At 44.6% G+C, this 115,343-nt stretch carries 95 protein-coding genes and 1 tRNA gene (1 of these 96 running past the window's edge); 27 read left to right on the top strand and 69 right to left on the bottom strand.

The features are described from left to right. The 14 genes from D2V93_RS02265 to D2V93_RS02330 form a co-directional block, all read right to left on the bottom strand. A partial coding sequence (locus tag D2V93_RS02265; protein ID WP_220473612.1) for a hypothetical protein occupies positions 1-776 on the bottom strand: 776 nt, incomplete at its 3' end. Positions 777-1,068: 292 nt separating this feature from the next. Continuing rightward, entirely contained in the window at positions 1,069-1,929 is an 861-nt protein-coding gene (gene atpG, locus D2V93_RS02270; RefSeq protein WP_119618227.1) for an ATP synthase F1 subunit gamma, read from the bottom strand. A 109-nt stretch (positions 1,930-2,038) separates the two neighbouring features. Continuing rightward, positions 2,039-3,619 carry a F0F1 ATP synthase subunit alpha gene (atpA, locus tag D2V93_RS02275; RefSeq protein ID WP_072876619.1) on the bottom strand — a complete coding sequence of 527 codons (1,581 nt, stop codon included), beginning with the start codon at positions 3,617-3,619 and terminating at the stop codon, positions 2,039-2,041. Positions 3,620-3,621: 2 nt separating this feature from the next. Beyond that, entirely contained in the window at positions 3,622-4,161 is a 540-nt protein-coding gene (atpH, locus tag D2V93_RS02280) for an ATP synthase F1 subunit delta (RefSeq protein ID WP_119618228.1), read from the bottom strand. Between the two features lie 4 nt (positions 4,162-4,165). Then, positions 4,166-4,666, bottom strand: a complete 501-nt coding sequence (locus tag D2V93_RS02285) for a F0F1 ATP synthase subunit B (protein ID WP_072876615.1) — start codon at positions 4,664-4,666, stop codon at positions 4,166-4,168. Positions 4,667-4,739: 73 nt separating this feature from the next. Then, entirely contained in the window at positions 4,740-4,934 is a 195-nt protein-coding gene (gene atpE, locus D2V93_RS02290; RefSeq protein WP_014032715.1) for an ATP synthase F0 subunit C, read from the bottom strand. 35 nt (positions 4,935-4,969) lie between these two features. Continuing rightward, complete coding sequence (gene atpB / locus D2V93_RS02295; protein ID WP_119618374.1) at positions 4,970-6,151, bottom strand: F0F1 ATP synthase subunit A; 1,182 nt, start codon at positions 6,149-6,151, stop codon at positions 4,970-4,972. Positions 6,152-6,232: 81 nt separating this feature from the next. Continuing rightward, positions 6,233-6,625 (bottom strand): DUF6168 family protein, encoded by a 393-nt coding sequence (locus D2V93_RS02300; protein WP_119618229.1) that lies wholly within the window; start codon positions 6,623-6,625, stop codon positions 6,233-6,235. After that, on the bottom strand, positions 6,622-6,849 hold the full coding sequence (locus D2V93_RS18960) for an AtpZ/AtpI family protein (RefSeq protein ID WP_072876611.1): 228 nt from the start codon (positions 6,847-6,849) through the stop codon (positions 6,622-6,624). Before D2V93_RS18960 ends, D2V93_RS02300 begins: the two co-directional genes overlap by 4 nt. Continuing rightward, positions 6,827-7,255 carry a bactofilin family protein gene (locus D2V93_RS02310; protein ID WP_072876609.1) on the bottom strand — a complete coding sequence of 143 codons (429 nt, stop codon included), beginning with the start codon at positions 7,253-7,255 and terminating at the stop codon, positions 6,827-6,829. Before D2V93_RS02310 ends, D2V93_RS18960 begins: the two co-directional genes overlap by 23 nt. Before the next feature lie 20 nt (positions 7,256-7,275). Next, a complete protein-coding gene (gene porW / locus D2V93_RS02315) occupies positions 7,276-9,813 on the bottom strand; it encodes a type IX secretion system periplasmic lipoprotein PorW/SprE (protein WP_119618230.1) in 2,538 nt (845 codons plus the stop codon). An 83-nt stretch (positions 9,814-9,896) separates the two neighbouring features. After that, a complete protein-coding gene (locus D2V93_RS02320; protein ID WP_119618231.1) occupies positions 9,897-10,589 on the bottom strand; it encodes a hypothetical protein in 693 nt (230 codons plus the stop codon). 46 nt (positions 10,590-10,635) lie between these two features. After that, the gene (locus tag D2V93_RS02325; RefSeq protein ID WP_119618232.1) at positions 10,636-11,349 is read right to left on the bottom strand and encodes an ABC transporter ATP-binding protein; all 714 of its coding nucleotides are present in this window, start codon (positions 11,347-11,349) and stop codon (positions 10,636-10,638) included. Between the two features lie 22 nt (positions 11,350-11,371). Further along, complete coding sequence (locus tag D2V93_RS02330; protein WP_119618233.1) at positions 11,372-12,841, bottom strand: DUF5687 family protein; 1,470 nt, start codon at positions 12,839-12,841, stop codon at positions 11,372-11,374. Between the two features lie 119 nt (positions 12,842-12,960). Here D2V93_RS02330 and D2V93_RS02335 point away from each other — a divergent pair, with 119 nt between their 5' ends. Beyond that, positions 12,961-14,007, top strand: a complete 1,047-nt coding sequence (locus D2V93_RS02335; RefSeq protein WP_119618234.1) for a ferredoxin--NADP reductase — start codon at positions 12,961-12,963, stop codon at positions 14,005-14,007. A 141-nt stretch (positions 14,008-14,148) separates the two neighbouring features. On the opposite strand, the gene D2V93_RS02340 is transcribed toward D2V93_RS02335, so the two are convergent. Further along, positions 14,149-14,925 (bottom strand): patatin-like phospholipase family protein, encoded by a 777-nt coding sequence (locus D2V93_RS02340; RefSeq protein WP_119618235.1) that lies wholly within the window; start codon positions 14,923-14,925, stop codon positions 14,149-14,151. 162 nt (positions 14,926-15,087) lie between these two features. Here D2V93_RS02340 and D2V93_RS02345 point away from each other — a divergent pair, with 162 nt between their 5' ends. From D2V93_RS02345 to arsS, 3 genes are all read left to right on the top strand, one after another. Continuing rightward, entirely contained in the window at positions 15,088-15,648 is a 561-nt protein-coding gene (locus D2V93_RS02345) for a fasciclin domain-containing protein (protein WP_119618236.1), read from the top strand. A 319-nt stretch (positions 15,649-15,967) separates the two neighbouring features. After that, positions 15,968-16,303, top strand: a complete 336-nt coding sequence (locus D2V93_RS02350) for an arsenosugar biosynthesis-associated peroxidase-like protein (RefSeq protein WP_072876596.1) — start codon at positions 15,968-15,970, stop codon at positions 16,301-16,303. A gap of 117 nt (positions 16,304-16,420) precedes the next feature. Continuing rightward, positions 16,421-17,509 carry an arsenosugar biosynthesis radical SAM (seleno)protein ArsS gene (gene arsS, locus D2V93_RS02355; RefSeq protein WP_119618237.1) on the top strand — a complete coding sequence of 363 codons (1,089 nt, stop codon included), beginning with the start codon at positions 16,421-16,423 and terminating at the stop codon, positions 17,507-17,509. Positions 17,510-17,576: 67 nt separating this feature from the next. Here arsS and D2V93_RS02360 read toward each other — a convergent pair whose 3' ends face one another. From D2V93_RS02360 to D2V93_RS02370, 3 genes are all read right to left on the bottom strand, one after another. Beyond that, positions 17,577-18,071 carry an SRPBCC family protein gene (locus tag D2V93_RS02360; RefSeq protein ID WP_119618238.1) on the bottom strand — a complete coding sequence of 165 codons (495 nt, stop codon included), beginning with the start codon at positions 18,069-18,071 and terminating at the stop codon, positions 17,577-17,579. After that, positions 18,061-18,387, bottom strand: coding sequence for an ArsR/SmtB family transcription factor (locus D2V93_RS02365; RefSeq protein ID WP_119618239.1), 327 nt, complete (start codon positions 18,385-18,387; stop codon positions 18,061-18,063). Before D2V93_RS02365 ends, D2V93_RS02360 begins: the two co-directional genes overlap by 11 nt. A gap of 215 nt (positions 18,388-18,602) precedes the next feature. Then, complete coding sequence (locus tag D2V93_RS02370) at positions 18,603-19,541, bottom strand: hypothetical protein (protein ID WP_147377344.1); 939 nt, start codon at positions 19,539-19,541, stop codon at positions 18,603-18,605. A 399-nt stretch (positions 19,542-19,940) separates the two neighbouring features. Here D2V93_RS02370 and D2V93_RS02375 point away from each other — a divergent pair, with 399 nt between their 5' ends. Continuing rightward, positions 19,941-20,558, top strand: a complete 618-nt coding sequence (locus tag D2V93_RS02375) for a TetR/AcrR family transcriptional regulator (protein ID WP_119618241.1) — start codon at positions 19,941-19,943, stop codon at positions 20,556-20,558. Here D2V93_RS02375 and D2V93_RS02380 read toward each other — a convergent pair. The 3 genes from D2V93_RS02380 to D2V93_RS02390 are packed head-to-tail and all read right to left on the bottom strand — an operon-like array spanning position 20,555 to position 23,162. Beyond that, on the bottom strand, positions 20,555-21,604 hold the full coding sequence (locus D2V93_RS02380) for a glycosyltransferase family 9 protein (protein WP_119618242.1): 1,050 nt from the start codon (positions 21,602-21,604) through the stop codon (positions 20,555-20,557). The two genes, D2V93_RS02375 and D2V93_RS02380, sit on opposite strands and share 4 nt — an antisense overlap. Continuing rightward, positions 21,588-22,193 carry a DUF4254 domain-containing protein gene (locus D2V93_RS02385; RefSeq protein WP_119618243.1) on the bottom strand — a complete coding sequence of 202 codons (606 nt, stop codon included), beginning with the start codon at positions 22,191-22,193 and terminating at the stop codon, positions 21,588-21,590. The genes D2V93_RS02380 and D2V93_RS02385 overlap by 17 nt, the downstream gene beginning before the upstream one ends. Before the next feature lie 36 nt (positions 22,194-22,229). After that, the gene (locus D2V93_RS02390) at positions 22,230-23,162 is read right to left on the bottom strand and encodes a DUF6427 family protein (RefSeq protein WP_072876582.1); all 933 of its coding nucleotides are present in this window, start codon (positions 23,160-23,162) and stop codon (positions 22,230-22,232) included. 39 nt (positions 23,163-23,201) lie between these two features. On the opposite strand from D2V93_RS02390, the gene D2V93_RS02395 reads away from it, so the two are divergent. Continuing rightward, entirely contained in the window at positions 23,202-23,423 is a 222-nt protein-coding gene (locus D2V93_RS02395; RefSeq protein WP_072876580.1) for a DUF6341 family protein, read from the top strand. Here D2V93_RS02395 and purD read toward each other — a convergent pair. The 21 genes from purD to D2V93_RS02500 form a co-directional block, all read right to left on the bottom strand. Then, a complete protein-coding gene (gene purD, locus D2V93_RS02400) occupies positions 23,418-24,689 on the bottom strand; it encodes a phosphoribosylamine--glycine ligase (protein ID WP_119618244.1) in 1,272 nt (423 codons plus the stop codon). The two genes, D2V93_RS02395 and purD, sit on opposite strands and share 6 nt — an antisense overlap. 268 nt (positions 24,690-24,957) lie before the next feature. Then, complete coding sequence (locus tag D2V93_RS02405) at positions 24,958-25,929, bottom strand: UDP-glucuronic acid decarboxylase family protein (RefSeq protein ID WP_119618245.1); 972 nt, start codon at positions 25,927-25,929, stop codon at positions 24,958-24,960. A 6-nt stretch (positions 25,930-25,935) separates the two neighbouring features. Beyond that, positions 25,936-27,288: an undecaprenyl-phosphate glucose phosphotransferase gene (locus tag D2V93_RS02410; protein WP_119618246.1), complete on the bottom strand. Its 1,353-nt coding sequence runs from the start codon at positions 27,286-27,288 to the stop codon at positions 25,936-25,938. A gap of 37 nt (positions 27,289-27,325) precedes the next feature. Next, positions 27,326-28,063 (bottom strand): WecB/TagA/CpsF family glycosyltransferase, encoded by a 738-nt coding sequence (locus tag D2V93_RS02415; RefSeq protein WP_119618247.1) that lies wholly within the window; start codon positions 28,061-28,063, stop codon positions 27,326-27,328. After that, a complete protein-coding gene (locus tag D2V93_RS02420; protein WP_119618248.1) occupies positions 28,056-29,225 on the bottom strand; it encodes a prenyltransferase/squalene oxidase repeat-containing protein in 1,170 nt (389 codons plus the stop codon). The genes D2V93_RS02415 and D2V93_RS02420 overlap by 8 nt, the downstream gene beginning before the upstream one ends. A 12-nt stretch (positions 29,226-29,237) precedes the next feature. Further along, complete coding sequence (locus D2V93_RS02425; RefSeq protein WP_119618249.1) at positions 29,238-31,391, bottom strand: bi-domain-containing oxidoreductase; 2,154 nt, start codon at positions 31,389-31,391, stop codon at positions 29,238-29,240. Between the two features lie 4 nt (positions 31,392-31,395). Further along, entirely contained in the window at positions 31,396-32,517 is a 1,122-nt protein-coding gene (locus D2V93_RS02430) for a hypothetical protein (RefSeq protein ID WP_147377345.1), read from the bottom strand. A 19-nt stretch (positions 32,518-32,536) separates the two neighbouring features. After that, a complete protein-coding gene (locus D2V93_RS02435; protein WP_119618251.1) occupies positions 32,537-33,736 on the bottom strand; it encodes an O-antigen ligase family protein in 1,200 nt (399 codons plus the stop codon). Positions 33,737-33,763: 27 nt separating this feature from the next. After that, positions 33,764-34,891 (bottom strand): Gfo/Idh/MocA family oxidoreductase, encoded by a 1,128-nt coding sequence (locus tag D2V93_RS02440; protein ID WP_147377346.1) that lies wholly within the window; start codon positions 34,889-34,891, stop codon positions 33,764-33,766. 262 nt (positions 34,892-35,153) lie between these two features. Further along, positions 35,154-36,125 carry a glycosyltransferase family 4 protein gene (locus D2V93_RS02445; protein ID WP_182849922.1) on the bottom strand — a complete coding sequence of 324 codons (972 nt, stop codon included), beginning with the start codon at positions 36,123-36,125 and terminating at the stop codon, positions 35,154-35,156. Positions 36,126-36,259: 134 nt separating this feature from the next. Then, the gene (locus D2V93_RS02450; RefSeq protein ID WP_119618254.1) at positions 36,260-37,474 is read right to left on the bottom strand and encodes a hypothetical protein; all 1,215 of its coding nucleotides are present in this window, start codon (positions 37,472-37,474) and stop codon (positions 36,260-36,262) included. Positions 37,475-37,494: 20 nt separating this feature from the next. Beyond that, a complete protein-coding gene (locus tag D2V93_RS02455; RefSeq protein WP_119618255.1) occupies positions 37,495-39,774 on the bottom strand; it encodes a polysaccharide pyruvyl transferase family protein in 2,280 nt (759 codons plus the stop codon). A 1-nt stretch (position 39,775) separates the two neighbouring features. Continuing rightward, a complete protein-coding gene (locus D2V93_RS02460) occupies positions 39,776-41,125 on the bottom strand; it encodes an oligosaccharide flippase family protein (RefSeq protein ID WP_119618256.1) in 1,350 nt (449 codons plus the stop codon). Between the two features lie 401 nt (positions 41,126-41,526). Next, positions 41,527-42,075, bottom strand: coding sequence for a dTDP-4-dehydrorhamnose 3,5-epimerase (gene rfbC / locus D2V93_RS02465; RefSeq protein ID WP_119618257.1), 549 nt, complete (start codon positions 42,073-42,075; stop codon positions 41,527-41,529). Beyond that, positions 42,072-42,941, bottom strand: coding sequence for a glucose-1-phosphate thymidylyltransferase RfbA (gene rfbA / locus D2V93_RS02470; protein ID WP_119618258.1), 870 nt, complete (start codon positions 42,939-42,941; stop codon positions 42,072-42,074). Before rfbA ends, rfbC begins: the two co-directional genes overlap by 4 nt. A gap of 6 nt (positions 42,942-42,947) precedes the next feature. Then, positions 42,948-44,009, bottom strand: coding sequence for a dTDP-glucose 4,6-dehydratase (rfbB, locus tag D2V93_RS02475; protein ID WP_119618375.1), 1,062 nt, complete (start codon positions 44,007-44,009; stop codon positions 42,948-42,950). Between the two features lie 48 nt (positions 44,010-44,057). After that, positions 44,058-44,834, bottom strand: coding sequence for a dTDP-4-dehydrorhamnose reductase (gene rfbD, locus D2V93_RS02480; RefSeq protein WP_119618259.1), 777 nt, complete (start codon positions 44,832-44,834; stop codon positions 44,058-44,060). Positions 44,835-44,890: 56 nt separating this feature from the next. Next, on the bottom strand, positions 44,891-45,940 hold the full coding sequence (locus tag D2V93_RS02485; protein ID WP_119618260.1) for a hypothetical protein: 1,050 nt from the start codon (positions 45,938-45,940) through the stop codon (positions 44,891-44,893). A 4-nt stretch (positions 45,941-45,944) separates the two neighbouring features. Beyond that, positions 45,945-47,633 carry a DUF6909 family protein gene (locus D2V93_RS02490; protein ID WP_119618261.1) on the bottom strand — a complete coding sequence of 563 codons (1,689 nt, stop codon included), beginning with the start codon at positions 47,631-47,633 and terminating at the stop codon, positions 45,945-45,947. Between the two features lie 50 nt (positions 47,634-47,683). Continuing rightward, positions 47,684-49,183, bottom strand: coding sequence for a GH3 auxin-responsive promoter family protein (locus D2V93_RS02495; RefSeq protein WP_119618262.1), 1,500 nt, complete (start codon positions 49,181-49,183; stop codon positions 47,684-47,686). Next, positions 49,184-50,053, bottom strand: coding sequence for a M23 family metallopeptidase (locus tag D2V93_RS02500; protein WP_072876513.1), 870 nt, complete (start codon positions 50,051-50,053; stop codon positions 49,184-49,186). It abuts the gene before it with no gap. 161 nt (positions 50,054-50,214) lie between these two features. On the opposite strand from D2V93_RS02500, the gene tatA reads away from it, so the two are divergent. The 3 genes from tatA (at position 50,215) to D2V93_RS18590 (ending at position 53,057) form a co-directional block, all read left to right on the top strand. Continuing rightward, a complete protein-coding gene (gene tatA / locus D2V93_RS02505) occupies positions 50,215-50,412 on the top strand; it encodes a twin-arginine translocase TatA/TatE family subunit (RefSeq protein WP_072876511.1) in 198 nt (65 codons plus the stop codon). A gap of 227 nt (positions 50,413-50,639) precedes the next feature. Next, positions 50,640-52,637 (top strand): OmpA family protein, encoded by a 1,998-nt coding sequence (locus tag D2V93_RS18940; protein WP_182849923.1) that lies wholly within the window; start codon positions 50,640-50,642, stop codon positions 52,635-52,637. 249 nt (positions 52,638-52,886) lie between these two features. After that, entirely contained in the window at positions 52,887-53,057 is a 171-nt protein-coding gene (locus D2V93_RS18590) for a DUF6747 family protein (protein ID WP_177190005.1), read from the top strand. An 80-nt stretch (positions 53,058-53,137) separates the two neighbouring features. Here the strand turns inward: D2V93_RS18590 and D2V93_RS02515 are convergent, their stop codons facing one another. The 3 genes from D2V93_RS02515 to D2V93_RS02525 form a co-directional block, all read right to left on the bottom strand. Next, a complete protein-coding gene (locus D2V93_RS02515) occupies positions 53,138-54,136 on the bottom strand; it encodes a DUF4837 family protein (protein WP_119618263.1) in 999 nt (332 codons plus the stop codon). A gap of 12 nt (positions 54,137-54,148) precedes the next feature. Then, positions 54,149-55,741 (bottom strand): lytic transglycosylase domain-containing protein, encoded by a 1,593-nt coding sequence (locus D2V93_RS02520; RefSeq protein ID WP_119618264.1) that lies wholly within the window; start codon positions 55,739-55,741, stop codon positions 54,149-54,151. Positions 55,742-55,861: 120 nt separating this feature from the next. After that, positions 55,862-57,052: a phosphoglycerate kinase gene (locus tag D2V93_RS02525; RefSeq protein WP_119618265.1), complete on the bottom strand. Its 1,191-nt coding sequence runs from the start codon at positions 57,050-57,052 to the stop codon at positions 55,862-55,864. Between the two features lie 273 nt (positions 57,053-57,325). Between D2V93_RS02525 and D2V93_RS02530 the strand changes: the two genes are divergently transcribed. The 5 genes from D2V93_RS02530 (at position 57,326) to D2V93_RS02550 (ending at position 61,355) form a co-directional block, all read left to right on the top strand. Next, the gene (locus tag D2V93_RS02530; RefSeq protein ID WP_119618377.1) at positions 57,326-58,477 is read left to right on the top strand and encodes a DNA polymerase III subunit; all 1,152 of its coding nucleotides are present in this window, start codon (positions 57,326-57,328) and stop codon (positions 58,475-58,477) included. A gap of 12 nt (positions 58,478-58,489) precedes the next feature. Beyond that, the gene (locus D2V93_RS02535) at positions 58,490-58,888 is read left to right on the top strand and encodes a DoxX family protein (protein WP_182849924.1); all 399 of its coding nucleotides are present in this window, start codon (positions 58,490-58,492) and stop codon (positions 58,886-58,888) included. Positions 58,889-58,931: 43 nt separating this feature from the next. Beyond that, a complete protein-coding gene (locus tag D2V93_RS02540; RefSeq protein ID WP_119618266.1) occupies positions 58,932-59,927 on the top strand; it encodes a bile acid:sodium symporter family protein in 996 nt (331 codons plus the stop codon). Positions 59,928-60,085: 158 nt separating this feature from the next. Continuing rightward, the gene (locus D2V93_RS02545; protein ID WP_182849925.1) at positions 60,086-60,415 is read left to right on the top strand and encodes a hypothetical protein; all 330 of its coding nucleotides are present in this window, start codon (positions 60,086-60,088) and stop codon (positions 60,413-60,415) included. An 82-nt stretch (positions 60,416-60,497) separates the two neighbouring features. After that, positions 60,498-61,355: an HAEPLYID family protein gene (locus D2V93_RS02550; protein ID WP_119618268.1), complete on the top strand. Its 858-nt coding sequence runs from the start codon at positions 60,498-60,500 to the stop codon at positions 61,353-61,355. An 89-nt stretch (positions 61,356-61,444) separates the two neighbouring features. On the opposite strand, the gene D2V93_RS02555 is transcribed toward D2V93_RS02550, so the two are convergent. The 6 genes from D2V93_RS02555 to D2V93_RS02585 form a co-directional block, all read right to left on the bottom strand. After that, positions 61,445-61,951: an OmpH/Skp family outer membrane protein gene (locus D2V93_RS02555; RefSeq protein ID WP_119618269.1), complete on the bottom strand. Its 507-nt coding sequence runs from the start codon at positions 61,949-61,951 to the stop codon at positions 61,445-61,447. Between the two features lie 241 nt (positions 61,952-62,192). Beyond that, on the bottom strand, positions 62,193-63,023 hold the full coding sequence (locus D2V93_RS02565) for a class I SAM-dependent methyltransferase (protein ID WP_119618271.1): 831 nt from the start codon (positions 63,021-63,023) through the stop codon (positions 62,193-62,195). After that, a complete protein-coding gene (locus tag D2V93_RS02570) occupies positions 63,001-63,543 on the bottom strand; it encodes a hypothetical protein (RefSeq protein ID WP_147377347.1) in 543 nt (180 codons plus the stop codon). Before D2V93_RS02570 ends, D2V93_RS02565 begins: the two co-directional genes overlap by 23 nt. Before the next feature lie 97 nt (positions 63,544-63,640). Continuing rightward, positions 63,641-65,509: a tRNA uridine-5-carboxymethylaminomethyl(34) synthesis enzyme MnmG gene (mnmG, locus tag D2V93_RS02575; protein ID WP_119618273.1), complete on the bottom strand. Its 1,869-nt coding sequence runs from the start codon at positions 65,507-65,509 to the stop codon at positions 63,641-63,643. Between the two features lie 2 nt (positions 65,510-65,511). Beyond that, positions 65,512-65,931 carry an rRNA maturation RNase YbeY gene (gene ybeY / locus D2V93_RS02580; protein ID WP_119618274.1) on the bottom strand — a complete coding sequence of 140 codons (420 nt, stop codon included), beginning with the start codon at positions 65,929-65,931 and terminating at the stop codon, positions 65,512-65,514. Further along, positions 65,912-69,325 carry a hypothetical protein gene (locus D2V93_RS02585; RefSeq protein ID WP_119618275.1) on the bottom strand — a complete coding sequence of 1,138 codons (3,414 nt, stop codon included), beginning with the start codon at positions 69,323-69,325 and terminating at the stop codon, positions 65,912-65,914. The genes ybeY and D2V93_RS02585 overlap by 20 nt, the downstream gene beginning before the upstream one ends. Positions 69,326-69,487: 162 nt before the next feature. On the opposite strand from D2V93_RS02585, the gene gltX reads away from it, so the two are divergent. Continuing rightward, complete coding sequence (gene gltX / locus D2V93_RS02590) at positions 69,488-70,996, top strand: glutamate--tRNA ligase (RefSeq protein WP_119618276.1); 1,509 nt, start codon at positions 69,488-69,490, stop codon at positions 70,994-70,996. Between the two features lie 92 nt (positions 70,997-71,088). Then, complete coding sequence (locus D2V93_RS02595) at positions 71,089-72,018, top strand: SPFH domain-containing protein (RefSeq protein ID WP_072876482.1); 930 nt, start codon at positions 71,089-71,091, stop codon at positions 72,016-72,018. 69 nt (positions 72,019-72,087) lie between these two features. Here the strand turns inward: D2V93_RS02595 and D2V93_RS02600 are convergent, their stop codons facing one another. From D2V93_RS02600 to D2V93_RS02615, 4 genes are all read right to left on the bottom strand, one after another. Next, positions 72,088-72,303, bottom strand: a complete 216-nt coding sequence (locus tag D2V93_RS02600) for a DUF6327 family protein (RefSeq protein WP_119618277.1) — start codon at positions 72,301-72,303, stop codon at positions 72,088-72,090. A 1-nt stretch (position 72,304) separates the two neighbouring features. Beyond that, positions 72,305-72,649, bottom strand: a complete 345-nt coding sequence (locus D2V93_RS02605; RefSeq protein ID WP_072876477.1) for a hypothetical protein — start codon at positions 72,647-72,649, stop codon at positions 72,305-72,307. A gap of 3 nt (positions 72,650-72,652) precedes the next feature. Next, positions 72,653-72,982, bottom strand: a complete 330-nt coding sequence (locus D2V93_RS02610; RefSeq protein WP_072876475.1) for a YtxH domain-containing protein — start codon at positions 72,980-72,982, stop codon at positions 72,653-72,655. 297 nt (positions 72,983-73,279) lie between these two features. Further along, positions 73,280-74,965 (bottom strand): glutamine--tRNA ligase/YqeY domain fusion protein, encoded by a 1,686-nt coding sequence (locus tag D2V93_RS02615; protein ID WP_119618379.1) that lies wholly within the window; start codon positions 74,963-74,965, stop codon positions 73,280-73,282. Between the two features lie 262 nt (positions 74,966-75,227). On the opposite strand from D2V93_RS02615, the gene D2V93_RS02620 reads away from it, so the two are divergent. The 6 genes from D2V93_RS02620 to D2V93_RS02645 all read left to right on the top strand — a co-directional run bounded on the left by D2V93_RS02620 (position 75,228) and on the right by D2V93_RS02645 (position 94,772). After that, a complete protein-coding gene (locus tag D2V93_RS02620; RefSeq protein WP_119618278.1) occupies positions 75,228-77,489 on the top strand; it encodes a T9SS type B sorting domain-containing protein in 2,262 nt (753 codons plus the stop codon). A 6-nt stretch (positions 77,490-77,495) separates the two neighbouring features. Then, entirely contained in the window at positions 77,496-79,583 is a 2,088-nt protein-coding gene (locus D2V93_RS02625) for a PorP/SprF family type IX secretion system membrane protein (RefSeq protein WP_119618279.1), read from the top strand. Positions 79,584-79,592: 9 nt separating this feature from the next. Continuing rightward, a complete protein-coding gene (locus tag D2V93_RS02630; RefSeq protein WP_119618280.1) occupies positions 79,593-93,275 on the top strand; it encodes a T9SS type B sorting domain-containing protein in 13,683 nt (4,560 codons plus the stop codon). A 24-nt stretch (positions 93,276-93,299) separates the two neighbouring features. Then, positions 93,300-94,250: a PorP/SprF family type IX secretion system membrane protein gene (locus D2V93_RS02635; protein WP_072876884.1), complete on the top strand. Its 951-nt coding sequence runs from the start codon at positions 93,300-93,302 to the stop codon at positions 94,248-94,250. 44 nt (positions 94,251-94,294) lie between these two features. Further along, positions 94,295-94,654 carry a dihydroneopterin aldolase gene (folB, locus tag D2V93_RS02640; protein WP_119618281.1) on the top strand — a complete coding sequence of 120 codons (360 nt, stop codon included), beginning with the start codon at positions 94,295-94,297 and terminating at the stop codon, positions 94,652-94,654. A gap of 47 nt (positions 94,655-94,701) precedes the next feature. After that, a tRNA-Cys gene (locus D2V93_RS02645) sits at positions 94,702-94,772 on the top strand. A gap of 40 nt (positions 94,773-94,812) precedes the next feature. Here D2V93_RS02645 and D2V93_RS02650 read toward each other — a convergent pair. From D2V93_RS02650 to rnr, 3 genes are read right to left on the bottom strand one after another with little or no spacing between them, the layout of a single operon-like run. Next, on the bottom strand, positions 94,813-95,469 hold the full coding sequence (locus D2V93_RS02650) for a LysE family translocator (protein WP_072876465.1): 657 nt from the start codon (positions 95,467-95,469) through the stop codon (positions 94,813-94,815). A gap of 6 nt (positions 95,470-95,475) precedes the next feature. Next, positions 95,476-96,156: a head GIN domain-containing protein gene (locus tag D2V93_RS02655; RefSeq protein WP_119618282.1), complete on the bottom strand. Its 681-nt coding sequence runs from the start codon at positions 96,154-96,156 to the stop codon at positions 95,476-95,478. Between the two features lie 53 nt (positions 96,157-96,209). Then, complete coding sequence (gene rnr / locus D2V93_RS02660; protein WP_119618283.1) at positions 96,210-98,393, bottom strand: ribonuclease R; 2,184 nt, start codon at positions 98,391-98,393, stop codon at positions 96,210-96,212. Positions 98,394-98,989: 596 nt separating this feature from the next. On the opposite strand from rnr, the gene rpiB reads away from it, so the two are divergent. Genes rpiB through D2V93_RS02675 form a run of 3 tightly spaced genes read left to right on the top strand, consistent with a single transcriptional unit; the run spans position 98,990 to position 100,784 of the window. Continuing rightward, a complete protein-coding gene (gene rpiB / locus D2V93_RS02665; protein ID WP_072876458.1) occupies positions 98,990-99,421 on the top strand; it encodes a ribose 5-phosphate isomerase B in 432 nt (143 codons plus the stop codon). 2 nt (positions 99,422-99,423) lie between these two features. After that, positions 99,424-100,341 carry a cation diffusion facilitator family transporter gene (locus D2V93_RS02670; protein WP_072876456.1) on the top strand — a complete coding sequence of 306 codons (918 nt, stop codon included), beginning with the start codon at positions 99,424-99,426 and terminating at the stop codon, positions 100,339-100,341. After that, entirely contained in the window at positions 100,341-100,784 is a 444-nt protein-coding gene (locus tag D2V93_RS02675) for a GNAT family N-acetyltransferase (RefSeq protein WP_119618380.1), read from the top strand. Before D2V93_RS02670 ends, D2V93_RS02675 begins: the two co-directional genes overlap by 1 nt. Positions 100,785-100,786: 2 nt before the next feature. Here the strand turns inward: D2V93_RS02675 and D2V93_RS02680 are convergent, their stop codons facing one another. From D2V93_RS02680 to D2V93_RS02700, 5 genes are read right to left on the bottom strand one after another with little or no spacing between them, the layout of a single operon-like run. Further along, positions 100,787-101,395 carry a hypothetical protein gene (locus tag D2V93_RS02680; RefSeq protein WP_119618284.1) on the bottom strand — a complete coding sequence of 203 codons (609 nt, stop codon included), beginning with the start codon at positions 101,393-101,395 and terminating at the stop codon, positions 100,787-100,789. Continuing rightward, on the bottom strand, positions 101,385-102,620 hold the full coding sequence (gene dcm / locus D2V93_RS02685; protein WP_119618285.1) for a DNA (cytosine-5-)-methyltransferase: 1,236 nt from the start codon (positions 102,618-102,620) through the stop codon (positions 101,385-101,387). The genes D2V93_RS02680 and dcm overlap by 11 nt, the downstream gene beginning before the upstream one ends. Before the next feature lie 15 nt (positions 102,621-102,635). Beyond that, entirely contained in the window at positions 102,636-103,124 is a 489-nt protein-coding gene (locus D2V93_RS02690; RefSeq protein WP_119618286.1) for a GDYXXLXY domain-containing protein, read from the bottom strand. Continuing rightward, positions 103,111-104,175: a DUF4401 domain-containing protein gene (locus D2V93_RS02695; protein ID WP_245978072.1), complete on the bottom strand. Its 1,065-nt coding sequence runs from the start codon at positions 104,173-104,175 to the stop codon at positions 103,111-103,113. The genes D2V93_RS02690 and D2V93_RS02695 overlap by 14 nt, the downstream gene beginning before the upstream one ends. Beyond that, on the bottom strand, positions 104,172-105,122 hold the full coding sequence (locus D2V93_RS02700; RefSeq protein ID WP_119618288.1) for a DUF2157 domain-containing protein: 951 nt from the start codon (positions 105,120-105,122) through the stop codon (positions 104,172-104,174). Before D2V93_RS02700 ends, D2V93_RS02695 begins: the two co-directional genes overlap by 4 nt. Before the next feature lie 193 nt (positions 105,123-105,315). Here D2V93_RS02700 and D2V93_RS02705 point away from each other — a divergent pair, with 193 nt between their 5' ends. Next, a complete protein-coding gene (locus D2V93_RS02705; protein ID WP_119618289.1) occupies positions 105,316-105,909 on the top strand; it encodes a hypothetical protein in 594 nt (197 codons plus the stop codon). A 28-nt stretch (positions 105,910-105,937) separates the two neighbouring features. Here D2V93_RS02705 and D2V93_RS02710 read toward each other — a convergent pair whose 3' ends face one another. The 6 genes from D2V93_RS02710 to D2V93_RS02735 all read right to left on the bottom strand — a co-directional run bounded on the left by D2V93_RS02710 (position 105,938) and on the right by D2V93_RS02735 (position 113,826). Beyond that, entirely contained in the window at positions 105,938-106,897 is a 960-nt protein-coding gene (locus D2V93_RS02710) for a hypothetical protein (RefSeq protein ID WP_119618290.1), read from the bottom strand. Between the two features lie 138 nt (positions 106,898-107,035). After that, positions 107,036-108,667, bottom strand: coding sequence for a S41 family peptidase (locus D2V93_RS02715; protein WP_119618291.1), 1,632 nt, complete (start codon positions 108,665-108,667; stop codon positions 107,036-107,038). Further along, positions 108,651-109,145, bottom strand: a complete 495-nt coding sequence (rnpA, locus tag D2V93_RS02720; RefSeq protein WP_119618292.1) for a ribonuclease P protein component — start codon at positions 109,143-109,145, stop codon at positions 108,651-108,653. The genes D2V93_RS02715 and rnpA overlap by 17 nt, the downstream gene beginning before the upstream one ends. A gap of 286 nt (positions 109,146-109,431) precedes the next feature. Then, complete coding sequence (locus D2V93_RS02725) at positions 109,432-111,282, bottom strand: M1 family metallopeptidase (RefSeq protein WP_072876436.1); 1,851 nt, start codon at positions 111,280-111,282, stop codon at positions 109,432-109,434. Between the two features lie 2 nt (positions 111,283-111,284). Beyond that, the gene (locus tag D2V93_RS02730) at positions 111,285-112,934 is read right to left on the bottom strand and encodes a S8 family peptidase (protein WP_119618293.1); all 1,650 of its coding nucleotides are present in this window, start codon (positions 112,932-112,934) and stop codon (positions 111,285-111,287) included. Between the two features lie 25 nt (positions 112,935-112,959). Beyond that, positions 112,960-113,826 (bottom strand): MBL fold metallo-hydrolase, encoded by an 867-nt coding sequence (locus D2V93_RS02735; protein WP_072876432.1) that lies wholly within the window; start codon positions 113,824-113,826, stop codon positions 112,960-112,962. Positions 113,827-114,054: 228 nt separating this feature from the next. On the opposite strand from D2V93_RS02735, the gene D2V93_RS02740 reads away from it, so the two are divergent. Continuing rightward, positions 114,055-115,343: the 5' portion of a cation:proton antiporter gene (locus D2V93_RS02740; protein WP_119618294.1), read on the top strand. The gene runs 565 nt beyond the window's last position; the window shows 1,289 of its 1,854 coding nt (coding positions 1-1,289); the start codon lies at positions 114,055-114,057; its stop codon lies beyond the right edge, outside the window.

The raw sequence follows: 115,343 nt of genomic DNA on the forward strand, positions 1-115,343 counted from the left end.
GGGCAGTCCGCACTCTTGCCCGTCAACGCCCTTTTCCATGTGCCGTCCGTCCCAAAGTCGCCGAACCTGCCCTCGCCCACTTCCACGAAGGGCTCTCGCCCTCCCGAACCCCCGCCATTGTCCGGGGCATAGGTGTTCCAATATTGGTAGTCGCTCCCCGGGTCGTGGTCCGTGCCCCCGTTGGAGCTCCCGCCACTGTTGTTTCCCCCGCTGCCACCGTTCCCGTTCCCGTCAGCGATCGCCTCGTAGCAGGGCTCGGGGGTGCCGCCCGTCCTGCCCTCCTGCATGTTCTGCAGGCCAAAGGTCTCCAGATTGTACAGACCAATCTTTCCCCTGAACGGCTTTTCCTGTCTTGGCCCTGCCGCGTACTCGGGCCAGTAGTCCTCGTCCACTTCGTAGCGTAGCACAAAGGGCTCGTTCTGCACCCCATCGTGGGTCTGTTTGCCCACCACGTTGTAGAACACGTTGTGGGGCGTTCCGGGCACGTACATCCTCAGGGAGTAGGTCCTGTTCCCCACGGAGTCCGTCACGGCCAGTACACGGCTGCCGTCCAGCACAATGTCCCCACCTTCGCTTTTGGAGGCCCATCCCATTTTGGAGCCCCGCTTTTCTATGGCCCCAACAAGTTGGGGCAGTTCGTCAATGGTCAGGGATTCTAGCCTGACGTTCCTGTCGTCCGTTTCCTGGTTTGGTTCCGGATAGGTGGCTTCCTGTTTTTCACAGGCCATGAGCAGGGCCAGTAGCATTACCGGTAGTAGGTTTTTCAATTGTTCCATACTTGTCAAGTCTTAAATTAATGATAAGATCTGGGGGAATCTTTAAACATCCACGCAACATGTTGTAAATGAACATGGTGCTCATATACGGTTCTGCTGCACTGGACAAGTATGGGGATTGTGTGTTGGCCCAAGATAACAACTTTGACCTAATCTGCATTGGACAAAAACCTTAAAAAAACTGGGGGTTTTGCGTAATTGCATTTTGGCCTGTGGAAAATGGGCCAAAAAAAGCCCTAAAAACAAAAAGGCCACCGAGGGGTGGCCTTTCATTATCTCTGATATGGGAATCTTAATTGTTCAACGCTTCTGCACCGCCAACAATCTCTAGGATTTCGTTGGTAATGGCAGCCTGCCTTGCCTTGTTGTAGGTCAGTTTCAACTGGTCCCTTAGGTCTTTGGCGTTATCGGTCGCTTTGTGCATGGCTGTCATACGGGCACCGTGCTCACTGGCAAAGGAATCCCTGATGGCCTTGTACAACTGTGTCTTGAGCGATTTGGGAATCAACTCTTTTACGATTTCCACTTTGGATGGCTCAAAAATGTAATCTGCCGCTTTGGATGCATCGCCTTCCATACTTACAATGGGAAGGAACTGTTCGGTCATCACCAGCTGGGTCGCTGCGTTCTTGAACTTGTTATAGACCAACTCGATCTTGTCATAGTTGCCCTTGATGAACTGATCCATCAAGAATTCAGCAATCTCTGCTACATTGTCAAATGTCAAATCATCATAGATGCTGCTGTGGTTGGCCACTATGGTGTTCTTCTTGCGGAGAATATCGTTCCCTTTCTTGCCGATGGCCACAAAATCGACCTGCTTGCCTGTGTATTTGCCGGAAAGCAAGTTGTTGCTCTGCTTGATGATGTTGGAATTGAACGCGCCACAAAGTCCACGGTTGGAGGTAATGGCCACCACCAGGACCTTGTTAACGGGTCTGTTATCTGCAAATTCGCTACCACCATCACCTTCCAAGCTGGCACTCAAGCTTTGCAAAAGCTCGGTAAGCTTGTCCGAATAAGGGCGCATGGCCGTGATGGCATCCTGGGCCTTCTTCAGCTTTGCAGCGGACACCATTTTCATGGCACTGGTAATCTGCATCGTTGAGCCGATGGATGATATCCTGTTCCGTATTTCCTTTAGATTCGCCATATTAACCTCTCCTAAATCCTCTCCTTAGGAGAGGACTTCATGTTTGTTACTATTAATAAGGATTGTCCGTTCTTCCCTTCAACCATGCTCAGGGAAAAGGAATGACAATTTATGATTTGTATTTTTCAGAAAGATCTTTGCAAACAGCCGTCAAAGTATCTGTTACCTCATCGGTCAATTTACCGGCTTTAAGGTCATCCAATACATTTCTGTGTTTGGCGTTCAAGAACTCCAAATATTCCTTTTCAAATTCTTTTACCTTGTCCACAGGCACATTGCGCAACAAGTTCTTGGAACCTGCAAAGATGATGGCCACCTGGTCTTCTACGGTAAATGGATCGTTCTGACCTTGTTTCAAGATTTCCACGTTCCTACGTCCTTTTTCGATCACGTTCAAGGTAGCGGCATCCAAATCGGAACCGAACTTGGCGAAAGCTTCCAATTCGCGGAACTGGGCTTGGTCCAATTTCAAGGTACCTGCTACTTTTTTCATGGACTTGATCTGTGCCGAACCACCTACACGGGATACGGAGATACCCACGTTGATCGCTGGACGGACCCCTTGGTTGAACAAATCCTGCTCCAAGAATATCTGACCATCGGTGATGGAAATCACGTTGGTTGGGATATAGGCAGAAACGTCACCCGCTTGTGTCTCGATGATGGGAAGAGCGGTCAATGAACCTCCACCTTTTACGATGGACTTCAAGGACTCGGGAAGATCGTTCATGTTTTTCGCGATCTCATCATCCGCAATCACTTTTGCAGCACGCTCCAACAATCTGGAGTGCAAGTAGAAAACGTCCCCAGGGTATGCTTCACGTCCTGGTGGCCTTCTCAACAACAAGGATACCTCACGGTAGGCAACCGCTTGCTTTGAAAGGTCATCATAGATGATCAAAGCAGGACGGCCCGTATCCCTAAAATATTCCCCGATAGCTGCACCGGCGAAAGGAGCATATACCTGCATTGGCGCAGGATCCGAAGCGTTGGCGGCAACGATGGTGGTATAGGCCAAGGCTCCTTTATCTTCCAAGGTCTTGGCAATGGCGGCCACTGTAGATGCTTTTTGGCCTACGGCCACATAGATACAGTAAACGGGTTTACCTGCATCGTAAAATTCTTTCTGGTTCAGAATGGTATCGATACAAACCGTGGTCTTTCCGGTCTGTTTGTCACCGATCACCAACTCCCTTTGTCCCCTTCCCACAGGAATCATGGCGTCGATTGCCTTGATACCGGTCTGCAAAGGTTCGTTTACAGGTTGTCTAAAAATAACTCCAGGAGCCTTGCGTTCCAAGGGCATTTCGTAGGTTTCTCCGGAGATAGGTCCTTTACCGTCGATTGGATTGCCCAAGGTGTCTATGACACGACCAACGATACCTTCACCAACATTGATAGATGCGATACGTTCGGTCCTCTTTACAGTGGTTCCCTCCACAATCTCTTTGGTTGGGCCCAACAATACCACACCGACATTGTCCTCTTCCAGGTTCAAAACGATTCCCTGCATGCCCCCATCGAACTCCACCAACTCCCCGTATTGGGCATTGGAAAGTCCATATACACGGGCAATACCGTCACCAACCTGTAGTACGGTACCCACTTCGTTCAAGGAAGCCGTAGCTTCGAAACCTGATAACTGTTTTTTCAAAATTGCTGAAACCTCAGCGGCTTTTACTCCTGCCATTTTTATAGACTATTTGTAAATTCTCTTTTTAAACCGTTCAATTTGTTGGCGATGCTGGCGTCAAATTGGGTATCGCCCACCCGAAGTACGAAACCACCTATGATGCTCTCGTCGATCTTGTTTTCGATGGTGACTTTGTTGCCTGTTGCCTTGGTGACCTCGGCAAGGATCTTTTTCTCCAATTCGGCCGTCAATGGAACAGCCGTCGTTACGTATGCCACTTCCTCACCTTTCCTTTTTTCATTAAGGATGATGTACTTGAACGCCACTTCCTGCAACATCACGATCCTTTTGTTGTCCAGCAACGTTTGAATCAATCCTCTGGTAATCTCATTGGAATCCTTGAAGATTTCAAACAAGGCACTTTTTTTGACCTCCGATTTTACAACGGGGCTTTCCAAAACTTGCTGTAGCTCCTCGCTCTCGGATATCACGGCTGCAATCTCCCGCAAATCTTTTTCCACGTCATCTGCCGCTTTTTTCTCGACTGCAAAATCCAAGGTTGCCTTGGCGTAACGTATGGCTGCCCTGTTCTGGTCCATAGTACTAGTTCAGTTTGATATCGCCCAACATATCTTCAACCAACTTGAGTTGCTTGTCCTTGTTGGATAGTTCTTCTTTGATCACTTTTTCGGCGATTTCCAAGGAAAGATTGGCCACTTGCGCCTTGATTTCGGCAACTGCCGCCTTTTTTTCACTTTCAATGGCTGCCTGTGCCTGCTTGATGATCTTGTCACCTTCGGCATTGGCCTGCTCCTTGGCTTCGGAAATAATGCTTTCCTTGATCTCCCTGGCCTCCTTCAAAAGCGCATCCCTTTCGGCTCTGGCTTCTTTCAAGAGTTTTTCGCTGTCGGCGGTCACGTTCTGCATTTCCTTTTTGGCGGCTTCGGCGGCGTCAAGGGCATCTTGTATGCCTTGTTCTCTTTCGTTGAGGGAATTCAAGATAGGCTTCCATGCAAATTTTACCAAGATGAAAATGAGCACAAGAAGGATAAGGGTCTGCATGAAAAACAGCCCCGGTGAAAAATCATTTAGTAATTGTTCCATAACTATAAATTTTTAAATACCGCCAATATATGACCAACCGTCATATATCGGCGGACAATGTTTTGCAGTTTGATTATTTTCCTAGGAAAAGTGCACCAAACGCCAAACCTTCCAATAGTGCTGCGATAATGATCATCGCGGTCTGGATCTTTCCAGTAGCTTCTGGCTGACGTGCAATACCTTCCATTGCACTACCACCGATCTTACCTAATCCGATACCGGCACCGATCACGATCAATCCTGCACCTACTAAATTTGGAACTGTCATAAAATTAAATTTATATAGTTAAAAATAAACTCAGGTTAAATATAGTTGCCCCTCACATCTTCAGCATCCACCTTGTCATGGCCATGTTCGTCATGTGCATGCTCGTGGTCGTGCTCTGCCACTGCCATGCCTATGAACAAAGCGGAGAGCATAGTGAAAATATATGCCTGAAGGAAGGCAACCAATACTTCTATCAATGTGATGAACAACGAAAGCACAAAGGAAAGAAGGGACGATCCCACAACTCCCATTTCGGCTTTCATGGTTATCAAAATGGCTATCAAGCTCATTACCACAATGTGTCCTGCGGATATGTTCGCGAACAATCGGACCAAAAGGGAAAAAGGTTTGATCAAAAATGCCCCGGCCAATTCAATAACAGCAAGAACGGGACGTATCAAGACCGGAACGCCTGGCATCCACAGCATGTGCTGCCAATAATCCTTGTTTCCTTTTACGGTGTAGATAATCAGTGTAAAAATGGCCAGTGCAGCAGTTACTGCAAGCTGTCCCGTGACGTTGAATCCCAGTGGGGTCAACCCCAAAAGATTGAGTATCCATATAAAAAAGAACACTGTCAACAAGTACCCTGTAAACTGACGGTATTTTTTATCTCCAATATTAGGTCTTGCTATCTCATCGCGGACATATATCACCAAAGGTTCCAGTACACGACCAAAACCGGTCGGCACCTTCTTGCTCTTGTACTGTTTTGCCAACGAGCCGAACAACAAAAGCATCAAAAGCCCTACCAACACGATCCCCAAAACACTTTTGGTGATTGAAAAGTCCAATACTTTGGTGGCATTGGTGGCATGGTGTTCTTCATCAAAGGCTATGCTTTCCGCTCCTGGCTGGAGTTCATATATCTTGCCATGGAGTTTCGCAAACCGTGTTCCGCCAGCTTCTACGATATGGTGTCCAGAATCATCGTGGTGGAATTTGGACGACATGAAAGAAACAAGTCCTTGACTGGACCATACAATCACTGGAAGTGGGAAACCAACGTGCTTTCTTTCGCCTTCTGAGCTTGTATAGGAAAAAAGGTGGAAGTCATGTGAATCCTTAATGTGGTGAAGTATGTACTCCTCCACTTCTTCCTTGGTGTTCACGGCACCTTCTTTTTTGTCTTCTTGGGATTTTGCGTTTATCCCATTGGAAAACAACAAAATAAATAATGTAGTCGCTAAAACAAAAGAGGTTTTAAGTACCCGCATTGCCATCTAGAAATTATCCGTTCGTCAAATTCGGCGCAAAGGTAGTACTAAATTGATAAAAAACGACTTTTTTTCAATTTTTCATTCCATCTTCTTTAAAGTTCGGGCCAAAAAAGTCACCTCACATGCCAAGCCTATAAATACAGGCACCAAAAAATTACCGTGAGGAACTGTGCTTGTGGCACTCTCGCCAAAAAAATAGCTGGAAAACAGGACAATGAACAATCCTAGTTTGGCCGCCATCACTGCCAAATAGATAAAACCCAACTGATCTTTTGCCTTCTGTGCCGTTGACAGCCATTGAAAAACTATGATCACTGCAAGGCTAAACACTAGATGGAATCCATAAACAGAAAACAGAGTGTCCTTTTTTAAATGGAACCCATTTCCTGTGACAGCAGCATGAAGCACGTAGACCAATATAAAGACTGCCACAGTGATCATGGCGGGCCACACTACTACTTTTCCTTTCATTTATTGGATTGAATGGCTTGTCTTATCATTAAGTACATGGCCATTATTATGGCAGCAAAGGTAACAAGTTCCTCCGCTGCGGAAAAGTTATATTTTTTTTCGAGCCATGAACCTAGAAGGTTTCCGAGATAGATGGTAGCGCCCATTTGTATGGCAAGCCCAGACAAACGGGCGGCAGTATGTAAGGTTTCTCTTTTTTTGTTAGGAGGCTTTTGCGGGCTCATTGCTCTTTGCGGTCTCCAGTTTGGGCGATACCGTGGTCGCCGGTACGCCCTTGCCCATTACACAGGATGCATTGAAGGTCGCTCCTGGTTCCACGGACAGTTTGGCCACGCTTACTGTGCCCTCTATAACAGCTGATGCTTTCAGGGAAAGCAGGTCCTTTACCAAAAGTTCGCCATTGAACTTGCCTTCGATATCTGCATTTACACATTCCACTTTTCCATTGATGTAGCCATCTTTGCCGATGACCACTTTTCCCGAGGTCTTTACATTGCCTTCGAGTTTGCCATCGATTCGGAAATCGGCCTCGGAGGTAATATCGCCTTTGATCTTCGTGTTCTTTTCAATTCGGTTGGGCTGTCCGCCAAATTCAGTCATAGGCCTTGGTTTTTTGTTGTCAGAAAACATTGTGTTCTAGGTTTTGGGGTTTAAAATTGTGCTTTGTATGATGCCAGGTTCTTATGGACCTGTATAATTTTATAGTTGTCCGATAAAACTACGAAATTCTCATCTTTAATGCGGTAGTCCTTGTTGTTTTTTATGAGTTCCGCAAAGCCCAGGGCAAAGTCCTTCGACCTGAAACCATGCACCACCACAAATTCGTCCTCCAATGTATAGATGTCCTTGGAAACCACATTTTTGTAGTTGAGTTCCTTTACAGCTTCCTCCAAACGGTTCTTCAGGGCCAGGGCCTTTTCGTTGTCCTTGATTTTGAAGGGGAACACTACTTTCCAGTTTCCCGATCCCGTTGACCCGGTTTCGGGCGAAAACTCCTTGGTCTCCAACTTGGGCAATTGCTCTTCCACCATTTGTTCCGCTTTTTTCCCTTCGGGGTTGTTGGGATAGGTGAGCGCCACATAGTTCAAAGCTTCCTTGAAAGGCTCAAAGCCTTGGAGGCGCCCAATGGCATTGGCCTTCAACATTTCGAACTTGGGCACGATGGGATCTCCTGTAAATTGGCCAATATAGCCCTCAGACTGGGTAATCACTTGAAGAAACTCTTGGTCCTCGTACAGTTTGTACAAAGCGGCATAGCGGGCATCTGGGCTGTCGGTATTACCTTCCAGAACGGCTTGTGGGTTCAATAAAATCTCGGCATATCGGGTGTCGGGATGGTTGATGATGATGTCCTGCTTCATGTTCTGGGCCAACGGACTCCCTGATTCCTCATAGATTTTGTACAGATTGTATTTGGATGGGAGCACCAACCGCTCCTCGGGGTTTGAGGCCAACACACGCTCCAGCTTGGCCGCAGCGAGCAAATTGTCCCTGAACTTTTCTTTATAAATCAGTCCCAATTGGTAATTGGCGAAGTTACGCTCGGTCTTCAAGCTGTCGATGACGGCAATGTCCGTCGGGATTTGGGACAGGTAGTACTCCACAGAGAACTTTTGGTCCTCTGCCAAGTTTTTGGGGTTTGCATTCTCCACGACCTCTTGTCCCGTGGCCTCGGAAACCAAAGTCTTGGACTTGTTGCTCCATCGCCAGTCATCTTCCAAGGTCCGCTCTCCCCACCGGGTCTTGAAGTCGTTTTTTCCATAGCCAAGACTGGTGATGTTGTAAAAATAGAACTTGCCTTGGTTTTGCTTCCCTCCTTTGCTCTTGGCAAAAGTGGCAAAACCGGCCTCTGTGCGTTTCAGTTCTTTCTCGGTAGCCTCTTCCTCTTTCCGTTTCAGTTCGGCAATGTGTTCCTCAAAATAGGTCTTGCGTTTGGCTTCGGGCATTTGGTAAAGGGTTATGACACTATCGGCATGCTGAACGATGTCCTCGTACTTGATGACATCCTCGAGGTTGTCCAGTTTCTTTTTGATGTTACGGTGCTGTCTGGTGTTTTCGGTCAGGTTGGTCAAGGTACTGTCATAATAGGCCCCGGAAACCTTGTACTCATCCTGGTCAAAATAATAGTCCGCCAAACTTTGATAGTTCAGGGCGTTCAGCTTGCGCTCACCCTGTGTGGCCCGCAGCGATTTGTTGTAATAGGCCAAGGCCAAGCTATCGGTGCCGTTCGCCAAATGATATTGGGCCACTTCCCGGTAGATCTTGTCCAAAAATGGGCGGTTTTCCCTGTTTTCTTCCAAATCGGTGAGGTATTCCAACAGCTCTTCCCGGTTGGCATCGGTAAGCTCTGTGTTCTGTATCTTCTTGAGGTGGGCATTGATCATATAGACCCTTGGCGATTTCCTGTTCAGGGCAATGACTTTGTCGTAGGCATAGTTGGCACTGTCCTGGTATCCCAATCGGTCATAAAGTTGCCCAATGATGAAAAGGTATCGCCCCTTTTCCGGGTTCTTTTTGGTATAGGCCTGTGATATTTTCAGTTTTTGGATGGCCGTGTCGGGAGCATTCAGGTTGATGTAGCATTGGGCCAGCACGGCATTGGCATCGGCATATTCCTGGTCTTTTAGTTCCTCAAACTTGAACAGGCGCTTCAAATTCTTGATGGCCACTTCGGGATTGTCCAGGCGCATGTTGGTCTTTTCACGCCAAATGGTGGCCTCGTTGAGCTTGTCGCTCTCCGCGTATTTTCTCAAAATATAGTTGAACGCCTCCAAGGCCGGAATATATCGTTGGTCAAAGTAACGGGATTTGCCCAAAAGAAGGAAAGCTTCGTCCGTTTGAGGGTTGCGCTCCTCATCCTTGATGTCCATGCTGTGCTTTTGGATGGCCTTGGTGGCCTTTTCCTCCGCAATGATGAAGTTGGGGTTGTTGTCCTCGGAGTCCAGCTTGACTTCATCGGTCACTTGTAGACGTTCTACGGGAAGGATCTCCCAATAATCGTCCCGATAACCAGTGTTAAGTTCCTCTCTGCCTTTTTCAAAAGCAATATTGCCATTGTACAGGGTGTTGTACTTGGTGTTCAGCGCATGCCAATTTCGGTTGACAAACTTGTCCTTTTGGGTGGAACAGGCACTAAAAATAAGTCCTCCCGCAACTAAGGCAATGATAAGTGTATGACGAAGATTCAAAATTACCGATGGTCTTGTGTAACCTAAACTCAAAAAAGTTGGGATTATTATAAGGCTCATCGACAAAATGCTGCCATCCGCCCTTAGGGTGTCACTTTTAGGTAGATCGTACCCTTCGTTCGTAAGAATCTCTTGGTACCGACAACTATTCTAGCAATAGTCTCCTTTATGGGAAGTATGTTTTTGTTTGGGACCACATGGAACAAATGGACCAAACTACGGGTTGTGTCATCATAGATCAACCCCAGATTGTTCAAAAGCCCAGATTGTTTCAAATGTCTTGCATCGTTTTCATCCGACACCTTGATACTGAGCATGATTTGATTACTCCCTTTCTTGATAAAATCGATAAGGAAATCCATCTCTACGCCCAAGTAAATTGTGAACCCTTTGATTTTGTCTTCCAGCAGAGAAAATAAGGCTTCATCCACGATTTGTGTTTCTTCGGAAGGGGTTTTCGGTTTCTCTCCCTTTAGTTTTTTCAACTCACTTTTGGCTTTTTCGAGGCTTGGGGCATAAACTTCCGAGAACCCAACATAGGGTTCTTCCTTTTTTGAAAAAAAGGCTATTTCGTTTTCCAGTCTTTTGATTTTGGGATAATTGGAGTCTTTCAATTCCAAAAGACAGTCCAATTCTCTTTGGATGTGGCCCAACTCATTATAATGATGATCTACGGCCAAATAATCCTGGTCCATTTTGTTTTCTTCAATGGAAAGCAACAGACGTTGCTTTTCCCATTGATAAAAATCGATCAGCAAATCCAAATCACTGGGCATCCTACTATAAAATTGTATCGTCCCAATATAGCAAACTAATCTCTTATTATTGTGGTTGGTATGGTGACCCCGCAAAGAAGGCTTCCAGTTCCTTCAAGGTCTCGGCAGAGGTATGGATGTCCTTGACGATCTCGCCCTTGTTGAGTACCACGATGCGCTCGCACACCTCGGTGACATGGATAAGATCATGACTGGACACGAGCACCGTTACCCCTTCTTTGGCCGCAAGGTCCTTGATAATACCTTTTAACCGAATCTGGGTGGTGGGGTCCAGGTTGGCAAAAGGTTCGTCCAAGATCACCACTTCAGGGTTGCCGATAAAACTGGCCACAATGCCCACTTTTTTCTGGTTTCCTTTGGAAAGGTCCCTCAGATATTTCTTTTGGCCCAGGATCTCCCCATGGAAAAAATCCTCAAAATTGGCCAGTAGGGCATCCACATCGGCCTTGTTCCGTCCACGTAGTTCCCCGATGAAGTAAAAATATTCCTCAGGGGTCAGGTAGCCGATCAAGAAGGATTCGTCGATAAAGGCGGAAGTGAACGGTTTCCAGGCCTCGCTTTGGTCCACCTGCACCTCGTTGTTGATGATATGTCCCGAACTGGGCTGGATCAAATCCAGTAACAGACTGAACAGCGTGGTCTTTCCTGCCCCATTGTTCCCTACCAGACCAAAGCTCTGCCCTTTTGGGATTTCCAGGTGGTCAACGTTCAAAACGGTGTTCGAGTTGTATGCCTTTGTCAAATTATGTACTGTGATCATATGATTTCTTTATAGTGATTGGTTATTTCTGTTTGTATGCCAACAATGTCTTGTATTTCTCCTTTTTATAGATGCCCTCTATCATTTTGAACGCCCGCTCCTTGAACACGAAGCCCATCAGTCCGAAGGCGGCCACAAAGAGATAGCCCGCCAAGGGACTGATCAGGAAATGGCCAATGGCATAGATGACCATGGGGAGCAGAAGCTTGGGCAAGGTCAGCAAAAGGGTCTTGGCATTGAAGGCCTGCTTGTCCCCAAACGCCTTTTTGTTGGAGGTGAGCTCAATGGGTGTCTTCACATAGGCCCCGCCCCAAAGCACCAAGTAACTGTTGATGCCGATATTATAAATGGCGCCCACCAGAACCGCCGCATAGGCCTCCCATCCAAAATACACATAAAATGTGGCCAAAATGGTGGAAATGACCGTGGCAATGATGATCAGGTACCATTTGGACGAAAGGTATTCCCTGTACTTGATGTTCTGGCTCATCATCAAAGGGTAATAGCTACTGTCCCAGCTAGGTACATATTGGCCAAAGCTGAACAGAAACCCGCCCGTGACAAAAATCCCGGCAAAGATTTTCCAAAAAGGACCGTCATAAGCCTCAATGGCCCCAGTAAAAAAGAGCAGTCCATAAAAAATAAAGAAGAACCCGGTAAGTACGGCCGTCCTGGACCGTTTGTTCCTTTTGATGAGTTTGATGTCGTTCTTCAAAAAGGTGCCAAGGTTCCCAAACCGGTTCAACCAATCCAGGTTTTCGGTACGGACCTCGGTATGTTTTTTGGCAAGGCCCCCATCCAAATACATGTGTTTTTTGAAATAGCCAAAGGCCGAAAAATAGAGCACCAACAACAAGGCCCAGGGAACGATGGCCGTCCACGGCATATCGTAGAAATAATCAAAAATGGGCTGTGCATACAGCGTAATGTCGAACCATTCGTAATATTGGGAAACCCCTGCCAATATGATCACTCCGGCAAAGATGTAGAATACCGCATCCTTGTTGTTCACCATCACATTGATAAAATTGTTGCAGTAGATGATCGCCATCATTGCCAAATGCCACCCCACGACCTGGGCAAACGGATAGTCCTTGGTGAGCAGCACCACACTGAACGGCACAAAAAAGAACGCATGGGACCAATTAAAGAACGATACCACTGTTTTTCCCAATGAGAAGTTCACCACCTGGCTTTTTTTGAAGGGCAGGTAAAGCAAGGGCTTGATGTTGGTGACCGGCATTTTTTGGAGCATGTATCTAAAGACGAGGTCAAATGTGAGGTAGTACACCATAAAACGGTTCACCACCCGAAGCGGATCGCCCCAACCAGCTTCGTCAATCATAAAATAGGCCCCAAAACCCAATCCCAAAAAAACCGCGATAAAATATAGTGCTCCGAGGGCCATCAATATCTTGAACCAGATCTCGGTCTTAAAACTTGCCGATCGGTAAAAGGATTTCCATTGGAGACCCAAAAAGTGTTTGAACATGGTCAGTCATTTTTTTAGTAAGTATCTAAATTATCAGATTTGTTACAAAACCCATCCTTTTTCTAAAATTTAAGGTCAAAAAGAGGTTGAATGCTTAGTTTTGCACCAAAATTTTGTAGATGAGCGATTTTCATGCTTTAAAATTGGCCTCGGTGGATCGGTTGACCCCAAACGCGGTGGCCCTTACTTTCGAAATTCCAGAACAACTGAAAGATGCCTATACCTTCAAGGCCGGACAATACATCACCATCAAACATACCGTGGACGGACAGGAGTTGCGTAGGGCCTATTCCATTTCATCCCCTCCTTCTTCCCACACATTGACCGTGGGCATCAAAAAAATGCCAGGCGGTACATTCTCTGTGTATGCCAATGAAAAGTTGAAGGCCGGTGATACCTTGGAAGTGATGCTGCCCGAGGGAAGGTTTATTTTTGAACCGAACGGTCCCAAAAACATAGCTGCTTTTGCTGCCGGAAGTGGAATAACCCCCATCATGAGCATCGCCCATACCGTATTGGAGAGCGACCCCGCTAGCATCTTTGTGCTCGTCTTTGGCAACCAGTCACCAGAAGAGACCATGTATTTCAAAGAAATACAGGAACTCAAAAAAAAACATACCAATAGGTTTTTTGTGCACTATGTATACAGTAGGTCCCATGAGGAGGATGCCCTTTTTGGACGCATAGAGAAGTCCACTGTCAATTTTGTACTGAAAAACAAGTTCAAGAAAACCCAATTTGATGGCTTTTACCTCTGCGGACCGGAAGACATGATCCATTTGGTCTCCGACACCTTAAAAGACAATGGCATTGCTAAGGAAAAGATCCATTTTGAACTCTTTACAAGCGATGACAGCGAGGATACCCTTGCAGAAGTGCTGGAGGGCAAGACCAAGGTGGAAGTGGTACTGGATGATGAAACCTTCTCCTTCATCATGGACAGAAAAGAGCGGGTGCTAGATGTAGTGCTCAAGGAAGATATAGATGCCCCCTATTCTTGTCAGGGAGGGGTTTGTAGCAGTTGTATCGCAAGGGTCAAGGAGGGTAAGGCCGAAATGGCCAAAAATCAGATATTGACGGACGGTGAGATTGCCGAAGGGTTGATATTGACCTGCCAGGCGCATCCGTTGACCGCTACATTAAAGGTGGATTATGATGATGTCTGATGTTGAAAGTATCAAGTCCAAACATCAAGCAGAAAAACATACACAATTCTGACACGAATTTCACCAATTGTCGCGATTGCACTTTACTATTGATGAAATCCCGGGATCAAACTTCAATAACTGAATAACAGAGCATGGCGGCTAGCGGGCTTCTGACAAAAGTTTTTCTATGGCCCTGCTACCGTGTTCATACCCGATACGGTAGGCGTTTTCGATTCCCTTTTTGTCCAGTACGCCTATTTTTTCCAATTCCGCTGGTTCAATGAACAGGTCGCACTCGTGCAGTTTTTCCTTGTTCGATGCGTGGATCATCAAACTGGTTACCCTACCCGCCAATTGTAGGGAATTCTTCAGGTCTTTCTTCTGTACGGGCACGGTGATGGAGACGTTGCTCCCGATGATGAACTCCATTCGGTTCTCCAGATATTCCTTTGGAAAATTGTTCATGATGCCTCCATCGGCATAGAGGATACCCCCAATGTCCACCGGACTAAAAACTGGAGGGAGCGCCGCGGATGCCAATAGGGGTCTGATCAGTTCCCCTTCGTGAAAGACCCTCTCATATCCACTCAACAGGTCCGTGGCCACTACGAACAAAGGTTTTTTCAGTTTCACAAAATCATCCTCTGGAAAGAAGACCTTGAAAATATTGATATAACGTTCCGTGTCGATAAAACCCGGTTTATTGATGGCAAAAAAACTGTACTGGAACAGTGGGGTCTCCCTAAAAAAGTTGAGCATGCTCTCCACTGAGTTTCCATTGGCATAAAGTGCCCCTACCAGTGCCCCGATACTGGTCCCAGCAACCATTCCGGCCTCGATACCGTGCTCCCGCATGGCCTTGATGAGCCCAATATGTGCCATGCCACGGACCCCACCTCCGGAGAGGACCAAACCTATGGTTTTCCCTTCAAGCATATTGGTTTATCGAATTTATGACCAACAAAGTTAACCTTTTGCACCTCAGATAGGGTTATCCCAATGATGTATTTGGATTAAAAAACCATCAATCTTTCCAAATTTCCAAACCCGCCTACCCATAACTCCGTAAGTGTAGATATAAACTAAAAATGAAATCATATGAAATCTTTTAAGACATTCACCCTTGTATCCGCGTTCATGGCATTTATGGTCTCCGCAACGGGAGTCTCTCAGACCAAAATGGTCGGGGGAGCCCCTATGTACCCCAATAAGGACATTGTTTCCAATGCCGTGAACTCCAAGGACCACACCACTTTGGTCACAGCGGTAAAAGCTGCGGATTTGGTGGAAACCCTACAGGGCGAAGGGCCCTTTACCGTATTTGCCCCTACCAATGATGCTTTTGGAAAACTCCCTGAAGGTACAGTGGAAATGCTACTGAAGCCAGAGAACAAACCTATGTTGCAAGGTGTGCTCACCTATCACGTGGTGGCAGGGAAGTACGGTTCCAAAGACTTGAAACGTTTGATCAAAAAAGGAAAGGGGATGGCCAAACTTACCACCGTAAACGGGGATAGCCTTACCGCTATGATGGATGGCAACTCCATTAAAATAAAGGACGGTGCCGGAAATATCTCATCGGTGACCATTGCCGATGTAAACCAGTCCAATGGTGTGATCCATGTGATCGATACTGTTGTGCTACCTTCTGCAAAATAGTTTTTTGGGTTTTTGGTTAGGAGGGAAAGGGTGGCAAATGCTGCCCTTTCCTTTTTCTGGGAAAACTTTTTACCGACCCTTCGGTCTGTTTTTGTGCATTATGGTCCTTTTTCGACCCTCTTGTCGAAAATTTCTTCGCCTCATCAGACTTTTTATAACCTCCTCATTTTCAAAACCGACCCGCCGGTCTGAATGTTAAATCTTGGTTTCAGTAATCAAAATTGTAATCTGGGTTGCATCGTTTCGACCAAAATCTATAGTGATAATTGTTGTATGTTTAGGTTCATCAACAATAGTATAACCGCTAAAAAAGGAAAACATGGCCAATTCATATTACGACCCTGCCGATCTTCGAAAATTTGGGAACATTACGGAATGGAGCGAAGAGCTCGGAACAAAATTCTTTGACTACTACGGTAAGGTCTTTGAGGAAGGGGCCTTGAGTGCCCGTGAAAAATCCTTGATCGCCCTAGCCGTGGCCCATGTGGTGAAATGTCCCTATTGCATCGATGCCTATACCAAGGACGGATTGCAAAGGGGTATCACCAAGGAGGAGATGATGGAGGCCGTACACGCCGGGGCAGCCATAGAAAGTGGGGCCACTTTGGTGCATGGGGTGATGATGATGAACAAGTACAACAAACTTTCCATGTGATTTGGATACACTTCGCTTTCAGAAACAAGACCGCTTCGCTATTAGATGTTAGAATTCAGACAAAAGCAAAACATACTCAGTATCAAAAGCTTTTGCTACAATCATAGAATTTGATAAATGGAACAAAGCATATTGACCGACATAAAAAACGCTGCAAAAAAATCCTTGAAGGCACGCCATAATGAGCTCGCCGACACCCACAGGCAGATGGATATCCTGAGCGGGGGGCTCTTTGCCGATGGGGAACTCCCCTATTTCAAGGACCAGATTGCCAAAACGGGCCAATTTCCGCTGAAGCCAAAAAAATTGGAGACTCTGCAGATCAATGTGGGGTATATGTGCAACCAGGTCTGTGAGCACTGCCACGTGGATGCTGGTCCCGACCGGAAGGAGATCATGACCCGGGACACCATGGAACTCTGCTTGGAGGTCATCCGAAATACAGGGGCACACACCTTGGACCTCACCGGCGGCGCGCCCGAAATGAACCCCGAATTTCGGTGGTTCGTGGAAGAGGCCTCCAAGGCGGGCATCCAGGATTTTATTGTCCGCTCCAACCTGACCATCATCTTGGCGAACAAAAAATACCACGACCTGCCCGAGTTCTTCAAAAAGCACAACGTGCATGTGGTTTCCTCCATGCCACACTACACTAAGGGTAAGACCGACAAGCAGCGGGGCGATGGGGTCTTTGACAAGTCCATCCAGGCGTTGCAAAAACTGAACGAGGTGGGTTACGGAATGCCGGACAGCAATCTGCGCTTGGATCTGGTCTACAATCCTTCGGGGGCATTTCTGCCTTCGGACCAGTCGGCCATGGAACGGGATTTCAAAAAGGCACTGAAAGCCGATTTCGGGATTGAGTTCCACAACCTTTTTGCCATCACCAACCTGCCCATTTCCCGTTTTTTGGACTATCTCATCGCATCGGACAATTACGAGGACTATATGTATGCCCTAGTGGAGGCCTATAACCCTGCAGCGGTGGAAAACGTGATGTGCACCAATACCATCTCCGTGAGTTGGGACGGCTGGCTGTACGATTGTGACTTTAACCAGATGCTCGACCTAAAGGTCGCCAGTAAGGTGAAGCACATCAAGGACTATAATGAGGACGTTCTTAAGGACCGAAACATTGTGATTTCCCAACACTGCTATGGCTGCACGGCCGGCGCGGGCAGTAGTTGCCAGGGAACGGTGGCTTAGTTTGTCCCAAGAGGTCTTATTCCAAAAGCCTTCATGTAATTGACACACATGGATTTCACTGTATTCTTTATTTCATCGTAGTCAATAGCTGCTCCAAATTCTTTACGGTCGCCTTATATCCTTCGATGAAGCCCATTTCAATCATTTTCTCCATCCGCTCCAATGATTCATTATATATGGTGATGCTTACCGTGGTGATCCCTTCTTCTTCACTGAAGGTATAATCCCAATCCGAGCCGGTGGGAGCAGGATTTTCATCTTTGTCCGCAAAGACATTGTACAGTTTGAAATTGGTCTTTGGGGTGATGGACCTGTACTCTTGAAGTATCCAACCCTCATGCCCCTCCGGGCTTACCATAGCATAAAACCTTTTTCCTCCTACTTCAAAATCCATGTATTTGGTCCTTGCCTTGAACGGGGCCGGTGCCACCCATTGATCCAACAATTCGGCCTTGGTAAAGGCATCCCAGACCAAATCCAGTCCTGCGTCGAACTCCCTTGTGATGTAAACCGTTTTAGCTGCCTTGTCCACGGTAAAATCAAATTTCAATTTATTGCTCATTTTTATCTTTTTTCATGGTTAACAATACTTGGTCAAGCTGATTGAACTTGGCTTCCCAAATCTTTCTAAACTGCTCCAGCCATAGATCCACCTCCTTCATTTTTTCAATTTCAAGCGAGTAATAAATTTCCCTGCCTTGCTGTTCCTGCTTTACCAGGTCACATTCGGACAAGGTGCGCAAGTGTTTGGAAACCGCTTGTCTGGTGATATTAAAATTTTCCGCAAGGGCATTGGGCGTCATGGCATGTACCGCGATCAACGTAATTATGGAACGTCTTGTGGGGTCTGCAATGGCCTGAAAAATGTCTCTCCTCATCTTGATTATTTAAATACGAAACCAATTGGTTGCTAATTTATGCGCAACCCTTCAGTTTCGCAAATTTAATTTGAAAAAAATCAAAGGAAAATATGTATTTGATTGATTTACAATGAACTAATAGAATAGTTCTTCAACGAACCCTACCCTTCATTTGACCAACCCAGAAATCGATTTGTTTTGGAGTTGGGCAGTAGTTGTCAGGGAACGGTGGCTTAGTCCACCACGGAAGGAAATACCCCCCTTGTGCCCATGTCCACAACGGTTTCTCCCAATAAAGGTTCGAATTTTCCATTGCCGTTGCCGTCCTCCCATTCAAAACTGTTGTTGATGGATATGACCACTTCAATATTGATGTCTTCGGTTGCATTGGCGGGTATCACCAAGGCCGATGGAAATTGTCCAGTGACCACGCATGAACCTTCAGGCACCGGAGAGGTATCGCTGATAGGATTGGGCACTGTGGTTTGAATAGCTTCTCCTTGGGTCAATTGGATAAAGGCAAAGCCTTGGATGTTTCCTTTGGTCTCCAATCCAAAATACCCTTGGGCCTTATTCCCGTTCACCGTAACGGTTTGGTCTTCGAGAACGTAGCTCCCGATATAGGTGTTGTACCCCAAAAAGGAAGCAACGATACCGTCCACATCAATATTATCGTCCACCCCTGCGGGCCAATCGGGAATCTCGGTCTCCGCTCCTTCTAGGTTATATATAATTTCATACTTCTGATACCCAACCGAAGCCCTAAAGTATTCATAGCTGCCTGCTTTGACATAACTCAATGGCACACTTAGGGTATTGATCTCTTCATTAAAAAACACCTCGCTATCAAAATCTATGGCGAGTGCTCCCCCGCTTCCCGTGGTTGCAGTGGAAGTAATGGTCACTCCATCATCATAGGGTGTAAATTGATCAGGGTATAAGCCAATAAAGTGCAATCCCAGGACCTTAAAATCGGGGCTTTGGGCAGCATTTCCTTCGGGAACGGATGCTGGATTGCCCAGATTGTCCAAACGTTCTGCCTCCACATCCATTATAAAAGTGATGTTCAATCGTGGTACTTCTTCCCCTGGGTTTCCAGTTGATGGATCATCGGAACAGGAAAGCAGCGAAATTCCCATCAACACGGAAAATAGCAAGCTTGTTCGTTTCATAGTTTGTTTTTTATGTGACTTGGGTTTTTATCATCCTAAACGGACAGTGTAAGTTAAGATATTTGACGTAACCAACAATATACAAAGCATTTGGAATTTTGCGTATCGGTTAATCTTGTTAGGATGCCCTATTACTTTACAATCGTCAGCTTTGAAAATTTCCCAGCCTTACTTATGACGGATGTTTTCTTCTCGAGTAACGGCAGTTTGTGCTTCCTTTTGTCCTAAAAAACATTCCTTAAACCGACCCACAAGTCGGTTTGATTCTGGAGTTGGGCGGTAGTTGGTCGATCTTCCAACATTTTACCGATTTTTCGTACCGCTACGTCCTTAATTCTTTGGGTTGGTCACTTTCCGTGGAATCTTTGCTACAGACCGAACAGTCCAAACCCAAGTCTTATGGAAATGACCCTCAAACGAAGAGAAACCATGCACCGCCTCTGTGGAAAAGGCCTAGAGATCTTCCATGCAAAAGGCTATTACAATACCAGTCTGGACGATATTTTGAATGAACTCTCCCTCTCCAAGGGTGCTTTTTACCATCACTTCAGATCGAAGGAGGACTATTTCATCAATATTGTACAGAATCTCATTGTGCAAAAGGTGTATGCCCTGCTGATAGAGCCCCTTAATACCAACGAAAACCCCTTGCCGGTCATCATCGAGAGTTTGGAGAACGCCTTGGACCCCGGTAAGAAGAACGAAATGGCCTACGGGTTCATGCTGAACGATTTTTTGACCGAATTCAACAAGCGGAACGAGGAGATCAGCGGACAGCTCAAGGAAATCCTCAATGTCTGGGAGGTTAATTTGGTGTCTTTATTGAAAAAAGGGAAGTTGGACGGCCATATTGCCCGCCATGTGGACTGCGAAGGGGTCGCTACCTATGTAATTGCTTCCTATCTGGGCATGCGCTCCTTATTAATGGACAGTTCCAACAAGCAATTGAGGTACCAGTACATCCAACAGTTAAAGCAATACTTTAAATCCATTGCTTCACACCACGTTGCGGCCTAAGCTTCCAAAATCGTCAACAGCTTGTCCACTATGCGTTGTGGAGGGATAGTTTCCATGGCCGATTCGTAACCTTTGGGCATTTTGTTTCCATAGACCGAAGTGGGAATCAGCGGATAGGTTTCCCTGTCAGCCAACAGTGCATTTTCCATGGGCTGGGCAAAAGGGTAAAATCCTGCAAAAGGATGTGTGACCCCCCAAATCGTGACCACGGGAATGCCATAATTTGCCGCCAAATGGGCATTGCCACTGTCCATGGACAACATGATATCCAAGTTGGAAATCAGCTCCAATTCCTCTGAGAGAGTCAGCTTGCCTGCCATGCAGAGCGCGTTTTCATGGGCGGCCGCCACGTTTTCCAACACAGTGACCTCCTTGGTTCCTCCTCCGAACAACAATATTTTACACTTATTGGTATTGTTTAGTTCCAAGATGACCTTATCCATGAGCTCTAAAGGGTACATTTTGCCCTCATGTGCCGCAAATGGTGCCACGCCGACCCATTTTTTGGTATCCTGTGCCACCAAACGCAATACTTTTTCCGATAATGGTAACCGTGGTAAGGGTTTAGCTTCGGAGATGTCGATGGGGTACCCCAATTGGGCCAAAACATCGGCATAGCGTTCGTGTGTGGTCCTCAACGGTTGGAAAACTTTGTTCCGACTTCGGGTCAGTGCCTTTTTTTCCTTTCTTCCCTTGTCTATCTGCACAAAAGGGATTCTTTCAAAAGCGAAGTATTTTTTGAGTATCCTGCTGCGTAGCACATTGTGAAGGTCGGCCACGGCATCGAACTGCAAGGGTTTCAATTCTTGGTAGAGCCGCCAGAGTCCCATCAAGCCCTTATGGCGTTTTTTTACATCGGCCTCCAGCACGGTGACCCTTTCCAAACCATCAAATATGGGCATGAAGGGTTTTTTGGTGAGCACTGTGATATGAAGGTGTGGGTATTTTTGGGTCAGTCCATTGATGATCGGGACCGTCATGGCCACATCGCCCATGGCCGATAAGCGAATCAACAAAATCCGGGTGATGTTACCCTTTTTGTCCACGGAGCACTGGGTTGAGTTCCTCGTCGTTGTACATTTTCATCTGTTTGTAGACCTTCATGTACTTGTTGCCCATTTCAATATCGTCCAACAATTGGTCAATGGCGGCGGAAAGGTCCTTTTTCTGTTCCAATAGCACGGCCAGTTTGTCCGCACATTTTTGGATGTGTTCCGGTGAGGCATCGCTGCGGTTCACCTCTTCCTGCATGTGATAGATCTTCAGGGCCAAAATGGAAAGCCTATCAATGGCCCAAGCGGGGCTTTCGGTATTGATGGTAGCTGTTTCCAAGGGCTGTACCGATTGGTATTTGCCCAGAAAGTAGCTGTCAATGTATTCCACGAGGTCGGTGCGGTCCTGATTGCTGGCATCTATTTTGCGTTTCAGGTCCAGCGCATCCACAGGGTCGATCTCGGGGTCACGGATGATGTCCTCATAATGCCACTGCACGGTGTCTATCCAGTTTTTTCGATACAAGAGGTGCTCTATCTTATCCTTTGGATAAGGGTTCGTAAATTCTTGGTACACGTCGTCCTTTATGTGGTAGGTGTCTATACTTTTTTGGAAGATCCCAAAGGCAAAATCGCTGAACATGGCGCATCATTTTGCGCAAAGATATTGCTTTATGGATTAATCGTTGATCTGGAGCACAAAAAGCAACAGGGACACTACGGTGAAAAGAATCAGCACGATCTCGCGGCGCTTGGGTTTTTTCATCGCCTCAAAATAATTGGCCATAAAGACGGATGCGGGGAAAAAGGTGATCAGAACGGGTGATTCGTCCGCCGGGGTAAGGAGCGTTATGACCACGCCCAGAACAAAGGCCAAAAAAATGACCCGGAGCTGCAGTAGCTTGCCCCCTCCCACGTTCCGCAACCTCAAGAAAACCACAAAGGCCACCACCAAAACAAAAAGGATATAGACCAGGGCCTTGACATTCAATACCTCAAAAAAGGAATCCGTTCTGAAAATCCCAAGTGAAAATTGATAGTGTTCCTGAAAAAAATCCAAGGAATCGTTCAGCTTCAAAATGGTGAAGGTCAGGATAAAGATGGTGGCCACCCCCACCAAGGGCACCAGCCAATTCTTGAACGTTTTCCGATCATACAAATTGATGACCACAAAGACCAAGAGCAAAAAAACGAGGGCCCAATCGTAGAAAAGGCTCGCCACAGCTATCAAAAGTGATGCATCAAAAATCTTGTGCTTTACGTTCCTTATGGATTTGATGGACAACAGCCGCCAAAGGGCCAAGAGTAAAAAAAAGTTAGTGAAAATGGCATTTTTTAATTGCAGGTTCTCCGAAAAGGCAGTCACCAAGAGTACAAAAAAGAGGATGGTATAGGAGTTGAAGTCCGTGATTTTTTCCGTCCTCACCATCTGGTTGATGATGAAAATGCCCAACAGCAATGTCACAAAGGTCAAGAGTTCGATGGGGACTACATCGTTGATCTTTTGCTCGCCGAGCCCCAGAAAAACATTGGTGAAATAAAAAAGGAACAAAAAGATGGCAAGGACAATGTAGTTTATGGGCTTTGTTTTTCCGAAAAAACTTGAAATCATCCTTTCTTTTGCTACTTTTGTAGCGTAAATATAGCCAAGATGAGCAAGTTTTTTTATGGTATTGAGGACTTATTTGTAAACTACCTTTTTGCCCCTTTGGATTTTTTCCGTTTCATGCACAGCTGGTGGGGTGCCAACACCATCAACTGGATCTTTTCCATCATCGGCTTCATCGCCATGGTCTATTGGATGAAACAGTTGAAGATTTTTAACGACAACAACGAGGAGGATAAGAGCATCAGCTCACACTCTTATCTATAGATCGAATCCTAGGTCTTTTCTGAAGTACATCCCATCAAAATGGATCTTTTCCATGTTTTGATAGGATTTTTGCAACGCATCCTTAAAATCCTTTCCAAAGGAAGTGACCGCGATGACGCGTCCGCCGTTGGTGACCACTTTTCCATCGGACAGCTTGGTGCCTGCATGGAACACGATGGAGCCTTCCACGTTTTCGGTCCCCGTAATCTGTTTTCCCTTTTCGTAGGCTTCGGGATATCCGCCTGAAACGGCCATTACCGTTGTGGCTGCCCTTTCATCGATTTGTAGGTCCACCTGGTCCAATGAGCCGTTGGCCATGGCCAAAAGTATCTCTACCAAGTCGCTCTTCAGCCTTGGGATCACCACTTCGGTCTCGGGATCGCCCATCCGGACGTTGTATTCGATCACTTTAGGCTCTCCCTTGACTTTGATCAAGCCGATGAAGATGAACCCCACATAGGGCAAATTATCCTTTTTAAGGCCCTCTACCGTCGGTTTTACGATTCTGGCCTCCACCATATCCATAAAAGCCGAATCGGCAAATGGAACCGGGGAAATAGCTCCCATGCCGCCCGTGTTGAGTCCGGTGTCACCCTCACCGATACGTTTGTAGTCCTTCGCGGTGGGCAAAATCTTATAGTTAGAACCGTCTGTCAACACAAAACAGCTCAATTCGATGCCGTCCAAGAACTCTTCAATCACCACTGTGGCACTGGCAGAACCGAATTTGGAATCCAACAGCATCGACTTCAATTCAGCCTTCGCTTCGTCCAAATCCTGAAGGATCAACACACCCTTGCCCGCGGCCAATCCATCCGCTTTGAGTACATAGGGTGGCTCCAGTGTTTCCAGAAAGGCATAGCCCGCTTCCACCGAATCCGACGTGAAGCTTTCATAGGCAGCCGTAGGGATTTGGTGCCGCATCATAAACTCCTTTGCAAACTCCTTGCTCCCCTCGAGGGCCGCCGCTGCTTTTTGGGGTCCGATCACGGGAACATCCTTTATTGCTGAGTCGTTCAGGAAAAAATCATGTACTCCATTCACCAAGGGGTCTTCCGGTCCCACTACCACCAAATCGATTTGCTCTTTGAGCACGAGCTCTTTTATGGCGGCAAAATCATTCACCCCCACCTCAACATTGGTGGCGATTTCGGATGTGCCTGCATTACCTGGGGCTACAAAAAGGTTTGCTGTTTTGGGGCTTTGTGAGATTTTAAGGGCCAAGGCGTGTTCTCTTCCGCCAGATCCCAGGACCAGAATGTTCATGAATCGATGTTTTGGCAAAAATAACCCAATTCAATTTGAATTGAGGCCCAAAGTGATTTTTCAGGGAGAATTTCAAAAATATTTGGGAAAGCATTTGACACGAATTGCACGAATCAGCACGAATTTATCCCCTATATAGTTGATGTTTTAAGCGAATGAAAAACTCATGCCTGTTGTGGTTCTAGATTTAATTTTGACAGGTCGAGGATTTTTCGAAAGAAAAATTGTATCGAGAACCCGAACTTCGAATGACCCGATTGACTTGCCTTTAGGGCAAAAAGTCCCTGTGTGCTTCCCATAGTTGGTCGTGTGGAAGGGATTTAAAGTAATCATATACTTTTTTGAGCCCTTCGGAGCGGTGTACCTTGGGTTCCCATCCCAAAATTTCCTTGGCACGTGTGATGTCGGGCTGTCGTTGCAGGGGGTCATCCTGCGGTAAAGGCTTGAAGACAATTTTTTGGTCCGTCCCTGTAAGTTTGATAATCTCCTCAGCAAATTCGAGGATGGTGGTCTCATCCGGGTTGCCTATGTTGATGGGTTCCACATAATCGCTCATCAACAAGCGATAGATTCCTTCAATCTGATCATCGATATAGGTGAAGGATCGGGTCTGGGAGCCGTCGCCAAAAACCGTCAGATCTTCGCCTCGTAAGGCCTGACCCATGAAGGCGGGTACCACACGCCCGTCGTTCAACCGCATGCGGGAACCGTAGGTGTTGAAAATCCGAACAATGCGGGTATCCAGTCCATGGTGCCTGTGGTAGGCCATGGTGATGGACTCCATAAAGCGTTTGGCCTCATCATACACTCCTCTGGGTCCGATCGGACTCACGTTGCCGTAATAGTCCTCGTTCTGTGGATGTACCAAGGGATCACCGTACACCTCGGAGGTGGAAGCCACCAAAATCCTTGCTTTATGGTCCCTTGCCAGCCCCAAAAGGTTCAGCGTGCCCAAAGAACCTACCTTGAGGGTTTCAATGGGAATTTTTAAGTAATCGATGGGGCTTGCGGGTGAGGCAAAGTGGAGGATATAGTCGATTTTACCGGGCACGTGCACAAACTTGGACACGTCGTGGTGGTAAAAATCGAACCGGTCCAAGTGGAACAGGTGCTCTATGTTTCTGAGGTCGCCCGTGATAAGGTTGTCCATCCCGATGACATGGTGGCCTTCGGCAATGAACCGGTCACAAAGGTGCGATCCCAAAAATCCTGCTGCTCCGGTGATGAGTGTTTTTTTCATAATGGCTTAATACGCTTTTGCTTCGCCTTTGATCGCGTTGAGCACGGTTTGTACGATAATCTTTATATCGAGGAACATGGACCAGTTTTCGATGTAAAAGATATCAAACTTGATACGGTTCTGAATGTCATTTTCGGTTTCAATCTCACCTCTGTACCCCCTTACCTGTGCCAATCCCGTGATCCCTGGTTTCACAAAATGCCGGACCATGTATTTGTCCACACTGGTCGCATATTCGTTAGTGTGCTTTACCATATGGGGCCTTGGCCCTACAACCGACATGGTTCCGAACAATACATTGTAAAACTGGGGGAGTTCGTCAATACTGGTTTTTCTGATGAACTTCCCGATTTTCGTGATCCGCATGTCATTCTTTGTGGCCTGTATGTCATCGGCATTGTTGTTAGGGGCCATAGATCGGAACTTGTAACAGTAAAACTCCCTATTGTCTATTCCGTTCCTGGTCTGTCTGAAAAAAACCGGGCCTTTGGATTCCAAAGTAATCAAAAGGGCCAACAAAGGGGTCAACCACGAGAGGATTCCCAATATCACAATCAGGGAAAAGACAATGTCAAAGGTCCTTTTCAAAAAAGCGTTTATGGAATCGTCCAATGGGATATCCCGTAGCGAAAGGACAGGGATGTAATCGTAATATTCAAACTTGAGTTTTTTGGAAAAGATGTTTTTGTTGTCCGGTATAAACTTGAGGGTCTTTAGGTTGTTGTCCGCAAAGTTGATGAATTGTGAGATTTCCTCGTTCTTCAACTCTGAGACCGAGCAGTAGATTTCATCAATGTTGTTTTCAAGAATATAATCGAAGCAGTACTGTATTTGAAACCCCACTGATTTGGGTGAAAACTGTTTTAGAAAATTATAACCATATTCCCTTCTTTCGGTGAAAACCATTCGCAACTGATCGGTCTTCTTGTTTTTGCCAATAATGACGACGTTCCTCAAATTGCCCTTGACCCTTTCCCTGTATTCCATCAACAGGAAATAGCTAAGCAATTTCATTATTGAAATTATGGCAAGGACAAAAATGAAATATTCCCCCAGAGCCAATCTACTTATGACGGGCTGCTTAAAAAAGCCGATAAAGGCATATAGGGTCAAAAAGAAAAAAGCAAACTGAACAAAAATCAACCTCACAATATAGGTCACCTTGGAAAACCTATATATGGTGTAAAATTCATTCTTTATCGAAATTACAATCCATACTATCGTAATATATGCATGAATCAATAAAGGTGTTTGGAAGTTGATAGGCAATAGATATAGGAACACATTTAGAACGGCCAAATCAATTACATATGAAATGGGTGTGATGATGTTTGAATATCTATGTTGTTTGAAAAACATTTGAAAATGGTTGTGCCGTCACGAAGTTTCAAAGGTATCAAAATTTGAATCGCTCTTTTAAGACCAAAAAAATAAACTTGGTGTTTCCAATCAAATATCTTTTCCACATTCTTCCTGGTTCCTGTATGAGTCTGTAAAACCATTCCAATCCTGACCGTTGCATCAATAATGGTGCTCTTTTAACTTTTCCCGCCACAACGTCAAAACTTCCCCCGACACCCATTATGAAGTTCACATTGGATAAAACATGCCTGTTTTCGTATAAAAAAATTTCTTTCATCGGAGAACTAATAGCAACAAAAAGAATGTGTGCACCACTTTTATGAATTTGTGAAGCGATTAACTCTTCCTCACCTTTTTCAAAATAACCGTTCCTATACCCTGCTATAATATCTTTAGAATATTGGTTGGAATATTTTTTCACAACATCCTTGACTATCTCTTCCTTAGCTCCAAAAAAGAAAATTTTATATCCCTTCACATGGGCCAACTCAACAAGTCTCTGCATTAAATCTATCCCTGCAACACGCTCCTTAATTGGTTTCCCCAATATTCTTGATGCCCATACAACTGCCTGACCATCTGCGTTAATCAAATCGGCACTGTTTACACTTGTTCTAAGTTCTTTATCAGATTGCATTGCAACAATCTTACCTGCATTGACCACTACATGGTGAATCTGTTCGTTGTTTGAAATAGTTTTGGAAATTCTGCTTAAAGTTTCAGACATATCCAAATTATCTATGGATGTTTGAAGGATTTTTACTCTAGACATTATTTCCTTGATTTTTGATATAAAAACTCATTGCATAGAGCATCCAAGATTGTGCCCATCTCATATAAGGGATTTTTGAGCTTATATTTTTCTTTTTCTGATAATAAAAAAACCCTTCGCCGTCCTGCATATTGTCAATGGTCCACTTTAGAACCCGGTCAACAAGTTCAATGTTTTCATAGGCAAGGTTCATTTTGCAAAGTGTTACGGTTAGTTGCGCGGGGGAATGAATGTCTATGGGATAAACCTTATTGTTATAATATTTGGCCCTTCCATCTGCCATAAAAAAATTGTCCAAATAGTATTTAAGCCCCTTATCAATGTTCTCCTGAAAAGTATTGTCACCTGATATTTTGGTATATGCATAGAGGCATTCCAGATTGAAACCCGTGTGAAAACTATCTACCCATTGATGGTACGGGAGCGTACTATATGCCCAGGACCCATCATCATTTTGTTTATTACAGACATAAGCGCATATTCTCTTGGCCTCCTTTATATTTTCCTCCTTGCCTCCGTACCTGTAACATAGCGCAAGAAGCTTGGCTCCCAATAAGCCAGCGTTAAAAACTTGAGTGTTGTCCAATGCAGAATAGGAGAGGGTGTAGTTGTTACTTTCGTCATATGTCCTATTTAGGTCTTTAAGAACAAACTTTGCGCTACTTAGTGCAACATCTTTGTATTCCAGTTTTCCAATTAAGTCAAAGGCCATAAATAATGATTCAACCACAAAACTTGTCGCGACTACTGTAGGTGTCCCTTTAGGTTGGTAAAAAGCTCTCGCTTGCCAATCAAAATTATATCCCCAACAAGCTCCTGAATAACCATTTGATCTCAGTTCGACCAATTTGTCAGCTAAAAATTCCACCTTGTCACGGAATTCTTTCTTATCGGGGTATAGTTTGGCCATGTTGCAATATGCAATCACAAATAGGCCGATCCCTTTGGGATTATATCCTTTTTTTACGCCAAAAATTTTCCTGAAATTAAAAGGACTTCGCTTAAAAAGTTGGATCCAGGCAAGTCTGAAATAACTTGATTTCCCCAAAAAGGTCCGTTGGATTACCCAGCTATTCAATCCATCATATGGGTCCCACCCCATGTAATTTTCAGCCTCGCAATACTCTTTTAATCCATTAAACGATTCAGTGACCATATCCATGTAGGAAAAATATCAATTTATGGTTTGGGGCAACCCGGTTACCAAGGAATCGAGGATCTTAAAGGTAACCAGAGTGGTATTATAAATAGACTCAAATGGTATTGGCTCTTTACCATTGTCTTTCAACGAGGCCAAAAAAGCCATGACCTCTTGTCTATGTCCCTTACCTGATTCCTTTAATTTAATTTCTTTGTTGTTCTTGTGAATGGAGCCATTTCTAAAATCAAAAATTCTACCAATCTTTCCACCCGAAAACACTTCGACCAGCTCTTTGGGCATTGATTTATCCCCGTTGCCCAAGTACAGTAAATTTCCTATAGAGCCATCACCAAAAGAAACCACAACAGAAATATTGTCCTCTGGTGTAATCTGTGTATTATTGGTCTTTATGCATTCTGCATAGACCTTAACCGGTTTTGCATCGACAAAAAACTGGAAAAGGTCAATAAAGTGACACATCTCCCCTATGACCCTACCTCCTCCCAGCTCAGGATTCTGAGTCCAGTGTTCCTTTGGTATGAACCCTGCATTGATCCTTATATTGATTACCTTGGGTTCTCCATTGTTCTCAAACTCAGCTTTTATTCTGCTCGCCAAAGGGGAAAACCTTCTATTGAAACCAACCATCAAAAGGCCTTGATTTGTTTCATAGGCGCTTTTTACTTTTATGAGTTCCTCGGTGTTCATTGCCAAAGGTTTTTCGACAAATACATTTTTTCCCGCTTCTAAACATTCAACCACATATTTGGCATGCGAATTATGCGGGGTGGCTATGAAGACCGTATTTATGCCATCATTGTTCAAAACATCTGCAGAAGAGGTAGATGCGTTGTTGAACAAAAACTTTGAGGCAACGTTTTTAGCGGAAATCCCCTTAGTAGTTACTACCGTATCCAAAGATGCTTCTCCCCAGGATTTAACATGTGGTATCAAGTAACTTTGGGCAAAACTTCCCGCTCCAATAAACCCAACATTCAATGCTCCCAACGGTTTGTTTCTTGACAATGGCACACTGGTAGAATCTTTTCCTTCAGAAGAATCCGGATAGGACAATAAAATTCCAATATGTGGTTCTGGGTTGGTTCCCATAACAATTTCGTATGCCTTTTCCGCTTCTGAAATATCAAAAACATGGGTAGTTAAATCATTTAAGCGAATTACTCCTTGGGACACCAAATCCAGAAAGGCCTCCATATTTCTTTGCTCCGTATATCGGACATAAGCAAGGGGATAGTCATTGCCGTTTTCCTCATAGTTCACATCATACCTTCCCGGTCCGTAAGAACACGACATTTTCAGTTCCAATTCCTTTCTGTAAAAATCCGGGTCTCTTGGAATATCCATTTTAACAGCTCCGACCACGATTACCTTTCCTTTTTTTCGACTTATGATTGCGGAAAGTTCTATGGGATCATTTGATGAAGTTGCTGCTGTTATTATTACACTGTCAAATCCGTGTCCATTGGTAAAGTTGTCCGTGGCGGTCAGTAAGTTTTCGTCACCTCTCAAAAGAGCTTCATCAGCACCGCTTCCTTTTGATATTTCAACCAACTTGGGAGATAAATCCACACCAAAGACCCTACAACCATTCGCCTTCAAAAGTTGAACGGTAATCTGGCCTAAAAGTCCTAAACCGATAACACAAACCTTATCCCCCAGTCTTGGTTCCGCTTGTCGAACCCCCTGCAAGGCAATTGCGCCAAGTGTGGTATAACTGGCTTCTTCAAAGCTTACATTGTCTGGGATTTTGGCGACCAAATTCTGTGGCACCCCCACAAATTCTGAATGTGATGCATAATCCTGCCCTGCACAGGCCACCCGATCTCCGGGTTTGAAAATACTATTGCTGTCAAGGGAAGCTTTTATGACGCCGGACGTACTATATCCAAGGGCTTTCAACGAATCCAGCTTTGTTCGAACCTTGTCCAATGTTGCCTTTATTCCTTCCTTCTTCATGTTTTGGAGAACCTGTGCCACCAAATCAGGTCTTTGCTTGGCTTTGCCAATTAGATTGGCTTTCGCCACTTTTACGGTTCCTCTCTCCGTACCAGAACTTATAAGCGAAAACTTGTTCTCAACCAAAACCATTCTATCGGTAATTGCAGGAACTGGAACCTCATCTATATATAAATCTCCGGTTTTAAAGTTTTGTATAACCTGTTTCATTAATCTAAAATTGGAATGTCAAAAATTGGTTTTCATTGGAACTCATGGACGTATTATGAATTCTTTTTTCAAGGAATTCTTTGGAGCTGAATTTTCCATTTAAATCACATAATCTCGCATTTTCTATGATAGAATGCGGATTTCTTTCAGCGACCTGAGCTTTTAAACTAAAATACATATCTATAAAACGATATGTATTTGTATCATATGGATTAAAATATTCTAATAATGTGTGTTTTCTTTTACCGTCTTTATAAAAGTTCACCTCGGTTCCATAAATGTTGAACATTGTTAGGATTTCCTTTAACAACAGTGATGATTTCAAATCGTATACGTCAATGTCCTTAGGTATAACATCAAAGACGCCATAATCATTCAGGTGGTTTTTCTTTAAAATGCTGATTAGATAATTCCTGTTTAAATCATTCTTTCCATGACCCTCCAAAACTGAGCTGTTCACAAATCTGGCCAATTTATAAATTGACCTATCAAACTCAAACAAATTGGAAAAATTCAAGTCCAGTTTTTTTGTTAGTTCATTGGCACTTTGGGAAACAAAGGTACTAGCTATTTTATACTCTTCCAATCTTATCGAACAAACTTTTAGGTTCCCACCATTGCCTTCCTTTATAAATCCAAGCCTTAATTCTATGCTATCCAATCCCTCATTCCAAAACAGCAATTGGATCTTCTTTTTCTTTCTGTTGTACACGGCCTGATACTTTGATATGATTTTTTCATTTGCCGGGTCAGAGACAAATAAACCTCCAGGAACCTTGTCCAAGTCCATTTTTAAATCAGCTGTTATTTTATAGTATTGTTTGCCTTTTACGGGTACCTTTTGTGAAATATACCTTGGTTCCTTTTTATTGTTAAAAATGGCTGCGCAATTTACCCCAACAATTGTGTCATAAGGAACCACATATCGGTCTGTATTGTTTGTGTTCAATACATTCCAGTTCTGAGGTTTCCAATATTCATCCCAATAATTGAATTTTCGATTTTTTACCAATTCGTCCGTACCTATAGCCTTGGGGGATCTCTCACATGAAATCAAAAGGATTGATGCCCAAAACATCTTTCCAATCATTACACTTAAATTCCCAGAAATCCCAAAACTCTTCATAGGTAATAGTATTTCCTTTTCAATTCTTGATTTTTGCGCGATTTGTATTTAAATGGAAGGTGTAAAAAAAGGTCCAGAGAAATATCCCCTGTTCTCGTTCCAATACATCTTCTGAGATAAAAAAAAGTGCGAAAATAGCAGTAAATAACATGAAATCAGTTTCATATTTCCAGTACAAGGGGAAAAAGAGGGCGGCAAAAAAAGGTGTGATTCCCAAAAGCCCAAAGGCAGTTAGCACATAAAGATATTGATTATGGGGCCCAAATTTATTTTCGGCACAGAACAAAAATTTATTATGGATGAATTTATTCATAATATCTTTTCTATTGTCCCCTGGAGAAGTTCCAAAAAATACATTCTCTTTGAACACATCAAGGCATGTTTTCCATTTCGCCAGTCTTAGGTTCAGACTGTTTTTATGATCTCTGTCCGTGACTTGAACCTCCATGCTCAACACTTTGTCCAGCTTTTCCTTACTGTTTTTACTAAACAAAACAATCAATATTGGAATGGTCAAAAAAAGAAGAATTTTATAGTTTCTGTCCAACAAAGAAAAATAAAGAATCAAGGATAAAAAAATAAAAACTCCCATTATCGAGTTCAATAAAACTATATTGATTCCAATGAAAATCAACAAAAAACTTGATAGCATTATTGGGAAAACAAGTTTTTTGCCCAGAATAAAGATTGTTGAGATCACTAACGAGATCACCACATATGTTGGATGCCAATTTTTAAAAGGGCTCGTTAACCCGTAACTGATCATTCTATGGTACGGGCTTTTTTCAAAAAAAACAGTATTGGCATTGTTCAGAACAATATCGTAAAGACCAAGCATATTTGCCAATAGGACAAAGGCAATTGTGGAAAACAAAAAAGTTTTCCGAATCTTGATTGCCATATCCAAAGAAACCCTATGTGTCAACAATACAGGAACCAACAAAAATGTTAAATGTTGCTCGATTTCCTTTAATCCATTTAACCTATCATCAGTATATAAAAGGCTTATGACAAATAAGAGAAAATAAACAAGAATGGGCAATGATAGAAATAATGTTTGTTTGTTAAAATGGAGATAGTACTTGTTCTTAAGCCATAATAGAAAATGGCAGATAAAAAGAAACAATGCAAAATGATAATATGGAGACGGCAACAATGCACTTATCAAAAGAACATTCCATGTACCCAATCTTTCGGCATTTATTCTCCGTAACAACATCTTTTGTCGGTTTAATGGCCTATGAGCCTATTTCTTCAAATAAACATCCATATCCCTTGCTATGTTCAAATTACGAATATTTTCCCTATACATTTTTGACATGAAAAAGGTCGTCAATCCTGTTTTTATCATATCTTCTTTTTCATAAAAGGCCCTTGCTCTATTTTTATACGTGCTCAACAGGTCTATATACATTTTATCATGCCCCTTGTTCCTAATACGCTTTTTGGAAATGCTTTTCTTTCCTGTTTTGTGATATGTTGTTACTGATACAAAATCTTTGATAAAATAGGTCTCATCCTTGGTCCTGATCTCTATAAACTCTTGAACCCCTCTTAAAGAATTTCCTTTGTCCGATACGGTTAAATTGACCAAGGATCCTTCGGAATAAAGAATTGACGCAGATAATGTTTCATCTTCTGAGTTGCTGTCGAGCAAGTTGATCTCGATTGGATGGCCTTTAATCCAATAGTTCGATAAATCTATCCAATGCGTCAAATTACCTGTAATTCTTGTTCCCTGGTTCTCCCAAAAATACCAATGGTTTTTGCTGATAAGTATTTCCTTGACAGAAATGGTTATCACCTTTTGGTGTTGGAATATTCTTTTCCTGATCGTCCTACATATTGGAATATACCTTCTGTTATACCCTATTTCCAGCTTTGCGCCAGAATTATATAGCCCAATCAAATCGTCAATGTCCGTTATGGTAACGCAGGGGGGCTTTTCAATAAATATTATTGTGTCCTCATTTTTTTTGAAAATCTCTTTTGCGATTCTGGTGTGGTCTGAATGGTAGGTCGCAATAATGGCCAAGGGATATACCGTGTTTTCTAAATACGGATAGCTGTCTTTGGGTACAAGCCCAAAATTTTTATAGCCAAACTTTTCAGCATAGTTCTTTGCCAGTTGATAACTATAATCCACACAGAACATCTTTGCTGATTTGGATAGATTTGGTGCTATGTAAACCCTTGAGTAGTCTCCTAGGCCATAGACAAACACTCCTTTGTCCTCCTTTACCGGTGCAGTCGTGCTTTCTTCAACAGCGAGTTCGTAGTATGTCCGCCCTGCAGTTTCTGCCCTACAGTACTGGTTATAATGTAAAGTCTCCCCAAAAATTTCCCCATCATACTTATAAAAACGGTTGTCCACCACAAAATGGTCCTTTTCCCTAGAGGTTTGTGTACTATAATTGACAAGGTTTTCTCCTTGATGGCTGACCACTATTTTTGTCAAATAATTTGAAGTGCTGAATTCCTTGTCCTTTTTTGATCGTATTTTGTCCAAGGTCCTCACAAGCCCTTCCCTAATCAAAAAAAAAAGAGCTTTCCTATATTTATGGGTTACGTCGGGCCTGTTTGTGCTCTCCACTTCGATCTGCTCAATCTCAACAACCTTGTCGTACCTAAGCTGATTAAATCGTACTATTGACATTTTTTTTATTTAAAACTTCATCGAGAATCTTCAAGAAATTATCTATGAATATTTCCTCTGTATACTTGTTTTTATATTCTTGTTTGTTGTTTGATCTCATCTTCTCCAACACCTCTCTGTTATTTATTAAATATAACATTTTGTCTGCCAATTCCTCTGGAGACTCTGTGCTCACCAAAAAACCATTGACCCCGTTTTCGACCATGTCGGGAATTGCCCCATTGTTGGAAGAAATAACGGCCAGCCCCGCTTGGAATGCCTCCAATATGGTGATTGGGAAGCACTCATTCTTATAAAAGGTAGGAAGCACGAACACATCAGATTTAAACAAAAAGTTGTGCTTATCAGGGCCATAAGCGGGCCCAATGACCCGGACATTGTTTATTTCATTTTTTATAAGATGGTCCTTGATATCCTCCAATTTGACATCTGCCGATGGCCCTATGATATAGACCTCAAACTGGTCCGAATACCCTTTAAGCTTTGTTATAGCTTCTACAAACAATAAAATACCCTTGTCCTTCATTAAATTGGAAAGATATACAAACCTCACTTTGTGGCGGCCTTTCCTTTGTGAGTCCATGCTAATTTTTGGAATCCCGTTTGCCAAAATATGGGGTTCTTTGGAATAAACCGGTTTTATGTCCATGGTTAGGGATTTGGCCAAATGAATGATTTCGGCGTTCTTAAAAACATACCGGTACATTTTCCTTTTAAAGGAAGAATTCAATTCATCCCTTATTCCCTTTCCGTGCAAGTGGAAAAGAATTTTTTGGTTAAACAATTTTAATATGGTTATCAGTATAACGTCTTTATAGAATGCGAAACCTAATGGGGATAGAGTTAAATATACCAGATCATACTTATTCAGAATCAATTTTCGAACAAGCTTGAGGACAATCATACCTGCATTGGCAATTTTGCCAAAAGAAAAGCTCCCCATGTCCTGCATGCTTTTGGCAAGCTGGATTTCCAACAGATCCAATTCATATTGGTTGTTGACCTTGGCGTTTTCATAAATCGTTTTGTTTACCATGGAGGCACCATGAATAGGGGGGGGGAGTTGAACGGCAAATAGAATTTTTGTCATTGTGTTCCAGGCTTGTTAAACTTTAGACTAAATGAAAGTGTAAAAAATACCAGCCAAAAATATAGGGAGGAATGGGGCAACTCCAAGATTACATTAAAAGAGGCCCAAACCATTAGTCCGAGAATGGATATCATCAAAAATTTCAGTTCTTTTGTTTTTTCTCTGTCCTGAAAAGACAGGGGCACTATCTTCCGAATAGGGTAGAATAGAAACAAAAAGGGGACCATTCCAATATGGAAGGCCAAGGTTAGAAAGGAATTATGAGGAGCGACCAACCACCTAGAGAGCGGGTTGTAATCATTCACAAGCACATTTGAGCCGTATTCATTATATATTGCCGTGCCAAATTCCAAAGTGGAATAAGGTACCCCAAATCCATTGCCAAATATCCCGTAATTGGAAACGATAACATTGTTAAGTACATGTCCCCAATATTCCAATCGCCATGATACGTTTACATCCCTAAATTGAGGGAAAACAAAAAGTATTATTGAGGACAATGTTATAAGGGCAAGTCCTATTATGCGTTGTTTGGTGCTGATCTTTAGGAACAGAAAATATAGCAATACAACCAACAAAGCCAAAAAGGCGGAGGCATGGCCAAAACTAAAGCTTATTAGGAAGGCAATAAGCATTAAAAATGCACTTTTCAGCTTACTGTCCATATAGACCAATGCATAGGCTCCAAAGGTAATGGTTCCTAAAATAGCTATTGGGGAGACATAATTGTGGCCCAAAATAACTTCATTGTTGGTATAGCCCGTAAAAAAAACAAATAATAAGAATATTACTTGAATAACAATTGATGATTTGGAAAATAGAACTATAAATCTTGTGGCCCTTTCCACGGACCCGCGAGAGCGGAAAAAATAATTTGCCAAAAAATAGGCAATCCATATATAAATAAAAATGGCATATTGCCTTATGGTGAGAGGCAAATATTCGGAGCCATATTGTTTTATAATTGAAATAACCAAGTAGCCCAAAGATAACACCAAGGGAAACAGCATATGCGCCAATTGGTATTTTCTCCTAACTTTCAATAAAGCCAGAGCACATATTGCAACAAGGGCCACATCATACAAATAAATACCTGAAGATACCGGCGTTTTGGTAAACCCTTTGCCAAAAACAAGCAAGCCCAAAAACAACAATGCCAACAATGTGCTTACCGTTATCCTTATTTTGCCATATGAATCAATTTTTCTCAAAGAATAATCTTAATATTTTCCTATTTGTCCAACATCCTATCGATATGGGTTTTGAGGGTACTCTCATACTCCTCAAGGAATTGCTTATTAAGTTGCTTTAGCTGCAGTTTTATTTTCTCTTTATTTTCAATTATATAATTTAATTTCTCTTTTAAAATTCCATAATCCAAATTCTTGATGTTGATTAGGTTTTCACCCAACCCCAACTTATTGTACAAATGGGTCACTTTTCCCTTAGGCAACACGTATTCAACCCCTACGGTGGGGATTGTCAAGGCATTGGCAAAAACACTTGAATGAAACCTCATTCCAATGAAATAGTGGCACGTGGCAAAGTGTTCCAAGGTCTCCTTTGGAGAATAATATCCACTTAACAGGCTTGCCTTTTCTTTATTTTCTATGCCTTGATATATTAAATATAAGGCCTTCCTGTCGTCTCCCCCTACATGATAGGAGTTCATGGGTACAAGAACAACATGCCCGTCATTTTCTTGAATGAACTCATTTGCGATTTTAATGTAGGCCTCAATTCTTCGGTTCAAAGATTCATGGATGGTACAGCCCAAAAAGTTGTCATTCGGAAACACTCTGAAGGAAATTCCCAGCGTGGGCACTTCTGTCTTTGGCCCTGCTGCTTTTTGGTTCATGGCCCATATATATGCGGGATCAATTATGTTGGTCCTTAACGATCTTTCTCCTCCCAATCCTTTATTCACGGTTTCCAGGCTTTCACTGTCCCTTAAAACCACAAGGTCATTTTGCTCTATCATTGACAGGGCAACTTTTTTATATAGGGCTTTTTTGATTGGACTGAAGCCTGCCCCATAGATCATGGTATATTTTCCCAATCGATTGGCTTTATTGACAATCTCATAATGATCGTATAAATCGGAATAACCCATGATTGGTCCGCCACAATAGACAAAAAGGTCATGATTGCCCACTTGTCCTTTTATTTCATCTATTGTCAATATTTTTATATCATTTTTTTCAAGGTTTAATTCTATGAGAGTGCGTTCGGTATATGCCCTCATATTACTTGCAATGGTAAAGTGGACATCTTGATCAAAATATTCCTTAAAATACCTGATAATTTCACCATAAATAGCTTTGTCCCCAATGGTTTCGGTCCCAAACCAACCGTACAATAAAATATTTTTAACCTTAACTTTCTTGTTTTCAAGATTGTTTTTTGAGTTAAATCTTCTGTAAATCTCACCTCGGAGAACTCTTTTGGCCTGGGGAAGGTTATATTGATTTATAAAATACCGATAAATGTCTTTTGAAGTAGGTTTGCTTTGATAGTCATGCATACATGAATTGCAATGCTTATCAATCATTTTCTGGCGAATCCCTATATCATTTCGTTTATCCAAAAATCTTTTTAACAGTGTTGGGTGATCAAACTTTTGGAGTTCTTTGTCATATACTCCACAATAGGAAATTTTTCCGCTATCACTGAGATAGACACCCTTGTTCTTTGCAACACAGCTAGCCTTTCTTTGTAGGCCATACAGCATTTGATAACTGAGCATATCATACCATATGCGTTTGTTTATCCCAAATCTTTTATCCCTGGATAAATTCTGATAGAACTCCCATATGTAATATCTATCCTTTTGGGAAATGGCAAACTGATCGTGTATGTGTTCATTTCCAAGCCTTTCAATAACAGTTGCCACACCAAAGTAGGGTACAATTCCGTTGCTTAGACTATAAGCGTAAACATTAAAAACATCTTGATAGTTCCTTTTATGAATTGTCATCAATATACTTGGGACCATCCCATTGCCCTTTATGTGGCCAAATGATGACTCCAATTGGCCCCATGCATTTGGTCTTCCCCTTACTTCATTGTGTATTTCTCCAACCCCATCCATGCTCAAAACCATATTGAACTGTACTTTGTTTTGCTCACAAAGTTTTTTTATTTCAGGTAACCATTCTTTAATCCGATTTGGAAGCTGGCCATTACTGTTTATCGAAAAATGTTGAAGGCTTTTTAGCTTTGATACCAAAACAGCTATTACCTCCACCAAATCCTTTTTCATGAAAGGCTCCCCACCACTTAGTCCTATGGATTCAATGTTATCAAATAGGGGGTCTGATAATATTTCATCCAAACCCTTAATCGAAACCTCATCCCGTTGTTTAATTTCGTGGATATTGCACATTACACATTTATGGTTGCACAATGTGGCAGTCGGGTAGTTTAGAAAATATGGTTTCCCACTGACAATGTATTTGGCTTCCCTAAGAAGGTATCTTGAAGTTTTTTTTATTAAATCAGTAGTTCTCATTTTAAAAATATTTTTTCATCGATCTCATAAATCTCAACAAAACCCATCCCAATAATACTATGTTCAAAAGTATTAACACGTATGCATTTTCAATGGCATTATGTAGTGCAAGCTCAATCAAAAGCAGCAAAAAGCACGTCAAAAAACTAAATCCTAACCCTTTATAATCTATCCTAACCCTTTGTTTAAGATAAATCAATCCAGTAGTCAAATGAACCAATAAAGCTATTCCCAAGGCGAATATTATCCCTGTTGGGGAGTGGCCTATGATTGGCAAAAGTAGGAATAGTACAACGGCTTCTAAAATTAAAATCCTATTATACGTTTTTTGCTCTGCCAAATTCCTATAGATAACACCCAAATTCGCAGTCACACCCCTAAGTACCCCATACACCAGAATATATTGTAACAGTTCCATTTCCAACAATTCTATGTGGTTTATCTTTTTAAGAAAAACAGGTGCGGTGAAATAAATCAGTAAAGAAAACAGTGTTAGCAAAACCCCTGTTTCCTGTACTATTTTGTTAAAAACCAACGATAGGCTTTCTTTCATTTCCTTTTGGGCCGCATACACGGGATAAATCAATTTATTCAAGGGATAAATCAAAAAATTTGTAGGTGAAATCCCTATTAAAAAAGTGAAGGCATAAACGGCAAAGGATTCTATACCAATCAGTTTTGGAACAACCAAATCCAATCCTTGTCTAATAAAATAAGTTAGCAAAATAAATCCTAGTATTTGCTTTGAGAAATGAATAAGATTCTTGGCGTATTTCTTGTCAAATCCCTTTAAATTATGAACAGGTATAAAAAAATAGCTGACAACGGTCTGAATCACAAAATATAAGATATAAGCAAAAACCAATGCCCAAATACTCTTAAAGTGAATCATTAATCCAATACCCGCCATCAGACCCAACAAATAACTGCCTTTCTCTATAAGAACGATTCTGGCCATCTGTCTTTTCTTGTACAATTCATAAACCATAGGGTTTTTTAATGGTTCAAGCACAAAAATTATGGAAGAAATTGCTATCGGACCAAACAAATCAGAGGTTCCATAGAATGGATCAAAAAAAAAGCTTGACAATAAAAGTCCTATTGATATTATGAGTCCTTTTATCAGATTGACCTTAAAGATTGTATTCAAAATCCGTACCTCTCCTTCAATAACATAATAGTCTCCTATTCCGACTTCCATAAATCTCATTCCAAACATTATAACAGCCAAAATGATATTATATAATCCATATTGAGCGATTTCCAATTCTTGCGATGAAATAAAATTCAATGCAAAAAAAGCCATTTGGCCAAGCCAAAAAAAGATAAAAGTTACTATTTGGTTTTTCAAAAAAAAATTGAAAAGAAGGGTTTTTAACTAATTTTTTTCCTTGTTGAATTCGAATTTCTAAATAAATGTCTATTCTTTTTTCCTTAGGATTTTATGTGACATCCATTTTGTTTTTCATATTACATGTATGTTTAACATTGTATTTTCAAATACAAAAACAAATCTAGAACAAATATCCTCCTTTGGGATAAAAATCAATGCTTATAATTAATTTTTGAACTCTTCTGTTTTTATCCTGACATAATATCCTTCATGTGGTGTCAATAAAATTTTCTCCTTATGACATTTTGACCATAGCTTATGAAAGCTGTTCCTTTTTCAAGAAAACTTTAAGTCTTTTTAAATATGCCACCATATAAAATCAAAAACAATCTCCACTCTTAAATAATTGTCGGGCAAACTCAAACCGCATAGTTTTTAAAACCCACTAATCCTTTGTCCTTTTCCGAAAGCATCAAACCATTAGGGCCTATTTCCCAATCAATTCCCAAGGAAACATCATCATATCGAATCCCACTCTCTGCCTCGGGATTATAGCAATTGTCACACTTATAAAACACTTGGGCAGATTCACTCAGCGTTAAAAAACCGTGGGCAAACCCCTTTGGAACAAAAAGCTGTTTTTTGTTTGTATCGCTTAATTCAATCGATATGTGCTGGCCAAAAGTGGGGGAATCTTTACGCATATCAACCGCCACATCTTGAATCTTTCCTTGAAACACTGAAACCAATTTTGCCTGTGCATGTTCTCCTTTTTGAAAATGGAGGCCGCGAAGCACTCCTTTCTTTGAAAAAGATTGATTGTCCTGTACAAAATTCACCTCTCTTCCAATGGCTTCGCAGAAATTCTTGTGGTTATAACTTTCAAAGAAATAACCCCTTTCGTCCTCGAATATGGTGGGCTCCAAAATAAAACAACCTTTAAGCTTAGTCTCCGTTGCCTTGATCATACCTCTTTGTTCAAAATGCCCAAAAGGCGGTTGCCATATCCACTTTTTAGCAGTGGTTGGGCCAATTCCTTAAATTGTTCTTTGCTGATGTAGCCCATCTCATAGGCTGCCACTTCTATTGCTCCTATGACCACGCCTTGGCGTTCCTCGATTACCTCAACAAATTGTGAGGCCTGCATCAGGGCCTGGAACGTGCCGGTATCCAACCAAGCCGTTCCTTGATCGAGAATACTCACATTAAGCTTGCCTCTTTTCAAGTATTCCTTGTTGACATCCGTTATTTCCAACTCTCCTCTTGCACTTGGTTGTATGCTTTTGGCTATGGAAACCACCTCGTTGTCATAAAAATAGATGCCTGGCACCACGTAATTGCTCTTAGGGCTTTCGGGTTTTTCCTCTATGCTGATGGCCTTTCCTTCGACATCAAACTCCACCACACCATATCGCTTGGGATCATTCACCCTATAGGCATAGATAATTCCTCCATCCGGATCATTGTTGGATTGTAACAGCTTGGACAGTCCGGTTCCATAAAAGATATTGTCACCAAGTACCAACGCCACTTTGTCGTGCCCGATAAACTTCTCACCAATGATAAAGGCCTCTGCCAATCCGTTTGGGTCTTCTTGGACAGCATAGGAAAACGAACAGCCATACTTTTGGCCATCGCCCAACAATTCTTGGAACAGTGGGAGGTCCTTTGGGGTGGAAATGATAAGTATTTCTTGGATTCCCGCATACATAAGGGTAGACAGCGGGTAATAAATCATAGGCTTGTCATAGATGGGCATCAATTGTTTGCTCACCGAAAGGGTCAATGGGTGCAGTCTGCTGCCGGTTCCCCCTGCCAAAATGATTCCTTTCATACTGCTCTACGGTTGATATTGTTTCTGATAGTACAATGTATAATCCCCAGAAGTGACATGGTCCAGCCATTCTTGGTTGTCCAAATACCAATCAATGGTGCGTTCCAAGCCTTCCTCGAAGGTCACGGACGGTTTCCAGCCCAATTCCCTATTGATCTTGGAAGCATCTATGGCATATCGCAAATCGTGTCCGGGACGATCTTTTACAAAAGTGATCAGTTTTTCCGATGTTCCCTTCATTCTATTGAGCTTTTTGTCCATCAAACGGCACAATAGTTTTGTCAGATCGATGTTCTTCCACTCGTTAAAACCTCCAATGTTGTAGGTTTCCCCATTTTTCCCTTTGTGGAATATCAAATCAATGGCCTCGGCGTGGTCTTTCACATACAACCAATCACGGGTATAGTTTCCATCGCCATATACGGGCAAAGGTCTATTATTGATGATGTTATTGATGAAAAGAGGAATCAGCTTCTCGGGAAAATGGTTGGGGCCATAATTGTTGGAGCAATTGGAAATCACAAAGGGCAAATCATAGGTTTCCCCATAGGCCCTCACAAAATGGTCCGAGCTTGCCTTGGAGGCAGAGTATGGGGAATTCGGACTATAAGGAGTCATTTCCGTAAAAAGACCTGTATCGCCCAAAGTGCCATACACTTCATCTGTGCTAATATGATAGAACTTGAAACTTGGGTTGTCCTTTGCGGCACTCAATGAAGCATTCAGCAAGTTTACGGTGCCAAGCACATTCGCCCTTACAAAGGACAATGGATTGGAAATGGAACGATCCACATGGGATTCTGCGGCCAAATGGATCACGCCATCAAACTTGGTTTGGGAAAAAAGGTGGTTGATGAAGTCGGTATCCACAATATCCCCTTTGACAAAGGAATAGTTTCGGGCCTCCTGCACGTCTTTTAAGTTTTCCAGATTGCCCGCATAGGTCAGGGCATCAAGGTTATAGGTATGGTAGTACGGATAGCTGTTTACAAAGCGCCTTACTACATGGGAGCCTATAAAGCCTGCTCCTCCTGTGATTAAAATGCTTTTGGGGGTGCTTTTTTTCATTTTCACCTCTTGTAAAATGGCCAAAAACATTCCGTAACTTTTGTGTGTTCAAGAAAGAACGCTGTTCCTTGGCCTTTTTGCGAAAGTACGATAATTCCTATCCAAAACAATGTTCACCTTGTCTGACAGGCCGTTTTCTTTCAGAATTAGCTCGGCGAAATCATACCAGGTCATGGGCTTGCCATCGGTGACATGATAGGTACCGAAAGACTTTTCGCCAGATAAGAGGTTTTTGATGATATAGCTAGCTAAGGATTCCGTATTTGTAGGGCACCCTATTTGTTCATCCGTGATATGAAGATCTTGCCCTTCCGATGCTTTTTTTACAATGGTCCTATAAAAATTATGACCGTACTTTTTACTATACAGCCAAGATGTCCGGATAATATAGTGGTTGGGCCATATCTGTCGGATATACTGTTCTCCTTTGAGTTTGGACTTTCCATATTCGTTGATTGGGTTGGTTTCATCTTCAACGGTATATGGGCCTTCTTTTGTGCCATCAAACACATAATCGCTTGAGACGTGGATTAAAACAACCCCATGCTCCTTACAAGCGCTCACCAAATTTTTGATCCCTTCAGCATTTACTGCAAAAGCGGGTTCTGGAGTCTTCTCCGCCTGTTCCACATTGGTGTAAGCGGCACAATTGATGCAATAGTCATAGTTCCCCGTTTGAAAAATGCTATTGATCACTTCTTGGTCGGTAATGTCCAACTCGGATGAATCCCTAAAATCAAAAAACGTATCCTTTACAAAAGGAGCAAGCTCCCTGAGGGTCTGGCCCATTTGGCCCGCCGATCCAGTTACAAGAATCCTTTTCATGAAGTGGCGCTTTCAAAATTCGGACCAAGGCTTTTTTGGTTCAAACAAATTATGGGCTATTCTTTGTTGTACGTTTTCAAAAATCGGTTCAGCTCAAGTATGCCAAGTATTCCCAAGGCCAAGGCCAATAACAAAATAGGCATTTTAAACTTGTAACTTTTCCAGATTCCCTTCTGTTGCACTCCTCTTGTGGGAAAATCACTGATCACATTAATGATTGTTGATTTATTGGCACGTTCTTCGTTCAACTCTACCAATTTTTCCTTCAAGATGTCCTTTTCTTGTACCAAGGCGAGCTCCCTATTGTTGCTTTTTCCACCCTCTCCCATATTGATGCTGGTCCCTTGCATGGGCTTGTCCGCCTCTTTGACAAGTACCGTTCGATATAAGCTTTGAAGTGAGTCTATTTCTGCCAATTGATTTCTATAGATGGTATCCTGAAGGGCAAGGTTTTCATCGTTGATTTTTTTCTGCAACTTAAAGTAGTCGTTTACCGAAATGGAGCCTATAACGGCGGGTTGCAATTTTTTGGCCACCCTATTATCTATACTGATGACCGATATTTGGTGAAACCTCGCGTCCAACGAATTGAAGTTTTTCAAATAGTTTTCAAGGTCTATGGTTTTTTGGGTGGTGGTGTCCAGTTCCCGGATAAATTCATCGAACAGTCTTATCTTTTGGTTTTCGTCCGAATAAGAATCAACAAAAATTTCTTTTATGCTGGCCGCTTCATGCTCTGTAATATTCAATGCCGTGGCCAATGCCACAGAATCCTTGGCATCTGCTAAATCATTGTAAAATGAAATATTGTTGTACAACTGTTGTACACTGTTGAAGTTTGGCTCGACCACCATTTTGGAAACATACCTGTCAGGAGTGATCATGTCCAGTAAATATCCTCCAATCCCTCCTACTATGATAGCGATGCCTAGTACTATGATGTTTTTTTGGATAAATAAGAGAAAGAGCAGCACCGCATGGAAAATACCCTTGAAAATACTCCCTATAAAATTGAAGAACTTCTGAAAGCCCCTACCGATCACCTGAAACAGTTGTCCCAAATCTATTTCGTCCGATGTGCTCTGTTTTGTGGGTTGGTCTGCCATATAGCTATGAATTGAATATTTGTTTTAAAATCCTGTCCGTGATCAAATATGTGGGTTTTACCCCTGTTGTTCCCAAACCTCCCGAGGCCAGGGTGCTACCTGTTTCCAAAGGGTTGTCCGAAGCATAGTACGCATACCTTACCTTCACTCCTTCTTTGATGCTCTTGCGTATCTGAGATGCAGATTGCACTGCCTTTTGGTAGTGCACCCCTTCCATTTCCAACCCTATCACATTCCATGTGGATTCGTAAAAGAACCGGAGGATGTCCTTGTTCTGCAAGGAGGTCCCTAAAACGGTCACCATGGTCCCCTCCATCACCTTAAGGCCTTGCCCTTGAAAATCAGCGGCACTTAGCTCATTGTTGAACGGATAGTTGTCCGCCGTACCCTCAAAAATATGGGCCGAAGGTATCATCAAATCCCCCTTGCCTCCTTCCAGAATACCTGCCTTGCCCATGATGGAGACCGAGTCCACGTTCAAGAAATACTTTTCCGCACCTTCCTCGAGTGGCTTCAACAGCTCATCTATGGTTTCATAGGCCTGTTCCCCAAAGGCATAGTCCATCACAAATATAACGGGTTTTTCTTCCTCTGGCATTCCTTTGGGCAGTTCATAACAGCAACTTCCATTTCCAAATTTGGCCGTGTCGAATATCTGTACGTCGATATTGGTCCCAGATTGGTCGTCCAAAAAAACCATTCCGTTTTTCTCGGCCAGATCCTTTACTTTTTTGTTGAGGTTTTTGTTCTTTTCCGAACTCAGGGCCTCATAGATCTTTAATGAATCGGCTTCGGGGAACTCCTTGGCCAATGCCTTTTTTGCGAACAGGGAGTTCATCACGCTGTGCATATTCGCACTTATGATATGCAATGGTCTTTGCAACAGATTGTTGTCCTTAAGGGTCTGCTTTATCTTATCGGCCCAGCGCTCCCCATGGATGTGGTGCCCCAATCGTTCACGCAATAATGGACTGAATGTAATGGTCCTTTTGTTTCCTGTAGTCTCTTCTTCTATGGCCAGTTTGCCCAACCAATAGATCACGTTCAAAAAACGGTCGGGATCTTCGGGGGTCTTGAGCTTTTCTTGGATGTCGCCTACCTCATCAAAGGTCCTTCCCAAAATGTTCGCCACATGAATCATGGCGACCTCTCGTTGGTCGTCCCCTTTTTCTTCCTTCAGCACAAACTCGGTCAACTTGTCCCAATCCCGTATCGTGGCATTGCCGTCTTCCACCAATACCCTTCGGCATATTTTTCCAGATTCGATGAACAAAAAGGTAAGGTGGGTAAGGATGTCGTAAATGTCGCTCCTGCCACGGGTTATCTCAATGTTCATCTGCTCATTGTCGATACGGTAGCAGTTTCTTCTCCGCTTGGGCGGTACAATGGGCTTTAAATGTGATTTGGAAAAACCTTCATCCGAAGTCAGATTGATGAAACGGCATTCTTCTATGCCTTCGGGCAATCGTTCCAACACATAGACCAAGCCGTTCAACTCGGCCTTGTCCTCGGCAACGGTGCCATAAATTTCTGGCCGTAAAAGGAGCAGAGCAGTCCTCAGCGCATTTCCGGAAACTCCCGAAGGTTTGTAGAACCCACGGTTGAGCAAATGGCGCATGGTGATGTACAGGCGCTCTATGGCGTTGGTGGACTCTTGTGCCCTTGTGGTCTGTTTTACTTGTGTAGCCATCATTCGTTCTGGCAAAAATACACGAATTCCCCTAATAGCAAGTCAATTCCTAACTATCTCATTTTAAACGGCTGTAATCCATCAGCAACCTTACGGTCGTTGGAGAGGCGCTGCACCTTGTTCTGGCCTCCCAATTTGCCCACTGTTTTCATGTATTCCTGAAAACCACCAGGCTGGATGGAAGTGATTACCAAGGGCTGGAGAATATTTCCTATAATCAAGTCGTAATAGTAGCTGTTCTGTTTTTTCATGCTTTCCTCCATGATGCTGGAAAACTTGGAAATGTCCGAAGGTGTCCTTTCAAATTCAATAAACCATTCATGATAGGGCAATTCACCATTTTCCGGATTGGTCTGGGGGGCAACAGTGAACTCGTTGACCAAAGCATCGGTCTGGTCCACGGCCAATTTCAGGGCTTCTTCCACTTCTTTGGCAATGACATGCTCGCCAAAGGCTGAAATAAAATGCTTGATCCTTCCCGAAACAATGATCCGATAAGGGTCTTTGGAAACAAACCGAACGGTATCCCCGATGTCATAGGCCCAAAGTCCCGCATTGGTGGAAATGACCATGGCGTAGTCCACATCGAGCTCCACTTCAGCGATGGTGAGTCTTTTTGGATTTTCGGTGAAAAATTCATCTGCTTTGACGAACTCATAGAAGATGCCCGAGTCCAAAAGCAAGAGCATGCCTTTTTCCTTTTGTGAATCCTGATAGGCAAAAAACCCTTCACTTGCCGGGAACAGCTCTATACTGTCCACTTTTCTGCCGATCAAGTTTTCAAATTTGGCACGGTAGGGTTCATAGTTGACCCCTCCGTAGATGAACAACTGGAACTCTTTGAACAGTTCGCCCACTTTTTGTCCGGTCTTGGCGTGGAGTTTTTCAAAATACATCTGTACCCAAGAGGGGATTCCTGCGATGACCGTCATGTTTTGTTGTTCGGTCTCTTCCACAATCTTGTCCACCTTCGTTTCCCAATCCTCTATGCAATTGGTCTCCCAACTGGGCAATCGGTTCTTTTGCAGATAATTGGGAACGTAATGGGCCGATATTCCCGAAAGTCGCCCCAGTTTGATGCCCCCTTTTTCTTCCAATACCGGACTGCCTTGCAAAAAAATCATCTTACCGTCCACAAAGTCGGCGTTGCCCGTCTCGTGGATATAGCTTAAAATGGCATTTCTAGAGGCCTGCACTTGGTATTTTATGGATTCCTTGGTAATGGGTATGTACTTGGCCCCGGAAGTGGTGCCCGAGGTCTTGCCAAAATAGATGGGCTTGCCGGGCCATAGCACATCGTTTTCACCGTCAATGATTTTCTGTACATATGTTTTCAGCGCCTCATAGTCCCTGATAGGTGCTTTTTTCACAAAGTCACTATGGGATTGTATGTGGTCAAAACCATGGTCCTTTCCAAATTGGGTCTGCTTGGCCGTGGCGATCAAGTCGAAGAATACTTTCTGTTGGGCCTGAATAGGTTTTTTGGTCCATTTTGCGGTCCTTCGGGCCACCCTTCTGGCAAAAATCTTTGCGGCTTGTGCTTTTAATGACATCTAATCAAAGTCGATATAGTTCTGGGGGTCTACTGGTTTTCCCTTTCTCCAAAGTTCAAAATGCAGGTGGGGACCCGTGGTGAGCTCTCCCGTGTTCCCGATGGATGCAATGACCTCCCCCGCTTTGACCAGGTCTCCCTGTGATTTGGTCAAGGAACCGTTGTGCTTGTACACCGAGGTAAAACCATCCTGATGTTCAATGATGATGACATATCCTGTTTCCGAGGTCCATTCGGCAAAGAGCACCGTGCCATCAGCAATGGATTTTACCGGAGTATCTTTTGGTGCCACCAGGTCAACTGCAAAGTGTTTCGTTTTTATGTCAAAGCCCTGTGACATGGTCCCTGTGATAGGCGAGAACATCAACGTACCCAAGTTTTCGATGTTCCGTTCAAACAGGTTGTACTTATCCTCCAACTCCACTTCTTCGCGCAGGAGCAGGTCTTCTCGAATAGGGGTGAGGTCTACTGTAGACGGATCCAGTTTATACTGCTCAAAAAGGGAGTCACGGTTCACTTGGTTGTTCTCGATGTCCCCTCTTAAAACCATCCGGACATTATCCAAATACCGATTGGTATAGTTTAGGACCGTGACCAAGGAATCGGTTTTGTAGGTGAGCTCGGTGGCCTGGCGTTTCAATTTGGTGGAAGAGTATCCAGGAATGTATTCCCTGAGCGGGGTAAAGGCAATGATCAGGGTGGTGAGCCCTATCAGTACAATAATGAACAAGGTTCCCGTGACAAAAACGTTGAGCCTGCTCAGCTTGAACGAAATCTTTTCCTCAAAGGTGCTCTCGTTGAGGATGACCAAGCGGTACTTGTGCAGTAGCTTGCGCCTTATTTCCTTTCTTTTCTTTTTGTCCTTTGCCATAAGAACAAAGATAATCTTAGATTTTAATATTGGTGTTAAGCTTTTTAAAAAGCCTTGTATCAATTTCCTACAGGCCTTCTTAATTGCTAATTTTCGTTAATCCGGTGCGCTCTTCCACTTCTTTTTAGTAATTTTACTTTTCATTTAAAGGTTTTGAAGTTATGATTGCTCAAACTATTTTGCTAGGTATGCTCGGCCCATGGCAGATCGTACTCATTGTCGTTGTGGTTCTTTTGCTCTTCGGGGGCAAAAAAATCCCTGAACTTATGAGAGGTCTAGGAAGTGGCATAAAGGAATTCAAGGATGCTTCCAAGGAAGAGGAAAAATTGGAAGGCGGAAGCAAAGAATCAAACTCCTAATTTTATTCTTGACTTATCGGGTTTTACATCAATAAAGCCCTCATATTTTGGGGGCTTGTCGATGAAGAACCACATTATATTGGATTACACGCCAAAAAACCATCCTTTCACAACAAAAAGTTATTCTCCCCCTTTTCTTGCTCTACTTTAGTGGTCAGAAACAAACGTTAAGCCCACTTGCTTAACCTCCAAATGGCGCCAATGCCATTTGTGCAGCTGGAGCGGTAATGAAAAGACATATCTTGCTTTTTCTTTTATTGATTTCCTTTGGGGCCATGTCCCAAGAGGCTACCCTCATGGACTATGCCAACGAAGGCCCATCCACTGTGGCCAGTTCCCACGCTCCATATAAGAGCAATGTTGACTCATCGGAAAGTAAACCCTTCCGTGATGTTGCTCCCAATGTCATCGAAAAGGGGATTACGGAAAAGTTGATCGCTCAGGGCAATGCCTACTATTCAAAAATGTGGTATGCGGAAGCGGCCAGGATATTTGACCTTGTCCTAGCGCAGCACGGTGCGGAACACAGTATGGAACTGCTTTCCAAGGCCGGGGATTCCCATTACTTCAGTGGAAATCTGGAAAAAGCCAATAAATGGTACAAGCAACTGTACAGCCGGTATGCCGAAAAGGTGCCTGACGACGTTCAGTTCCGATATAACGAGACCCTAAAAGGAACCGGAAGGCAACAAGTTACTAAAGCTGCCAACCCTACAACTTGGAAAGGTGCTTCTTTGACCAAGATCAAAAACCTGTCCATAAATTCCCCCTATTCCGATTTCTCCCCCATGTTCCACAAAACCTCAGAGCTTGTTTTTGCCTCGGCAAGGGACACCTCTTTTCTGACCACTAGAAGGTATCGTTGGAACAATCAACCCTTTCTGGACCTCTATGTGGCCCAAAAGAAAAATGATGAAGGGGAGCTCTTTGGCCCCAAAAAGTTTTCGCGAAAAATAAACACCAAGTACCATGAAGCCTCAGTGGCCTTCACTCCGGACCAGAAAACCATTTATTTCACCCGAAACAACTATGGTAAAAAACTGAAACGTGGAAAAGAGGGGGTGAACCATCTCAAAATCTATCGCTCCAAATGGGTGGATAATGAATGGACAGAGGCCGAGGAACTTCCGCTCAACAGTGAAAATTATTCCACAGGCCACCCGGCCATCAGCCCCGATGGCAAAAAAATGTATTTCGTTTCCGATAGACCGGGCGGTTATGGAGAAACGGACATCTATGTGGTCGACATCCTTGAAAACGGCGAGCTCTCCGAGCCCGAAAACTTGGGAAGGACCGTCAACACGGATGCCAAGGAGATGTTCCCTTATGTTACGGAGGATGCCCTTTATTTTTCATCGAACAGGCCCATGGGCCTTGGCGGACTGGACGTGTACCGTTCGGATGTTTCCAACAGCATTTTTAGTGTTGCCGTCAATTTGGGAGAACCTATCAATAGTATTCGGGACGATTTTTCCTATATCATCGACGCCTCTGGCCGGCAAGGCTATTTTGCTTCCAATCGAAAAGGGGGCAAGGGGGACGATGACATTTATTCCTTTGTCCAAACGGAGAACCTCAACGCCATTTCCGGTGAGGTAAAAGATGTACAGACCGGGGAGCTCCTTGAAAATGCGACCGTGCAGTTATTGGACAGTGAAGGAACATTGCTTGCAGAATATAGCAGCAATGCCGTTGGAGGTTATATATTCCCAAATCTGTCACCCAACACCAAGTACACCATAAAAACGGCTAAGCAGGGCTATTTTGACGATAGTAGGACCACCAGTACCAAGACCAATGAGGGCATTGTGGTCAATCCATCCCTCAAAGTACTGAACGATATCATTGATACGGAAAAAAATATGGTGTCCCTGGACCCCGAAGCCATTCATTTTGATTTTGACAGCTTTGGCATTAGGTACAGGGCCGCGCAAGAACTGGATAAATTGGTGGCCGTATTGAAGCAACATAAAAACCTAGTGATCAAAATTGAATCCCACACCGATGCCATAGGCAATGCGGCTTACAATAAATACCTTTCGGACAAACGGGCGAATTCCACAAAGGATTACCTTATTTCACAGGGCGTTGATTCTTCCCAGATTGAAAGTGCCATTGGTTATGGGGAAGAGCGTTTGTTGAACAACTGTTCGGATGGTCACCGGTGTGCACCTGAAAAACATCGCCTCAATCGTCGATCCGAGTTCATCATCGTGTCCCAATAATCGCTTTTCTAAATCGGGTTTCGTCATTTTTCAGACCTCTTTTTATCCTTTGTGCAATTTATCGGATGCTTCTCTCGCTAAACGGTACGTGGCGGTTCTGCATTATATCGATCATTATGTGTGCTTTACGGTGTTCTGACCTGTACCTATAACTTTGGTCTTTCTTTTTGGACATTTCATCCCTTAGTTTTTCATCCGAGTCGCTGAATTTGAAACTTTGCCTTGTCTTTAAATCTTAAAATCTGACTTATGAAAAAACTATTACTCGTTAAAGAAATTTATTTGGAAGGGTTCCGCAACTTGGGGCACATCGTTATAGAAAAATACTTTAAGGTATTTGCTTGGTTTAGCTTTGTCATGTTCTTCATCGTGCTTTATGCCTTTGTTTACAGGATGGCTACTGGCTTTGCCTTTGATTAACCAACCTTAAGCATTTAAAGAACAAAAAAGCCCGACACATAGCGTACGGGCTTTTTTGCTTTTGTATCTTGATGGTTATCTTACTTGGAAACAGGTTTGGGGTCAAAGTCAACCGTCCTTAGGATGGCCTCCAGTTCAAACATATAGTCCCTCTTTTCGGTGGATGGGGCAAAGGTGAAACCTTCCAAGACCATTTTCCGTTGGTTTTCCTCATCATTGATGATATAGGTAAGGAATGGGCCCGCCATCGGGTATCCGTGGATTTCCCACATCCCCTTGACCTCTACGGCTTTCTTCCCTCCTATTTCTGCGGGGAAAACATAGGGTGCAAAGGCCTTTTCCGTGATCATATAGGTGTTCTCGTAGGGGCCGGGAACATATTTCTGGCCAATGGAATCGCGCATCCTTACAATATCTTCTACAAAAGTGGAATCGTTCCTGAAACTGTCCCATGGCATTTCATAGGCAATGATGTTCATGGTCCCTTTGGGGATCTGTATGTCCATCCAAACGAAATTCTTTTCCCGCTTACCAACCTTATAGAGCGATGGAACCTTCAAGCGAATACCAAACTCTTCTTCCAATGCCTTGTCCTCGCTCAGGGAACGACCAAATCGTTTTTGTGCCTCGGCGATCTCCACTTGTTTGAAGGCCTTTATGGCCCTAGGTGCCAACGAATCCAGGTTTTGGATCAGTATCTCTTCCGTTGGTCCGGTGACCACGGCCACTTTTTGGGGTTTTGAATAGGCATCGTCCTTAATATGTGCCAAAGAGGTGGAGTCTTGTTCCACGAAGAGCACCGATCTGGAGTAGGTAGTAGTTCCCTTAAATACCTGTGGGGGCAATTGGGTGATGGTGAATATGGGCTCCCTTTGTGGAAGTCCCATGACTTGGGCGGCAAATTCGTCCCTGATCTTATCGCCGACGGGGCCCTTCCATAGTTCGGTGTCCATCACCACCATCAAACTGTTTACGCCTCCCGTGGATGGGGGAAGAAATCTTTCCTTGGGGCCTGTATCCTTACAGGCTCCCAATGCCAATAAAGCCATGGCGAAGCATAGTGTCCCTAATTTTCTCATCTTGTGTTAAATTTACGAAGAACAATCGCACAATTTAAGTTTTGTGCCTGGTTTTAGGTTATTGCCACTAATACCGTTCCATTCTCGTAAATTTTCAACAGAAACCCCAGGATATTTTTTTGAAATGGTCCAAAGAGAGTCCCCGGACTGTACCGTATGCACTTTTGACCCACTGGCCGCAGCACTTGTGGAAGAGGGTTTGGGAGTGCTACTGGCCACATAGGGCTTTCTGGGGAAGATGGTCAATCGTTGGCCTATCCTGAGATTGTTGCTGCGAAGTCCGTTCCAGCTTTTGATCTGACTGACCCCAACACCGTAGCGTTCGGCAATTTTGCCCAGATAATCCCCGCTTTTTACTTTGTAACGGATCTGATCCTGTGCTGTGACCATTTCGGGCATGGTTTCCTTTTGGGATTCCAATTCCTTTTTCACAAAGGCATAGATTTGTTCCTCATTGCTCACAAACTTGCCTATTTTTGAGGTTGGCAATCGCAACGTATAATTTTTCCCCTCTACCTTTGGGATGACATTGAGCTTATAGGCCGGATTCAGCATTTCGAGTTCCTCGGTGCTGATGTCCACCAATTTGGAGATTTGGTCAAAGGTGATCATGCTCTTGACATGCACCGTGTCCGTTTCAAAATAAGGTCTATCGGCTTTCTTATATTGAAGGCCGTGGTCTTCGGCATATTCAAAAATGTACATGGTGGCCAAGAACGCTGGAAGATAGCCCGCCGTTTCACGTGGAAGGAACGGGCGAATGTTCCAATAGTTCTCATACCCGCCAGACCTTCGAATGGCTTTGTTCACATTGCCGGGCCCGGAATTGTATGCGGCAAGTGCCAAGTCCCAGTCGTTGAAAATATCATAGAGCTTGGAAAGGTATTTACTGGCCGCCTTGGTCGCCATAATGGGATCATGACGTTCATCCACATAACTGCTCACGTCGAGGCCGTACATTTTTCCTGTGCCGTACATAAACTGCCAAAGTCCTTTGGCCCCCACTCGGGACTGCGCCCTAGGATTAAGGGCAGATTCTATAATGGCGAGGTATTTGATCTCCAATGGAATGTTCTGGTTGTCCAGTTCCTGCTCAAACAATGGGAAGTAGAACTGACTTGCCGTCATCATGCGCTGCATCAGGTCCCTTTTGCGGGTCAAAAAGGATTTGATGACACTCTCCAAAGAAGGATGGTAAACGATGTTGAACGGAGTCTTCTCGTTCATTCGTGCCAAGCGGGCCTTTAGTGTATCCGTAGGAAGGTCCACTACAAAAATGGAATCCTGTCCGGGGCCATTCTGTATTTCCAAGAGCATGTCGCTGAACAGGTCCGCACTATTGCGCAGTTCTTTCAGCCAAAGACTATCATACCTTCTGGCCTCTTTGAGATCCTGCAGTTGGAATTTTTCCTCACCATTCTGCTCAAGGGCAACAAACTCACCGTCAATCTTAATGTTGGACATCTTGATCGCTGGTGCCTCCTCATCAGGAAAGACAATGGAGTCCTGCTCTACCGATGGTATGGAATCCGACTCTTGGGCAAACAGAAATGGGGTCGCGGAAAGCAACGCTGCGCAGACAGCAATTTTCAATTTTTGGCTCATTTGGACAGGGTTTGATTTTCTTGGGACAAACGAAAATGGGCTTTTTTTCCGAAAAAATGAAATTCCAGACCAAAAAACCGATTTTGCTTGGGTTCTTCCCAATAATCCCTAACGAAAAATTTAGTCCAATATTGCAGCAATCCCTGGCAATGTTCTGCCCTCAAGGCTTTCCAACATCGCACCTCCGCCTGTGGACACATAACTGACCTTGTCCTCGAAACCGAATTGTTTCACAGCAGCAACGGAGTCACCACCGCCTACGAGGGAGAATGCCCCATTTTTGGTGGCCTCGTCTATGAAATTTCCAATGGCTATAGTCCCCTTGGCAAAGCTTTCCATTTCAAAAACGCCTACGGGACCGTTCCATAGAATGGTCTTGGAGTTTAGGATTACCTGCTTGAAAATATCCAAGGTTTTGGTTCCTGCATCCAGCCCTTGCCATCCATCAGGGATTTTGTCCACATCCACAAACTGGGTTTTGGCATTGTTGTCAAAGGCATCTGCTGCCAAAACATCAACGGGCAGGTACACTTTTACATTCTTGGCCTCGGCCTTTTTCAAGATGTCGAGGGCCAAGTCCATTTTGTCATCCTCACAAATGGAGTCTCCCACCTTTCCGCCGTTTGCCTTGACGAAGGTATAGGTCATTCCCCCACCAATGATGAGGTTGTCCACCTTGTCCAAAATATTTTCGATGATGGTGATTTTGGAAGATACCTTAGATCCTCCCAAAATGGCGGTTACCGGCTTTTCCCCAGTTGCCATCACCTTATCGATTGCCTTTATCTCTTTGGCCAACAGGTATCCGAAGCATTTGTGGTCCGGGAAAAATTTAGCCACAATAGTCGTGGATGCATGGGCGCGGTGTGCTGTTCCAAAGGCGTCGTTCACATAAATATCCCCCAATTGGGACAGTGCTTTGGAAAAGGCCTCGTCGCCAGCTTCTTCCTCATCGTGGAAACGAAGGTTTTCCAGCAGAAGCACCTCTCCATCTTGAAGATTTGCCACTGCTTCCTCGGCAACTTGGCCCACACAGTCCTTCGCGAACTTCACTTGGACACCGATGATTTCGGAAACCGTATCAGCAATATGGGAAAGGGACATGTCGGGGTTCACCTTGCCATTGGGTCGCCCCAAGTGGCTCATGAGCACTGCGGAACCACCATCTTCCAAAATCTTAACTATGGTTGGCTTTGCGGACTCTATCCTACTAGTGTCCGTGACATTGAAACTTCCGTCCAGCGGCACGTTGAAATCAACGCGGATCAATGCTTTTTTTCCTTCAAAATTAAAATCATCAATAGTCTTCATGTAGTGTGTCTTTATGAGAGTCCCAAAAGTAAAGATTTCCTGCTTTTTGATCGGGAAGCTTTTGTTATATTTTTCAGGATTTGATGCTTTGTTATTGGGTTAATGGGTTATTTGGTGATTGGAGTTTCCTGCCCCAACTCCATCAAAAGAATCAAGTATAGGTCCATTTGTGGCAATTCGTGGAATTTGTGTCAAACCATTATCATTGAGGTTTGGAGCTTCTTGCTTCTCACAGCATCTTTTTCGCCCTTCTAAAAAATGTATCTTTGGGACATGCTTTTCAAAAACGTTTTAGGACTGGAGCATATCAAGAACCACTTGGTCACCACGGCCGAGATGGGCCGTGTGGCCCACGCCCAACTTTTTGTGGGGCCTGAGGGTTCCGGTGTCCTGCCCATGGCCCTTGCCTATTCCCAGTATCTGCTCTGTGGCAATACCGGAGGCGAAAACGAGGGTGGGAATATGGCCTGCAACACCAAGTGCCATTCGCTGACGCATCCCGACCTGCATTTTACATTCCCCGTTTCCAATTCGGACAAGGTGAAGTCCCACGCAGTGAGCGACCATTTTTTGGACGAATGGCGGCAGTTTGTAAAGGAGCAGCCTTATGGCAATCTGTTCGATTGGTACCGATTGATCGGTATCGAAAAAAAACAGGGACAGATCGGCGTGGACGAGGCCCAGGACATGGTGAAAAAACTCTCGTTGAAATCGTACGAGGGCGGTTATAAGATCCTCATCGTCTGGATGGCCGAAAAAATGAACGTTTCCGCGGCCAACAAACTATTGAAACTTATTGAGGAGCCTCCACAAAAAACGGTCCTGCTCTTGTTGGCGGAAGAAGAGGAACAGATCATCAACACCATTCGGTCGCGCTGCCAAATACTGCACTTCCCCCCACTGGCCGAACAGGTAATCACCGATGAACTTATCCGACAAGGGGTGAACCAGACCGAGGCATTTGCCATTGCCCAAGAGGCCAACGGTAATTTCAACAAGGCAATGGACCTGATGAACAAGGATTCCGAAGACTTGGTCTTTGAACGATGGTTTGTTCAGTGGGTCCGTAGCGCATTCAAGGCCAAGGGCAACAAAGGGGCCATCCAGGAACTCATTTTGTGGAGCGATGAGGTGTCCAAAATGGGACGGGAGGTCCAAAAACAGTTCCTGAACTATTGCCTGAGTTTGATGCGACAGGCCCTATTGCTGAACTATGGCGCCAAGGAACTGGTGCACACCAAGATCCATGTGGAGGGTTTTGACCTGAACAAATTTGCCCCGTTTGTACACGAGAACAATATTTTGGATATTGTAAAAGAGTTGGAAACAGCTATTTTTCACGTGGAACGTAACGGAAACCCAAAGCTCATCTTTACGGACCTGTCCATAAAACTTACGCGTCTCTTGCATGCCAAGGCCGCATAAATATACTGACCCATGGATAATTTGATTTCAAATGCGACACAGGTTTTGTTGTTGCTTTTTTTGACCATTACTTTTTTGCAGAGCGGTATTGACAAAATGCTGGATTGGAAGGGAAATCTGGGCTGGCTCATCGACCATTTTTCCAAGTCTATTTTTAAAGGGTTTGTGCCTTTGCTCTTGGGGAGCCTATTGGTGTTGGAAATGCTTTCTGGCATCCTTTGCGGGGTGGGTGCCTTCCAGTTTGTGATAGACGGCGACAGCTCCATCGGATTTTTGGGTGCCGTGCTCTCTGCCATTACTCTTTTGATGTTGCTCTTGGGGCAGCGTGTGGCCAAGGATTATGCCGGGGCCCAGACCATTGTGGTCTACTTCATCCCCACCGTATTTTTGGTGTATTTGATGCAGGGATAGCATTTTCTGTTGATCTTTGCCGCTTTACCTTGAGTATTGCGTTATGCTTATAAAAAAGATCAGCAAGATTAAATTAGATCGTTTTGTGCTGGCCATCATCTTGGTAGTGGTGTTGGCCTATTTTTTTCCCGGATTGGGAAGTAGGGGCAGCCAAGTTCCTTTGGATAGCATTGTCAGTGTGGGCATATCCTTCATTTTCTTTTTCTATGGACTCAAGCTCAGTCCGGAGAAAATCAGGACCGGATTAAAAAATTGGCGATTGCACGTACTGGTACAGTTATCTGTCTTTTTGCTTTTCCCTTTGATCGTTTTGGCCTTTCATCCCCTCTTGGGTTCTGGAGAAAGCGGCGACATCTGGTTGGCCTTTTTGTTCATGGCGGCATTGCCCTCCACAGTTTCCTCGTCGGTGGTGATGGTCTCTTTGGCCAAGGGGAATGTTCCAGCGGCCATTTTCAATGCAAGTATCTCGGGGCTTATCGGTATTGTGGTCACACCTCTTTGGATGGGTGTTTTTTTGGAACAACAGGCGGGCGACTTTGACCTGCTGGATGTTTATACAAAACTCTTGACTGAAATCTTGCTCCCCTTGGTATTGGGCTTGTTGTTGAACAGATATCTGGGCAAATATGCAGCCCGTTATGGCTCTTATTTGACCCTGTTCGACAAATCGGTCATTTTGCTGATCATCTACAAGAGTTTCGTGCATTCCTTTGAAGACAAGGTCTTCAGCTCTGTAGATCTTAAGGATTTCGCACTGGTTTATATCGGGGTACTGGGACTGTTTTTTCTGGTCTATTTTATGATCGGATTTGTGGCGAACAAACTTCAGTTCAGTACCGAGGATAAAATAACTGCCCAATTTTGTGGCACTAAAAAATCCCTTGTACATGGAACAGTTTTTTCCAAAATTTTATTCCCAGCCTCTATACCCATGGGAATCATCTTGCTCCCCCTCATGCTGTTCCATGCTTCACAGATCCTTATCATTGGTGTTGTTGCTGGACGTTCTGCTTCAAGGGTTTCCACGGACAAGATTTGAGTCTGGGCCGATTGAATTCTTGATCTGTTTTGATTCAAGGATGAACCTTTTGTTAATGCTTTGTTGCCTTTGATGGTCCTATACACAAAACGATTTACATTTGCGCTGTGTTTATTCGCATCAGAAATAGCGTGTTCAGTAGGTTCTTTTGGGGGTTCATGTCCTTATACTTCTTGAATATTAGCGTGGATGCTCCCGATCAACTGCCCAGTCATTTTCCTGAAGACCTTTCTTTCAACGATCAGGAAAGCATTATTGAGCTCGTGGTAGAAAAGCTTCTCGGCTTTGATAACGCTATTGCCGAATGTGATGACAACGATGCTGAGGAACACAACAATCAAGGAGGTGAAAAAATCACCCTATATTTTACTTTTGACAAAAGTGGTTCCCAACCCATCTTCGGGGCCAAAAAAAAGCGACATCCGGACTTTGAACGCTTTTTGACCAACGGATTCCATCAACTCGATATTCCTCCACCCAAAACCTGATTTGTTTTTCCAAAGACCGGCTCCCAATGGTTCAAACTACCACTGGGCCATCATTTCATTATTAAAAAACAAATCAAATACAATGAAGTTCAAAAAAATATTGCTGCCAATCCTATTTTTGGCAGCACCATCCTGTTTGATTGCACAAATCAGCAACATAGAAAAAGACAGTTTATACCTTGTTGAGGTTGAAGACCAGAAAGAGCCTGACAAAGTTTTGCATGCAGAGCCCCTATACATTGACCTGATACGGGATCTTGGTGCAAGAAAAGGGGAAAAAGAATGGAACATAGGCCTTGGCCTGACCGATAATCTAAGTTTTGACTCCTATGAGGCCCTCATCGAGTACGAATGGGCCCCAATGGACAGGCTTGGCCTTGAAGTGGAATTGCCATTTACCTTTTATTCCTCTGTCAACGGTACCCCTAGGGAGGCCATACCTTCCAATAAATTGAACAGTATCAAAGTTGCCTTTCAATGGTCTTTTTTTGTCAACGAGCCCATGGCCACGTCAATGGCATTTGGATATATCAATGAATTTGAGTTGTCAGACTTTAAGGATTTTGGAAGGCCCCTCATCACGGGAAATGTATATAATCCCTTTTTTGTTGTTGCGAAACGATGGGGCAGCAATTTCCACTCCCTGATCTATACAGGGCCCATGTTCGAGCAGGTATTCGAAAACAATACGTTCCATACGTCCTATGACATCAACACCAGTTTCCACTACATGATTCCTGGAACCAGGAACTTTATCGGTGCTGAATTCAACAAGACCCTCGAAAAAGATGATTTTGACATGACGCTTCGGCCACAGATGCGAGTCGGGATTGCAGACAATCTGATCATCGGAATCATTGCGGGAATACCCATTGACAGGGAAAATGAGCGCATCAGTTCTTTCTTAAGATTGATTTGGGAACCCAAACACCATAATTAAACAGCAAAAAGCCCATCAGAAGATGGGCTTTTTGTTTTTGGATTCTAGAGAAAAGTTTTAATGTAAAGTATAACCTCCTCGTAAAAATTTTACTCTCCGTACTTATCGTTCAAGATTTTAAGGATAGCAGCGGTAAGGTCTTGGGTATCCTCCCCATAAAGTACGGCACCACCATCGCCACCTCCCAAGATATAAGTGTAGCCATTTTCCTTTCCATATTTTTGGATCTCCTTTTTCACTTTTTTCACCAAGGAATCCATTTGGGTCTGGCTGGTCTGTTGCAGCTGTTGTTCTTCTTGCTGCAATTGTTGTCCCACAAACTGTCCGCGTTGTTGTAGCTGGGCATATTCTTCCTGGGCATTCTTTTGCGACATTTTTTCCGCCCTGGCCTGAAAACCCTGAAGCTCCATCTGGAAGGCTTGGGAAATACTGTCCCTTTTCTTGCCCATGGCATCGGCCTTGGTCTTGAACCTTGCCTCAAGATCGATTCTCTCTTGGTAGTCATCCATCAGTTTCACGCTGTTCACGAAGCCGATCTTGTTCTGTTGGCACGCCATAGCGATCAAGGCAATGGCAAGTACTCCTAATTTTTTCATCTTTCACGTTTTATATGATGCGCAAAAATAGAAAAGCTTTTGGAATGCTTTCATCATCTTTACAAGAACTGAAAAATTTGTTCTTTTCCAGTCATAAGGAAAATTTATGGGACATTCACTTGAAAATCATTAATGATTATTGTTTTCGGGGCGTACAGCGGGGCTCTACGACTGTTTCTTTTGGAGGCAATGGTGTTGTGGGTGTTGGGGCCAAATCATGGAACAGCGGCCGCGACAACACTTATTTCTTGCGTTTGAGGATATAGATCAGGGAAGAATGTTCTTTACTGGAGACGGCTTTGATGTTGGACCACAATCCCACAAAAAATGCGTTGGGCAAATACCATTTGTTGCCTTTGTATTTTTCCGACAGCATGGATACATAAAATGCATCGAACCACATAGGCCGGATGGATGCCACTTCCATTCCGTGCCGATCAAAAAGTTTGGAGACGGAAGTTTTTGAAAAATGCCAAAGGTGTCGTGGTACATCATAACCCGCCCAATAAGATCCGTAATGTTTTGCATCGAAAGATTTGAAATTGGGCACGGCGATGATCAATGTTCCGTCTTCTTCCAAAAGCGAAGTGATGTCGCTTATCTGATCTTGGAGGTTGGGAAGGTGCTCCAACACATGCCAAAGGGTAATGGTTTGAAATTTTGTTCCAGAAAAGCCATCCAGTTTCGGTTCCAAAGCCACCCCTTTTTGAAGGGCAAGCTGCCTTGCTCCATCATTGGGTTCCACTCCGGCAACATCATATCCCTTGGATTGGGCCATGACCAGAAAATCCCCTGTTCCGGCACCGATATCCAATAAAGTCTTTGGATTATCATGCTGATTTTCAATGAGTTGAATCTTATTTCGGAGGTTTTTTTGTTTTACAGCCTGATAAAGTTTGTCTGTAAAGGATTTTTTGGAATCCGTATGGGAAATATAGTCCTCACTTTCATAATATGCGGCTATATCTTCGGGTTGGGGGTTTGTGACCAACATGTCCAGATCTTCATCCAGATGCAGTTCAAAGTCTTCTTTGGAAACAGAAAAGTCTTTAGTTTTTAAAAACAACTTCATTGTAATTGTCTGTGGCCAGATATTCGTTTTTCAGGTTTCGAAGATACGGTAAAACCAATTCCCTTGAAACTGATCCCTCCCGTAAGGCATCATCTTCCAAATCGTTAAAAACCTCCATGGCAATATACCAATTTCCTTTCCGGGACATGTGGATTTCTTCAAACACAGGTTCCATATCTGATGTTTGTGATAAAGCCCCATCAATCATCAATGGGATTAAATTGATGGTTTTGGTTGGGATTTCAACTTCATAAAATGAAAAGAAAAAAGAGCTGCCTTCAACTTCAAAAGGCACCTCCACATCTACATAGTGATTGTTGAGTTGAAATTTTGTATTGATGTAATGGTAAAATTCGTCGGCGTCCTTTGGGTCTTCAAAAACAAAAATGGTTTTCTTGGGCAATCCCCTTTTGAATTTTTTCCCATGTGTGATCTTATAATCTTTTATGTTTGGAGCTATTCGCAACGGAATGCAAGAACTTGTACAGAGGACGGATAAAATAATCAGAAATCTTTTCATGATGGTTTGGCTTGAACCAAATTTCATCAAAAATTAAGCCATACCGTAAAGGGAGGTAAAATCTTAAAACAGTGTTCCACGTGGAACAAACCTATTCTTATCTCCCTAAAAAGACCAAAAGCACACTAATATCCGCCGGAGAAACACCGCTGATTCGAGAGGCTTGCGAAATGGTCACAGGACGAATGGACTCCAACTTTTCCCTTGCCTCGTAGGAAAGCGATTTTAATTTGGAGTAATCAAAATCGTCGGGAATGCGGACATTCTCCAAACGATGCAATTTGTCGGCATTGCTCTTTTCTTTTTCGATATATCCCGAATATTTCACTTCAATTTCTGCCTGTTCCATCACCTCGGTATCCAAATCATGCTCTTTCACAAAACCGGAAACTGATTCCAATTGAAGCATGTGGTCCATGGTGACTTTAGGCCTTGAAAAAACCTTGAAAAGTTTGTCGGACTGTCGCACAGAAGCAGAATCAACGGACTCCAAAATAGGATTCATTTCTTCTGGATCGAAGCTGGTCTTCTTGAAAAAATCAACAAAATGTCTGGACTTTTCTTGCTTCTCTTCCATCCTTATCAACCGTTCCTCTTTGGCCAATCCAATTTCGTATCCTTTGGGTGTGAGCCTCAAATCTGCATTGTCCTGTCTTAATAAGGTCCTGTATTCTGCTCTTGAAGTAAACATTCGGTATGGCTCTTCGGTCCCTTTGGTGATCAAATCATCCACCAAAACACCTATGTAAGCTTCGTCCCTTTTGAGCACGAAGGGTTCTTTTTCGTTGATTTTAAGATGGGCATTGATGCCCGCCATAAGTCCTTGGGAAGCCGCCTCTTCATAGCCTGTTGTACCATTGATCTGTCCTGCAAAATACAGATTGTTTACCAACTTCGTCTCAAGCGTATGCTTCAATTGTGTGGGCGGAAAATAATCGTATTCAATGGCGTATCCAGGTCGAAAAAACTTAACGTGCTCAAATCCCTTTACAGATTTGAGGGCCTTATATTGAACATCTTCCGGCAAGGAAGTCGAAAAACCGTTCACATAAACCTCTACCGTATTCCACCCTTCGGGCTCTACAAAAATCTGGTGCGCATCCTTATCGGCAAAGCGGTTGATCTTATCCTCAATCGAGGGACAATATCGGGGTCCTATACTCTGTATCCGTCCATTGAACATGGGAGACCTATCAAACCCTTCTCGCAAAAGATCGTGCACCAAGGCACTGGTATGGGTCATGTGACAGTCTCTCTGGACTTTTAAAAACGGAGTGTTCAAATAAGAGAATTTCTCAGGTCTGTCATCTCCAGGCTGTGGTATCATTTTTTCATAATCCAGGGAACGTCCATCGACTCTTGGTGGAGTACCTGTTTTCATCCGACCACTATCAAAACCTAGTTCAACCAGCTGTTCCGTAATTCCCGTTGCTGCCTTTTCTCCTGCTCTACCTCCGCCAAATTGTTTCTCTCCAATGTGAATAAGGCCATTCAAAAATGTACCGTTGGTAAGGACAACCGCCTTACATCTGATCTCTATTCCCAAGGATGTCCTAACACCAACAACCTTGTCCTTTTCGACCAATAGCCCAGTGACCATCTCTTGATAGAAGTCGGCATTGGGTGTATTCTCCAAGGCCATTCGCCACTCTTCCGCAAAACGCATACGGTCGTTCTGTGCCCTAGGGCTCCACATGGCAGGGCCTTTGGATTTGTTGAGCATCTTAAACTGAATGGCGGATTTATCCGTAATGATTCCGCTATAGCCGCCAAGTGCATCAATCTCACGAACAATTTGACCCTTGGCAATTCCGCCCATAGCCGGATTACAGGACATCTGCCCTATGGTCTGCAGGTTCATGGTGACCAAAAGTGTACTAGAACCCATGTTGGCAGCCGCGGCCGTAGCCTCAGCTCCTGCATGTCCCCCCCCAACAACTATGACGTCATATTCCTTTTCAAACATACCTATTGTTCCACGTGGAACATTTTGATTTTCTCTTCTTCCTTTTGTCTCATTACCGCTTTGTGTTCGGCCACCTTATCCCCATATCCCATCAAATGTAGCAATCCGTGTGCCATCACCCTAAGCAGTTCGTTCTCGAAGGTTACACCAAAAGAGTTGGCGTTTTCTTCGACCCTCTCGGTTGAGATAAATACGTCGCCAGAAATGGTCTTTCCTTTCGTGTAGTCGAAAGTAATGATATCTGTGAGCGTATCGTGGTTTAAATATTGCATATTGAGATCCAACAAATAATCGTCTGTACAAAAAATGTAGTCAATCTGACCAGCAACAAAAGATTCGGATTCCAAAATTCTAGTTATCCAATCGGAATAATCGGTCTTTCCTTGCAGGACAAGATCAGATTTAAAGTGGAACTCGATCATTATTGAAATATACTTTTACCTTCTTCTCAAAATTTTGGCGCAAAGGTAGTGCTTGTCTATTTAATATTTCAATGTCGTTCTGGTAATCTTTAAGCAGTTCTGGCTTTGTGGTAATAGGATTAGTGTAGTCAATTTTATTGCCGGTGCTCTCCCTCTGTTCCTTCATCCCCTGCTCCATAGATGCATTCTCTAATTTCATCAACTGATGCTGAATGTTGTTGGCCTTGGTCCGATTTCGATCAGTAATCCCGTTTTCCAACAGGTCATTCTCAAAATCCTCCATCTGTAACAGCAGTTTTTTGGCCAAGTCCTGGTCTTCTTTTCGGATCATATCCTGCAATTGCTCTTCCAACTTTTCCCTGATATACTGTTGCTCTTTATAGATTTCATAAACTTCACTCATGCCCATTTCATCAGTTCCATTGCCTCGGCTACCTTCAGCACTTCCATTCTCATTGCCCTCGCCATTTTGTCCTTCTTGCCCATTTTGGTTTGCTTTACCGTCTTCGCCTTGCTCTTTGCCTTCTCCTTGCGATCCTTGCTGCTTACCTCCTTCTTCAGGATTGCTGCCCTGCTGCCCTTCTCCATTCATTTTTTCTTGTATGCTTTGTTGACCTTTGATGATATCCGGCAATTGAAAATCTTGGCCGTCACTGCCTCCTTGCCCAGAGCCCATGTTCTGTTGCATATTATCCAGGATGTTCGCCAAAAAATCGGCCAACGCATTAGTTGCATTGACCACGTATTGTTGGTAAGATGCCCCTTGATAGATTTGGTTCTCTGCAATACTTTCCAATGACTTGTCTATATTATAATATACTTCGGCAATCTGCTCGTTGACGAATTCCGAGAGTTCTACCCTTCGAAGCGACAGTGCAAACAAACTATCATCCACATGCTCAAAAAGTCGCCTAAGGTTTTGCTGGTCTTTGACCGTTTTCGAAAACTGGGAAATATCCACATCTGCACTTTGAAGATTATCAAAAAGGTTTTCCTGCTTGAACGAGAACGTGACCAAATTGTCCAAAATCTGTCGCAACATTTCTGCATCCTCAGAGTCACTTGAGCCACCCCCTCCACCAGCACTTTGCTGTAAGGCCTGGCTCATTTCTTTCATTTTCTGAGCAGCAGACTTTTGTTTTTTTGAGGCATTGTTTTGAGATTGCTGTTGCTGGTTGTTTTGGGAAGATTGCTCGTTTCCTTGCTGCTTGTTGATTTCGTCCAACGCATCCTTTTGATCTTGTTTGATGACATCCGTCTCTTTTTTGCTCGTGTTGATATCAACGGGCTTTTTGAGTTCTTCGTTGTCCTTCTCTACTTCCCTGATCTCTTTTTCTAGCTGATCGAAATCCTCGTTCAACTTTTGTTGCTCTTTGTCTGAAAAGTCTTGTCCAAGTTTTAGCTCGGAAAGCGTGTTTTGCTTTTCAGAAAGCTTATCGAGTTCCTTGGCAATCTGGGCTACTTTTTCGGTGACGTAATACAGTTTGGTAAGTTCCAAAATCTGTTCCAAGTTGCGGGTATTCTTCCCTTGGTTCTTGCCCAATTCCTCCAAGCGTTGTTGCAGTTCTTCTTTGTTGATCTTATCAGCCAACTTGTTGAGTTCATCCAGCAGTGCGGCATTTTTCTTGGCCTCCATCTCTTGGCGTTCCAAACGTTCTTGGAGCAATTTCTTCATCTCACTATTCTCGTTCTTGCCAATGCTCTCCTTGAGTTCATTGCTGAACTTCTTCATCAACTCCTCTTGTTGCTGCTGCTTTTGCAGAAAATCTTTGATCTGGTTCTTGTCCTCAAAACGCAATGCCTTTTCCTCTTTCTGGGTTTGGTTCAGTTTGGACAATGCCTGTTCCTGTTCCTTGAACTTTTCCAAAGAATTTCCCATTTTGGACAAAGTAGAATTTTGAAACTCCAATTCCTTGTTTTTCAATTGGTTATCATCATAAAAGGTGGTTGAAAATGTTTGGCTTTTAGTAATCTTTCCACCTCTAATTCCATCATTATCAACCACTTCAAAGTAAATCTTATAATTTCTTCCAGGCTCTAACTGTAATCCCGAGGGAAACGTGTAGTAAAACTGATGGACATTGCTACTTGGTCGTTCCAAAGTAATACGTTGTACATCCTCAGAATCATCACTTGGAAAGCAAACCAACCTAATGGATTGGATACCGTAATCGTCAGCAGCCTGTCCGGTATAGAATGACTGGTTGGGGTTCAAGGAGTCCAAAATCTGTTCCACGCGTACTGTGGCACTGGCATCTTTGACAATGTCCAACGAATAGGCCAAGCGCTCAAAGTTGGAAACATGCTCATTGGCAGTGCTCAGTTCATAATCAAAATCGCTGAACAATCTGTTCGTGAAGGAAAAGGTATCACCGTCCTTGCTGAATGCTTGGATGGTGTCGGTAGTGGTCAAATCGATTCTCCCTATATGTTGCCCCTCAATTTTCCAACTTACTTTAGTGCCTTCTGGAATGGTGGCATTACCGGTCCCAGTAACGGTTTCTGAAATCCTGTTGAGATACTTTGGAAAATCCAATTGCATTTCAAAATCCAACAGTGCAGGAGTTGCATAACTTTTGATGGTATAGCTTTGGGAATCCCACCCGTTTGCAGTGAGATAAAAATTGGTTTCGGCAACGGGTGCTTCAAACGTGTACGAATACACATCTCCCTCCTGCTTCAACAACAATTCCTTTCCATCAACGACCATATAAACGCTCTCAGGCCTGACATTTCCCTCAATTGCGACCTTGACCGTGAGAGGCTCGCTATCCAAAACTTCCAGGCGTTCATTCAAAATCTTGAAAGCGAATGGAGCTGGACGTTCATAGGCCAAATCATAATTGACCACCCTGTTGTATGAATTAAAGAAGGAAACAATATTGCCCGTCACCCAAATAAACCCGAGCAACACCAATGGGATGATGATGTATTTGGCATAACGGTAGCTCTCCTTAAAATTGATGGCCTCAGAAAAAGGAATGGTACCAAGGCTCATGGATCGTTGTTCGATGCCAGCCAGCAAAAGATCTGATCTATTGGGATTCTCCGAAAGCTCAAGCAGATTATACAACTTGTCATCCACTTCGGAAAAATGCTTCCCGATCAATTGGGACGCTTCCTTGTTTCCGATACCTTTACGGATCTTGAACAAATACATCAAGGGAACCACAATGAACCTATAGAGTAGGAACAATTCCGCCAATACAAATAGCCAAAACAGCGCCAATCGCCACCCCTGATTCAACCACAAGAGGAATTCCAAAGACATGACGGCAATCCAAAAAAGAAGTCCCAAACTCAAAAAAAGGAGTGTTCCTTTGATCAATTGCTTGGTATAAAACCTTTTTGTAAAGCTTTCCAGCTTGGCCAATATGTCCTGATAGGTATTCAAATTCTTTGTTATTTGCCACCAAATTACCTGATCCTGAATTAATCAGAAGAAATTTTTTGTTAAACATTGGAAGGATTGCCTCCAGAACAAGAGCAAAGGGTTCGTTCTATCGCTTCCCAAATCAGCTCCCACAATGTATCTTTGCAGCACAACTAATGTACCATGAGTGAGAAAGTAAGGGTTCGTTTTGCCCCTAGCCCCACAGGGCCATTGCATATTGGCGGCCTCCGCACCGCTTTGTTCAACTATCTGTTTGCCAAAAAGAACGGTGGTGATTTTCTGCTTCGCATCGAGGACACGGACCAGAACCGTTATGTAGAAGGTGCTGAGGAATACATTGTTCAGGCACTGAACTGGTGCGATATCCTTTTTGATGAAGGACCGGGCAAAGAAGGAACCTATGGTCCCTACCGCCAGAGTGAGCGCAAAAACCTGTATGAAGCCTATGCTTTGGAGCTCATCGAAAAAGGGAAGGCCTATTATGCCTTTGACTCTTCAGAAAGTCTGGACAACCACCGAAAGGACCATGAGGCCAAGGGCAAGACCTTCATCTATAATTGGCACAACAGATTAAAACTCGCCAATTCCCTTTCACTGTCCAAGGAAGAAGTACAAAAAAAACTGGATGCTGGACATGAGTATGTCATCCGTTTCAAATCTCCCGAAAATGAACAATTGTTGTTGAACGACATCATCCGCGGGGAAATCAAAATAGACACCAACATTTTGGACGACAAGGTCCTTTTCAAAAGTGATGGCATGCCAACCTACCACTTGGCCAATATTGTGGACGACCATTTGATGAAGATCACCCACGTGATCCGCGGGGAAGAATGGCTACCCTCTTTGGCGCTCCACCAACTGCTTTATGATGCCTTTGGATGGAAAGCTCCTCAGTTCGCCCACTTGCCCCTCATCATGAAGCCCGTTGGAAAGGGCAAGTTGAGCAAACGTGATGGGGAAAAGGGTGGATTTCCCGTTTTTCCATTGTCTTGGAATGAATCACAAGGGTATAAGGAGGCCGGTTTCTTTCCAGAGGCGGTGGTCAACTTTTTGGCCCTATTGGGTTGGAACCCAGGGACGGAGCAAGAAATCTTCACTTTGGAAGAACTGGTACAGAGCTTCAGTTTGGAGCGCGTGAACAAGTCCGGTGCCCGTTTTGACCCAGAAAAGAACAAATGGTATAATCAGCAGTGGATGCAACTGAAAAGCGATGCTGAACTGGCAGAAATGTTCTCAAAAGAGCTTACCAAACAATTGGGCGAAAAGGCAGAAAGCTTTAATACCGATTATGTGACCAAAGTAGTTTCGCTCATCAAAGAGCGGGCAAGTTTTGTGGCGGAGCTTTGGGCATTGGGGAATTACTTTTTTGAATCCCCATCCACTTATGATGAAAAAGCAGTGAGCAAGCAGTGGAAAGAGGACACCCCAGAAATCATGGAAGCAGTTGTGGGTATTTTGGAAGGCATTGACAACTTTGATTCTGCGACTGTAGAAGCCCAAGTGAAGGAATGGATCTCCGAAAAAGAACTTTCCTTTGGAAAAGTGATGCCTCCCTTACGATTGGTCATTGTCGGGGAAATGAAAGGGCCACACCTTTTCGACATTATGGAGCTCATTGGCAAGGAAGAAAGCATCCATCGAATAAAAAAAGCCGTTTCTAATTTGTAGAATTGATGGATGTGTAACAAAACTTGATGGATGGCTACTTATGATGTACCAGAGTTTTGTAATTTCCATTTCTAACATAAAATCCAAATACTATGGGCAACTATTTTTTGATTCCGATTATATTTTTTGCGCTTGTCATCCTGTTCAAGTTCTTTTTTATCGTAAAGCAACAGACCGCTGTGACCATAGAGCGCTTTGGTAGGTTCCACAGTATACGTAACTCTGGCCTACAGATGAAAATTCCACTTGTTGACCGTATCGCAGGCCGTTTGAGCTTAAAGATCCAACAGCTCGATGTCATTGTTGAGACCAAGACCCGTGACGATGTTTTCGTAAAACTGAAAATATCCGTTCAATATGTAGTCATCAAGGACAAGGTGTATGAAGCCTTCTATAAATTGGAATATCCACACGATCAGATCACTTCCTACGTATTTGACGTGGTACGTGCCGAAGTACCCAAAATGAAGCTGGATGATGTGTTCGTAAAAAAAGATGACATTGCTATCGCCGTGAAAGCCGAACTACAAGATGCCATGCTGGATTATGGATACGACATCATCAAAACCCTTGTGACCGATATCGACCCGGATGCACAAGTCAAAGCTGCCATGAACCGTATCAATGCTTCGGAGCGTGAAAAGATTGCTGCCCAATTTGAAGGGGATGCCGCAAGGATCCTCATCGTGGAAAAAGCAAAGGCCGAAGCAGAAAGCAAAAGACTGCAGGGACAAGGTATCGCCGATCAGCGCCGTGAAATTGCACGTGGCCTGGAAGAATCTGTAGAGGTGCTGAACAAGGTGGGCATCAATTCACAAGAGGCCTCAGCACTGATCGTGGTGACCCAACACTACGACACACTACAGGCCATTGGCGAAGAGACCAATACCAATCTCATCCTGCTGCCCAACTCTCCACAAGCGGGCAGTGATATGCTCAACAACATGGTGGCCTCGTTCACGGCGAGCAACCAAATCGGGGAAGCCATGAAAAAGCAACAAAATAAAAAGAAAGAGGAATAATATCCATTTGAATAAGAATAAAAAAGGCACCAAAATTGGTGCCTTTTCCATTTAAAGTATTAGGGTGGACTATTTAAAACTCTTAAGGATCTTGCTCGTCACAAACGATAGGGCCAGTTTTTTGGCTATTCCACTGAATCCCCCAAAAAGATTGGTAGGATTGAGTTCCTCCTTGGTACTCTGAAAGGCATACTTCAGTTTCTCCTCATCAATCTCTCGCTGTAGCTGCAGGATTTTCATGTCCTGCTCTATTTCCTCAAATGAACTGTACTTTCTTGCTTTCATATCAATCAAAATAAAATTCAGAAAATTTTCGCAACAACGGGGTTTCCAAGCGTTTCCTAAACATATAGATGAAAAGACCAATCAGTATATAGAAGCCGCCCACCACAAGGAAGCCTTTGGCATTGCTCTCCAATACATCCCCGATCCAAAAGGAAGCGGCTATGGAGAGTAACAACAAGGCCATGGCCGCCATGGCCCCGATCAACAGTACCTTTGCGGTTACCGTAATGCCTTGCATCATCGACTTAAAGCTCTTCAACCTATAGTATTGGATACTGCTATCCACATAGGATCGAGCACTGTCCTCCGCTTCGGTGATATGTTCCTTGATATCGAAGATTGACATGGATTACTTTTGAAGTTGTGCGTTCTTCTTCCTTAAATCTTCCAATTTCTTTTCAAGTGCGACAATGATATCATCAGCCTTGTAGCTCATATTGGACAGCGTGTCCTCCAATTTTTCTTCGAACTCCATTTTCTTGGCCTCTGCAGATTTGGTAAACTCGTCCTTGGCATTGGATATACTGGCCGAAATGTCCTCTTTGGCCTTAAGGGCGCTGTTCTTTATTTTTTTTCTGGTCTTCTTTCCCTTGTCGGGTGCATATAGGATTCCAACTCCGGCTCCAACCACGGCACCTGTCAACAAGGCCACCAATACATTTCCACTATTATTTGACATGATATAAATTTTTAGGGTTAATAAATCAGATTTCCATTCTGCAGCATGATGTGCAAAATGCTTGTTCCCCTAAATTAAGCCAACATGGAAACCCGGCTTGATGCTATCCATGCAAAGATTGACGCTGAAGCTAAAAATGTGCAAAAAAATGAAAATAACGCCCAATAATCCGTGATTCCATCTTTATTTAAGGAAATGGGTTGCCCGAAAACAAAAGCGCATGAAAAAGGCCCTGAACGGGCCATTTATGATAGTTAAATATTATTGTAGCGGCCGCTACAATAGTTAATTGTAATGCTAGTCCTGTTGGTCCAATTTGGCCCAAGTGTCACGCAACGGCACCGTTCTGTTGAATACCAAATGCTCTTTTGTAGAATCTTTGTCCACATTGAAATAACCCATCCGCTGAAATTGGAATTGGTCCCCAACCTGCGCGTCTTTTATACTGGGCTCCAAATATCCGGTGACCTTCTCCAAGGAATCCGGATTGATGAATTCCATAAAATCTTTGTCCTTGTGCGTCCCTGGTGTCGGGTCCGTGAAAAGCCGATCGTACAATCTCACTTCTGCCGTAATCGCATGTGGAATGGAAACCCAGTGTAGGGTGCCCTTCACTTTTTTCAAGCTTTCCTCTGTGCCGGAACCACTTCTACTTTTTGGATCGTAGGTGCATTGTACTTCTATCACTTTTCCGTCTGCATCTTTAGTGCAGCTTTCGGCCTTGATGATATAGCCATTCTTCAACCTGACCTCCCCGTCCAACTTCAACCTGAAGAATTTACGATTGCCCTCTTCCCTAAAGTCATCTTGTTCGATATACAATTCCCTAGAAAAAGGTACTTGTCGGTATCCAGCGGAATCATCTTCCGGATTGTTCTCTGCTTCCAACCACTCCTCCTTGCCCTCTTCATAATTGGTAATGACCAATTTCAAGGGATTGAGCACGGCCATAACTCGGGGAGCAATCTTGTTCAAATGCTCTCGCACATGGAACTCGAGAAGGGATACATCCACTACATTGTCTCGCTTGGCAATTCCAATGGTTTCCGCAAAATTCCGAATGGACTCAGGGGTATATCCCCTTCTCCGGAGGCCTGAAATCGTGGGCATCCTTGGGTCATCCCACCCTGCAACTACCCCGCTTTCCACCAACTGGAGCAATTTACGCTTGCTCACGATGGTGTGGCTTAGGTTCCTACGGGCAAATTCACGCTGTTTGGGACGTAGTCTATTCTTAGATACCAATTGGTCCAAAAACCAATCGTATAGTTCCCTATGAGGCAAAAACTCCAGTGTACACAAGGAATGTGAGACTTGCTCTATGTAATCGCTCTCTCCGTGAGTCCAATCGTACATCGGATAAATACACCAATCGGTATTCGTTCTGTGGTGGGGTTTGTGAAGAATTCTGTACATCACCGGATCCCGCATCAACATATTGGAAGAAGCCATATCTATCTTCGCTCTGAGCACATGTTCGCCTTCCTTGAAATCACCGTTCTTCATGCCCTCAAAAAGCTTGAGGTTCTCCTCAACCGATCGGCTCCTGAAAGGGCTGTTCTTGCCGGGCTCTGTGGGTGTTCCCTTTTGGGACGCCATTTCTTCGGAAGATTGGCTGTCCACATAGGCTTTTCCCTGTTTAATGAGCTCAACGGCCCAATCGTACAATTGCTGGAAATAATCCGAGGCATAGCATTCCGTGTCCCATTTATACCCCAACCAAGCAACGTCTTCCTTGATGGCCTCCACATACTCCTTTTCTTCCTTTGCCGGATTGGTGTCGTCGAACCGAAGGTTTACGGGTGCATTGTACCGTAGACCCAGACCAAAGTTCAGGCAAATGGAACTTGCGTGACCTACATGCAAATACCCGTTCGGCTCAGGAGGGAAGCGGAATCTAAGGCTTGTCGGAGCATACCCGTTTCTTAGGTCTTCTTCTATGATGTGTTCGATAAAATTCAGCGATCTAACTTCTTCCGCCATATCAAAAATTTGAAGCGCAAATGTAGCAAATCCACTCTTCATAGCTATGATTCACGCTGTAGAGTATACAAAGAAAGCCATTTCACAACACTTTTGGAGCCGCCTACAACAATATCTTTCCTTTCGATGAAAATAAAAACATCTTTGTTAATGGAATACTATACGATTAAGGCGGTCAAAAGCGGCCTTATGGACTAATTACATTAAGGGGCACAAACTAACTAGGGCATTATTGCCCATAACCTCTTAAAATCTAACGGAGATGAAAACAAATGGTTCAACGTATAGCATACTGGTTCTGGCCATGGCTTTTATGCTATTTGGTACCAGTACTCTACAGGCCCAGGTGCTGAACAAGCCCACACCTGCCCCCAACCCAAACATTGGAAGTTCTAGGCCTTGGGATGCTGCATGTGCATCAAGTGGGTTCAATGAATACTTCGTAAACTTTACATGGATGCCTCCAATGGTAAATTCCAACAACGTGTTCATCTTGGAGCTTTCAGATTCGGACGGTTATTTCGGTTCACCCACTGAGTTGGCCAGGGCGAGCGATAAAAACGCCGTTTTGGATTTTGAGTTCAAGTTCTCATTACCAGCAGATACCCGTGGTGAAAATTTCAAATTCAGGGTGCGAAGCACGAGTCCGGCTAAGACCAGTCCGGCTTCAGATGCCTATTCCATGTATTTCATTGATTATAATTCTCCGTTGTTGATCAGTGAAAACGGAAGCGGGTCTATCCCATCCGGAGGCGAGATCCAAATCTGTGGGGGAGGCTCTGTGACCTTAAAACCACACAATATCCCCAATGCCAGTACCTACCGCTACAATTGGTATAGAAGTGGGACATTATTGTCCGAAAAATCAGAAAGCATTACCGTTTCAGATCCTGGAATGTACTATGTGGAACTGGATTATGGTTCTGTTTGTTCAGGTGCGGCCAATACGCTATCCAATTACGTAACGGTAAATACAGGTAACAGCACTGGAATTGCAATTAATGGCGCAACTAATATTGAAGTCTGTCCAGGTGACCCCTACATGCTTGAGGCCAACATTTCAGGACAAGGATATTCCTATACTTGGTACAAGAACGGAAACGTGATAAGCGGCCCTACGGTCAATGGCAGCACCTACACCATAAACACAAGCACCTCAGGTTTTGAAGGTACTTATGCAGTTGAAATAGGCGGCTCGGGAATATGTAAAGAAAAATCAGCGGCCGTAACGGTCTCGGCCACAGGCTCCTTTGATGTGACCTTGGCGAACCAGGAAAACATTGTGCTATTGCCTTCACAGACCAAAACCCTATCTGTGAACACAACAGCGACATCTCCCACCTATCAATGGTATAAAAATGGCTCAGCCATTTCTGGAGCCACAAACAGTTCGTTGAATATCAATTCGATAGGCGAGTATTATGTAGAGGTTACCCAAAATGGTGGCCCTTGCTCCGCAGCACCCATTGCCTCGACGAAGACCACCGTAGTTTCTCCAGATTCGTTTGAAATTGAAATCGATTTTGTGGGAACTTATACCGCTTGCGAAAATACAGATGCAACCTTGAGCCTGACAGCCATCCATGCGGTCAGTGATAGTGGAGCGAAAACGGATGTCACTGCTGACCTGCAATCCTCCTTCTCCTACCAATGGAAATGGAACGGGAATTTGGTCAACGGGGAGACCTCAAAGACCATTACCCTTTCCAGCCATGAGAAAAACGGATCGTACGTACTGACCGGTACCATAGATGACTTCAACGCCACATCCAACACGAAAGAGGTGAAGTTGATGGTCAATCAGTCCCTACAAATAAGTGCCAATGGAACAGTGCTCTGCGAAGGTGGCGAGGCCATTGTCCTTACGAGCTCCATGGACCTTTCGGGCTTATCATTTGAATGGAAAAAAGACGGGGCGGTCATTGATACTTCCTCTGAAAGCTTGACCGCAAGTGAAACAGGTGCCTATGAATTGATCTTAAAAGAATACGATTGTCCACTGACTTCCAACAAAGTCAACGTCAGTGCCTTTGATGAGTCGCTATTGGTGCTGGACAAGCCCAAAGACCTCATCATCATAGAAGGGGAGACCAAAACGATTACCGCAAGCGGTGCCGACTCCTACGAATGGTATGATGCGGGCAACAACTTGATATCATCACAAGACTCATATAGCTTCCAAGAGGAAGGGGAATACCTTTTGGTCGCCAGCTTCGGAACTTGCACCGTAAGCAGGGTCATCACGGTCACCTATAGGGACATGTTTGCCATACCCAATGTCATCACTGCCAACGGGGACGGTATCAACGATCTCTGGGTACTGCCCAACACCTATTCCCGGGACCCCAATGTTCTCGTTACCATTTTCAATGAAAGGGGAGAACAAGTTTTCAGCCAAGCTGGCTATGAAAACAACTGGCCACAATCCACCACATCTTTCAACAAACAGAGCATGATTTTTTATTACAAGATCACAAGGGGTGGAAAAAGCCTGAAACAAGGAACCATAACTGTTATTAAATAAGCAGAAATGCACACCAAAAAACCTCTACTACTACTTACGTCAATCTTGCTACTTGTCTTTTCCGGAATGCGCGGACAGGAAGAGGACCCTTTTGTACCCTACAACGTCCCTTCCCAGAACCTGTTGAAATTCAATAGGTTCTTGATAAACCCAACGTTCTCGACAGTTCGCGAAGATAAGTCCTATATCAATTTGTTTCACAGAAACCAATCGGTATCTTTTGATGACAACAATCAGGTCTATTTCTTGAGCTATAGTGGTAGGGTGAGTGATAGAAGTGGTGTGGGTCTGAGCTTGTTCACCAATCGTGAAGGGCTTTTCAACAACTTTGGTGTACATGCCAACTACGCTTATGGAGTGCGTTTGGGACTTAAGAGCTCCTTTACTTTTGGGGCGAATGTAAGCTACTATCAAAGTGCTTTCAACCAGGATAGGGCCAACTCTATAGAGGACGACCCCTTCTTGAACACCTTGGAAAGTAGCTCTTTGGTAAGTTTTCAGCCTGGTTTCAACTTTTCTGTTGGTCGGTTCGATATTGGAGGATTTGCAGAAAACCTGTTCGATTATAATCTGAAAACCAGCGAATCTGTTACTGAATTCAACGAAAAAACATACTCTGGACACCTACAATACACCCATCCGTTTGAAAACGGTAGAGGTATCATGGAAAGCGCTCGTTTAATGCCATTGGCCAGAGTGCGAAAAGTGGGGGAAGAAAACATTACGCTAGGGGGTAACCTGATTCTCGATTTGCCGAAATTGGGTTGGTTGCAAGCGGGTTATGACGATTTCTACGGAGCATCTGCAGGACTTGGTTTCAACCTGACCAAAAACATTTCTCTGGGATATACCGTTGAAAAGGGGCTTTCCAACGAGTTTGAAAATTTTGGGGTCACCCACGAGATTTCTTTGGCCTATTCGTTCACTCCCAACCTGACCGAAGACCGTGTGATGTTGGAAAAAGAGAACGAATCCCTTGTGGAAAACGAGAATGTGCCACAGGACAGCCTGAACCTTACCGAAAAGGATTTTGAAATTGCCCAGCTCAAGGAAAAATTGGCAGAAAACGATGCCATCCTGGACGAGCTGTTGATGCGCCAAGACTCCATCGAGACCAATAGAAGACAAGACTTGGAAAGAAGGTTCGAGACCGTGATGAAAATGGTGAAACGGGAGACCAACGGCCAAAACCCCGCTTTGGAGGAAAAGGCCAAGCAACTGTACTTTAACAACATGGACACTGCGGATATTGTGGCCAGAAAGACGCAGCCCCTTTCCAACCATGGTCTGACCAATACCACGGCAGCCAAAAAGGTCATCCGTTTGAATGACAAGAAATCCGACCCACAATCAGATTCTGATGTGGCGGCAAATTCACCTGTAAAAAGGGATAATATCAATCAAACTTTGGCCGGCGCCAGCAACAAATCGCGTTTCAAATCACACAGTGTTCCCAATGTGCAAAGTGGCCACTACCTGATTGCCAATGTATTCCGGGATTCCGACAATGTCAGTGCGTTCATTGAAGAACTGCGCGCACAGGGCATAGAGGCCGACTATTTTGAAAATCCAAAGAACGGGCTCAACTACGTTTACATTGGCGATTTTGAGAACAAATCCGAAGCACTGACCGCCTATCGCACCAAAATGAACGGTGCATATAGCGGCGATGCTTGGATAATGAAGGTCAATGGGGGAGACTCAACCATAGGTGGCTATACCGCCATAGATAACAATGGTCCAAAATCCAAATATGGAAACAGTGTACTGCATAAAAATGTAGCCAACAAAGGAGTCAAAGGAGCTTCTGGGGTTTCATATAGTTCGGATTCCATTGATGGGCTTCCTTCAGGTTTTTACATTATTGCGAATGTCTTTGAAAGTTCATCGAGTGCAAAGCAATTTGTAAAAGAACTGAATTCCAAAGGACTGAATGCCAGTTATTTCATCAACCCAAAAGACAAGTTGAGATACGTGTACCTTAAAAAGCACGAGACCTGGGGCAATGCGCTTACCTCATATTATACTAGGCTGAACGCCTCGTATGATGATGAGATGTGGATCTTGAGAATTAAACCTAACCGAACCGTATAGACCAAACATATGGTAAAACTTCTACTTAGATGGTGTTCTGTCACCTGTCTTTTGCTATGCTCATTTTCTGGTTTCTCACAGGTAAAAAATGACTTTGATGTCCGTTATGAAAACAGAATAAAGGGAGACCTTACCTTTATTGCAAACAACATCGTCAACCGCGACACCAACGATACAGAGCCCGAAGACCCCTATAACTTAACAGGCTCTAGTTCCTCGTACAACGATGACCTCAACATGCAATATATTGATATTGATGGGGATGCATCCACATTTAGTTCAAGTAGTGCCACCTTGTCCATTCCTGACCCCAACTGTTCTAAAATCCGATATGCAGGTCTGTATTGGTCGGCAGTATATACTAGCAGTACAAGGAGTGATTTGAACCAAGTAAAATTTAGGGTTCCAGGTGGATCTTATGTGGATCTCACCGCTGATGAAGTTCTTTTTGATGGATACAATGATTCCGATTTTGGCTATTACGCCCCCTATGCCTGTTATAAAGATGTCACCTCCATTGTTTCAGGGCTTGCCAATCCCGACGGGGATTATGTTGTGGCCAATGTAAGGGCCAGTTCCGGCAGCTCTATCCAAGGTGGGGTTTCCGGAGGATGGTCGTTGGTCGTGGTCTATGAAAACCCCACGCTTCCAGGTAAATTCATCACGACTTTCGACGGGTATGCCGGTATCAAATCCGGGCAGACCGTTGATATTCCTGTCAGCGGCTTTACCACCTTGCCTGCACCTTTTCCAGTAAGGGCCAAACTGGGTGTGGCCACATTGGAAGGGGACAACAGAATTACTGGAGACCAATTGGCCATAAGGGCAGATAGTAACGCTTCATTCACCACGTTGTCCAACACGGCCAATCCTGCCACCAATTTCTTTAACAGTAACATTACCATTGAGGGCAGTATCATAAGCACACGCAACCCTAACAGTATCAATACTTTAGGTTGGGATGTGGATCTATTTACTATACCCAATCCCAACCAAACCGTGATTCCCAATGGGGAGACTGGGGCCACTCTGAGGGCCTCTTCTACCCAAGATAAATACGACATTTTCTTCACCTCTATGGATGTGGAGATCATTGAACCCAAGATCAACCTCGCTAAAACGGTGGAGGACATCGCTGGAAATGACATTACAGGACAGGGTGTCCACCTTGGACAATACCTGGATTACGTCCTTTCCTTTGAGAACGTGGGTAATGATGATGCCATAAACTATACCATTCGTGACGTTCTCCCCATCAACGTTACCTTGGATGAAAGCAGTATTGTGATGCCTCCTGGTGCCACCTATACTTTCGATCCCGCCACAAGGACGGTAGTTTTTAGCATCCCGGACGGTCTTGTGGAGGAAGGGGACCCCCTTGCCGTTATCCGTATGCGGGTACAGGTGGCCGAAAACTGTTTTGACTTTATTGATGCCTGTACGGACATCATCCAAAACTTGGCCTATTCCACTTATCGGGGAGAGATCAATACGGCAGAAATTACGGACGACCCCAGTGTATATGACTTTGATGGTTGTGGTTTTGGTTCCCCAGGTGCCACCAACTTTCTTCTGGACGACCTCAGCGCTTGTAACTTTAGCCGAACCGTTCAACTCTGCGGTGAGAACGTACTTTTGGATGCCGGGGACAATTTTGACAATTATATCTGGTATCGTGATGTGAACGGAAATGGCCAAATAGATGTGGGTGTTGATACAGTCATCACCGATGCCGATTCGGACAATGACCCCAGCACCATGTTGGTGACCGAAGTGGGTACTTATATCGTTGACAAACAGGTGGCCGACCCCTGCAAGGATTTCGAGGAAACCATTGTCGTGGAACTGTTCGGGACCACCCAGAGCAACCCCATTACGGCACTCATCAACGACACGTCGAATTCGATAGACGGGGACATCCTCATCTGCCCTAATGACGGTAGTGAACTGCCTGAAATCTTCCTTTGTGGACTTAATGACACCGAACTTATACAGGTAAACATTCCCGATGCACAAAGCATCGTCTGGGAACAACTGGACGAAGCCAGCTGCACCGCCGCAACAGATGGATGTGCCAATACAAATGGTTCTTGTACATGGAACACCGTGGATACTGGAAACGACTTTCTTGCCTCCGATGCCGGTCAGTACCGATTGGTGATCAATTACCAAAACGGTTGTTTCAGCAGGTTCTATTTCAATATCTATAAAAACCCGCTCAACCCACAATACACCTCCAGGGACATTATTTGCGACACCGAAGGAAACATTACGGTGACCAATATGCCCTTGAACTATGAGTACCAATTGGTGGATCAGACTACAGGTACCGTATTGGTGCCCTATGGCCCAAGCCCAAGTTTTGATATTGCCAACAACGGTGCCTATATGGTGGAAATGAGACAGCAAGGCGTGACCGATGGTTGTGTCTTTGTGCTGGACAATATCGGGATCTTGGATAGGGATTTTCAAGTGGATATCACAACAAAGGATCTAGACTGTAATGGATTGGGCGAAATTGCCATCTCCATTCTCAATGTAGAGCCCCAATATTATTATAGCATCTCTCGAGGAGGTGTCGAGGTGGACGATTTTGGTCCATCCACGGACAACAACTATACCTTTGAAAACCTAGCCGCCGGAGTGTACGACGTTTCCGTTTCAACGGATGATGGTTGTGTTTATACAGAACAGATTACCATTCTTGACCAACCAGACCTGGATTTGGAAGCAAGGGTTTCCCAGCACATTACCTGTAAAGAGGGGAACATACTCATGTCCTCCACAGGGGGCAAAACACCCCATTTGTATGCCATCTGGTCCTATGTGGATGAAGATGGAAACACCGTGATATCCTATCCAGACGTAACCGACATCCCTCCATCCGAATTCCAGACCAGTCAAATCTTTGACATCTACGATCCTGGAGATTACACCTTTGTGGTGGTGGACAGGAACAACTGTTATGACATATCCAACACGGTCAGCATTGAATTCAGGCCAGCGGCCGATTTTGATCCTACCACAGTGATCGACGTGCTTTGTAATGGGGAGTCTTCCGGTTCCATTGTCTTCAACCTTGTAAACAGCAATGGATATCAATTGACTTTTTACCTGTTCGATGCCACTGGTTTTGATGAAGAGGATTACAATCTTGCCGATGCTTTGGCCACCAATGCATCTGGAAACTTTCCTGGATTATCGAATGGTGATTATGTTATCGTTATCAACCAAAGAAAAGGAAGTGCCTCCTGCGACTATTTTGAATACCAGACCATTTCGGCTCCGGCCAATGCCCTTTCCGCGGAAGTTGAGCTGTACCAACCCTACACCTGTTTACAACTTGGTGCCGTTAGAGCGTTCAATGTTCAGGGAGGGACCGCCCCCTATCAATACAGTATTGATGGCGTGACCTTTGTTCCGGACAGTGCAACCTTGGGCGAGGAAATCTTTTCCAGCCTTACCGACGGAACCTACACGGTGACCATAAGGGATGACAACGGATGTACCTTTGTTACAGATCCTGTGACCATAGCGCCGCTAGATCCCCCAACGGATATTGACTTTACGGCCACTGATCCCAATTGTCCATCCTTTACTTCGGATGTCACGTTGAGCGTTACGGGCGGAACGCCAAATTATGTGTATGAGATCATTGCCCCCGCAGGAAGCGTGGTAAACAATGGAAACAATGCCACCTTTACCGGTTTGACCCCAGACACCTATTTGTTCCGCGTAACGGACAGTACGGGGTGCGTATATGAGGAAACCTATACCATTGCCCCTGTTTCTGAAATTTCAGTGAGCGGACAACTCATCCAAAACATTACCTGTATTGGTGAAGAAGATGGTGAGATCAGATACACGGTAAGCAATTTCAACACCGATTACAACTATACCGTAACGGGTCCTGCCACATTCTCCGGAACGGCTGAGACCAATGGTACCCTTTCATTCACTGGTTTGGCCGAGGGAACATATACCATTACGGTGACGGACAACCTTACCAATTGTACCGACACCGCCTCTGTTACCATTGCGGCACCTCCGTCCGCCATTACAGCTCCCGCTGTAGTGACCCAACCAACCTGCCTCGCCGATGGTTCAGTGAGCATTACGGCATCCGGCGGATGGGGAAGTTATACCTATGAAATTACTGCTGGGCCAGTGGGATATGTTCTTCCTGCGGCACAGAACAACGGCCTGTTCCCCAACTTGGATATTGCGGGAGATTATGACTATACCGTGACCGATGCCAATGGATGTGAATTCACGGGTAGCTTCACGTTGATCGAGGCCATTGCCCCAGAATTGCAAATCGTTCCCAACGATAGCTGTTATGACGATGCCATAGGTTTGACCCTGACCGCCAATGTAATTGCTGGCGGTGATGGAAATTACGAATACAGCCTGAACGGTGGTCCCTTTGTGTCAAGCAATGTGTTCACTGGTCTAGGACCTGGTTCCTATACCATCAATGTAAGGGATGGCAACGACTGTACGGATTCGGCCTCCATCACCATTGACCCAGAACTCAGTGTGGTCGCTTCTGCGCCTAACATTACCGCTTGTGCCACCGATACCGACATTACCATCTCTGCCGCTGGTGGGGATGGCAACTATGTCTATGCTGTTGTTGCCGATGGAGTGACTCCCGGTGCGGGTGATTTCTCCACCACCAACCCTGTTACCGTTACCGGTGCGGGCAATTATGATGTCTATGTAAGGGACAATGGAGGCGCTTCCGGATTTTGTGAGGCCGTTTACGATATCACCATTGTACAAGATCCCGCATTGACCATTACACCCAATGTCACTGACGTAACGTGTTTTGGCGGTTCTGATGGAAGCATCACTTTGACGGCTATGGGAGGCGAGGCACCTTATGTCTACAGCATCGACAATGGGGCAACCTATCAGCCTTTGAACACTTTTGTGAACCTACCAGCCGGCACTTATGACATCAGCATAAGGGACGCCAACAACTGTGTCGTGTCATCACAAGTTACCATTGCCCAACCCGACGAAATTATTGCAGAGGCAACTATTACACAAGATTATACCTGTAACCAACTGGGAGAAATCACGGTGGGAAGCATTACCCCCACTTCCGGTGGTTCAGGAAATTACCAATACAGCATCAATGGTGGGGCTTGGACCCCATCAACAACGGGAGGAGCTGTTTTCACCGACCTGATGGATGGTACCTATAGCATTCGTGTCCGTGATGCCAATCAAATCGATTGTTTCATCACCTTGTCGGATGTCATCATTCCGCCGCTGCCCGTAGAGCCCACATTGACAACTTCTTTCGTTTACAATTGTGATGGAACAGCTGATCTTACCGTACTTCCCAACGATCCGGGATACACCTATTCATTGGATGGGTCAACCCCGCAGTCCGGCAACCTATTTACGGACGTTGCTCCTGGGCTTCATACCATTGAGGTCAACTATGGAAGCGATTGTACCGTTCAAACCACAGTGAACATTGAGGCTGGACATGTCTTCGATGCTGCCATCACCGCACATACGGATATCAGTTGTTTTGGTGCCGCAGATGGTTCCATCACTTTTGAGGTTGAAAACTTTGATTCGGGAACTGGATTTACCTATCAGGTGAATGGCGGAACCGTTTCTGGACCCCAAACCACCAGTCCAATTACCATTTCAGGACTTACAGCGGGTGATTACGAAATTGTCCTAGTTGATCTACGAGATCCTGCTTGTTCCGTTACATTGAACCAAACATTGACACAACCCGATGCCGTAGATGTTACAGCGTCGGTGACCACAGAACTGACCTGTACCAATGGTGGCGGGGTTATAACCGCAGCTGCAACCGGTGGAACCCCTGCATACCAATACCAATTGGAGGACACTGTTGGTGGCGTAATCGTTGCCTATCAATCTTCCGGTGTGTTCTCTGGACTTCCTGCTGACGATTATGTCGTAAGGGCGAGGGACATCAATCTTTGTGAGGATGTTACAACGACCTTGACCATAGTACCTCCGGCCGATATCGACTTTGAAACAATTCCAACGGCTTGCTATAGTGGCAACAACGACGGAAGTATTTCGGTGAACGTGACCGATGGCAATGGCAACTATCAATTCAGCCTGAACGGTGGCGCATGGATGACCCCAACACCAACAAACGGTACAACATATACTTTTGGCAACCTGGCCGCAGGAAGCTATACCATCAATGTTAGGGACGGATATGGTTGTACAGGTGTTGTGGAAACCGTTACCATAAACCCCGCCTTGACCGCATCTGCTTTCCTTGTCAGTGATTTGACCTGTCCGGATGATGCTGAAATTACCATAAATGCCTCTGGAGGTTCCGGAACCTATACCTATGAATGGTCCAATGATGGCGGAGCTACTTATAACTCCACTGGATTTACTGGAAACGTGTTCAACACCGATACCGATGGAACTTATGTGTTCCGTGTGACGGATACCACAGCCCCAACAGCGTGTACCGCTACTACAAACGCTATTATAGTGACCCCCGCCACACCTCCGGTCATCACCAGTGTTACACCGACAGATATTCTTTGTTATGGAGAAATTACCGGAGCTTTGGATGTCGTGATCGACACCTCTGTGGGCGTTCCTCCCTATACCATCAATGTTTTTGAAACCATTACCGCTACCGATTATGGCACACAGACCACAGGACTTCCTGCCGGTTCGTATGAGGTGACCGTTACCGACAGCAAGGGGTGTGAGTCCGCTCCATTCCCTGCTGTTATCGCTCAACCTGATGCCATTACTTATACCACTACGGATGTTCCGATTACTTGTGATTCCAGTTCTATGGTCACTAACCCCGGTTCCATCACAGTTTCGGGAGTTTCGGGAGGTACCGCAGAGTATACATTCATACTAACGGCCAATAATGGTATTGCGCCACAAACCTATACCACCACTTCAGGTGCCAGAGACCATACCTTTACCGTATTGGAATTTGGTGTCTATCAAATTGATGTAGTGGACGCCAACGGATGTTCGTCCTATACTACAGAGATCATTGCATCTCCCCCAGACAACCTGGACATTGACGTGAGTACTACTACAGTTGACTGTGCTTCTGGAGGTACAGCCCTTGTTTCGGTAAGTACTATTGTGGGCAGTGGTGATTATGAGTTTGCCATTTTAGAGACCTATTCCGCCCCCTATTCCAGTAGTTATATACCCCCTACTACCCCAGGCGGAAACTCGGCTATTTTTAACAATCTAACCCCAGGTATTACCTATACTTTCGTGGTGTTTGACAATGTGACCAATTGCTATTACTTTGAAGAGGCAGAGGCACCCATCAATACACCTTCTTTGATGACAGCAACCTTGGATGCCGTGAACAATGTAAGCTGTACAGGTATGGACGATGGGAGCATCTCATTCACCTTCACAGGCTTTGATGCCTTGGCAACTGGTGTCACCTATCAAATTTTCAATAGACAATCCAATGTGCCAGCAGGAGCTGCGGTAACAGAACCTGTAAATCCCCCCACTTCTGTATCTGTGACCAATGTAGGTGTACTTCCTCCTGGTGAGTATTATGTGTTGCTTACCGAGGTAGGTGGTCCCAACAACGGTTGTTCCGTAAACGGCGGAGAATTTACCATTCGCCAATCTGCCAATCCATTGGATTTGGATGTGGCCAGCCCTCAGAACGATAATTGTAACCCCAATGCGGGTATCATCACCGCGGCGGGAAGATATGGTACCGCTCCTTACGAGTACCAATACCTGCCAAGTACCGATCCAGCTCCTACGGCTGCCAGCGCAGGTTGGACCAGCAGTACTTCTGCCAATGTGGAAGGAGGCGATTACATCGTCTATGTAATGGATGCTTATGGTTGTATCACCCAAAAACCCATTACGGTCGCGGAAGATCCAAGTCCGGATATTTCAGCAATCATAATTGATGAATGTGTGGAAGAAGGTCAGTTCCAGGTCTTGGTTACATTGGAGAACCCTTTAGCGGCCATGTCCCCATTCCAAATAAGTTTGAATGGTTCTGCATATCAGAACTTTACGTTCAATGGAAGTAATCAATACACCATTTCCGGTCTTAGTTCCGGAACAGGTCAAACTGTATCTGTCAGGGATTTGAATGGCTGTATCGATACTGAAACCTTTGATATTTATCCTCCGCTCGAATTCAATGTGATCCAAACCGTTGCCTTGGATTGTGAGCCTGGCACCGCTGCTTATGGAGAATTTGAAATTGAAGTGCTTTCTGGCTCTGGAAACTACGAATTCGAAATAGACGGTCCAGATCCATACGATGAACTAAGAACTGCTTTGGTACTCGATGCATCCAATAAATTCACATGGGCCGGAGCCGGGGCCGCTGGCAGCTATGTAGTGATGGTTTATGATATTGGCACTACTACGCCAAATTGCTTCAAAACAATTACGGTGGATGTTCCTGATGCACCACAGCCTTCATTTACATCAACGTTTACGGATGTTACCTGTAACGGTGCCGATGATGGAACCATTTCCGTGAGTGCGGTGGACAATGGTATAGGCCCTTATTCCTTTGAGATAATTGCCGCTTCCGGTGGTTCTGCGAGTTTCCCCATTTTGCCCACATCAAGTACGAACACCACGGCGAACTTTACAGGTCTTGAAGGTTCTGCCGCTGGAATTACCTACACCATAGAGGTCACTGCAGCCAACGGTTGTACCCACATCGAAACACAAACAATCACCGAGCCAGACGCTATCGTGGTTCCTGTTGTTGATGTCGTGGATTTTGCCTGTGTGTCCGGAAACAATATGAACAATGCCACCGTTACCGTGGATACAGGTTCCATTACCGGAGGTAGTGGAAACTATGTACGCTATGAGTTCCGTGACAATACAGGCGGCACTGTCCTACAAAATGGTCCCAATAATATCTATATAGAAACCGATACGAACGGTAGGGACATACGGGTGTATGTCTATGACGAAAATGGTTGTTCTGGATTTATGGATATCATAGTCGCCCCATTTGATGAAATCACCGATGCTGTGGCTGCGATTACCAACCCATTGAGCTGTACTCCAGGAATGGATGGTGAAATCACCATTACCGTTACCTCAACGGCCGGGGATCCGTCCCGTTTTGAATACAGTATCGACAATGGTACCTCATGGCAATCCTCCAATGTGTTTGGAGGTCTGGATGCGGGTACCCACAATTTCTTGGTGCGCCATATCGATACGGGTTGTACGGTATCAACGTCCGAAACCATCACCGACCCCAACACCTTCACTATTGATGTGGATGTGGTGAGCAATGTGGTCTGCTATGGAACCGCAAGCGGAGAAGTCACCTTTGAACTCTTGGATGCTACCTACGCTGGAGGGTTCAACTGGACCATTTACAATACAAACGGAACGCCGGTGAACACGGCAGATGATATCTTCGTGACCAGTGGTACCTCAGCAACTACCGGACCTACAGCTCCTATCGCTCTGCCAGCCGGAAGCTACTTGGTGGAAATTTCCCAAGATGCCTTCCCTGGATGTACCAATGTGGAGACCTTCACCATTGCAGAGCCCTCTGCGGCCATTTCTGCCGATGTTTTGGTGACCGATATTACCTGTGATCCCGGAAACGATGGCATCATTGAAATCTTTAATGTACAAGGTGGATGGGGCGGATATGCTTACTATGTGAGCACTACACCAAACCCAGCACCCAACAGTATAGCCAGTTATGTGTCCACCAGAAAGTTTGAAAACTTGGTGGCAGGCACCTATGAAGTCTGGGTCATTGACCAATACGGTTGTGCTTTGCAATTACCCGATGTAACCTTGGCCGACCCGCTGCCCATTCAGGCTGCTTTACAGGTCAACAATGAGAACTGTACCGATCTTCAAGGCGAAATTGAAGTGGTCGGCATTCCTGCGAGCGATCCTGTAACAGGTGGTCAAGGAAGCAATTACATGTATCAATTGGTCAGAAACGGAGTCGATGTAGGTTCGCCACAAACGAGCACTATTTTCTCCAATCTGGGTGCAGGTTCTTACGAGGTGAAAATCCTAGATCAGTGGGGGTGTGATGCCACTGTCGGGCCTGTGGTGTTGAATGCTGCCATGAGTGCCACTGCGGCCGTAGTGAAACCCATCGATTGTTCCCCTGACCCAGGAGGACATATCACCGTAACCGTTATGGGGGGTTCCACCAATTTGGAATACAGTGTTACCTTCCCTATTTCGGGAACTGTGGTGACCAATAACGATGGTATTTTCACCAACCTGACCGAGGCCGGGGAATATGTGTTCGTGATCACCGATTTGGCGACTACCACTCCATGTACCTATACGGTTACCCAAGCGTTGGATACACCCGTGGATCCCATCTTGTTGGATGCGACCATTCAAAATGTGAGCTGTTTTGGAGGAAGTGATGGAAGTATTTCGGCTGTCCTTGATCCCGCAACTGACGTGAATCCAATCTATCGATATGAATTGATCGGTTTGTTCGGTGCTCCAAGCAGACCGCTTCAGGACCATCCGCTTTTCGAAAACCTGCCTGCAGGTCAATATGAAGTACGGGTAGTTTCTGATAGGGGTTGTGAGGTCACCAAACCAGAAACCGTTACAGAACCAGCCGTATTGACGGCTTCTGCATCAGCTCCTGATTTTGTCTGTAGCGCCAACAATGTGGACGAAACCACCATAACAGTCACGGCTACCGGTGGTACTGCACCTTATTTCTATAGTTTTGATGGTAACGGTTTCTCCTCGATCGCTACGTATGATGTGGAGGACAACGGTAGCGTTCAGACCATCAACTATATGGTAAGGGATGCCAATGGTTGTGAATATGCTGACAGCATTGTGATACAGCCCATCAACACCTTTACGGCCAGTGTTTCCCTAATCACGCCCATCAGTTGTGTCACTGAAGAAGAAGTGCGGTTGACCGTTGCCGATAATGGTGATCCAACCAATACCTATACGTTTACATTGCTGCCCGTAGGAAATCCTTATGGATCGGCTCCGACCATCTTGAGCAGTACCTCTGCAAGCTTCCAATTGACCAACCCTGGGACCTATACCTTCAGGGTCACGGACGATGCGACAGGTTGTTATGTGGATACCGCTCCTTATGTCATCGCACCGTATGACACTATTGATGTAGTGGCCGTGGCCACATCACCTGCCGTCTGTTTTGATGATGCAGGCGAATTAACTATCGAAGTTACAGGATATACAGTGCCAGGAGCCTACACTTATGAAGTGTTCAGGACCGATGGTACTTCGATTACAACAGGAAGTGGCAACACTGCTGGTGGACCATTGTCCATAACACATGCAGATCTCATTGGAGGTAACTACTTTGTGCGTGTCACCGAAACGGATTACCCAAGGTGTGTTGAAGACTCCAACACCATCACCATCATGTCGCCGAGCGCGGAGCTGGAGGTTGTTCCCCAACAAGTGGCCAGCGTTACCTGTACCAATGATCAAGGAGAAATCCTCGTTGCTCCAACAGGAGGCTATGCCCCTTATGACATTATATTGACAAACAATACCACTACCCAAACCTACACCATGAACGATGTGCAGAGCTATCTGTTCACTGGCCTGTCTGCAGGTTCATATGAAGTAAGGGTAATCGACAGCCAAGGTTGTGAGATTGTGGACAATTCATTGACATTGGTAGAACCAGACCCAATAACAGCTACCATCGATGTCGCTCCGATAGACCTAATGTGCTACGGGGACAACAGCGGTTCTGTTTGGGTATCCTCTGTTTCCGGTGGTGAAGGTGTGTACCAATACCAATTGAACATCTACGAAGATGACTCTCCTGGTGCCAGTATTGTGTTCACTTCTGGTGAACAGGGAAGCAATACGTTCAACGGATTGGGTGCTGGCACCTACAGCATCACCGTTACCGATGGATGGAACTGTGGTGTGGAAACCCCAAGAGTGACCATCAACGAACCGACAGAGGTAATGGCCTCCTTGGTGCAAGTAAGTGGAATGACCTGTACCGATGATGCAGAGATTCTATTGACCGCTTTTGGAGGCACTGCGCCTTACCAATACAGTGTCGATGGTATTTCCTTTACCGATATGGATGGAGGAGATACCCATACCTTCGATGTTGGGGTTGGCGTATATCAGTACTACGTGCGTGATGCCAACGGTTGTGAGGCTCAGATATCCAACCAAGTGAGCATAGACCCAGTTCCTGAGCTTACATTGACCATTGACGATTCTGCGGCCATGATCAACTGTATGGGCGAAGCTTCGGCAACCATCATAGCGCAAGCAATAGGCGGTCTGGGCAATTATAGTTACGAACTGTTCAGCGATGCCGCATTGTCCAATTTGGTCAGTGGACCACAACCAAACGGTACCTTTAGTGGACTTCCTGCAGGAAATTACTATGTAAGGGTCACCAGTGAGGATTGTGTTGAGGTGTCACCTGTAATCACCATTATTGATCCCGCTCCGTTGCAGGTAGATCGTGCAGAATCTACCGATGTGACCTGTTCGGACATGAAAGATGGTAGCATCACCGTGGAGGTTTCTGGAGGTACTGGCGAGATCCAGTATGCGATTTCCCCCAACTTGGATCAGTTTGATACTGAAAATACCTTTACCGATCTGGCTCCTGGCATTTACGATGTCATTGCCCAAGATGTAAATGGATGTTTCATCACCTTCCAATTTGAAATAGAGCAGCCAGAACCTATCCAGGCAGAAGCCATCAACATCATGCATGAAGTATGCTACAACAGTGCTGATGGTTCCTTCGAAATTCAGGTTTCTGGAGGTATGGCACCCTATGAAACGGCCCTGAACTCCAATGCTGATGCAGATTTTGTACAAAATCGATTCTTGTTCCAAAACCTAGCTGCCGGTACCCATGCGGTATTCGTCAGGGATGCGCAAGGTTGTGATACCTATGTGATCGTGGAGATAGAGCCCGGTGTGAACTTAGCGGCCACAGTGACCCCAATGTATGAGTGTGTGGGCAATATCCCCAATAATTTCTTGGACATCGTATTTGAGGATCCTTCCGTTTCGGCAGACGTATTGTTTGCTTTGGATTCCACAGACCCCGCAGATATGCAACTGTCCGCAGACTTTACCAACATGACTCCTGGCGACCATTACGTAACCATTGCCCATGCCAACGGGTGTATGACCACTTATGACTTCACCATTGAAGGCTATGAACCGCTCACCCTAGTTTTGGAAAACAATACCATCAACCTGATCACGGCCATCGCTGAAGGGGGTGTTGAGGATTACACCTTCTACTTCAACGATATCAACAATGGAACCGACAATACCTTCTATATCAATAGAACAGGGACCTATACGGTAACCGTTATCGATCAGAACGGTTGTGAGGCCATCGCCGAAATCTACATGGAGTTTATGGAAATTGAGTTCCCTAACTTCTTTACCCCAGATGGCGACGGTATGAATGATAAGTGGATCCCGGACAATATTGAAGGGTTCCCCGACGTACTAATTAAAATTTATGATCGTTATGGTAGGGTAGTGGAAGAGATGACCCGAAATACCCAAGGTTGGGATGGAGACTATGATGGTAAGCCATTACCAACGGGTGATTACTGGTATGTTGTTCGTCTGAAAGGGGAACAGGATAATCGGGAGTTTGTGGGCCACTTTACATTATATCGACAATAACAACCTATGACCCAAACAGACCTCATGTTCAAAAAAGTATATTCAACTGCATTTCTGTTCCTATTGGTACTTTGTGCCAAAGGGCAGGAGTTGACCATACCACAACTTTCACAATATATCGCTGATAATCCCTTTATTATGTCCCCTACCTATGCCGGGATAGGGGACCATATAAAAGTGCGGTTGAACGGACTTACCCAATGGGTGGGCATCAAAGATGCTCCCGATACGCAGACCTTGGCGGCCGATGCCCGAATTGGCAACCGATCTGGGTTGGGGATGCTCCTTTATAATGACAGTAACGGTGAGACCAAACAAAGGGGGGCCAGGGTATCCTTTGCACACCACCTTACCTTGGACCGCTATGACGATATTTTCCTCTCCTTTGGAATCTCCTACAACTTTAACCAGTTTAGGATAGATGTGGAAAATTTTAGGGAAAACAACGGTCAGCTTCCCACAGACGACAAGGCAACCACCAACCACAACTTTGATCTGGGCGTGCTGTACCGGTACAACAAGTTCTTTTTCAGCTTGAACGCTTCCAATATCCTCAATAAAAACCTCGAAAGTTTCAACCCTGTTTTTGAACCAAACACCCTTAGGAATTATTATGCCTATACCGGATATAGTATTTCAAAGAACAAAAACAGCAAAATGGAGATAGAGCCCTCCATTTTCTTTCAATGGTTTGAAAGTGATGGTAGATCGGTAACGGACCTCAATGCCAAGTTTCGTTTTCACGATTTTGAGGATTACTATTATGTGGGCCTAACCTATCGTTTCCTGAACGATCAATTGGGTGAACCCCTGTACATAGCCCCTATTGCCGGGTTTAAAAAGAATAATTTCTATTTTGGGTATTCCTACCAGATCATCACCAACGAAATTCTGGGATATAGTACCGGTACCCACGTGTTGACTGTGGGGATGGATCTCTTCCAAGGGATAAGCAACTGTAGATGTATGTATTGATTTAGTCGATTTTGCCCTATTTTTGCCCTTCTTAATATAATATTTTGGGAAAAATCAAACTAAAGAACATCAGGATACATTCCAACCACGGGTGTCTAAAGGAAGAAATGCTCATTGGCAGCGATTATAGGGTAGACCTTGAAATAACCGCTGATCTATCCCAACCTTCCCTATCTGACAAGCTGCTCGAAACTGTGGACTATGTGCACCTCAATAATATTGTGAAAGAAGAAATGGCCATCCGTTCCAATCTTTTGGAGCATGTGGCAAAACGTATCATTGATCGTATTTTTTTAGAAATAGACGAAGTGACACAAGTGACGGTCGAGGTTTCAAAAATAAATCCGCCTATTGGTGGAGATGTGGAGAGTGTGTCCGTTATCCTAGAGATGGAAAGATCTTGACAATAATTTGAAAAAGCCAAAAAAATAGTACATTTGCACACCTAAATGGCATCGTGGCCGAGTGGCTAGGCACAGCTCTGCAAAAGCTTGTACAGCGGTTCGAATCCGCTCGATGCCTCTGAAAACCCAACACTTTGTGTTGGGTTTTTCATTTTAGGCTAACTTATCCTTTCTATTTCCTGTTTGATATCGAACTTTTCTTTGGGAAGGAATCCCTTGGTGATGAGTACGATGCCGCAAATGATAAGGACAATGCCAAGTCCTTTGGTGATGAGTACGATGCGTTCTATAGTCAAATATCGCTTCAACTGCTTGGCCAATAAAATCTTCATCAAATCTGTACCAAAATAGACCAAGATGACCGTGCTGAAGAATACCAACATCCTTTCCGGGTCGTTTTCCAAGCTTGGACCCACCACTATGATCAGGCCCAACCAAAATGCCAAAACACCAATGTTGATGAAGTTCAACAAAAAGCCTTTTATAAAAAGGGCTACATAACCACCTTTGGATGGCCTTGCAGCGGTTTTCTTCTTGGCCTTTTTGGCAAACAGATAAATGCCATAGACCAAAAGTATCATTCCACCAAAAACGAAGAGTCCAGGTTCGTTGCTCAGGTTTTCAAGCAATTGGTAACTACTAAAATAAGCAATCACCAAAAAAACAATATCAGCTATGATAACTCCGATATCAAAACACACACCTGCCCTGAACCCCTTGGTGGCACCGGTTTCCAAAAGCACAAAAAAGACAGGCCCAATCATGAAGCTCAATAATAGTCCCAAGGGGATTGCCGCCTGTATATCTTCAATCATAAAATGCTATTCCACTCTTTTTATTTTGCCACCGAACACGGTGTTCTCATCCATTTTCTTGGGGTCGCCATAGACCAATATCTCCCCTCCGGCCTTTACATTCGCCTTTACATAATCCGTTGCATAGATTTCCGCATTTCCCCCAGCGTTCACTGAAATTGTGGTAAACTTGGTCTTAAAGGTCTTGCCCGTATAGGATCCCCCGGTATTGATGATAATGTCTTGAGTATTGGAAAATCCTCCTGCAAATATTTCTCCTCCTGATACTGCTTTGATCAACAATTGGTCCACCTGGCAGTTGATTTCCAGTTTGCCACCTTCCTGTGCCTTGAGTTCCAATATGTCCTGTACGTAGGTTTCATCGGATGATATGCGGGCATCCTCGTTCACATCGATCACCTTCAGGTCCTCTGTGTGATAAACATCCACATAGGTCCTATAGCCGCTGAAAATCTTGTCTATTTCCATCCGTATCTTCAAGACCCCGTCGTTATTCACAATGGCCACCTTATCCGTATTGGCACCAGTAATCACGGCTTTGTTTTCCTTTCCTTTGATCAAACTTATGGAAAGGCCATCAAAAGCCTTGATCTCGGTAAACTTTTGAAGATTTTTGGTAATGTCCCCCTTTTGTGCGCTCAGTACTTGGAGCGAAAGGGACAGTAATAAAATCAATATAGGTTTCATGTTATAAAAATTTGGTTCCCAAAAGAATAACAAATTTTATTCCAAAAAAAACATCACTCCTTTTTTCCGATCAATGAAAAGTCAAGGTGCCTTTTTACCAGATCGGTGTCCTTTACCATCACATAGACCTCATCCCCCAACTGGTACACTCGTTTTCGTCTTTCCCCAATAATGGCATATTGTCGTTCATCGAATACATAATAATCGTCCTTGATGTCTCGTATCCTAACCATTCCCTCACATTTGTTTTCGATGATCTCCACATAGATGCCCCACTCGGTCACCCCTGAAATGACCCCAAGGAACTCTTGGTCCTTGTGGTCTTCCATGAACTTTATCTGCATGTATTTCACGGAATCCCTTTCGGCATTGGCGGCCAATACCTCCATATCGGAGGAATGCTTGCATTTTTCTTCGTACAAGACCGCACTTGGTTGTTTTTCCCCATCGAGATAATGCTGCAGCAAACGGTGCACCATCACATCGGGATATCTTCGGATGGGAGAGGTGAAATGGGTGTAATAATCAAATCCCAGACCATAGTGGCCAATATTTTCTGTGGTATAAATGGCCTTGCTCATACTGCGAATGGCCAAGGTATCCACCAAGTTCTGTTCTTTTTTCCCCTTCACATCCTCCAGAAGCTGGTTTAGGGACTTGTTGATGCTCTTTCTATCCTTAAGGTCTATACTATGTCCAAATCTGGAAATAACGCCGTTCAGGGCCATTAATTTCTCTTCATCGGGCTTGTCATGTATGCGGTATACAAAGGTCTTTTTCTGCTTGCCTATATATTCGGCCACTTTGCGGTTGGCCAGCAGCATAAATTCCTCTATAAGTTTGTTCGCATCCTTCGCTTCCTTGAAGTAAACCCCCAAGGGCACATTGTCCTCGGACAGGTTGAACTTCACCTCTATCTTGTCAAAAGATATGGCGCCGGCATTCATACGGGCCTGACGCATGATCTTTGCCAATCGGTCAAAAGTAAGAATGGCCTCCACAATGTCGCCGGAAACGGAATAGGCCGCATCCCTTATCGAAATGTCTTCCGGTATACTATCCTTCCCGGTCTCGATGATGTGCTGTGCTTCCTCATAGGCAAAACGCTCATTGGAATTGATAACTGTCCTGCCAAACCATTGGTTTACCAAGCGGGTCTTATCGTCCATTTCAAAAACAGCGGAAAAGGTATATTTTTCCTCGTTGGGTCTGAGCGAACAGGCCATATTGGAAAGTACTTCCGGTAACATGGGAACCACTCTGTCCACCAAATAAACAGAAGTGGCCCTGTCATAGGCTTCTTCTTCCAAAATGGTACCAGGTTCCACATAATGGGACACGTCGGCTATATGGATCCCTATCTCATAATTTCCGTTTTCCAACTTCCGGAAGGAAAGTGCATCATCAAAATCCTTGGCATCCTTTGGATCTATGGTAAAGGTGAGCACATCCCGCATATCCCTCCTTTTTGCAATTTCGGATGCTTTGATGGAGGTATCCAACGTTTTGGCGTACTGTTCCACTTCGTAAGGAAACTCATAGGGCAGCCCATATTCGGCCAAAATGGAATGTATTTCTGTGTTGTGCTCTCCCGGTTTTCCCAAAACCTCAACCACTTCTCCGTAGGGTGAATCTGCATCGGAAGGCCAATCGCCCAAGTTCACCAATACCTTGTCCCCATCGTTCGCTTTTTTGAGTTTGTCCAAGGGAATAAAGATGTCCGTGTACATCCTGGAATCGGAAGGCCTTACAAAGGCAAAGGTCTTCTGCTTGTCCACAATGCCCACATAGGAAGTCTTTTTGCGTTCCAAAACCTTAGAAATCTCCCCTTCCTGCTTTTTTCCTTTTCGCCTGGGCTTTAGGAAAACTTCAACGGTATCGCCGTGGAGGGCCCTGTTCAAACTGTTATAGGGTACAAAAATGTCATCCTCCAGTTCGTCCACCACAATATAGGCGTTGCCACTTGAGGTGAGATCCACCTTTCCTGTAAAGTAAGTGTACAATGATGGTTTCTTTTTGTACTTGCCCTTTTCTTCCTCCACAATCCGGTCACTGGCCTTTAATTGGCCCAAACGCTTGATGAGTTCGTTCCGGTCCTGTGTGTCGGTGACACCTAATTTTGCGGCTATCTGCTTGTAATTAAAGCTTTTTGATGGTTCTTTTTCAAGTACGGTAAAAATGCCCTTGGTCAACTCATTCTTCCTCTGACTCGTGGATCTCTTCTTCTTCTTCGACATTAAATGGACTTATTTTTTTGAAAAATACAAATTATAATCCTTGGACAGCAAGGAATGGTTGAAGTAATCGTAAAGACACTTGTTTTATCAACAATAACCATTATTCCTCTTTTCTTATTTTTTTTGAAATTTTAAAAAATGGTGATGATGATGGATTGTTGAAATGTGTAATAATTTGTTGGTCCAAATTTTGGTTTGAACAGTAAAATGATTTTATCCACAATTTGTAAGAAGAAAACAATTTTAAAAATCAAAGGATTAGATTTTTTATCCACGGTTTTTGATAACCGTTTTCAACATCAATTTATTGAAAAGTAAATGTAATTTTAATGTTAATTACAGGCAATTATTGTTTCATAGCGGTTGATTAATTTTTAATGGAATTTGGATCTTTCAATAAAAAAATAGTGTAATTGATCTATTTTCTGGAAAATCAAAATTTACTTACCGTTAGTTTTCTCAAAAAGATCAACAAAAAGGGGTAAACGATAAACAGCTGTTTTATAGGAAGATGTAAATATTCCGTAATTTTTGTGAACACCTTCGAACAAAAAGATATTGTACCTTTGTACAGTAGCCTCAAATAAACAAAAATCATGAAAATAGCCATTGGAAACGATCACGCGGGAACCGATTATAAACTGGCCATTGTGGGCCTTCTCAAATCAAAGGGAATAGAGGTGATCAACTATGGAACGGATGGTACCGACAGTGTGGACTATCCTGATTTTACGCACCCTGTGGCATCGGATGTGGAAGAAGGAAAAGTGGACATGGGCATCGTAATCTGCGGGAGCGGCAACGGGGCCACGATGACCATCAACAAACACCAGAACATCAGGGGCGCCCTCTGCTGGAACAAAGAGATAGTACAGCTGGCCAGGGAGCACAACGATGCCAATATTTTGAGTTTGCCCGCCAGGTTCATTGCCCTTCCACAGGCCTTGGATATGGTAGAGACCTTTTTGAACACAAAATTTGAAGGAGGAAGGCACGAAAGGAGAATAGAAAAAATACCCTGTAGATAAAAATGGGGCATCATCATCATCATGACCACTCACATTCACATGGGGATCTAAAAGGGAGGAATCTATTCATTTCCATCCTTTTGAACATTCTGATCACCTTGGCCCAAGTTGTTGGTGGACTCATTTCAGGAAGTTTGGCCCTGCTGTCGGACGCCCTGCACAACTTCAGCGATGTACTTTCCCTGATCATCAGTTATGTGGCCCAAAAATTGGGAAAAAAGCAGGCCAACAAGCACAAAACCTTTGGTTATAAACGTGCCGAAATTATGGCGGCCTTTGTCAATGCCGCTACCTTGGTGGTCGTGGCCATTTTTTTGATGAAAGAAGCTGTGGAACGGCTCTTTGATCCCCAGGAAATAGCATCCGATTTGGTCATCTGGCTTTCCATATTGGGCATACTGGCCAATGGGTTCAGTGTACTTCTGCTCAAAAAGGACTCCAAGGATAACATGAACATGAGATCTGCCTACCTTCACCTGTTGACGGACATGATGGCCTCTGTGGCCGTTTTGATAGGAGGGATATTGATGAGTTTGTTCCAGCTCTATTGGGTAGATGCTGTTTTGACCATGATCATTGGCATTTATCTCATCTATATGGGGTACGACCTTTTGAAGGAATCCACAAAAGTATTGATGCTCTTTACCCCAAAATCCATTGTCATTCAGGATATTGTGGAATCCATCTGCACCATAGAACCCGTGAAGAACGTACACCATGTCCACATTTGGCAGCTCAATGAAGATGAAGTGCACATGGAGGCCCATATCGATTTTAAAGAGGACATCAAACTATCCGAGTTCGATGCCATTTTGGGAGAAATCGAAGAACATGTCTATCACAAGCACGGCATCAACCATGTGAACATCCAACCCGAGTTTGACAAGTGCGATTCCAAGAGCATAATAGTGCAGGATTGATGGAAATAAAGGTCAAAAGTTTTGATGGGCTTACCAACACAGAGTTATACCAGGTTCTGCGCCTCCGCAGCGAGGTTTTTGTGGTGGAACAGGACTGTGCGTACCAGGATATGGACAACAAGGACCAAAAAGCACTCCATGTTTTGGGACTCAAAGAAGGCCAAATTGTGGCCTATACCCGGATGTTCAAGCCTGGGGACTATTTTGGGAATGCCAGTATAGGAAGGGTAGTGGTGGCGAAAGATCAGCGGCAATATGGATATGGAAAAATGATTATGGAAGCCTCTTTATCCACAATAGAAGAACGCTTTCCAGACACCGCCATTGAGATTTCGGCACAATCCTACCTTATCAAGTTTTACACGGAGCTCGGTTTTGAACGCTTTGGCGATGAATATTTGGAGGATGGGATTCCGCATGTGCGAATGTTGAAAAAGGGTTGAAATCAGACCAACCGTTTTGCCACCCCTATTTGTTCCAAATACGCCAATCTTAAGATCAGGTTTATCGGTTTTTCTGCTTTGTTTTGGGTCGAAAAATAAAGAAGCCCTTCCTTTTTTGGACATAACTTTTCCAGGATGAACTTTCCGTGGAGATTCGAGTTGTTCTGCACCAATTGTTCAAAGAATTCCCTCGACAAGCCCAGCGTGGACAAGTGCAGGATGAGTTTTTCTCGGTTCACAAAAGTGATGTTGCATGAAGTGTACACCTTGTCCACATCAGAAAAAATGCTGGTCACCAAGGCATAAAAATGGGTCTTTTTGGATACATCGAACAGCCAACCCTGCTTCTTCGTGCCCTCTTTTTCATAGAAAAGCTCAAAGGCAAATGTGGGCAAGCTCTCGTTCACATAATCCAATTGGGCCTTTTCATCCACATAATAGGGGACATTTGCAAGCTTGTCCTTTAGGACGAGGTCTATGCCCTGCAATTGCTGTCTTCTATCGGAAATCCGCTCAAAAGCATACTTTTTCAAGTGTTTTTGATAGTAGGAATCCAATAAGAAGGCGAGTTGTTTTTCTTTGGAAAGATCGGTTTTGAAATTACTCTTCAATTTGGGATATGTTCCGGAACAGGGCAGAACCTATCTGCTCCACAATGCCCACCACCAAGGCATTTCCCATAAAAAATGCTCGTTTGGCATCTGGGATTCCATCCAAGAGGGTGTGATTGTCCGGAAACATGTTCAACCGTTCCAATTCTACTGGGGAAAGTCTTCGCAGTCCCTTGGAGGTCTGGACCACGTGCTTGAACCGGGACGGGGACTTGCCGCCCTCTCCGGTTATGATAGTTCTGGAAGGTTGATCGAGTGCATCGGGAAACACCATGCTTCCCTCACTATAATGGTATTCAAAACCGGCCTTGGTTTGGCGGGTTTCTTTTTTGGAGCCTTTTAGATACTCCCATTTGTGTAATTCTTCCTGCTCAATGAACAAATCAGGACTGGCAGAACCATTTTCCAGAATATCCGAGAGCAATGTCCGTCTTCCATCATAGGAAGGAGCCGTTTTTAATGTGGAAACCTTTCCGTTGACACAAATTCCGGTATTCAGGAAAGGGGAAAGCCCTTTTTTGGCATTGAATTGTTCGGAAAGTTTTACCAAATCCGCATCCAAACTAAAGGATACGACTTTTTGCGAAGTTTTTTCCACGGGAAAAGCGGAAGCAATGGTCCCTTTTTTCAAGATCCAATCTTTGGGCCTTGTTTTTTTTAGTGATTTGAAAATAGGGGTCGATTTGTGGTATGCCAGAAAAAAAACGCGCCTTCGGCGCTGAGGCATCCCATACTCGGCCGCATTGATCACGCGCCATTCCACGGCATACCCCAATTGGGAAAGGCTGCTCAACATCACGGCAAAGTCACGGCCCCGTTGGGTGGACGGCGATTTCAACAATCGGTCCACATTTTCAAGAAAAAGGTATTTGGGCTTGTTCTTTTTTTCGGAAAGAATGCGGTGAATGGACCACCAAAGCACTCCTTTTTTACCGATAAGCCCTTTGGAATTTTTTAGGGAGGTGGCCACGGAATAGTCTTGGCACGGAAAACCGCCCACCAAAATATCATGGTCGGGAATCAAGGACGAAGGAATCGTCTCAATATTGGCATTGGAATGGTTGGAAGCCCCAAAACGGGCCTCATAGACCAAGGAGGCATGCTGCATTTTAGTGGAGGGTTCCCATTGGTTGCTCCACACTACTTTGTAGTGCCCTGTTTTTTCCAATCCCAGACGAAAACCGCCTACCCCGGCAAAAAGTTCACAGACCTTGAGTTCTTGCATGCCCAAAAATAGGATTTATTCCAACTTTTTTAAATTATCATCATACAAACCGACGAGGAGACTGTTTCCCTCATCATCCACCCGGATCCCCCCATACTTGGCATTCTCATATTTTTCTGCATCCCCTTCCTGAAAGAAATAGGATTCCGCCCCAATGTTTATGTCCCACCAATTCCCTTTGGTGTATCTGATGGGAAGCTCGTTCGGTTTCGCCTTTTCCCCCTCGGCCAAGAATCGGATATGCTGCACAACGCCCGAAGCATCGGGTTCAAGGGCACAATAGCCACGTTTGGGAATATTGTCAAGGGCCATTTCGCTGGGCAGTTTGTAGCGCAGGTCCATATAGTCGCCCTGCATCAGCGAACGAGGGTCCGCAGGGGCCAGCTCCATAAAGACGAGGGTTCCCTGCTCCAACAGCTTTTCCTTTTGCACTACGGAATAGTTGAAATATCCCAAAAATAGCAGTAGGTTGACCAGTATAATGATCCAGCTATACTTCTTCATCGGTCTTGGTCATTTGGGTGAAAAAAAAGTAAAAAACCAGGAACACTAGGCCGGACGAAAACAGGATGATGGATTTGGTGAGCAAGGTCATGGACAGGTCATAATAATATTGGATCACAAAGTAGATCAAGGCAATGATCCCGATGACGAAGCCCGTTTTGTAATTGACCCAAAAACTGAGCAGAACAATCAGCAAAGCTCCAGAAATGGCCGGTGCAAATAATGTGGGCAACAGGGTAAAAAAGCATAACGTCAGCGTCAAAACCTTCTTTTTGCCTACAACGCCAAACCTTTTCAACACCTTTGATGCCAAATACAGTATAAGGCCAATGGACACCACGGAGGATATCCAGAGAGAGCGACCAGAAATCGGGGCAAGCCCATTTTTTCCAACCGCCACAAGTCCAAAAAGCAGGCAAAAAACCAACCCGATGCGCAAAGGACCGCTCAGTTGGGCCAGTTTTCGAGAGTTTGTCAACAGTTTGGCTTCATTCAAAAAGCAAAAGGTAAGGAGGACCGTATAAAATAGCAGATAGCCATGGATGGCATCGGGAATGTTGTAGGACATGATCAAAAAGAGCATGGCCGCACCTATGGTGATGATGGAAATAAAGGAAATGACATAGTTTTGGGTGATGGCCAAACTGCCCAATGCCATTAGGATGACCAATAGGGCAACATGATTCTCATCCACCTCCAAAGAAGCCAATCCCAAAGCAAAGAGAATGACCCCGAGCACATAAAAACACACGCTGAACGTATCCAGGATGAAGCTGTTGTATGTCCTATCAATGACAATGGCCACGGCAGCAAGGACAATTCCCAAAAGCAGCATTCCCCATACAGAATCATAAATACCGAGTATAAAAAGGAACACCACAAAGGCCAAAGTGGCAAGTAGGCCTCCAAAAATGGAAAGAATTTTAATGATTACGTTCGAGTTTTTGCCCTCCTTTTCCCCATATTCGGAAAGGATGGCAGCTTCATCGTACTGGAACCGGTTCCCTTCAGTGATCCGAATGGCGTCCATTATTTTTTCGAGGTGCTTCATGTGTTCCATTTCTTTTGAAGGCCCAACAAAGTCTTGATCAACAGCGTGATGCTTGCAATTATGAACACCCCGATGGCAAAGAGCATGCCCGCGTCTTCAGAAATGTTAAGCAGGAAGGCACAGCAGATGATGATCAGGCCAAAGGGAATGATGGATAGGTAAAAGAGGCTTTTTATTTTCAGGCCATACCTTATCCCCACTCCGAACAATGCAATCGTGGAAATCAACAGGAGCACAAACGACGGGTTGGCCTTATCGAAGATTCCTCCGGAAACGCCCACCGTGCCAATGGTCACCACTGTCATTGCCAACAAGGAAGTGAACCAAGCGGGATAGTCCTTCTTTTGGGTGAATCTGGGAAGGATGAGAAAGACCAAAAGGAACAAACTATTGATGGCAAAAAGCAACAAAGAGAGCAACGCCCCGTCCCAGTCGTGGGCCACTTGTTCCGCATAAAGAATCAGGGTAATGTTGATAAGCACAATAAAAACCACCCATTGCGGGGAAAAATTGGAAATAAGGGTCCAAACAGCAATGGAAAGGGTCCACACCAGAAAAAAATCATAGGCATTGGCCCCAGTTTGGTACACTTGTCCAAAAACGGCCCAAAGAACGCCCACCAAAACCGATGCCCCAACAAGCATTGTTTTTTTGAACAAAGGGCTGGTCTTTATCAGAAAAAGGCACAAAAAGACGAGGACAACAAGCCCCTCGATAAGTCCAAGCTTTGCAAAACGGTGCAGTTGGGCCCAATTGTAGGCAAAAAAGAAAACAATGCCTGCGGTACTAAAAGAAATCCCGAGCCCCAAAAGCAGCAACGATAGAAACTTGCGCCATGAAGGTTTGTTGGAATAGACATGCTCCTCCAGGAACTTGGCGACCCCACCTTCGGACCAATTGCTGTTTTGAGCAATTACCTGTATGTCGTCCCGATTGATTTTTGGCATTAAGAATCAAATATGTAGTGGAAATGTATGAAAACCGAATGAAATAAAAATGTAAAATTGATGGATGCAGGTTTTCGGTTGATCAAAACTGCCATTCCATAAACCCAAACAGGGGCTCTGTCAATTGGCGGCCTCTCGATAGGACATTTTGAGCTACTTTTCGCGGAAACGATCCCCTAAAAAATAGTCGACCATGAAAACCACCGTTCTTATCATCATTTTACTTTTGGCCTTCCCATCGTGCCATAGCCCCAAAAAGGGTTCAAATACCCAGACAGAAGACAAAAAGGCTACCACGGCACAGTTGTCCCAAACCACCGCTCCTGAGAACTCAGGGCAAGACACTGTATCAAGCCAAGAAGAAGAGTACACGGAAACGGATGATGAGGGACGCATTTATAACCCCTATGACTTTCCTTTGGAAGTGGAGTCGATCAAAGCCCTTTTGGGCCACGATATTGTAATTGACACCAAATATTTTGAAGATGAGTACTATCCTGAAGGTTATACTTTTACAAAAATCACCCATAAGGATACACAAATAGCCTTTTACGATGTCTTGCAGGGAAAGCACCGGGCGCACATCACCACTCCAAAACTATCCGTTCTGGGAGGCATAAAAATTGGGACCCCGAAGCAGGAATTCCTCAAGGCCATGCATTTTCGTGATGCGAACGCCGAAAAGTTCAACATTTTCAATCTGATGGATGAATATGGTGCGATGACCTTTTCCTTTAGGAAAGACACCTTGTTCCTGATAGATGGATATTACGAAGAAGGCGATTAAAAAACCACAAAACCAACCCCAATCAGATTTATCCAAACAGAGGTTGGATAAAATTGGCAACCACGATTACAGAAAAAACAAATAGCGTAAAATAGAACAGGAGGTTGATGAATTTGGTCATGCCCTCGTTTTCCAAGTTTTCCGCAAGACGGGAGATGTTCGGGTTGGCCGGTAGGTACATGATCTCTAGTTTTTCCAGATCGGATAGTGCAGCTGTTTCCAGTTTCCCTACAATTTTTTTATCACTTCCCTCAAACAACTGTTTTGTGCTGTCCCTAAAAGTATATTCGAAGCCGACGACGGGATTGTCATTCACAAGGGTGCCGGTGTCCCAGTATCTTTTGATGGTTGCCGTTGCACCGAGACCTTGGTAGAGCAGGTCCCAGTTTTGGGCTTGGTTTCTTCCGCTCACCACCAATCCGATCCGTTTGAAGAGGAAATGAAGAAAGATGGCCGCTCCAAAAAAGATGGCCCACATTTGCCACAATTCAGATGCCCTAAAAAGGGACTCATACTTTTCCGGATCGACATTGATCCTGGAAATGGCTTCCCCGATCAAAAAGTAGCACCCAACGACATAAAGAACGGTCATTGAACAGCAAATGACCATATACGCAAAGGAAATGCGGCATGCTCCGGTAAAAAGGAGCACTGGCCCTTTGGGTCTTTTGGCCAAGTTCAACCCAATGGGAATCTTGCCATCGGGCTGAAACCGGTTCAAATGGGGCATACTGTCCCATATCCTGATTTTTCGATGTATGGGGTGGCCCGACAAATTTTCAAAGAGGACCAATAGCTCCAAAAGCGGTTTTTTTCCAGCCTTCAGAGTGGTCACCGATAGTATGGTCGCTTCTTTTTGGGTTATGGAACCGCTTTTTTGATTGTTCCAAATGCAAAACGATCTCACAAAGCATCTGGAAAGTAGTTTGTAAAACCAGAACAAGAGGACAAGGCCGACCAAGGACAAGGTGATCACGGTATGGGACATAGGCAAGTTTTCGGTTAAAATAGCAAACAAAGACTATGTGCAAACCGATAAATTGACGGTTACGGCTTATGAGTTGACGGAAGTGCCGTTTGGGTTATCCTGTGACGTTCAGGCTTTCAAAACAGATGTCCAGCTAACCTAGTTCAACAGGCTCTTATATTTCATGGCGTCGGCAAGAAGCCCTTGGGCGGTCAGTATGGCATCATCCTTCTGCAGATAATGCTTGTAGAGGCCTTCCCTGTAGAAATATCGGGTAATGATTTCGTCTTCCAGGCTTTTTTGGATTTCGGTCCTGTACGAATCCAGTGCAGAAATTTTCCCTCTGTTTACCGCCAAGAGGAGGTCTTTGTATTTTTCCTGCACATCTGGACCCAAAAGGGAATCGTCCGCATTGATGGACTGTTCCAAAAGTTCTTCGGTCTTGGTCTGGAAGGTGAAGTTCTGTTCCGCCACATATTTTTTGAACGCAGCATAGTCCGCATCGGAAAAGGTAAAGCCATCAACCTCATCAAAAGAATGGTCGTAGTAGTAATTGGTGGCAAAATCAAAGATGATGTTGTTGGCATGAAGCGCATCGATGAGGGAGTTGGTCCTCAACGAATTGATGCCCACATCGGGCATAACGCCGCCACCATCCCATACCTTTCGTCCATTTCGGGTGGTAAATTCCTTAAAATTGGTGTTGCGGACTGCATTTCCCCCCTCGTCCCTGTTCCAATAGTCCAGTGATTGGATGCAACGCCCCGATGGGGTATAGTATCTGGAAATGGTCACCTTCAGCTGTGTGCCATAAGTGAGCTTGAGCGGACGCTGCACGAGCCCCTTTCCAAAACTGCGGGCCCCCATGACCACGGCCCTATCGAGGTCCTGTAGGCTTCCCGAAACGATTTCACTTGCCGAGGCACTTTTGCCGTCAACCAGGACCACCAAGGGAATTTCCAGGTCTTCAGGCTGGTTTCTGGTCCGGTACTCTTGGTTGAATTTTTTGACCTTGGATTTTGTGGTCACGATCAATTCCCCTTTTGCCACAAACAGATTGGTCACGTTGATGGCCTCAGAAAGCAAGCCACCGGGATTTCCCCGAAGGTCCAGCACCAACCTTTCAGCCCCTCGTCCCTTCAGATCCTGCATTGCTGATTTGGTTTGGCTAGAAGCCTTTGCATTGAAACGTGAAAGGACGATGTAACCTGTTTTGTCATCGATCATATCGTAAAAAGGGACGGCATCCACTTCCACGCCCTCTCGGGTTATGGTAGCGGTCCTGGTTTCCCCTTGCCGCAGAAAGGTGACTTCGACCGCTGTGTTATTAGCTCCTTTCAGCAGTTCTCCAGCATCGTCGTCAAAGTCAGAGACCTTGGTCTCCCCGATCTTAACAATCTCATCTCCGGCCTTTAGGCCGGCCTTGTCCGCGGCATAGCCTTTATAAGGCTCCACGATGAGCAGTTTGCTTTCATAGGAACGGATAAGCGCGCCGATGCCCGAATATTCCCCGGAGTTGTTGATCTTGAAGGCCTCTACGTCCTGTTCGTTCAGAAAACGGGTATAGGGGTCCAGTTCGTCCAACATATTCTTGATGGCCGAATCCATGAGTTCCGCTGGATTGGTCTCGTCCACATAGTTCATGTTGAGTTCCTTGAAGAGCGTGGTGAAGATTTCTATCTGTTTGGCAATCTCGAAAAAATCGCTCTTGAAACTGAAACTGCTTGCCCCGACCAGGATCGCTGCCGCCAAAAAGGGAACAACAAGCTTTTTTTTAAGGATTCTTCTCATGGGATTCTTTTTTTAGAAAGGCCAGCAACAGCTGTTTCATGGCCTTTTCCACATCATTATAATCAGGCATCTTATGGCCAAGGTATAAAAATATGAACGCAAAATTTCCTTCAATGTTGTTAAAAATAAGGGGTTTGTTCAACCTATAGGCCTCCCGTAACAACCGTTTGATGCGGTTACGGTCAACGGCACGCTTGAACTTTTTTTTGGGGGCCACAACGGCAACTTTGACCGGGACATCCTGCTCGGTAGAGGTTTTGGCATAGATGAGCTTCAAAGGCGGTTCGCGCAGGCTCTTTCCTTCTGTAAAAAGGGTCTCGAAGAGCTTTTTGCTCTTTAAACGCTCTTTTTTTGCAAAGGTCAGTCTTTGGGTGTCCCCTTGAGGGGACCTTAGGGGTGTTTTCCCATTACTACTATCAGGGTTTTCATTTTGCATTTCAGAAACAATTTGCTGTAAGGTCAACAAAACACTGAACATATTGTTTTTTTACCTCACTATCCTGTAACCGAATCAAATGTACACTTACTTTTTCTAGATGGCGTTCCCTTTGTGCATCCTTTATCGTATTTAAATTCATGGGATGCCCCATCAATTTCAATAGCGAGTTGCAGTTCATGACAAAAAAATAATCAATTCAAACAAAAAAATAATGTGGTAAAGTACACCCCTAAGATCCCCTCAAGGGGACAATATCTGGGGTTGACCAACAAAAAAGGCGGCACAAATGGCCGCCCTTATTATGTTTTTATTGGGAAGAGAGGTTTTATTCCTCCGCTTGATATACATTGTTCTCACCATCCACGTCGGCCATAAGCTGCGAAGGATCTATAACGATGGCCTTTACATTCTCCAATGGCATGTCGAGTGTGAACTCATAAGAAGGGTATGCCCAGGGCCAATCATCTAATACGGTCCTTTTTAAATCGGGATAAGGATTGTCCTTTTCCCCGAACATCATCCGCAAGGGGATGTAAAAGGTTTCTTGGGAACCGTCTTCCCCGACCACCAAAATATCCAAGGGCATGGGCATTTCCCCGATACGCTCCAAAGAGACCTTGGTCTTTTCGCCATCGGCCTCAACGCTTTTTATGCCGTAATCGATGGTGTTGGTCGTTTGGGTCCAATCGGTGAGGTACCAGTTCAGCTCCATACCGGAGACCTTTTCCGCAGTCCTTTTGATGTCGTTGGGCACAGGGTGCTTGAACTTGAAATCATCATAATATTTTTTGATGGTCTCCATGAGCTTGTCCTGCCCAATGATGTAGCCCAGTTGGGAAAGGAAAATAGATCCCTTGCTATAGGCCGATATGCCATAGGCAAAATTGGTAGTATAGCGATCGGCATGGGTGCTCTGTGGCTTTTCCAGACCTGAGTTTACCAAGGCGTAGTAACCCCTGTACGAGCCTTCGAAGGGATTTTGCTTTTCCTGCTGCATGATCTCGTTCATGCAAAGGCTACTGATGAAGGTGGTAAAGCCCTCGTCCATCCACTCGTGCTCGGATTCGTTGGTGGCCAATACGTGCTGGAACCATGAATGCGCCATTTCGTGTACCATCACCCCAACCAGGCTTCCTAGTTCCCGTCCGCCGGTGACCAGTGTACTCATGGCATACTCCATTCCACCATCACCGCCCTGCACCACGGAATATTGCTCATAGGGATATTTTCCGATGTTCTTGCTGAAAAAGGCCATAGCCTCTGCGGTTTTGGGCTGGAGTTTTTTCCAGTTTTCTATGATCTCGGGGTTGTTCTTGTAGTAAAAATGAAGTGTAGGTCCGTCTTCCATTTCAAGGATGTCATGGATGTATTCCGGGTCGGCCGCCCACATGAAATCGTGCACGTTTGGGGCCTTAAAGTGCCATGTCAGGGTCTTGCCCTTGGTCTTCACCTTGGAGCCGGGGGTTTCATAACCATGCCCAATTTCTTGGGGGTTTTGTAAGTACCCCGTTCCACCCACGGTATATTCCTTGTCCAAAGTGATCTTTACGTCAAAATCACCCCACACTCCGTGGAACTCCCGGGCAATGTATGGGTTGGGATGCCACCCCTCAAAATCGTATTCCGAAAGTTTGGGGTACCACTGGCTCATAGAAAGCGCCACACCCTCACTGCTGTTCCTTCCGGCACGCCTTATCTGAAGGGGAACCTGCCCTTTGAAGGTCATTTCCAAGGTGGTCTTTCCTCCAGAGGGAATGGGTTTGGCGAGGTCTACAACAAGAATGGTCCCTTCTTCCTTGAAAGAAACAGGTTGCCCGTCCTGGGTAAGGGTCTCTGCATGCAGATAGCCCATTTCGCTTTCAGAAAGGGTAGAAATCCTGCTCTTGCCACCCTCCATCATCCGATTATCAGGGTCCTTTATGTTCTGTAGCCTGATGTCCATCTCGCTTCCGGGTTGGAAGGCATTGTAATACAGATGGTAGAATACACGGCCCAGCTCGTCAGGGGAATTGTTGGTATAGACCAATTTTTGTGTTCCTGTATATTGATAGGTTTTTACATCCATGTCCACATCCATGGTGTAATCCACATGCTGTTGCCATTGGCCACTTTCCTGTGCGGTCATTAAAGAGGCACTGGCCAGTACTGAAAAGAAGAAAAAGCGTAAACGTTTCATAGTTATTTGGTGTTACTGTCGAGGGTCATTTTGCCTTTAGAGATGTTATCCGCCAAAATTAGGGCATTGTAGGCATTGACCATTTTTCCTGATTTGGAGATTTTGTCAAAAGTAGTCGCTTTGGTTTCGTCTCCGGCCACGATGACAGAAGCCTTTGAGCGAAGTCCCGATTGCATGATGATGTTTTTGATCTGTGGCGCCGAAAGGTCAGGGTAGTGTGACCGTATGAGCGCTGCTACACCGGACACGGCTGGAGCTGCCATGGAAGTTCCGCCTTGGAACTCATATTCGTTGTTCGGCATAGTGGAGTAAATTTTATCACCAGGGGCAAAAACATCCACATTTTGCTTTCCATAATTGGAAAAAGTCGCTACCATTTCGGAACCATAGCTGCTGGTGAGCGCACCCACGGTAATCACATTGTCCACAAACTCGGTGCTACCGAACCTATGGTCGTTGGGATAGTTCGGGTTTTCGGGATCGTCAAGGTCCTCACCGTCGTTTCCAGCGGCATGTACAATCAATACATCCCTTGAGGACGCATATTTGATGGCGTCATAAACCCATTCCGATTCAGGCGAAAAGGACTTGCCAAAACTACAATTGATGATGGACGCCCCATTGTCCACAGCATATCGGATGCCCAAGGCAATGTCCTTGTCATATTCATCCCCATTGGGAACGGCCCTTATGCTCATGATCTCCACATTGTTGGCTACCCCATTGGCCCCTTTGCCATTGTTTCTCGATGCGGCGATGATTCCGGCCACATGGGTTCCATGGCTTTCGGTCTTGACCAGGTTTTTGGGGTTTCCGTTACCATATGGAATATCCGTGATGTCGTACGGGTCATCACCGACAGGGGTCCTTCCGTTAAAATCCTTATTGAGGTTATAATTTACCTGATCGGTGAAATAATTTATGCCTTCTGTAAGCTCATCGATTACTTTTGGGATGCTTTCACCATAGGTGAACATTTGTGTGAGCACGGCAACGCTTTGCTCCATTTGTGCGGTTTTTGGCTGAATGGCAACTAGATCCTCCTTCGTGTAGGAGTCCTTGCCCAATTCTTCCTTGACCGCAGCGTCCGCATTTTTCACCACTTGGAAAATCTGCTCGTACTGTTGCTTGTTCTGAAGGGCCTGTGGATATTCCTCATCCAGCAATAGCCTTGCCTTGGCCCTATCCGATGCATCGCCGATGTTCAAGCGCAGCATGCGGACGTATTCCAACTGCTCATTGTAGGCATCGCCCAAAAAGTTATATCCGTGGATGTCGTCCACATATCCGTTGCCATCATCGTCCTTGCCGTTATTGGGAATCTCGTCCCTGTTGGTCCAGAGCACGTCCTTCAGGTCCTCATGTTCAAGGTCCATACCGGAGTCCAGAACGGCCACCACTATGGTCTTGCCCTTTTTGTTCTTGATGATCTCGTTGTAGGCCTTGTCCACGCTCATCCCAGGAATAGTGTCCAAGATGAGATCTGCATGGCCCCAATTTTTTTCCTCAGCCTCGGTAAGCTCAGAAATCTTTAAGGGTACGGTGTCAATGTTTTCAATAGGGGTAGATACCAATGAAGTGGCCCCACAGCCCATCAAAAAGACAGAAGCCGAGGCAGATATGAATGATAATTTGCGATATGTGCGGTTCATAAAATATGTTTGTAAAAGTAAATCTCTATTGTGTTTTAAACAGTTCATCAAATGAAAACGACTCGTTCAGCCTTGCCCCTTTTTCGGTTTGTTGAAGGGTACAGAGCTGGTTGTGGGCATCATGTTCAAAGAACAAAATCCAATCGTTTTCCACGGCATTTTCCAAAAATTTGAGCTTTTCCTGCAGCGTAAGCAAGGGCCGGGTGTCGTATCCCATTACATAGGGAAGGGGAATATGGCCAACAGTGGGTATCAGGTCCGCAACGAAGACCACGGTCTTTCCTTTATAGGAGATATGTGGAAGCATTTGCTTATCGGTATGGCCATCCACAAAGTGGATACCGAAGCCGAGTTCGGAGTTTTTCAAAAAAAAGGCTTCGCCCCGATCTATAAAATGGAGCTGGCCACTTTCCTCCATGGGCAGCAGGTTTTCTTTTAAAAAGGAGGCCTTTTCACGGGCGTTGGGCTTGGTGGCCCATTCCCAGTGGGCTTTGTTGGTCCAGAATCGGGCATTCCTGAATGCCGGTTCGTATCCCGTCCTGTCCTTGTTCCACTGGATGCTCCCCCCACAATGGTCAAAATGGAGGTGGGTCAGGAAAACATCGGTAATATCATCCCTGTGGAACCCTGCTTTTTCCAAAGAACGGTCCAAGGAATGGTCTCCCCAGAGGTAATAGTAACTGAAAAATTTTTCCGATTGCTTGTTCCCGAGACCATTGTCTATCAATATGAGTTTGTCCCCATCTTCGACCAAAAGACATCTGGCCGCCAGGTCTATCATGTTGTTGTCATCAGCGGGGTTGGTCTTGTTCCAAATGGATTTGGGCACCACGCCGAACATGGCCCCACCATCCAACTTGAAATTACCGGTCTCTATGGGATAAATCGTCATTTAGAAAACAAATGGCATGCAAAATAAGAAAAGCGCCATCCAAAAGAACCATAAAAACAATTTTATTGGCCGTATTTTAACAAAATAGCAGTTGAGGGCTTTCTTGGGACGGCACTAAGAAGTGCAGTTCGGACCATAATGGCCCGACAGTCAATAAAAATCCAGAGGTTCTGCGGGGCCGGGTGGCTATGTAAAAGAAAAGCAGTAAATTTCAAGAAAACTTAAACAATGCTGGAACTTGCGGGAATCATTATTCTTGGCATTATTGCACAATGGGTGGCCTGGCGATTCAAATTGCCGGCCATTTTGCCTTTGATATTGATTGGGTTGTTGGTGGGGCCAATCGCCACTTTGTACACGGACGACGGGTCAAAACTCATAGAGCCGATATGGAACGGGAAAAAAGGGCTTTTTCCCGGAGAGGGGCTGTATTATTTTGTTTCCCTCGCCATCAGTGTCATTCTTTTTGAAGGAGGCCTGACCCTAAAACGTGCGGAGATTTCAAATGTGGGCCCCGTGATCACCAAATTGATCACCATTGGCTCTGTGGTCACCTTTTTTGGTGCTGGAGTGGCCGCACACTATATTTTTGGGCTTTCATGGCAGATTTCCTTCTTGTTTTCCGCATTGATCATCGTTACGGGGCCAACGGTCATTACACCGATATTAAGGAACATTCCCTTGAAAAAGGACGTGTCGGCCATCTTGAAATGGGAAGGGATCCTCATAGACCCCATTGGGGCCCTTGTGGCCGTATTGGTGTTTGAGTTCATCAGTGTGGGAGGGGGGCAGGCCTTTACCATCACAGCGTTGGTGGAATTTGGAAAAATCATTCTTTTTGGGACCACTTTTGGGTTCACTTTTGCACATGCCCTTGGCTTTGCCATAAAAAAGAACTTTATCCCCCACTATCTTTTGAATGTGGTATCACTATCCACGGTGCTGCTTGTTTTTGTGGAATCGGACATTTTTGCGCATGAATCGGGACTGTTGGCCGTTGTGGTCATGGGGATGGTGCTGGGCAACATGAACCTGCCCAACCTAAAGGAACTGCTCTATTTCAAGGAATCGTTGAGCGTGTTGTTGATATCCATCCTTTTTATTTTATTGGCCGCGAACATCGACATTGCAGACCTGGAACTGATCTACAACTGGAACACCGTGGCATTGTTTGCAGTGGTCGTTTTTCTGATCAGGCCGCTGGGCGTTTTTTTGAGCGCACAGGGATCCAACCTTAAACTCAACGAGAAACTTTTTATCGGGTGGGTAGGCCCACGAGGTATCGTTGCTGCCGGTATCGCTTCCCTTTTTGGATCTAAACTGTTGGCCAATGGAGAGCCGGGTGCGGAGTATATTACCCCGCTGGTGTTCATGATCGTGTTGGGAACGGTACTCTTGAACGCCACCACGGCAAGATTGTTCGCCAAGGTCATCGGGGTCTTTTTGAAAAAATCGGAAGGCATCATCATTATTGGGGCATCGCTTCCCTCCAGATTGATCGGAGGCTATCTACAAAA

It is taken from the genome of Flagellimonas taeanensis, assembly GCF_003584105.1.
Classification (GTDB): domain Bacteria; phylum Bacteroidota; class Bacteroidia; order Flavobacteriales; family Flavobacteriaceae; genus Flagellimonas; species Flagellimonas taeanensis.

What these genes read in the sequence shown, in the direction of transcription:
- D2V93_RS02515 (WP_119618263.1), bottom strand. Translation starts at nt 54,136, where the DNA reads ATGAGAAAATTAGGGACACTATGCTTCGCCATGGCTTTATTGGCATTG.
- D2V93_RS02705 (WP_119618289.1), top strand. Translation starts at nt 105,316, where the DNA reads ATGAAAACCACCGTTCTTATCATCATTTTACTTTTGGCCTTCCCATCG.
- D2V93_RS02595 (WP_072876482.1), top strand. Translation starts at nt 71,089, where the DNA reads ATGGGCAACTATTTTTTGATTCCGATTATATTTTTTGCGCTTGTCATC.
- D2V93_RS02325 (WP_119618232.1), bottom strand. Translation starts at nt 11,349, where the DNA reads ATGATCACAGTACATAATTTGACAAAGGCATACAACTCGAACACCGTT.
- D2V93_RS02710 (WP_119618290.1), bottom strand. Translation starts at nt 106,897, where the DNA reads ATGTCCCATACCGTGATCACCTTGTCCTTGGTCGGCCTTGTCCTCTTG.
- D2V93_RS02485 (WP_119618260.1), bottom strand. Translation starts at nt 45,940, where the DNA reads ATGGCAGACCAACCCACAAAACAGAGCACATCGGACGAAATAGATTTG.
- D2V93_RS02535 (WP_182849924.1), top strand. Translation starts at nt 58,490, where the DNA reads ATGGATAATTTGATTTCAAATGCGACACAGGTTTTGTTGTTGCTTTTT.
- D2V93_RS02455 (WP_119618255.1), bottom strand. Translation starts at nt 39,774, where the DNA reads ATGAGAACTACTGATTTAATAAAAAAAACTTCAAGATACCTTCTTAGG.
- D2V93_RS02615 (WP_119618379.1), bottom strand. Translation starts at nt 74,965, where the DNA reads ATGGCGGAAGAAGTTAGATCGCTGAATTTTATCGAACACATCATAGAA.
- D2V93_RS02700 (WP_119618288.1), bottom strand. Translation starts at nt 105,122, where the DNA reads ATGCCAAAAATCAATCGGGACGACATACAGGTAATTGCTCAAAACAGC.
- D2V93_RS02385 (WP_119618243.1), bottom strand. Translation starts at nt 22,193, where the DNA reads ATGTTCAGCGATTTTGCCTTTGGGATCTTCCAAAAAAGTATAGACACC.
- D2V93_RS02730 (WP_119618293.1), bottom strand. Translation starts at nt 112,934, where the DNA reads ATGAACCGCACATATCGCAAATTATCATTCATATCTGCCTCGGCTTCT.
- D2V93_RS02370 (WP_147377344.1), bottom strand. Translation starts at nt 19,541, where the DNA reads ATGAAACGAACAAGCTTGCTATTTTCCGTGTTGATGGGAATTTCGCTG.
- rnpA (WP_119618292.1), bottom strand. Translation starts at nt 109,145, where the DNA reads ATGTTCAGTGTTTTGTTGACCTTACAGCAAATTGTTTCTGAAATGCAA.
- D2V93_RS02530 (WP_119618377.1), top strand. Translation starts at nt 57,326, where the DNA reads ATGCTTTTCAAAAACGTTTTAGGACTGGAGCATATCAAGAACCACTTG.
- atpH (WP_119618228.1), bottom strand. Translation starts at nt 4,161, where the DNA reads ATGGACCAGAACAGGGCAGCCATACGTTACGCCAAGGCAACCTTGGAT.
- tatA (WP_072876511.1), top strand. Translation starts at nt 50,215, where the DNA reads ATGATTGCTCAAACTATTTTGCTAGGTATGCTCGGCCCATGGCAGATC.
- mnmG (WP_119618273.1), bottom strand. Translation starts at nt 65,509, where the DNA reads ATGTTTGAAAAGGAATATGACGTCATAGTTGTTGGGGGGGGACATGCA.
- D2V93_RS02405 (WP_119618245.1), bottom strand. Translation starts at nt 25,929, where the DNA reads ATGAAAAAAACACTCATCACCGGAGCAGCAGGATTTTTGGGATCGCAC.
- atpG (WP_119618227.1), bottom strand. Translation starts at nt 1,929, where the DNA reads ATGGCGAATCTAAAGGAAATACGGAACAGGATATCATCCATCGGCTCA.
- D2V93_RS02335 (WP_119618234.1), top strand. Translation starts at nt 12,961, where the DNA reads ATGAGCGATTTTCATGCTTTAAAATTGGCCTCGGTGGATCGGTTGACC.
- D2V93_RS02550 (WP_119618268.1), top strand. Translation starts at nt 60,498, where the DNA reads ATGAAGTTCAAAAAAATATTGCTGCCAATCCTATTTTTGGCAGCACCA.
- D2V93_RS02635 (WP_072876884.1), top strand. Translation starts at nt 93,300, where the DNA reads ATGTTCAAAAAAGTATATTCAACTGCATTTCTGTTCCTATTGGTACTT.
- D2V93_RS02490 (WP_119618261.1), bottom strand. Translation starts at nt 47,633, where the DNA reads ATGATGGCTACACAAGTAAAACAGACCACAAGGGCACAAGAGTCCACC.
- D2V93_RS02445 (WP_182849922.1), bottom strand. Translation starts at nt 36,125, where the DNA reads ATGCAGGACATGGGGAGCTTTTCTTTTGGCAAAATTGCCAATGCAGGT.
- rfbA (WP_119618258.1), bottom strand. Translation starts at nt 42,941, where the DNA reads ATGAAAGGAATCATTTTGGCAGGGGGAACCGGCAGCAGACTGCACCCA.
- D2V93_RS02725 (WP_072876436.1), bottom strand. Translation starts at nt 111,282, where the DNA reads ATGAAACGTTTACGCTTTTTCTTCTTTTCAGTACTGGCCAGTGCCTCT.
- D2V93_RS18940 (WP_182849923.1), top strand. Translation starts at nt 50,640, where the DNA reads ATGAAAAGACATATCTTGCTTTTTCTTTTATTGATTTCCTTTGGGGCC.
- D2V93_RS02545 (WP_182849925.1), top strand. Translation starts at nt 60,086, where the DNA reads ATGTCCTTATACTTCTTGAATATTAGCGTGGATGCTCCCGATCAACTG.
- D2V93_RS02435 (WP_119618251.1), bottom strand. Translation starts at nt 33,736, where the DNA reads ATGTTGTTACGGAGAATAAATGCCGAAAGATTGGGTACATGGAATGTT.
- D2V93_RS02630 (WP_119618280.1), top strand. Translation starts at nt 79,593, where the DNA reads ATGGTAAAACTTCTACTTAGATGGTGTTCTGTCACCTGTCTTTTGCTA.
- D2V93_RS02525 (WP_119618265.1), bottom strand. Translation starts at nt 57,052, where the DNA reads ATGAAGACTATTGATGATTTTAATTTTGAAGGAAAAAAAGCATTGATC.
- D2V93_RS02390 (WP_072876582.1), bottom strand. Translation starts at nt 23,162, where the DNA reads ATGATTTCAAGTTTTTTCGGAAAAACAAAGCCCATAAACTACATTGTC.
- D2V93_RS02375 (WP_119618241.1), top strand. Translation starts at nt 19,941, where the DNA reads ATGGAAATGACCCTCAAACGAAGAGAAACCATGCACCGCCTCTGTGGA.
- D2V93_RS02425 (WP_119618249.1), bottom strand. Translation starts at nt 31,391, where the DNA reads ATGAAACAGGTTATACAAAACTTTAAAACCGGAGATTTATATATAGAT.
- D2V93_RS02650 (WP_072876465.1), bottom strand. Translation starts at nt 95,469, where the DNA reads ATGATTGAAGATATACAGGCGGCAATCCCCTTGGGACTATTATTGAGC.
- D2V93_RS02570 (WP_147377347.1), bottom strand. Translation starts at nt 63,543, where the DNA reads ATGAAAAGATTTCTGATTATTTTATCCGTCCTCTGTACAAGTTCTTGC.
- D2V93_RS02360 (WP_119618238.1), bottom strand. Translation starts at nt 18,071, where the DNA reads ATGAGCAATAAATTGAAATTTGATTTTACCGTGGACAAGGCAGCTAAA.
- arsS (WP_119618237.1), top strand. Translation starts at nt 16,421, where the DNA reads ATGGAACAAAGCATATTGACCGACATAAAAAACGCTGCAAAAAAATCC.
- D2V93_RS02495 (WP_119618262.1), bottom strand. Translation starts at nt 49,183, where the DNA reads ATGTCATTAAAAGCACAAGCCGCAAAGATTTTTGCCAGAAGGGTGGCC.
- D2V93_RS02320 (WP_119618231.1), bottom strand. Translation starts at nt 10,589, where the DNA reads ATGCCCAGTGATTTGGATTTGCTGATCGATTTTTATCAATGGGAAAAG.
- D2V93_RS02565 (WP_119618271.1), bottom strand. Translation starts at nt 63,023, where the DNA reads ATGAAGTTGTTTTTAAAAACTAAAGACTTTTCTGTTTCCAAAGAAGAC.
- D2V93_RS02350 (WP_072876596.1), top strand. Translation starts at nt 15,968, where the DNA reads ATGGCCAATTCATATTACGACCCTGCCGATCTTCGAAAATTTGGGAAC.
- D2V93_RS02655 (WP_119618282.1), bottom strand. Translation starts at nt 96,156, where the DNA reads ATGAAACCTATATTGATTTTATTACTGTCCCTTTCGCTCCAAGTACTG.
- D2V93_RS02415 (WP_119618247.1), bottom strand. Translation starts at nt 28,063, where the DNA reads ATGTCTAGAGTAAAAATCCTTCAAACATCCATAGATAATTTGGATATG.
- atpE (WP_014032715.1), bottom strand. Translation starts at nt 4,934, where the DNA reads ATGACAGTTCCAAATTTAGTAGGTGCAGGATTGATCGTGATCGGTGCC.
- D2V93_RS02600 (WP_119618277.1), bottom strand. Translation starts at nt 72,303, where the DNA reads ATGAAAGCAAGAAAGTACAGTTCATTTGAGGAAATAGAGCAGGACATG.
- D2V93_RS02410 (WP_119618246.1), bottom strand. Translation starts at nt 27,288, where the DNA reads ATGTTTTTCAAACAACATAGATATTCAAACATCATCACACCCATTTCA.
- D2V93_RS02500 (WP_072876513.1), bottom strand. Translation starts at nt 50,053, where the DNA reads ATGGCAAAGGACAAAAAGAAAAGAAAGGAAATAAGGCGCAAGCTACTG.
- rnr (WP_119618283.1), bottom strand. Translation starts at nt 98,393, where the DNA reads ATGTCGAAGAAGAAGAAGAGATCCACGAGTCAGAGGAAGAATGAGTTG.
- D2V93_RS02395 (WP_072876580.1), top strand. Translation starts at nt 23,202, where the DNA reads ATGAGCAAGTTTTTTTATGGTATTGAGGACTTATTTGTAAACTACCTT.
- D2V93_RS02340 (WP_119618235.1), bottom strand. Translation starts at nt 14,925, where the DNA reads ATGCTTGAAGGGAAAACCATAGGTTTGGTCCTCTCCGGAGGTGGGGTC.
- D2V93_RS02285 (WP_072876615.1), bottom strand. Translation starts at nt 4,666, where the DNA reads ATGGAACAATTACTAAATGATTTTTCACCGGGGCTGTTTTTCATGCAG.
- D2V93_RS02695 (WP_245978072.1), bottom strand. Translation starts at nt 104,175, where the DNA reads ATGAAGCACCTCGAAAAAATAATGGACGCCATTCGGATCACTGAAGGG.
- D2V93_RS02310 (WP_072876609.1), bottom strand. Translation starts at nt 7,255, where the DNA reads ATGTTTTCTGACAACAAAAAACCAAGGCCTATGACTGAATTTGGCGGA.
- D2V93_RS02605 (WP_072876477.1), bottom strand. Translation starts at nt 72,649, where the DNA reads ATGTCAATCTTCGATATCAAGGAACATATCACCGAAGCGGAGGACAGT.
- D2V93_RS02365 (WP_119618239.1), bottom strand. Translation starts at nt 18,387, where the DNA reads ATGAGGAGAGACATTTTTCAGGCCATTGCAGACCCCACAAGACGTTCC.
- ybeY (WP_119618274.1), bottom strand. Translation starts at nt 65,931, where the DNA reads ATGATCGAGTTCCACTTTAAATCTGATCTTGTCCTGCAAGGAAAGACC.
- dcm (WP_119618285.1), bottom strand. Translation starts at nt 102,620, where the DNA reads ATGCAAGAACTCAAGGTCTGTGAACTTTTTGCCGGGGTAGGCGGTTTT.
- D2V93_RS02330 (WP_119618233.1), bottom strand. Translation starts at nt 12,841, where the DNA reads ATGTTCAAACACTTTTTGGGTCTCCAATGGAAATCCTTTTACCGATCG.
- D2V93_RS02735 (WP_072876432.1), bottom strand. Translation starts at nt 113,826, where the DNA reads ATGACGATTTATCCCATAGAGACCGGTAATTTCAAGTTGGATGGTGGG.
- D2V93_RS02520 (WP_119618264.1), bottom strand. Translation starts at nt 55,741, where the DNA reads ATGAGCCAAAAATTGAAAATTGCTGTCTGCGCAGCGTTGCTTTCCGCG.
- D2V93_RS18590 (WP_177190005.1), top strand. Translation starts at nt 52,887, where the DNA reads ATGAAAAAACTATTACTCGTTAAAGAAATTTATTTGGAAGGGTTCCGC.
- gltX (WP_119618276.1), top strand. Translation starts at nt 69,488, where the DNA reads ATGAGTGAGAAAGTAAGGGTTCGTTTTGCCCCTAGCCCCACAGGGCCA.
- D2V93_RS02675 (WP_119618380.1), top strand. Translation starts at nt 100,341, where the DNA reads ATGGAAATAAAGGTCAAAAGTTTTGATGGGCTTACCAACACAGAGTTA.
- atpB (WP_119618374.1), bottom strand. Translation starts at nt 6,151, where the DNA reads ATGCGGGTACTTAAAACCTCTTTTGTTTTAGCGACTACATTATTTATT.
- D2V93_RS02540 (WP_119618266.1), top strand. Translation starts at nt 58,932, where the DNA reads ATGCTTATAAAAAAGATCAGCAAGATTAAATTAGATCGTTTTGTGCTG.
- rpiB (WP_072876458.1), top strand. Translation starts at nt 98,990, where the DNA reads ATGAAAATAGCCATTGGAAACGATCACGCGGGAACCGATTATAAACTG.
- D2V93_RS02345 (WP_119618236.1), top strand. Translation starts at nt 15,088, where the DNA reads ATGAAATCTTTTAAGACATTCACCCTTGTATCCGCGTTCATGGCATTT.
- D2V93_RS02300 (WP_119618229.1), bottom strand. Translation starts at nt 6,625, where the DNA reads ATGAAAGGAAAAGTAGTAGTGTGGCCCGCCATGATCACTGTGGCAGTC.
- rfbD (WP_119618259.1), bottom strand. Translation starts at nt 44,834, where the DNA reads ATGAAAAGGATTCTTGTAACTGGATCGGCGGGCCAAATGGGCCAGACC.
- D2V93_RS02620 (WP_119618278.1), top strand. Translation starts at nt 75,228, where the DNA reads ATGAAAACAAATGGTTCAACGTATAGCATACTGGTTCTGGCCATGGCT.
- rfbC (WP_119618257.1), bottom strand. Translation starts at nt 42,075, where the DNA reads ATGATCAAGGCAACGGAGACTAAGCTTAAAGGTTGTTTTATTTTGGAG.
- D2V93_RS02715 (WP_119618291.1), bottom strand. Translation starts at nt 108,667, where the DNA reads ATGAGAAGAATCCTTAAAAAAAAGCTTGTTGTTCCCTTTTTGGCGGCA.
- D2V93_RS02420 (WP_119618248.1), bottom strand. Translation starts at nt 29,225, where the DNA reads ATGGATATGGTCACTGAATCGTTTAATGGATTAAAAGAGTATTGCGAG.
- D2V93_RS02610 (WP_072876475.1), bottom strand. Translation starts at nt 72,982, where the DNA reads ATGTCAAATAATAGTGGAAATGTATTGGTGGCCTTGTTGACAGGTGCC.
- rfbB (WP_119618375.1), bottom strand. Translation starts at nt 44,009, where the DNA reads ATGAAAAAAAGCACCCCCAAAAGCATTTTAATCACAGGAGGAGCAGGC.
- D2V93_RS02555 (WP_119618269.1), bottom strand. Translation starts at nt 61,951, where the DNA reads ATGAAAAAATTAGGAGTACTTGCCATTGCCTTGATCGCTATGGCGTGC.
- purD (WP_119618244.1), bottom strand. Translation starts at nt 24,689, where the DNA reads ATGAACATTCTGGTCCTGGGATCTGGCGGAAGAGAACACGCCTTGGCC.
- D2V93_RS02690 (WP_119618286.1), bottom strand. Translation starts at nt 103,124, where the DNA reads ATGAAGAAGTATAGCTGGATCATTATACTGGTCAACCTACTGCTATTT.
- D2V93_RS02430 (WP_147377345.1), bottom strand. Translation starts at nt 32,517, where the DNA reads ATGAAGAGTTTTGGGATTTCTGGGAATTTAAGTGTAATGATTGGAAAG.
- D2V93_RS18960 (WP_072876611.1), bottom strand. Translation starts at nt 6,849, where the DNA reads ATGAGCCCGCAAAAGCCTCCTAACAAAAAAAGAGAAACCTTACATACT.
- D2V93_RS02625 (WP_119618279.1), top strand. Translation starts at nt 77,496, where the DNA reads ATGCACACCAAAAAACCTCTACTACTACTTACGTCAATCTTGCTACTT.
- atpA (WP_072876619.1), bottom strand. Translation starts at nt 3,619, where the DNA reads ATGGCAGGAGTAAAAGCCGCTGAGGTTTCAGCAATTTTGAAAAAACAG.
- D2V93_RS02670 (WP_072876456.1), top strand. Translation starts at nt 99,424, where the DNA reads ATGGGGCATCATCATCATCATGACCACTCACATTCACATGGGGATCTA.